General features: G+C 67.2%; 106 protein-coding genes and 2 pseudogenes (2 of these 108 cut by a window edge). 54 read left to right on the plus strand and 54 right to left on the minus strand.

Annotation, left to right across the window (positions count from 1 at the left end):
- On the plus strand, window positions 1-586 hold the 3' portion of the coding sequence (locus tag NS6_RS00530) for an ABC transporter ATP-binding protein (protein WP_068035183.1). 233 nt of this gene lie to the left of the window's left edge; 586 of the gene's 819 nt are visible here — the last part of the coding sequence; its start codon lies beyond the left edge, outside the window; the stop codon is at window positions 584-586.
- Between the two features lie 91 nt (window positions 587-677).
- Here the strand turns inward: NS6_RS00530 and NS6_RS00535 are convergent, their stop codons facing one another.
- From NS6_RS00535 to NS6_RS00545, 3 genes are all read right to left on the minus strand, one after another.
- A complete protein-coding gene (locus tag NS6_RS00535; RefSeq protein WP_068035186.1) occupies window positions 678-1748 on the minus strand; it encodes a CE1 family esterase in 1071 nt (356 codons plus the stop codon).
- 103 nt (window positions 1749-1851) lie between these two features.
- Entirely contained in the window at window positions 1852-2424 is a 573-nt protein-coding gene (gene mug, locus NS6_RS00540) for a G/U mismatch-specific DNA glycosylase (protein ID WP_068035189.1), read from the minus strand.
- Between the two features lie 116 nt (window positions 2425-2540).
- A complete protein-coding gene (locus NS6_RS00545; RefSeq protein WP_068035191.1) occupies window positions 2541-3533 on the minus strand; it encodes a LysR family transcriptional regulator in 993 nt (330 codons plus the stop codon).
- Between the two features lie 198 nt (window positions 3534-3731).
- Between NS6_RS00545 and NS6_RS00550 the strand changes: the two genes are divergently transcribed.
- The 6 genes from NS6_RS00550 to NS6_RS00575 all read left to right on the plus strand — a co-directional run bounded on the left by NS6_RS00550 (window position 3732) and on the right by NS6_RS00575 (window position 9466).
- Entirely contained in the window at window positions 3732-4997 is a 1266-nt protein-coding gene (locus NS6_RS00550) for a glutamate dehydrogenase (protein WP_371859291.1), read from the plus strand.
- Window positions 4998-5163: 166 nt separating this feature from the next.
- On the plus strand, window positions 5164-6276 hold the full coding sequence (locus NS6_RS00555; RefSeq protein ID WP_245669077.1) for a WD40/YVTN/BNR-like repeat-containing protein: 1113 nt from the start codon (window positions 5164-5166) through the stop codon (window positions 6274-6276).
- 4 nt (window positions 6277-6280) lie between these two features.
- Window positions 6281-6553, plus strand: coding sequence for a MoaD/ThiS family protein (locus tag NS6_RS00560; protein ID WP_218024240.1), 273 nt, complete (start codon window positions 6281-6283; stop codon window positions 6551-6553).
- A gap of 110 nt (window positions 6554-6663) precedes the next feature.
- Window positions 6664-7794 carry an alanine dehydrogenase gene (gene ald / locus NS6_RS00565; protein WP_068035193.1) on the plus strand — a complete coding sequence of 377 codons (1131 nt, stop codon included), beginning with the start codon at window positions 6664-6666 and terminating at the stop codon, window positions 7792-7794.
- Between the two features lie 168 nt (window positions 7795-7962).
- Window positions 7963-8364 carry a nitroreductase family deazaflavin-dependent oxidoreductase gene (locus tag NS6_RS00570; RefSeq protein WP_068035196.1) on the plus strand — a complete coding sequence of 134 codons (402 nt, stop codon included), beginning with the start codon at window positions 7963-7965 and terminating at the stop codon, window positions 8362-8364.
- Window positions 8365-8506: 142 nt separating this feature from the next.
- Entirely contained in the window at window positions 8507-9466 is a 960-nt protein-coding gene (locus NS6_RS00575; RefSeq protein WP_068035202.1) for an NAD(P)H-dependent flavin oxidoreductase, read from the plus strand.
- Window positions 9467-9498: 32 nt separating this feature from the next.
- On the opposite strand, the gene NS6_RS00580 is transcribed toward NS6_RS00575, so the two are convergent.
- From NS6_RS00580 to NS6_RS00595, 4 genes are read right to left on the minus strand one after another with little or no spacing between them, the layout of a single operon-like run.
- Window positions 9499-10812 (minus strand): MFS transporter, encoded by a 1314-nt coding sequence (locus NS6_RS00580; protein ID WP_245669078.1) that lies wholly within the window; start codon window positions 10810-10812, stop codon window positions 9499-9501.
- Window positions 10793-11578: an ABC transporter ATP-binding protein gene (locus NS6_RS00585; protein WP_068035204.1), complete on the minus strand. Its 786-nt coding sequence runs from the start codon at window positions 11576-11578 to the stop codon at window positions 10793-10795. Before NS6_RS00585 ends, NS6_RS00580 begins: the two co-directional genes overlap by 20 nt.
- Complete coding sequence (locus NS6_RS00590) at window positions 11575-12600, minus strand: iron chelate uptake ABC transporter family permease subunit (RefSeq protein WP_068035948.1); 1026 nt, start codon at window positions 12598-12600, stop codon at window positions 11575-11577. Before NS6_RS00590 ends, NS6_RS00585 begins: the two co-directional genes overlap by 4 nt.
- A gap of 41 nt (window positions 12601-12641) precedes the next feature.
- The gene (locus NS6_RS00595; RefSeq protein ID WP_245669103.1) at window positions 12642-13691 is read right to left on the minus strand and encodes an ABC transporter substrate-binding protein; all 1050 of its coding nucleotides are present in this window, start codon (window positions 13689-13691) and stop codon (window positions 12642-12644) included.
- Between the two features lie 482 nt (window positions 13692-14173).
- Between NS6_RS00595 and NS6_RS00600 the strand changes: the two genes are divergently transcribed.
- A complete protein-coding gene (locus tag NS6_RS00600; protein WP_068035205.1) occupies window positions 14174-16525 on the plus strand; it encodes an arylsulfatase in 2352 nt (783 codons plus the stop codon).
- A 142-nt stretch (window positions 16526-16667) separates the two neighbouring features.
- On the opposite strand, the gene NS6_RS35090 is transcribed toward NS6_RS00600, so the two are convergent.
- The 3 genes from NS6_RS35090 to NS6_RS00615 form a co-directional block, all read right to left on the minus strand.
- Complete coding sequence (locus NS6_RS35090; RefSeq protein WP_068035206.1) at window positions 16668-17258, minus strand: TetR/AcrR family transcriptional regulator; 591 nt, start codon at window positions 17256-17258, stop codon at window positions 16668-16670.
- Window positions 17255-19198, minus strand: a complete 1944-nt coding sequence (locus NS6_RS00610; protein WP_084470500.1) for an MFS transporter — start codon at window positions 19196-19198, stop codon at window positions 17255-17257. Before NS6_RS00610 ends, NS6_RS35090 begins: the two co-directional genes overlap by 4 nt.
- Before the next feature lie 296 nt (window positions 19199-19494).
- Entirely contained in the window at window positions 19495-22758 is a 3264-nt protein-coding gene (locus NS6_RS00615) for an arabinosyltransferase domain-containing protein (RefSeq protein ID WP_068035954.1), read from the minus strand.
- 454 nt (window positions 22759-23212) lie between these two features.
- On the opposite strand from NS6_RS00615, the gene NS6_RS00620 reads away from it, so the two are divergent.
- From NS6_RS00620 to NS6_RS00645, 6 genes are all read left to right on the plus strand, one after another.
- Complete coding sequence (locus NS6_RS00620) at window positions 23213-24424, plus strand: cytochrome P450 (RefSeq protein WP_068035210.1); 1212 nt, start codon at window positions 23213-23215, stop codon at window positions 24422-24424.
- A 191-nt stretch (window positions 24425-24615) separates the two neighbouring features.
- Window positions 24616-24918: a hypothetical protein gene (locus NS6_RS35335; RefSeq protein WP_068035212.1), complete on the plus strand. Its 303-nt coding sequence runs from the start codon at window positions 24616-24618 to the stop codon at window positions 24916-24918.
- A gap of 276 nt (window positions 24919-25194) precedes the next feature.
- Complete coding sequence (locus tag NS6_RS00630; RefSeq protein WP_068035214.1) at window positions 25195-25839, plus strand: ABC transporter permease; 645 nt, start codon at window positions 25195-25197, stop codon at window positions 25837-25839.
- Window positions 25836-27263: an ATP-binding cassette domain-containing protein gene (locus NS6_RS00635; protein ID WP_084470501.1), complete on the plus strand. Its 1428-nt coding sequence runs from the start codon at window positions 25836-25838 to the stop codon at window positions 27261-27263. The genes NS6_RS00630 and NS6_RS00635 overlap by 4 nt, the downstream gene beginning before the upstream one ends.
- Window positions 27260-27997 carry an ABC transporter permease gene (locus tag NS6_RS00640; RefSeq protein ID WP_157112563.1) on the plus strand — a complete coding sequence of 246 codons (738 nt, stop codon included), beginning with the start codon at window positions 27260-27262 and terminating at the stop codon, window positions 27995-27997. The genes NS6_RS00635 and NS6_RS00640 overlap by 4 nt, the downstream gene beginning before the upstream one ends.
- Window positions 27994-28971: a glycine betaine ABC transporter substrate-binding protein gene (locus NS6_RS00645; protein ID WP_068035216.1), complete on the plus strand. Its 978-nt coding sequence runs from the start codon at window positions 27994-27996 to the stop codon at window positions 28969-28971. The genes NS6_RS00640 and NS6_RS00645 overlap by 4 nt, the downstream gene beginning before the upstream one ends.
- 63 nt (window positions 28972-29034) lie before the next feature.
- On the opposite strand, the gene NS6_RS00650 is transcribed toward NS6_RS00645, so the two are convergent.
- Window positions 29035-30540 carry a carotenoid oxygenase family protein gene (locus NS6_RS00650; protein WP_157112564.1) on the minus strand — a complete coding sequence of 502 codons (1506 nt, stop codon included), beginning with the start codon at window positions 30538-30540 and terminating at the stop codon, window positions 29035-29037.
- 104 nt (window positions 30541-30644) lie between these two features.
- On the opposite strand from NS6_RS00650, the gene NS6_RS00655 reads away from it, so the two are divergent.
- On the plus strand, window positions 30645-31268 hold the full coding sequence (locus tag NS6_RS00655) for a TetR/AcrR family transcriptional regulator (RefSeq protein ID WP_168443379.1): 624 nt from the start codon (window positions 30645-30647) through the stop codon (window positions 31266-31268).
- Between the two features lie 135 nt (window positions 31269-31403).
- Window positions 31404-33125, plus strand: coding sequence for a DUF3556 domain-containing protein (locus NS6_RS00660; protein WP_068035961.1), 1722 nt, complete (start codon window positions 31404-31406; stop codon window positions 33123-33125).
- A 9-nt stretch (window positions 33126-33134) separates the two neighbouring features.
- On the opposite strand, the gene NS6_RS00665 is transcribed toward NS6_RS00660, so the two are convergent.
- Window positions 33135-34310, minus strand: a complete 1176-nt coding sequence (locus tag NS6_RS00665; protein ID WP_068035219.1) for a pyridoxal phosphate-dependent aminotransferase — start codon at window positions 34308-34310, stop codon at window positions 33135-33137.
- A 149-nt stretch (window positions 34311-34459) separates the two neighbouring features.
- Between NS6_RS00665 and NS6_RS00670 the strand changes: the two genes are divergently transcribed.
- Window positions 34460-36205, plus strand: coding sequence for a penicillin-binding transpeptidase domain-containing protein (locus tag NS6_RS00670; protein ID WP_068035962.1), 1746 nt, complete (start codon window positions 34460-34462; stop codon window positions 36203-36205).
- Between the two features lie 30 nt (window positions 36206-36235).
- Here the strand turns inward: NS6_RS00670 and NS6_RS00675 are convergent, their stop codons facing one another.
- The 3 genes from NS6_RS00675 to NS6_RS00685 form a co-directional block, all read right to left on the minus strand.
- Window positions 36236-36712, minus strand: coding sequence for a CinA family protein (locus NS6_RS00675; RefSeq protein WP_068035220.1), 477 nt, complete (start codon window positions 36710-36712; stop codon window positions 36236-36238).
- A 62-nt stretch (window positions 36713-36774) separates the two neighbouring features.
- Window positions 36775-37335: a DUF1801 domain-containing protein gene (locus NS6_RS00680; protein WP_307646906.1), complete on the minus strand. Its 561-nt coding sequence runs from the start codon at window positions 37333-37335 to the stop codon at window positions 36775-36777.
- 290 nt (window positions 37336-37625) lie between these two features.
- Window positions 37626-38090: an SRPBCC family protein gene (locus NS6_RS00685; protein ID WP_068035221.1), complete on the minus strand. Its 465-nt coding sequence runs from the start codon at window positions 38088-38090 to the stop codon at window positions 37626-37628.
- Between the two features lie 192 nt (window positions 38091-38282).
- Here NS6_RS00685 and NS6_RS00690 point away from each other — a divergent pair, with 192 nt between their 5' ends.
- Together NS6_RS00690 and NS6_RS00695 are read left to right on the plus strand one after the other, a co-directional pair.
- Complete coding sequence (locus tag NS6_RS00690) at window positions 38283-38771, plus strand: flavin reductase family protein (protein ID WP_068035966.1); 489 nt, start codon at window positions 38283-38285, stop codon at window positions 38769-38771.
- A 150-nt stretch (window positions 38772-38921) separates the two neighbouring features.
- Window positions 38922-39095 (plus strand): CsbD family protein, encoded by a 174-nt coding sequence (locus NS6_RS00695; RefSeq protein WP_068035968.1) that lies wholly within the window; start codon window positions 38922-38924, stop codon window positions 39093-39095.
- Between the two features lie 182 nt (window positions 39096-39277).
- Here NS6_RS00695 and NS6_RS00700 read toward each other — a convergent pair whose 3' ends face one another.
- Together NS6_RS00700 and lppU are read right to left on the minus strand one after the other, a co-directional pair.
- Window positions 39278-40189, minus strand: coding sequence for a hypothetical protein (locus NS6_RS00700; RefSeq protein WP_157112565.1), 912 nt, complete (start codon window positions 40187-40189; stop codon window positions 39278-39280).
- 288 nt (window positions 40190-40477) lie between these two features.
- Window positions 40478-41065 (minus strand): LppU family putative lipoprotein, encoded by a 588-nt coding sequence (gene lppU / locus NS6_RS00705; RefSeq protein WP_068035228.1) that lies wholly within the window; start codon window positions 41063-41065, stop codon window positions 40478-40480.
- Between the two features lie 331 nt (window positions 41066-41396).
- Between lppU and NS6_RS00710 the strand changes: the two genes are divergently transcribed.
- Window positions 41397-42611 (plus strand): low temperature requirement protein A, encoded by a 1215-nt coding sequence (locus NS6_RS00710; RefSeq protein ID WP_068035970.1) that lies wholly within the window; start codon window positions 41397-41399, stop codon window positions 42609-42611.
- A 3-nt stretch (window positions 42612-42614) separates the two neighbouring features.
- Here NS6_RS00710 and NS6_RS00715 read toward each other — a convergent pair whose 3' ends face one another.
- From NS6_RS00715 to NS6_RS00725, 3 genes are read right to left on the minus strand one after another with little or no spacing between them, the layout of a single operon-like run.
- Window positions 42615-43247, minus strand: coding sequence for a response regulator transcription factor (locus NS6_RS00715; protein WP_068035230.1), 633 nt, complete (start codon window positions 43245-43247; stop codon window positions 42615-42617).
- Window positions 43244-44323 (minus strand): sensor histidine kinase, encoded by a 1080-nt coding sequence (locus tag NS6_RS00720; RefSeq protein ID WP_157112566.1) that lies wholly within the window; start codon window positions 44321-44323, stop codon window positions 43244-43246. The genes NS6_RS00715 and NS6_RS00720 overlap by 4 nt, the downstream gene beginning before the upstream one ends.
- 14 nt (window positions 44324-44337) lie before the next feature.
- Complete coding sequence (locus NS6_RS00725; protein ID WP_068035235.1) at window positions 44338-45309, minus strand: SDR family NAD(P)-dependent oxidoreductase; 972 nt, start codon at window positions 45307-45309, stop codon at window positions 44338-44340.
- 125 nt (window positions 45310-45434) lie between these two features.
- Here NS6_RS00725 and NS6_RS00730 point away from each other — a divergent pair, with 125 nt between their 5' ends.
- Window positions 45435-46136: a nitroreductase family protein gene (locus NS6_RS00730; RefSeq protein WP_068035236.1), complete on the plus strand. Its 702-nt coding sequence runs from the start codon at window positions 45435-45437 to the stop codon at window positions 46134-46136.
- 229 nt (window positions 46137-46365) lie between these two features.
- Window positions 46366-47235, plus strand: a complete 870-nt coding sequence (locus NS6_RS00735; RefSeq protein ID WP_084470502.1) for an RNA polymerase sigma factor SigF — start codon at window positions 46366-46368, stop codon at window positions 47233-47235.
- Between the two features lie 17 nt (window positions 47236-47252).
- Here NS6_RS00735 and NS6_RS00740 read toward each other — a convergent pair whose 3' ends face one another.
- Both NS6_RS00740 and NS6_RS00745 read right to left on the minus strand, forming a co-directional pair.
- On the minus strand, window positions 47253-48800 hold the full coding sequence (locus NS6_RS00740; RefSeq protein ID WP_068035974.1) for a sensor histidine kinase: 1548 nt from the start codon (window positions 48798-48800) through the stop codon (window positions 47253-47255).
- Entirely contained in the window at window positions 48793-49470 is a 678-nt protein-coding gene (locus tag NS6_RS00745; protein ID WP_068035239.1) for a response regulator, read from the minus strand. Before NS6_RS00745 ends, NS6_RS00740 begins: the two co-directional genes overlap by 8 nt.
- A gap of 111 nt (window positions 49471-49581) precedes the next feature.
- On the opposite strand from NS6_RS00745, the gene NS6_RS33580 reads away from it, so the two are divergent.
- Window positions 49582-49938: a PepSY domain-containing protein gene (locus NS6_RS33580; protein ID WP_084470503.1), complete on the plus strand. Its 357-nt coding sequence runs from the start codon at window positions 49582-49584 to the stop codon at window positions 49936-49938.
- Between the two features lie 462 nt (window positions 49939-50400).
- Here the strand turns inward: NS6_RS33580 and NS6_RS00755 are convergent, their stop codons facing one another.
- Window positions 50401-51114 carry a dienelactone hydrolase family protein gene (locus NS6_RS00755; RefSeq protein WP_068035977.1) on the minus strand — a complete coding sequence of 238 codons (714 nt, stop codon included), beginning with the start codon at window positions 51112-51114 and terminating at the stop codon, window positions 50401-50403.
- Window positions 51115-51269: 155 nt separating this feature from the next.
- On the opposite strand from NS6_RS00755, the gene NS6_RS00760 reads away from it, so the two are divergent.
- Window positions 51270-51848, plus strand: coding sequence for a sugar O-acetyltransferase (locus tag NS6_RS00760; RefSeq protein WP_068035240.1), 579 nt, complete (start codon window positions 51270-51272; stop codon window positions 51846-51848).
- Between the two features lie 34 nt (window positions 51849-51882).
- Here NS6_RS00760 and NS6_RS00765 read toward each other — a convergent pair whose 3' ends face one another.
- From NS6_RS00765 to NS6_RS34485, 5 genes and pseudogenes are all read right to left on the minus strand, one after another.
- Window positions 51883-52704 (minus strand): YceI family protein, encoded by an 822-nt coding sequence (locus NS6_RS00765; RefSeq protein ID WP_068035242.1) that lies wholly within the window; start codon window positions 52702-52704, stop codon window positions 51883-51885.
- Window positions 52701-53717: an MSCRAMM family protein gene (locus tag NS6_RS35555; protein WP_245669104.1), complete on the minus strand. Its 1017-nt coding sequence runs from the start codon at window positions 53715-53717 to the stop codon at window positions 52701-52703. The genes NS6_RS00765 and NS6_RS35555 overlap by 4 nt, the downstream gene beginning before the upstream one ends.
- A gap of 32 nt (window positions 53718-53749) precedes the next feature.
- Window positions 53750-55286 (minus strand): annotated as a pseudogene (locus NS6_RS35560) (MDR family MFS transporter); the annotation flags it as partial.
- Entirely contained in the window at window positions 55279-55770 is a 492-nt protein-coding gene (locus tag NS6_RS00775; RefSeq protein ID WP_068035244.1) for a MarR family winged helix-turn-helix transcriptional regulator, read from the minus strand. The gene NS6_RS00775 and the pseudogene NS6_RS35560, both read right to left, overlap by 8 nt.
- Window positions 55771-56182: 412 nt before the next feature.
- Window positions 56183-56323 (minus strand): annotated as a pseudogene (locus NS6_RS34485) (lipase); the annotation flags it as partial.
- Window positions 56324-56533: 210 nt separating this feature from the next.
- Here NS6_RS34485 and NS6_RS00780 point away from each other — a divergent pair.
- From NS6_RS00780 to NS6_RS00815, 8 genes are all read left to right on the plus strand, one after another.
- On the plus strand, window positions 56534-57670 hold the full coding sequence (locus NS6_RS00780) for an NAD(P)-binding domain-containing protein (protein ID WP_068035246.1): 1137 nt from the start codon (window positions 56534-56536) through the stop codon (window positions 57668-57670).
- Between the two features lie 167 nt (window positions 57671-57837).
- On the plus strand, window positions 57838-58182 hold the full coding sequence (locus NS6_RS00785) for a YciI family protein (RefSeq protein WP_068035247.1): 345 nt from the start codon (window positions 57838-57840) through the stop codon (window positions 58180-58182).
- Window positions 58179-59378, plus strand: coding sequence for an RNA polymerase sigma factor (locus NS6_RS00790; RefSeq protein WP_068035251.1), 1200 nt, complete (start codon window positions 58179-58181; stop codon window positions 59376-59378). The genes NS6_RS00785 and NS6_RS00790 overlap by 4 nt, the downstream gene beginning before the upstream one ends.
- Before the next feature lie 20 nt (window positions 59379-59398).
- A complete protein-coding gene (locus NS6_RS00795) occupies window positions 59399-60016 on the plus strand; it encodes a maleylpyruvate isomerase family mycothiol-dependent enzyme (RefSeq protein ID WP_068035253.1) in 618 nt (205 codons plus the stop codon).
- 273 nt (window positions 60017-60289) lie between these two features.
- Window positions 60290-60697 carry a hypothetical protein gene (locus NS6_RS00800; RefSeq protein ID WP_068035979.1) on the plus strand — a complete coding sequence of 136 codons (408 nt, stop codon included), beginning with the start codon at window positions 60290-60292 and terminating at the stop codon, window positions 60695-60697.
- Window positions 60687-61463 (plus strand): MarR family transcriptional regulator, encoded by a 777-nt coding sequence (locus NS6_RS00805; RefSeq protein ID WP_068035255.1) that lies wholly within the window; start codon window positions 60687-60689, stop codon window positions 61461-61463. The genes NS6_RS00800 and NS6_RS00805 overlap by 11 nt, the downstream gene beginning before the upstream one ends.
- A gap of 53 nt (window positions 61464-61516) precedes the next feature.
- Window positions 61517-61930, plus strand: coding sequence for a roadblock/LC7 domain-containing protein (locus tag NS6_RS00810; RefSeq protein WP_245669081.1), 414 nt, complete (start codon window positions 61517-61519; stop codon window positions 61928-61930).
- A 20-nt stretch (window positions 61931-61950) separates the two neighbouring features.
- On the plus strand, window positions 61951-62322 hold the full coding sequence (locus NS6_RS00815; protein ID WP_068035256.1) for a hypothetical protein: 372 nt from the start codon (window positions 61951-61953) through the stop codon (window positions 62320-62322).
- A 46-nt stretch (window positions 62323-62368) separates the two neighbouring features.
- Here the strand turns inward: NS6_RS00815 and fadD11 are convergent, their stop codons facing one another.
- Genes fadD11 through NS6_RS00850 form a run of 7 tightly spaced genes read right to left on the minus strand, consistent with a single transcriptional unit; the run spans window position 62369 to window position 69925 of the window.
- Window positions 62369-64192: a fatty acid--CoA ligase FadD11 gene (gene fadD11, locus NS6_RS00820; RefSeq protein ID WP_068035258.1), complete on the minus strand. Its 1824-nt coding sequence runs from the start codon at window positions 64190-64192 to the stop codon at window positions 62369-62371.
- 15 nt (window positions 64193-64207) lie between these two features.
- Window positions 64208-65143: an alpha/beta hydrolase gene (locus tag NS6_RS00825; protein WP_157112567.1), complete on the minus strand. Its 936-nt coding sequence runs from the start codon at window positions 65141-65143 to the stop codon at window positions 64208-64210.
- Window positions 65140-66012, minus strand: a complete 873-nt coding sequence (locus NS6_RS00830) for a short-chain dehydrogenase/reductase (RefSeq protein WP_068035260.1) — start codon at window positions 66010-66012, stop codon at window positions 65140-65142. The genes NS6_RS00825 and NS6_RS00830 overlap by 4 nt, the downstream gene beginning before the upstream one ends.
- The gene (locus tag NS6_RS00835) at window positions 66009-67487 is read right to left on the minus strand and encodes a flavin-containing monooxygenase (protein WP_068035262.1); all 1479 of its coding nucleotides are present in this window, start codon (window positions 67485-67487) and stop codon (window positions 66009-66011) included. Before NS6_RS00835 ends, NS6_RS00830 begins: the two co-directional genes overlap by 4 nt.
- Window positions 67484-67993: an SRPBCC family protein gene (locus tag NS6_RS00840; RefSeq protein ID WP_068035263.1), complete on the minus strand. Its 510-nt coding sequence runs from the start codon at window positions 67991-67993 to the stop codon at window positions 67484-67486. Before NS6_RS00840 ends, NS6_RS00835 begins: the two co-directional genes overlap by 4 nt.
- A gap of 22 nt (window positions 67994-68015) precedes the next feature.
- Window positions 68016-69047: a PDR/VanB family oxidoreductase gene (locus NS6_RS00845; RefSeq protein WP_068035265.1), complete on the minus strand. Its 1032-nt coding sequence runs from the start codon at window positions 69045-69047 to the stop codon at window positions 68016-68018.
- On the minus strand, window positions 69044-69925 hold the full coding sequence (locus NS6_RS00850) for a metal-dependent hydrolase (RefSeq protein WP_084470507.1): 882 nt from the start codon (window positions 69923-69925) through the stop codon (window positions 69044-69046). The genes NS6_RS00845 and NS6_RS00850 overlap by 4 nt, the downstream gene beginning before the upstream one ends.
- A 99-nt stretch (window positions 69926-70024) precedes the next feature.
- Here NS6_RS00850 and NS6_RS00855 point away from each other — a divergent pair, with 99 nt between their 5' ends.
- On the plus strand, window positions 70025-70648 hold the full coding sequence (locus NS6_RS00855; protein WP_245669082.1) for a TetR/AcrR family transcriptional regulator: 624 nt from the start codon (window positions 70025-70027) through the stop codon (window positions 70646-70648).
- A 291-nt stretch (window positions 70649-70939) separates the two neighbouring features.
- Here the strand turns inward: NS6_RS00855 and NS6_RS00860 are convergent, their stop codons facing one another.
- Entirely contained in the window at window positions 70940-71569 is a 630-nt protein-coding gene (locus NS6_RS00860) for a hypothetical protein (RefSeq protein WP_068035271.1), read from the minus strand.
- A gap of 441 nt (window positions 71570-72010) precedes the next feature.
- Between NS6_RS00860 and NS6_RS00865 the strand changes: the two genes are divergently transcribed.
- Window positions 72011-73405, plus strand: coding sequence for a glucose-6-phosphate dehydrogenase (locus tag NS6_RS00865; RefSeq protein ID WP_210746577.1), 1395 nt, complete (start codon window positions 72011-72013; stop codon window positions 73403-73405).
- 47 nt (window positions 73406-73452) lie between these two features.
- Window positions 73453-73953 (plus strand): gluconokinase, encoded by a 501-nt coding sequence (locus tag NS6_RS00870; RefSeq protein WP_068035985.1) that lies wholly within the window; start codon window positions 73453-73455, stop codon window positions 73951-73953.
- Window positions 73954-73974: 21 nt separating this feature from the next.
- On the opposite strand, the gene NS6_RS00875 is transcribed toward NS6_RS00870, so the two are convergent.
- The gene (locus NS6_RS00875; protein WP_084470509.1) at window positions 73975-75162 is read right to left on the minus strand and encodes a lipase family protein; all 1188 of its coding nucleotides are present in this window, start codon (window positions 75160-75162) and stop codon (window positions 73975-73977) included.
- Window positions 75163-75646: 484 nt separating this feature from the next.
- Entirely contained in the window at window positions 75647-77137 is a 1491-nt protein-coding gene (locus NS6_RS00880) for a flavin-containing monooxygenase (RefSeq protein ID WP_068035991.1), read from the minus strand.
- Window positions 77138-77174: 37 nt separating this feature from the next.
- Between NS6_RS00880 and NS6_RS00885 the strand changes: the two genes are divergently transcribed.
- Window positions 77175-77840 carry a TetR/AcrR family transcriptional regulator gene (locus NS6_RS00885; protein WP_068035272.1) on the plus strand — a complete coding sequence of 222 codons (666 nt, stop codon included), beginning with the start codon at window positions 77175-77177 and terminating at the stop codon, window positions 77838-77840.
- A 63-nt stretch (window positions 77841-77903) separates the two neighbouring features.
- Window positions 77904-79064 carry an alpha/beta fold hydrolase gene (locus tag NS6_RS00890; protein WP_068035274.1) on the plus strand — a complete coding sequence of 387 codons (1161 nt, stop codon included), beginning with the start codon at window positions 77904-77906 and terminating at the stop codon, window positions 79062-79064.
- Here NS6_RS00890 and NS6_RS00895 read toward each other — a convergent pair.
- Window positions 79030-79623: a TetR/AcrR family transcriptional regulator gene (locus NS6_RS00895; RefSeq protein WP_068035276.1), complete on the minus strand. Its 594-nt coding sequence runs from the start codon at window positions 79621-79623 to the stop codon at window positions 79030-79032. The two genes, NS6_RS00890 and NS6_RS00895, sit on opposite strands and share 35 nt — an antisense overlap.
- 99 nt (window positions 79624-79722) lie before the next feature.
- Here NS6_RS00895 and NS6_RS00900 point away from each other — a divergent pair, with 99 nt between their 5' ends.
- The 4 genes from NS6_RS00900 (at window position 79723) to NS6_RS00915 (ending at window position 84000) form a co-directional block, all read left to right on the plus strand.
- Window positions 79723-80868 (plus strand): FAD-dependent oxidoreductase, encoded by a 1146-nt coding sequence (locus NS6_RS00900; RefSeq protein ID WP_068035278.1) that lies wholly within the window; start codon window positions 79723-79725, stop codon window positions 80866-80868.
- A 30-nt stretch (window positions 80869-80898) separates the two neighbouring features.
- A complete protein-coding gene (locus NS6_RS00905) occupies window positions 80899-81639 on the plus strand; it encodes a hypothetical protein (protein ID WP_068035279.1) in 741 nt (246 codons plus the stop codon).
- 482 nt (window positions 81640-82121) lie between these two features.
- The gene (locus NS6_RS00910) at window positions 82122-82937 is read left to right on the plus strand and encodes a DUF2382 domain-containing protein (protein WP_068035992.1); all 816 of its coding nucleotides are present in this window, start codon (window positions 82122-82124) and stop codon (window positions 82935-82937) included.
- A 199-nt stretch (window positions 82938-83136) separates the two neighbouring features.
- Window positions 83137-84000, plus strand: coding sequence for an alpha/beta fold hydrolase (locus tag NS6_RS00915; RefSeq protein ID WP_068035281.1), 864 nt, complete (start codon window positions 83137-83139; stop codon window positions 83998-84000).
- Between the two features lie 238 nt (window positions 84001-84238).
- Here the strand turns inward: NS6_RS00915 and NS6_RS00920 are convergent, their stop codons facing one another.
- Window positions 84239-88894, minus strand: coding sequence for a cation-translocating P-type ATPase (locus tag NS6_RS00920; RefSeq protein WP_068035283.1), 4656 nt, complete (start codon window positions 88892-88894; stop codon window positions 84239-84241).
- 83 nt (window positions 88895-88977) lie between these two features.
- Between NS6_RS00920 and NS6_RS00925 the strand changes: the two genes are divergently transcribed.
- The 3 genes from NS6_RS00925 (at window position 88978) to NS6_RS00935 (ending at window position 92106) form a co-directional block, all read left to right on the plus strand.
- On the plus strand, window positions 88978-90060 hold the full coding sequence (locus NS6_RS00925; protein ID WP_068035285.1) for a DNA glycosylase AlkZ-like family protein: 1083 nt from the start codon (window positions 88978-88980) through the stop codon (window positions 90058-90060).
- Between the two features lie 256 nt (window positions 90061-90316).
- Entirely contained in the window at window positions 90317-91504 is a 1188-nt protein-coding gene (locus NS6_RS00930) for an alcohol dehydrogenase catalytic domain-containing protein (RefSeq protein ID WP_068035994.1), read from the plus strand.
- A 143-nt stretch (window positions 91505-91647) separates the two neighbouring features.
- On the plus strand, window positions 91648-92106 hold the full coding sequence (locus NS6_RS00935; protein WP_068035287.1) for a MaoC family dehydratase: 459 nt from the start codon (window positions 91648-91650) through the stop codon (window positions 92104-92106).
- A gap of 21 nt (window positions 92107-92127) precedes the next feature.
- On the opposite strand, the gene NS6_RS00940 is transcribed toward NS6_RS00935, so the two are convergent.
- The 5 genes from NS6_RS00940 to NS6_RS00960 all read right to left on the minus strand — a co-directional run bounded on the left by NS6_RS00940 (window position 92128) and on the right by NS6_RS00960 (window position 96734).
- Entirely contained in the window at window positions 92128-93255 is a 1128-nt protein-coding gene (locus tag NS6_RS00940; protein ID WP_068035289.1) for an NDMA-dependent alcohol dehydrogenase, read from the minus strand.
- Between the two features lie 167 nt (window positions 93256-93422).
- Complete coding sequence (locus NS6_RS00945; RefSeq protein WP_068035291.1) at window positions 93423-94244, minus strand: mycofactocin-coupled SDR family oxidoreductase; 822 nt, start codon at window positions 94242-94244, stop codon at window positions 93423-93425.
- 136 nt (window positions 94245-94380) lie between these two features.
- On the minus strand, window positions 94381-95094 hold the full coding sequence (locus NS6_RS00950) for a 3'(2'),5'-bisphosphate nucleotidase CysQ (RefSeq protein WP_068035293.1): 714 nt from the start codon (window positions 95092-95094) through the stop codon (window positions 94381-94383).
- 148 nt (window positions 95095-95242) lie between these two features.
- A complete protein-coding gene (locus NS6_RS00955; protein WP_068035295.1) occupies window positions 95243-95389 on the minus strand; it encodes a DUF1059 domain-containing protein in 147 nt (48 codons plus the stop codon).
- Window positions 95390-95459: 70 nt separating this feature from the next.
- Complete coding sequence (locus NS6_RS00960; protein WP_157112568.1) at window positions 95460-96734, minus strand: cytochrome P450; 1275 nt, start codon at window positions 96732-96734, stop codon at window positions 95460-95462.
- Between the two features lie 416 nt (window positions 96735-97150).
- Here NS6_RS00960 and NS6_RS00965 point away from each other — a divergent pair, with 416 nt between their 5' ends.
- Both NS6_RS00965 and NS6_RS00970 read left to right on the plus strand, forming a co-directional pair.
- Entirely contained in the window at window positions 97151-98014 is an 864-nt protein-coding gene (locus tag NS6_RS00965; protein ID WP_068035296.1) for an SAM-dependent methyltransferase, read from the plus strand.
- 138 nt (window positions 98015-98152) lie between these two features.
- A complete protein-coding gene (locus tag NS6_RS00970) occupies window positions 98153-99214 on the plus strand; it encodes an oxidoreductase (RefSeq protein WP_084470510.1) in 1062 nt (353 codons plus the stop codon).
- A 26-nt stretch (window positions 99215-99240) separates the two neighbouring features.
- On the opposite strand, the gene NS6_RS00975 is transcribed toward NS6_RS00970, so the two are convergent.
- From NS6_RS00975 to NS6_RS00985, 3 genes are all read right to left on the minus strand, one after another.
- Window positions 99241-100113: an acyl-CoA thioesterase gene (locus NS6_RS00975; RefSeq protein WP_068035300.1), complete on the minus strand. Its 873-nt coding sequence runs from the start codon at window positions 100111-100113 to the stop codon at window positions 99241-99243.
- Between the two features lie 189 nt (window positions 100114-100302).
- Window positions 100303-101064: an SDR family NAD(P)-dependent oxidoreductase gene (locus NS6_RS00980; protein WP_068035302.1), complete on the minus strand. Its 762-nt coding sequence runs from the start codon at window positions 101062-101064 to the stop codon at window positions 100303-100305.
- A gap of 238 nt (window positions 101065-101302) precedes the next feature.
- Complete coding sequence (locus tag NS6_RS00985; protein WP_068035303.1) at window positions 101303-102529, minus strand: oxygenase MpaB family protein; 1227 nt, start codon at window positions 102527-102529, stop codon at window positions 101303-101305.
- A 64-nt stretch (window positions 102530-102593) separates the two neighbouring features.
- Between NS6_RS00985 and NS6_RS00990 the strand changes: the two genes are divergently transcribed.
- From NS6_RS00990 to NS6_RS01025, 8 genes are all read left to right on the plus strand, one after another.
- Complete coding sequence (locus tag NS6_RS00990) at window positions 102594-102845, plus strand: hypothetical protein (RefSeq protein WP_068035305.1); 252 nt, start codon at window positions 102594-102596, stop codon at window positions 102843-102845.
- Between the two features lie 9 nt (window positions 102846-102854).
- A complete protein-coding gene (locus tag NS6_RS00995; protein ID WP_068035306.1) occupies window positions 102855-103505 on the plus strand; it encodes a TetR/AcrR family transcriptional regulator in 651 nt (216 codons plus the stop codon).
- 88 nt (window positions 103506-103593) lie between these two features.
- Window positions 103594-104106: an SRPBCC family protein gene (locus NS6_RS01000; RefSeq protein ID WP_307646937.1), complete on the plus strand. Its 513-nt coding sequence runs from the start codon at window positions 103594-103596 to the stop codon at window positions 104104-104106.
- Window positions 104107-104396: 290 nt separating this feature from the next.
- Window positions 104397-105995 (plus strand): GMC oxidoreductase, encoded by a 1599-nt coding sequence (locus NS6_RS01005; RefSeq protein ID WP_174552545.1) that lies wholly within the window; start codon window positions 104397-104399, stop codon window positions 105993-105995.
- A gap of 140 nt (window positions 105996-106135) precedes the next feature.
- Window positions 106136-108349 carry an acyl-CoA dehydrogenase family protein gene (locus NS6_RS01010; protein ID WP_068035308.1) on the plus strand — a complete coding sequence of 738 codons (2214 nt, stop codon included), beginning with the start codon at window positions 106136-106138 and terminating at the stop codon, window positions 108347-108349.
- Between the two features lie 215 nt (window positions 108350-108564).
- A complete protein-coding gene (locus NS6_RS01015) occupies window positions 108565-109599 on the plus strand; it encodes a phage tail tip lysozyme (RefSeq protein ID WP_157112569.1) in 1035 nt (344 codons plus the stop codon).
- Window positions 109600-109895: 296 nt separating this feature from the next.
- Window positions 109896-110483: an Rv0361 family membrane protein gene (locus NS6_RS01020; protein ID WP_068035312.1), complete on the plus strand. Its 588-nt coding sequence runs from the start codon at window positions 109896-109898 to the stop codon at window positions 110481-110483.
- Window positions 110484-110912: 429 nt separating this feature from the next.
- Window positions 110913-111239 carry a DUF4333 domain-containing protein gene (locus tag NS6_RS01025; protein WP_068035314.1) on the plus strand — a complete coding sequence of 109 codons (327 nt, stop codon included), beginning with the start codon at window positions 110913-110915 and terminating at the stop codon, window positions 111237-111239.
- Window positions 111240-111396: 157 nt separating this feature from the next.
- Here NS6_RS01025 and NS6_RS01030 read toward each other — a convergent pair whose 3' ends face one another.
- The 6 genes from NS6_RS01030 to NS6_RS01055 form a co-directional block, all read right to left on the minus strand.
- Window positions 111397-111699: a hypothetical protein gene (locus NS6_RS01030; RefSeq protein ID WP_068035316.1), complete on the minus strand. Its 303-nt coding sequence runs from the start codon at window positions 111697-111699 to the stop codon at window positions 111397-111399.
- A gap of 57 nt (window positions 111700-111756) precedes the next feature.
- On the minus strand, window positions 111757-112050 hold the full coding sequence (locus tag NS6_RS01035; protein ID WP_068035318.1) for a WXG100 family type VII secretion target: 294 nt from the start codon (window positions 112048-112050) through the stop codon (window positions 111757-111759).
- Window positions 112051-112114: 64 nt separating this feature from the next.
- Window positions 112115-112918 carry an ESX secretion-associated protein EspG gene (locus NS6_RS01040; RefSeq protein ID WP_068035320.1) on the minus strand — a complete coding sequence of 268 codons (804 nt, stop codon included), beginning with the start codon at window positions 112916-112918 and terminating at the stop codon, window positions 112115-112117.
- Window positions 112919-112961: 43 nt separating this feature from the next.
- Complete coding sequence (locus NS6_RS01045) at window positions 112962-113960, minus strand: PPE domain-containing protein (protein WP_068036001.1); 999 nt, start codon at window positions 113958-113960, stop codon at window positions 112962-112964.
- 6 nt (window positions 113961-113966) lie between these two features.
- Window positions 113967-114272: a PE family protein gene (locus NS6_RS01050; protein ID WP_068035322.1), complete on the minus strand. Its 306-nt coding sequence runs from the start codon at window positions 114270-114272 to the stop codon at window positions 113967-113969.
- 16 nt (window positions 114273-114288) lie between these two features.
- Window positions 114289-115343, minus strand: the 3' portion of a protein-coding gene (locus NS6_RS01055) for a hypothetical protein (protein ID WP_068035324.1). Its footprint extends 214 nt past the window's final position; only the last 1055 of its 1269 coding nucleotides appear in the window; its start codon lies off the right edge, out of view; its stop codon occupies window positions 114289-114291.

Below are 115343 nucleotides of genomic sequence, written 5' to 3' on the forward strand. Positions count from 1 at the left end.
CCGGCCGGTATCGGCCCACTGCGCCTACATGCCGCAAAAGGATCTGTTGTTCCCGTGGCGCACCGTCCTCGACAACACCATCCTCGGCCTGCTGGTGCACGGTGTTCCGAAAGTCGAAGCCCGGCGCCGCGCCGTCGAATTGTTCGATGCCTTCGGACTGTCCGGATTCGAGGACGCCCGCCCGTCCCAGCTGTCCGGCGGTATGCGCCAACGTGCCGCACTGCTGCGCACCGTCGTCCAGGAACGCGAACTACTGCTGCTGGACGAGCCTTTCGGTGCGCTCGACTCGCTCACCCGCACCGAGATGCAGGCCTGGTTACAAGGCGTCTGGCAGCGGTATCGGTGGATGGTGCTGATGATCACCCACGATATCCGCGAGGCGGTGTACCTGTCGGACCGTGTCGTCGTCCTGTCCGCTCGGCCGGCTACGGTGCGCCGCGAGGTGCGTATCGATCTCCCGCGACCGCGCACGTTGTCCATGATCACTGCTCCCGAGTTCGCCGCCCTGGAACAGGAACTCCTCGACGTACTGACCGAGGAGTCGCGTCCCGCTCCGGCCGCGCCGGGGCCGGTGGTCAGCAGTTGACGGCATTCGTCACCGAACTCGCGATTCGGCTCGGGCACCGCATCGAACACCACACCGGCAAGTTCTGAGCCGAGCCGGTCTCGGTGCCGGATTACTCCGGCAGTGGGTGGGATTCGAAGAAATCCCAGATCAGCTGTGTGGCGTTGATGGAGGTGGTGTTGCCGCCGACGAAGATCTCCGGAAACGGGACCGCGGTGTTTCCGGGCCAGACGTGTCCGCCGCCCTGGATCGAGTACAACTCGACGCCGGCATCCGCGGAGCAGGGATAACTTTCGCGGTAGACGTCGGGTGCTATCTGCTGCCGGTCCGGGACCGTGCCGCAACCGTTGCGCCGCGCCCATCCGGCGACGGCCTCCGGAACGCTCGCGGGCCCCGGTCCGTCGACCGCGGGTCCGTCGCGCCCGGTGCCCACGGAGGACCCGGTGCCGTCGGGGGAGGGCAGCAACCGAGCGTTGGGTCCGGTGCCACCGGTATAGGCGACGATCGGATCCGCGGTGCCGTGGAATGCGATGACCGGGACGGGACGGGACGTGTTGCACCAGGGGAAATCCTGTACTCCCGCGACCGGTGCGATAGCGGCTACCCGGTCGGAGAGCCGGCAGGCCAGTGCCGACGTGGTGAAGGCGCCCATCGAAAGACCGGTGACGAAGACGCGGCGGGTGTCGACACACAGGGTCGATTCGACGTGGTCGATCAGCCGGTCGATCCAGTCGATATCGGCACTGCCCGGCTGGAAGTTCCAGCGGGGAGGGCCGGGATCGTCGAGTTGTGGTGTGACGGTGACGAATCCGTGAGTGGCGCCGTACTCGCCGAACCCGCTGCTCGCGTGTGCAATCCAGGCGGGTTCCAGATAACCGTGCAGGTCGAGCACAACGGGGCGGGGTCCGGCCGCGTCAGCCGGGACATCCTGGATATAGGTGCCGGACCGCCCTGCGGCCGCGAACCGCTCGACACTGTTGCCCGGCGCTATCGGTGTGGCGGTGCATCCCGGCGAAGGGGTCGCGGCGCCGTCGGCGTTCGCGACACCGGCGATCAGGCCGGACGGGAGGAGTGCGGCGACGATCGCGGCGGCGATCCCGAGTGCACGAACCGAGCGGCCGGGCCGGGCGCATCCGGGTTTCACGGTCGGCCCCGGCCTGGCGGAAACAGTATTCCCCTTCATGGAAATAAGTTTCTCACGGCGTCGGATCATCTGGTGGTATTCGGTTGAATGCCCCCCGGCGGGAAGGCCGGTGTGATCGTTTGTGAGCTGGGTTTGCGGCTTGTCACCGGCCGGAAAGCCGCTCCGCCTCCCTACGGAGGGTACGGAATTCGTCGGCCAGCGCATCCACTGTGTAGTGGGCGTTGAGACCGCTCGGATTGGGCAGGACCCAAATGGCGGTATCGCCGAGCACGTCGGGTTGCCGCCCGACCGTGGTGCGTGGGCGGCCGAACGCCGTGCGATAGGCGCCCAGGCCCAGGACAGCGAGGATCCGTGGGCGATAGCGCTGCACCCGTTCGTCGAGAATGCGGCCACCGTCGCGTAACTCCTGCCCGGTCAGTTCGTCGGCCTTCGCCGTGGTGCGCGCGACGACGTTGGTGATTCCCAGCCCGAGCTCGAGCAGCTGGTCCTCCTCGTCGGGACGGAACTGCCGCGGTGTGAATCCCGAGTGGAACAGCGCAGGCCAGAACCGGTTACCGGGCCGGGCGAAGTGAAAGCCGGTCGCGCCCGACCACAACCCGGGATTGATTCCGCAGAACAGCACCCGCAGGCCGGGTGCCAGGACATCGGGGATGGTGGTGCCCGCCGCGGCCGCCAGATCGGCCGGTGTGGGACGGTACGCAGCGGAACGAGCCATCAGACCAGTCTGCCGCAGTCATCGGGCCGCCAGGGCAGTGCTCCTGACTGCACCGGGCGTCCGGTGTTCGCCGTGCCCTCGGCCCCGGCGCGGTGCGGGAGATCCGCTGATCGGGGTCAACCGAGTCCGAGGCTCGGGCTGTTCACCTCGTGTGAGGGCGACGCCGGCGACTCGGAAGTGGGCGGGGCCGGGAGCGCGGTATCGGCGCCTAGGCCCTTCTCCGCGGCGGCGGTACGGATCGCGTCCACCACGAGCAGCAACGCGGCCCGGCGGGCCGAATTGGTGCGGTAGGCCAGGGACACGGTCCGGGTGAGGATGTCACCGAGCGCGATGATGTCCACACCCGGCGGTCGCAGAGCCAGGCCCAGATCCGACACCAATGTCACTCCCAGGCCCGCCGCGACCATCGCCATCGCGGTCGCCTGCTCCTCCACCTCGTGGTCGATCCGCGGCGCGACTCCGGCCGATTGGAACGCCAGCCGCGCCGCCTGCCCGAAATGAGAGCGGGCGGGGGCGAGTATCCAGGGATGTTCGGCCAGCTCGGCGAGTGTCACACTGGCCCCCGGCACCGCCCCGGACGGGACAGCGGCATGGATCCGCTCGACCGCGATCACCGCGCGCTGCAGCCCGCGGTCCCAGGGCATGGGGTAATTCGAGTAGTCGAGGACGAAGGACAAATCCAGTGCGCCGTCACGCACTGCCGCGGCGGTTGCCTCCGGGGCGAGTTCCCGCGTCCGCACCCTGATCCCCGGGTGAGTCAGGGCGAGGGAGGTGAGCGCGTCGGGCATCAGACCGGAGGCCACCGAAGCCCACACACCGGCCGTCAGCGTTGCCGACACCGATTCACCGGCGTCCTCGAGTGCCTGGGTCGCGCGTTCGACCGAGGCCAGGATCTCCTCGGCGTGCTCGGCAAGCAGGACGCCGAGATCGGTCAGCTGCACGCGGCGTCCACGCCGTTCGAACAAGCGCGTACCGACATCGCGTTCGAGCTGTGCGAGCTGCTGCGATACCGCCGACGCAGTGTAATGCAATGCCGTCGCGGCCGCGGTAACCGTGCCGCGCCGATGCAGCTCGCGCAACATTCGCAGGCGAGGGATCGACAAGTCCATACGACGAGCCTAAGCGTTGTGCAGCAACGCTGAACACTGCCGTGAACCAACCGTAAATAGACGCGCGAGCAGGTGCGACCGCACAGTTATGGTATCGGGCACACATCGTGGCCAGGGACGACGAAGTCCGGACGGAACATTTGCGCGCCGGGCTGCCGCATGCGGTGGTAACGGCCCAGCACGAGGAGGAGGTGGTTCATCGTGACGGCGATCGACAACCCTATGGGGGGTACCCCGCACATGACCGCGCAAACCTTTCCGGATATTTCCGCGGCACCGGCCGCGGCGCCGCCGGTGCGCCGGACCGAACCGTATATGCGCCTGCAATGGACGGATTCGCTGACGGGCGCGGTCGGCTACCTGGTGGTGCACACCCTGCGGGCGGGCCTGGCCACCGGCGGCACGCGGATGCGGGCCGGATGCTCCTTGCGGGAGGTCGAGGATCTGGCACGCGGGATGGCCGATAAGACCGCCACCTTCGATCTCCCGGTCGGCGGGGCCAAGGGCGGTATCGATTTCGACCCGAAGGATCCACGGGCGATCGGCGTGCTCGAGCGATTCTGCGAGGCCATGCGCCCCTGGCTGGACATGCATTGGGTGACGGCGGAGGACCTGGGGGTTCCGCAGCATCTGATCGACGAGGTGTTCGAGAAGCTCGGGCTCGGCCAGAGCTACCATGCCGCGATCAGCCGCGCCGCCTACCCGGCCGCGACTCTGGAGCGGGTCCGCAGCGGGCTGAACGCGGCAGTGGAGGGCGGGTTCCTGCTGGGCGATGTGATCGGTGGCTACGGGGTTGCGCATGCCTGCCTCGCCGCCGCGGTATGGCGAGGCCGGGCTCCTGCCGAGACGACGGTCGCGATCCAGGGCATCGGCACCATGGGCGGTGCTGCGGCCTACTACCTGCACGAAGCCGGTATGAAGGTCACCGTGGTGGCCGACGCCGCCGGCGCGCTGTACTGCCCGGACGGGTTGGATATCCCGGCGCTGCTGGATCTGCGCGACGGCTTCGGCGAGGTCGACCGGACACGGCTGCCCGCAGGTGTCGAACAATTACCGCGCGCCGCGGTGCTCTCCGCCGAGGTGGATATCCTCGTTCCGGCGGCGATCTCCTACGCGATCACTCCGGACAATTCGTTCGATATCCGGGCCCGTGTCATCGTGGAGGCGGCGAATGCGGCGACGACCCCGGAAGCGGAGGCCATGCTCGCCGCCCGCGGCGTCCCGGTTCTTCCGGATTTCGTCGCGAACGCGGGGGCCGTGGCCTGGGCATGGTGGCTGCTTCTCGGCGAGGTCGACGACAATCCGGACACCTCCTTCGACCGGCTGCGCACCACCATGCACAGCAAGGTCGCGCAGTTGCTGGCCGCGTGGGCCGAGGAGGGGGTCACGCCGCGCGAGGCGGGCCACCGCCTGGCCGACGAACCGGCGCCGTCCGCTGTTTCCGGCCCGGTCGTCATCCCCTGAACAGGGTGCCTGCTGTCGCAGGTCCGGTCGCGCCGGACCACCGTGGCGATCACCCGGGCGGTGATCGCCACCCGGCGCGTTCCGCGGCACGCCTTTGTGCCTTGTTCTGCCGGAACCTGTCGGTCCCGCGGAGTACGCTCACACGCGCCGGCGTGGCGGTGACGACATGGAGGTACGTGTGATGGACGTACTGCTCGGAATCGGGACGCGCAAGGGGTTGTTCCTGGCGCGTAGCAAGGACGGTCGGTCGAACTGGGAGGTCGGTGAACCCCAGTTCGCCGTCGCCGATGTGAAGGCCTTCGCGATCGATACCCGGCGGTCCACGCCGCGCCTGCTCGCAGGCGTGCTGGACAGCCATTTCGGCCCGACCATGGTGGTCAGTGACGACTTCGGTGTCACCTGGAGCGAGCCGGACGATGCGCCGCTGGCCTTCCCGGAGGACACCGGGGCGGCACTGCAGGGTGTCTGGCAGATCGCGCCCGCCACCGCGGCGGAACCGGATGTGGTGTACGCGGGCGCCGAACCGGCTGCGCTGTTCCGCTCCACCGACGGCGGCCGGACATTCGAGCTGGTTCGTGGCCTGTGGGAGCATCCGCACCGGCCGGAGTGGATGCCGGGCGGCGGTGGCCTCGCATTGCATACGATCCTGCCGCATCCGGCGGATACGCAGCGGATGGCCGTCGCCATCTCCACCGGCGGCGTCTATCGGACCACCGACGGCGGGGCCTCGTGGAAGCCGGCGAACAAGGGGGTCACCGCCGATTTCATGCCCGGTGAACTGCCGGAATGGGGACAGTGCGTGCACAAGGTCGCACTGGACGCGGATACGCCGAGCACCCTGTACCTGCAGAACCACGGTGGTGTTTTCCGCAGCACCGACGACGGCGTGAGCTGGCAGTCGATCGCCGGCGGTTTACCGCCCGCCAACTTCGGTTTCCCCATCGTCGCGCATCCGCGCCGCCCCGGTGTGATCTACACCTTCCCGCTGGACGCGGAGATGGAGCGCTTCCGATTCCCGCCGGATGCCCGCTGCGCGGTGTACCGCAGCGAGGACGGCGGCGATACCTGGTCCGCGCAGACGGATGGGCTCCCGGAGGAGCCGTTCTGGGCGGCGGTCATGCGTGATGCCATGAGTGCGGACAACGCCGACCCGGCCGGTATCTACTTCGGGACCCGCAACGGCGAGGTCTATTGCAGCGCCGACGAGGGGGATCACTGGAAGCTCGTCGCCGACAAACTGCCCGACGTCCTGTGCGTCCGCGCCGCGGTCGTGGGATAACGCCGTGGCCCGCGTCCATCTGCCGTCGATGCTGCGCACCTACGTAGGCGGCGACAAGGTGATCGAGCTGGACGGCGCGACCCTGCGCACGGTGCTCGACGGATTGCGTGAACGGTCCGCCGGGCTCGAACGCCGGCTGCGCGACGAGAGCGGGCAGCTACGTCGCTATGTGAACTTCTACGTCGGCGACGACGAATGCCGCACACTCGCCGGCCAGGACACACCGGTCGATGCCGAAACCGAGATCATGATCATCCCGTCGGTCGCCGGCGGGTGAGTGTGCGGGCGCCGGCTACTCCCCGTGAACCGGCGATTCCGCGCCGCTTCGAAGTCTCGTGTCGGATCGGTATCCGCAAGCCCTGCTGACATGTTCGCGTAGGAGGAGTCATGCGTATCGGTGTGCCCAGGGAACTCAAGGACCACGAGTACCGAGTTGCCATCACCCCGATCGGTGTGCACGAACTGACCAGCCAAGGGCATCGGGTCGATATCGAGAAAAACGCCGGACTCGGCTCCTCCGTCACCGACGACGAATACGCCGCCGCCGGCGCGCGGATCGTCGACCGCGCCGAAGATATCTGGGGCCGGGCCGATCTGGTGCTCAAAGTGAAGGAGCCGATCGCGGCCGAGTACCCGCTGCTACGGGAGGGCCTGGTGCTGTTCACTTACCTCCACCTCGCCGCCGACCGCCCGCTGACCGACGCACTCCTCGACCGAGGTGTCACCGCTATCGCCTACGAAACGGTCCAGCTGCCGTCGGGCATTCTGCCGCTGCTCTACCCGATGTCGGAGGTCGCGGGCTGCCTTGCCCCCCAGGTCGGCGCCCACTCGCTGTTGAAGGCGCAACGCGGGCGCGGGGTGCTGATGGGTGGGGTCGGGGGCGTGGCCACTGCCCGTGTGGTGATACTCGGCGCCGGGGTCGCCGGTCAGAACGCCGCTAATATTGCCCTGGGGATGGGCGCCGATGTCACGCTGCTCGATACCGATCTCGGCAAGCTGCGGATGTCGTTCTGGCGCTATCACAACCGGGTTCACGGGCTCGCGTCCTCCCGCCTGGCCATCGAACAGCAGGTCGAGCAGGCGGATCTGGTGATCGGCGCGGTGTTGATTCCGGGAGGGACGGCGCCCAAACTTGTCGGCAACGACCTGGTCGCGCGGATGAAACCGGGCTCCGTACTCGTCGATATCGCCATAGATCAGGGCGGATGCTTCGAGGATTCACGGCCCACCACGCATTCCGAGCCCACCTTCCCGGTGCATAATTCGACCTTCTACTGTGTGGCGAATATGCCCGGTGCCGTACCGAACACCTCGACCTACGCCCTCACCAACTCGACCCTTCCCTATGTGGTGGCCCTCGCGAACAAAGGCTGGCGCGCAGCGCTACGCGCCGATCCGGTGCTCGCCAAAGGTCTCAACACCTGTGCCGGTGGCATTACCAGCGAACCGGTGGCAGATGCTCATCGGCTCACGCCCGTCGCGCTCGCCGATGTTCTCGACCGTCAGCAAGGGCAGTAGCCGCGGTTCTACGTGTTCATCCGCCCCGGGCTGTCGCCCGGACAACGGGGCGCCGGCCTGCGAGACTGGATCGAATACATACGCGGATATCGCCGCGTACCGCGCTGCCTCCACCGCCGGTTCGCAGTGCAGGGGACCGGCGGACCCGAGTGAAATGAGGTGTTGCGGATGCCCGCTCCCCGATGGATCGCTCGCGCAAACAAGGCCGGCCTGAACCGGATCACGAAATTCATCGCACCGTGGGCGCCGGGCTGGGCGGTTGTCGTTCACCGCGGGCGCCGCTCCGGCCGGATATTCCGGACCCCGCTGTGGGCCTTCCGCCGGGACGACGGATTTGTGATCGCCTTGACCTACGGCGCCGAATCCGACTGGGTGCGTAATGTTCTCACCGCAGGTGGTGGTGAACTCGAGTCGCGACGACGGCGCTACGCGGTCGGCTCGCCGCGCGTATACCGGGACGAGTCCGCCGGCGATATGCCGCCGTTCATCCGGTTCATGCTGCGCCGGGTGATCAAAGCACCGGAATTCCTCCGGGTCGACGTGATCGCCGAGCGGGGCACCTCGAAGTAGCTCGCCACGCGGCCACGGCAATGCGCGGACCACGGTACGGTGAAGTAGCTGCCGGAGGTGGCCGGGACGGCGGGTACGGTCGCGGGGGAGAAGCGGTCCCGGCATCCCGATGCCGGCGCACAGACGAGCGAGGTGGACTGTAGTGCTGTCGACGCCGTGGTCGCGGGAGATGGGTTTGCGGGCCCCGATAGTCAACGCCCCCATGGGGGGTGTGGCCGGCGGCCGGCTCGCGGCGGCAGTGACCGCCGCTGGTGGTCTGGGGATGATCGGGATGGGCAGTGCCGGGTCGGTTGCCCGGTTGTCCGATGAACTGGAATTGCTCGGTGCGCTGTCGGGTCCGTTCGGCATCGGTCTGGTCGATTGGGTGCTGGCGCGGGAACCAGGGCTGCTCGAAACCGCTCTCGCCGCGCGGCCGACGGTGATCTCGATCGGCTTCACCGACGATTTCGCCTGGGTGCCGCGGCTGCACCGGCACGGTGTCGTTGCGGTGACCCAGGTCTACGACGCGGAACAGGCCCGTCGCGCTGCCGGCGCCGGCGTGGATGTGCTGGTCGCCCGGGGCGCCGAAGGCGGCGGTCATGGGGCGCCGCTGCTCGGTATCCTGCCGTTGCTCGATACCGTGCTGGACGTGGTGGATGTGCCGGTCCTGGCGGCCGGCGGGCTCTGCTCCGGGCGGACGCTGGCCGCGGTGCTCGCCGCCGGTGCCTCGGGGGCCTGGCTCGGAACCAGGCTGTCGGTATGCACCGAGGCGCTCACCCCGGACCGTGCACGCGCTGCGCTGGTGCATGCGGGGGCGACCGATACCGTGACAACGCGCGTCTTCGATATTGCGCAGCAGCTGCCCTGGCCGGCGCGTTTCCCCTCGCGGGTACTGCGCAACGATTTCACCGGGCGGTGGGAGCACAGCGAAGACGCCCTGACCGGGAACACGGTGGCCCGCGACGAGTTGGCCGCGGCGTCGGCAGCCGACGATCCCGCGGTGGCCCCGGTCGACGCGGGCCAAGGTGTGGGGATGGTGACCGAGAGCGCACCGGTGGGCCAGGTGATCGACGAACTGTGTTCGACCGCGGAGCATGCGCTGCGCGGCTGGTCCAGCCGCTGAACCCAGCATTTCTACGGTGTTCGGCCGAGGATTCAGCCCACGGGCGCCGAACCGTAGGAACGCAGTTGCCTGCTCAACACCAGAGCGCTCGCGAACAGGGCGAGCGCGACCGCACACCACGGTGTGGCGAGCCCCCATCGGGTGCCGGCCGGCAGCAGATCTATCAGGAACCCGGTGAGCGCGGATCCGACCAGTACGACGAGTCCGCCGATAGAGGAGAGAAGACCGTAGTATGCCCCGAGGCGCCGCTCGGCGGCGATGCGCGGCACCAGATCTCGGGCAATGGGAACCGTGATCATCTGTCCGAGTGCCAGGAGAAGTACGAATGCGGCGGGCGGGATCAGTGCGGGCACGCCATGGAGTTGCCTCGGCGAGAGCAGAGCCATCACCACGAATGCCGTGGCCGTGACGGTCAGTCCCACGGGCAGGGCCGTGATCGTGCGCACCCGGCGGGTGATCGGCAGTTGGGCGATGACGAAGAACGCCGACGCCAGGGCGAAATACCAGCCCAGCGGGGCCTGCGACCCCCAGGCGCGCTCGAGCTCCAACGGCAACAAAAGATACAGCTGGTTGTATCCCAGCAGCTGGGAGCTCATCGCGACCGCGAAGAGTAGAAAGGTTCTGTTCGCGACCACTTCCCGCCATCCGTCGAGCCATCCGTCAGTGGCGTGGGGACCGCGCCGCGCGGGGAGCAAGCGCAGATGGACGACCAGCAGGACGACGAAAATACCCGCCGCAACCAGGCAGGCGACGGAGAAATCCGCCACCAGCAGCAAGGATCCGAGCAACGGTCCGGTGAACGAGCCGACCTGACCGCATACGGCGAAGAGTGCGAAGGCATCCTTTCGGGACCGGCCGCCGTGCTCGGCGCTTCCCGCCGCGGTAGCGAGGGCGGACTCGACAGCCGGGGAGAACAGCGCGCCGGCGAACCCCGTCAGGAGGGTGGCCACCACGATTGCGGGCACCGACCCGGCGAAGGCCAACCCGGTGAAGCCGAGGATCCGGCACACGCAACCGGCGGCGACCACCGGCTTCACACCCCACCGGTCCGCGAGTGAGCCTCCGATGAAGAACAAACCCTGCTGGGAGAACGTGCGGAGCCCGAGGATCAGGCCGACGAACGCCGCCCGCAGGCCGAGATCCTCCGTCAGGTGCACAGACAGATACGGCAGCACCATGAAGAAGCCGGCGTTGAACGCGAGTTGCGTGAGAACGAGGAGCCGGACGATCGGCGTCGCGGAACGTAGACCGGTCAGCAGAGACCACCGGCGGCCGAACAGTCGACCGGTGGGCGCCGAATCCGACGTCGGCGCGGCCGGCCGGTCGTCAGCGTGCGGCGACGGCAACGGGACCTGGTTCGAACAGGATCGACAACCGCCCCGTCGACTCGTCGACCAGAACCTCGGCGCGGACGTTGTATACCTGGGCGATCAGTTCGGAGGTCAACACCGCGACAGGTTTTCCGCCGGCCACGACCCGGCCCTCCTTCAAGACGATCACCGTATCGCAGAACATGGCGGCGAGGTTGAGGTCGTGCAGGGCGATCACACTGGTGACGGGTAGCCGGGCGACAAGTGCCAGCAACTCCAGTTGATGGTGGATATCCAGATGATTGGTCGGCTCGTCCAGCAGGAGCTCACGGGGTTCCTGAGCCAGGGCGCGGGCGATCTGGACACGTTGCCTCTCCCCGCCGGAGAGCCGGTGCCAGAGCCGGTTCACTTTCGAGGTGAGCCCGGTGTGCTCGAGCGCGGCCGTCACTGCCGCATTGTCGGTGGTGGGGTTTCCGCCGAAGGCTGTCCGGTGCGGGATACGCCCGAGGCGGACGACGTCGCCGACCGTGATGTCGAGGTCGGTATCGGCGTGCTGGTTCACGACGGCGACCGCGCGCGCGATCTCTTTGCGCCGCAGGGTGGACAGATCGTTGCCATCGAGGGTCACAACACCTGCTGTCGGGCGCACGACACCGTTGAGCAGATGTAGTAGCGACGACTTCCCGGACCCGTTCGGCCCCAGCAGTCCGACAGTCTCGCCCGGTGCCGGTGCCACCGTGACTCCGTCGACAACGAGCGCACCGCCACGGTTCCAGGTGACGGTATCCGCGTGCAGGGTCACCGGACTCTCCTCCGGCGCGACAGGATGATGATGAACGCCGGAACACCGACCAGCGCGGTACCCACACCCACCGGCAGCGGGGTGGGCGCGAAGGCGACGCGGGAGACGGCATCCACCCACACCATGAAGACCGCACCCAGCATCGCTGTCGCAGGAACCAACAGGCCGTGCCGCGGCCCGAGCAGGAACCGCGCCGCGTGTGGGAGCACGAGTCCGACGAACCCGATCGCGCCGGCGACGCTGACCAGGGTCGCAGTGATGACCGCCGTGACGACCAGGAGCACCAGCCGGAACTTCGCGACGGAGATTCCGAGCGATGCCGCGACCTCGTCACCGAACGAAAAAGCATCGAGGACGTGCGCGTAGTACAGGCACACCGCGGTCCCGAGGAGCACCACCAGCGCGCAGAGCCTGACATCATCCCAGCGGACGCCTTCGAGCGATCCGAGCAGCCAGAACATCACCCCCCGAGTCTCGTCGGAGTCCGCGAACGCGAAGATGACGAATGAGGTCAGCGCCGAGAACAGCTGCGTACTGGCGACACCCGCGAGGATGACGCGGTCGTTGCTACCGCCGGAAAGGTGGGCGAGCAGCAGTACCAGCCCGAACGCGACCAGCGCTCCGAGGAACGCGCCGCCGGACAAGCCGATCGCGGCGCTGCCGACACCGAGAACCCCCACGATCACGGCACCTGTCGACGCGCCGGACGAGATGCCCAGGACGAACGGGTCCGCGAGCGGGTTGCGCAGGAGCGACTGCATGATCACGCCGCAGATCCCGAGCCCGGCGCCGCACGCAGCAGCCACCAGCGCCCGTGGGAGCCGCTCCTCCCAGACGATCGCGTTCTTCGCCGTCCGCACCGGAATATCGGCGAGACCGAGGTGATTGAGCAGGACATCACGGACGTTCACCAAGGAGATATTCGCCGGGCCCAGAGTGATGGCGACGAGTACCGACAGCGCGAGCGCGAGGGCTCCGCCGATTGTGATCAGCGATCCGAGGACCCATCTTCGCCCCTGAATCGGTTCGGGGGCGACAAGATCGCTGCGGTCGCGGGTGGCGGTCAGCGGGGGACCTGCATATCGCGAAGGCCGGCGGCGATCTTCTCGAGGCCGTCGACGGCCCGGATCGACGGGTTCATCTCGGCACCGTGCAGGGCAATGTATCGCTGGTTGCGCACGGCGTCGAGGTTGCGCGTCACCGGGTCGGATTCGAGGAAGGCGATTTTGTCCGCCAGGAGGTCTCCGGGGAAGCGGGCGCGCAGTAGGTCGCCGAGGACGAGGACATCCGGGTTGCGTTCGACTACGGTCTCCCAGCCGACAGCGGGCCAATCGTCGGTCAACTCCGCGAACACATTGGTGGCACCGACCGACGTGGCGAGCAGGTTCGCCGAGCCGAGGCCCCCGGCCACATAGGGGCTCTTGGTATCGGCAAACCAGAACGCCATCGACACGTTCGACTTCTCGATATCGGCGAGGGCGGCAGTCTCACGGCTCTGCAGCTCGTCGACGAGTTGCGCGCCCCGGTCGTTCACATCGAAGACGGCGGCGAGTTCACGGATCTCCTGATACAACGCGTCCATCGTCAGTGGTGCCGAGCGCTTGCCGCCACCGTTGACGCTCACACCGTTATCGCAGTCGGTCGGCGACAGGTACGACTCTATCCCGGTCTCCTCGAACCGGCTTCGCTCGGCGACACCACCTTGTTCGAAATGCCGTCCGAACGACGCGGTGACGAAGTCGGGATCGGCGCCCAGGACGACCTCGTAGGTTGGTGCGTTCTCCGCGAGGCGGGGTACCGAGGCGTGTGCGGCTGCCAGATTCTGGCGAATGGGATCGGTCCACGAGGCGGTTCCCACTATGCGGTCGCCGAGACCGAGCGACAGCAGGATCTCGGTCGAACCCTGATCCAGCGAGGCGACTCGCTTCGGTGTGGCGTCGACGGTGACCGTTTCCCCGCAGTTGTCGAGGGTGAGGGGGTAGGCAGTACTGCCTTCTCCGGCGGCTACGGGGCCGCGGTCGCCGACCTGCTCGGATTGCCCGCAGGCGACAAGTGTGCTCGCCAGCACAGCGGTGACGGCCACGAGGCCGATCCGGCCCATGGAAATCTTCACGTTCGTCACGGCTTTCTGCTCATCGAATAGGGTGGCGCCCCGCGCGATCACTGTGCGGCCGAAAACCACCACCTGTACCGAGGAAGCAGGCGAACGCTAACACAAGTAAACCTAACCTAAATAATGCGGTGTAGTCGCTGGTCGGGTTTGGTCACTCGCGTGGGGATGTCGAAGTAGCGCGCGAGTCCGTGGGGGATCGGCCGGCCGAGATCATCTGCGGGCCCACCACTTGAATCCTGCCGGGTCGGTGCGCTTTCATTGATATAGAAAGGTATTTGATCAGCGAGTATCCGGATGTCGTGTCCGGGAGGAGGCGCGGTTACGCGTCTCGGGTAAGCCTCGCTCTCGGCGGTGTCGCCGGAGCCGGGCGCCTCCGACCAGGTTTCGGTGCCCAGCCGGCGGCGTCCAGTCGGGTGTGCGGAGAGCAGGGTGTGGCCTGGGGAGTACGGCGAAACAACAGCACTCCGTTTCGGAGGTTGATCATGACGAAAAAGTTCGACGGGCGTATCGCGCTGGATATCCGTGATTCGGTTGCCGATTGGGCGCCCTTCATCGCGCCCGAGGCGCCGCCGGACGCACCGAACATTTTGTATGTCGTGTGGGACGATATCGGGATCGGCACCTGGGACTGCTACGGCGGCCTGGTCGAGATGCCGAATATGAAACGTATCGCCGACCGCGGCGTCCAGTTCACGCAGTTCCACACCACCGCGCTGTGTTCCCCCACCCGTGCCTCGCTACTGACCGGGCGGAACGCCACCTCGGTCGGTATGGCGACCATCGAAGAATTCACCGACGGATTCCCGAGTATGTGTGGCCGGATACCGGACGATACCGCGTTGTGCTCGGAGGTCCTGACCGAATGCGGGTGGAATACCTATGCGGTCGGGAAATGGCATATGACCCCGCTCGAGGAAGGAAACCTCGCGGCGTCGAAACGGCATTGGCCGCTGGGGCGCGGGTTCGAGCGGTTCTACGGTTTCCTCGGTGGCGAGGCCGATCAGTGGTATCCGAATCTGGTCTACGACAATCACCCGATCTCGCCGCCCTGTATCCCGGAGGACGGGTATCACCTGTCGGCGGATCTGGCCGACAGGGCGATCGAATTCATTCGCGACGCGAAAGTTATCGCGCCCGATAAACCTTGGTTCACCTATTTGTGTCCGGGTGCCGGTCACGCGCCGCATCATGTGGCGCGGGAATGGGCCGACAAGTATCGCGGCCGATTCGATATGGGTTACGAGGAGTATCGCGAAATCGTGCTGGCGAATCAGAAACGCATGGGCTTGGTCCCGGAGAACACCGAGCTGTCGCCCATGAACCCGTATTCGGCGGAGACCGGTGCGCAGGGCACACCGTGGCCCGCGCAGGACACGGTGCGGGAATGGGATTCGCTGTCGGAGGACGCGAAGCGCCTGTTCGGCCGGCAGGCGGAAGTGTTCGCGGGGTTCCTGTCCTATACCGATGCGCAGATCGGCCGGCTGCTCGACTATCTAGAGGACAGTGGTCAGCTGGACAACACGATCGTTGTCGCGCTCTCGGACAACGGCGCCAGTGGTGAGGGAGGCCCGAACGGGTCCGTCAACGAGATGAAATTCTTCAACGGCTATATCGACACGATAGAGGACAGCTCCGCCCAATTGGAAGAGTTGGGTTCGCCGACCACCTACAACCATTACAGCATCGGGTGGGCAATGGCGTTCAATACTCCGTACAAGCTGTACAAGCGATATGCTTCGCACGAAGGCGGGATCGCCGACCCGTGCCTTATATCCTGGCCTGCCGGGATAGCGGCCCGCGGCGAGTTACGCCACCAATATGTCAATGTCTGCGATATTACGCCCACCGTCTACGATCTGGCAGGCATAACGCCCCCGGGCGCGGTGAAGAATGTGGTGCAGCGTCCTTTGGAGGGGATCAGTTTCCGGGGGGTGTTCGAGAACGCCGAGGCCGATGTCGGTAAGCACACCCAGTTCTATTCGATGCTCGGTACGCGTGGTATCTGGCATCGTGGGTGGTTCGCCGATGCGGTGCATGCGGCATGCCCCTCCGGTTGGGGACATTTCGACACCGACCGCTGGGAGTTGTTCCATATCGAGGAGGATCGCAGCCAGATACACGATCTGGCCCGGGTTCACCCCGAGAAGCTGGAAGAGCTGAAAGCGCTGTGGTTTTCGGAGGCTCGAAAGTACAGCGGAATGCCACTCAACGATCTCGACATAGTCGCCACAATGATGCGCGACCGCCCCTCGTTCGCCAAGAGCCGGGACCACGCCGTCTATTATCCCGGTCTCGCGGAGGTGGGGCCGGGCGCGGCGCTCGAGGTCAGGGGCCGTTCGTTCGCGCTGCTCGCGGAGGCGACCGTCGACGGCGCCGATGCGCAGGGCGTGCTGTTCGCCCACGGCGGGCGCCTCGGCGGGCATACCCTGTTCGTTCAGGACGGCCACCTGCAGTATGTCTACAACTTTCTCGGCGAGGAGGAACAGACAATTGTGTCCGACCGGCCGGTGCCGTCCGGCGATCACATCTTCGGGCTCCGATACGAACGACGCGGAACCCGATCCGACAGTTTCACGCCGGCCGGTGCAGCCACGCTCTACATCGACGAGGATCCGGTGGGTTCACTCGACGATATGCGGATCCAGCCCACTGTATTCTCCGGTGTGGGAGAGGGGATCCGCGTGGGCCGTGACAGTGGGCAATCGGTCAGCGGACGGTATCGGTCGCCGTTCCCGTTCACCGGAGGAACCGTGCACCAGGTCATCGAGGATGTGACGGGCAAGCCGTACCACGACCTGGAAATGGCGGCAGCCGAGGCATTCTCGCGCGATTGAAGCACGAGCCTACAACTACCGGGAGGCGCCGCCCAGGTATAGCGGTGCGACGGACACGGCCGCGCTGGAACTCGGCCGGGCGGCATCGATCCTCCCGCCCGGCGCTGCCGAGTTTGCGGCGGCCGCGGTGGGGTTCGGGTGATCACGCACTACCGGGGACGCGGCCATCCTCGATATTCGTATCCACTGATGCGCTACCTCGGTGGTCTCCGTCCAGCAGCTGCTGGACGATATCGCCGAAACGTAGCAGCACTTGATCGGAATGTGCGCGGGAGTTGGGGGCTTCGAAGATTCGCAGAGCAGCGCCGAGGCCCATCAACGCACTCACTGCCATTTCTGCCCGCAACCCGGCGTCGTCATCGCCCCCGAGCCGTTCGGCCAGCGCATCGAAGTAACCATCGGTGAACTTTGCTTGGATCGTGGCGGGCTCGGGGGCGGTGAGTCGCAGCATGATTGCGCGTCCCAGCGGCTCCACCGCATTCGCCTGCATACGTTCTATGATGTTCCGGACCAAGGCTCGGCCGAGTTCTTCGTCCGGTATTCCGGTCAGTTCGAGTGGCTGGACCTCGGCGACCTCGTGAAAGATTTTCTCTTTGCTTCCCCCCACTTTCATCACCATTGCGGGTGACAGGTCCGCGGCCAGGGCGATATCGCGGATGGTTACGTGGCGGTAACCGCGTTCCGCGAACAGTTTCGAGGCCGCCGCCAGTGCGGCATCCCGGGCTCGCGTCACCGCGCAGCAACCCTGTCCGAGTGTGGTGTCGCCGGCATTCGCGTGGCGGGTTCCCCGAGCTCGATATCGAAGTGACGAGCGGAGCCCCAGATCGTGATTGCCTGTGCGGTGGACGAGGTGCCCGTGAAGGCGGTGAGGATATATCTCCCGTTCTGCGGAAGCGGCAATTGGTAATCTCCGATCACGCCGGTCTCGGTCGCCCCGACGGCTTCTCCTGTTTGCCGGGTGAGTACCACATTGGCACCCGGTACCGGCCCGCTCGCATCGGCCACTGTGCCGCCCATCATCAACCGTTCCTTCAGCACTATCGCCTCGATTCTGCCACCGGTGTCGATGTCTACCAGGCGGGAGTCCGGTGTCCATCCGTCGGCTGCGGTGACCAGCAGGTAGCGGCCCGGGCCGGGAACGGCGACCGAGAAGTGGCCCGTGGAGTCCACCTGACTCCAATCGACGTGGTCCGCGGAGGGGGTGAATACTGTGACGACCGCGTGACCGATCGGCCGTCCGGAGCGGTTGAGCACTTTCCCGCCGGCCACCGCCCCGTGCGAATGCTCGGAGGTGTCGAGGTCTTCGATGTTCTCGTCCGGTGTTTCCCGGAGTTTGGTCATTGCCAACGCGATGATCGCGGTGATGAAGCAGGCCCCGGCGGAAATCCAGAACAGCACGGTGAAGGCTTCGAATGAGGGAAACACCTGGTCGGCGACGCGGATCGTGCTCATGGTGGCCACCGCGGCCATCACCGAGCTGGACAGGGAGGTGCCGATGTATCGCAGCAGGGTGTTCAGTCCGTTCGCGGACGCCGATTCCGTCAGCGGCACGGCGCGCATGATCAGCGTGGGAAGGGCAGCGTAGGTCATCGAGGTTCCGGCGGCCACCAGCACCGAGCCGATGACTATCTGCCAGAGGTTGTGGCTGAGGAACACGCGACCTACATAAGAACTCGCCATGACCAGCGTTCCGGTAAGCAATGTCGCCGCTGGGCCGTACCGGCGGATGATCTTCGCGGACACCGGCGCCATCGCGCCGAAGACCAACGCGATGGGCGCCATCCACAGTCCGGTGTGCAGGATGTCGTAACCGAGCCCGAACCCCGAACTCACCGGCAGTTGCAGCAACTGGGTGGTGACGAGCATATTCGCGAACATGGCGAAGCCCAGTAGCAGCGAGGCCGCGTTCGCGAGCAAGACAGCCGGGCGAGTCGCGATCCGGACATTCACGAGCGGATTTCTGACTCGGAGTTCGAGCGGTACCCAAGCGATCAACAGAGCTGCGCCTGCGCCGGCAATGGCCAGGGTGGTACCCGAGGTCCATCCCCAATGCGCGCCTTTGGACAACGCGAGCATCACTGCTGTCAGGGCGACCGATCCGATGATCGCGCCCCGGTAGTCGAACGACCCGCCGGTCTTGACCGGAGATTCGCGGATCACTCGCCAGACAGCGACCAGGACGACAACGCCCACTACTCCGGTTACCCAGAAGATGGCATGCCAGTCCAGATGCGCTGCGATCAGACCGGACAAGGGGAGCCCCGCGCCGGAACCGATCGCCAGGCTGGCGCTCATCAGTGCTACTCCGAGCGGCATCCGGTCGCGCGGCAGCTCGTCCCGGAGTATGGCTATACCTACTGGTATGAGGGATAGTCCGACACCCTGTAGCGCGCGGGCGATGATGATGAGCATGAGCTCGGTGCTGACAGCGCCGAGGACGGAGCCGAGCACCATGATGGCCAATGCGACCATCATCATCCGCTTCTTTCCGAACATATCGGCGAGCCTGGTGACGGTGGGAATCGAGACCGCGCCGAAGAGCAGGGTCGCGGTTACCAGCCAGGACGCGTTGTCGGCGGTCGTGTTCAGGAGGTCGGGAAGTTCGGGAAGCAGGGGAAGGACGAGCGTTTGCTGGAGGGAGACGACGGTGCCGGTGAGTGCCAGGGTCGCCATCACTGTCCGGCTCCGTGAGCCTTCGGAAGTCGTGACGCGGTTTCGAGCGCTCACACAAGAACCCTTTCGTTCGGGGTGAACGAGTGTTCACCCCGAACCAGTGAACCATTGTTCACCACGGTGGGTCGAGCTCCCGGTGACGAATGTGACGAAGGTCGTGCTGCCGGGAAACTCTGTTGCCCATCGGATTATCACCGCTGCCGTTGTGGCTGCGATACCGCCGATTCACGAGTGGACCGGCGGATCCGGCAGCGCGGCGGATCACGACCGTGCGGAAACCGTTCGTGCGTCGTGCACTACCACTTGACGTTGATCGGCCCGGGTGACCACAGGCCGCCGTGCGTTTCCTGGATGACCGCAGGCAGCGCCGGACGTGCCGCGGGGTCGATCGGCGTGAACCGTTGCAGTTGACCCCAATCGTGGCTCCAGTCGTCCTTCAGATAGGTGGCCAAGGTTTGTGAACGCAGCAGCTGGCGAGTCCAGCCCAGCGGGCCGCCGCCGTCATGGCTCTGCCACAGTGAGGTGGTGTGCGAGGCGGGGCGATTGGGCAGGATGCGCCAGCCGGGCGTCTGGGCGATACCGTCCTTGTGGTCGTAGGGGCGCTGGCACGGGAATTGCAGGCCCACCGCCCAGTCCAGTAGGACCGGCTGCTGCGATCCGATCAGTTCGTTGATGGTTTGTGTGCGGGGAATACGTGGCGGTGTGAGTGCCATCCATTCCTGGGCGTCGACGGACAGGTCCTTGGCCTTGATGCGGACCACATCGGCCTGCTCCGGCACCTGCTCCAGCGGCACCCGCAGATTACGCCAGGACGGGGTCGGGCCGATATCGATGGGCATCACCTGGCCGAGGGGCCGGGCGCTGGTCGCCGTTTCCGCGGTGCCGTATTCGATATCGATCGGCTGGCCTGGCATCACCGAACCGTCCTGGGTGGTCGCCCGGAAGCGGCCCGCCGCGGTGATCGCCATGATTCCGTCACGGTCCTGCGGTTCGGGCAGCCGGTACCAGCCGGTGGTCAGCTCGGCCGCCTCCTGCTGCCCGGCGGTTCCGAGTACCGGAGTGGTGGCGGACAGGCCGAAGGGCAGGGGAGCGCCGCCGGTCTGGGTCCGGGAACTGCCATCGGAGCCCTCGTCTTCCAGAGCGTCGGCGATACTGCTCTCGTCGTCCTTCGACTGATCGTCGTCGGAGGTCACGTTCGCGACGCCGTTCGGTACGAAACCGGCGCCGTCACCGGCGAAGGTGCTCTCGGTATCGCCGGACAGCGGGCTGAGCATCGCGGCATTCGGATCGGTTTCGACCAGTACATCGTTGGCCATCCCGCACGGTTCGCCGCTGACCGCATCGATATTGGACCGGGCCAGCGAGAAAGCCGGGTACTGCGTGGCGGCGGCGGTCGCGAACGAGCCCACCTGGAACACGACGATCACCGCTGCCGCCACCATCAGCGGTGGGATTTTCGCCAGCCGCCAGGCACGGCGCGAAACGCGATGCGGTGTTCCCGGTTCCGGGGCCCGCAGATGCCACCAGCCGGCGAGTACGAGGCACACTACGGCCACCGTCAGGAAGATCTCGCTCATCCCGAGACCGGCGATCGAGGGCGGTTCGTTCCACCACGGGATGCCGTGGTCGGAGGCGTAGAACCATTTGTTGACGCCGGTGAAGATCTGCGCCATCGCCACCGCGACTACGGCGGCGAACAAGGCACGGTAGCGCGGAGCCCGCATTACCTTGGGCCCCACCGCCACCGCAGTGACGACGGCGACGGCTCCGGCGAGTCCGGCGAAAACACCGTTGTGGTGGGTGAACTTCGTCGGGACGGTCGCCATCAGCAACATCGCGCCGAAGGTGATCCCGAGAAGCCGTTTTGCCGGGCCGGGCGCGACGAACGGGATCCGGCCGCCTTTACGCAGCATCACGAACGCGCACACCAGCAGTCCCAGCCACATCGCGACCATCCCGAACCGGCGTCCGATCGAACCGTCGGCGGTGGGGGTGAACAGCCGCTGGTAGGCGACATAGTCGTCGTACCAGGGAATGGAGGGGCCTACCTCGTTGTGCACGCGGGTCATCTCGAGCATCGCGGACAGGGGCTGGACGGCGAAGGCGAAGACCAGGACGAGGGTTCCGGCGGCAGCCAGCGGCGCCAACAGTGCGCCGTAGGCGAGGATCCGAGACGACCAGGGCGGCACGGTCGTGGCGGCCGCGCCGGGATCCGACATCCGCCGCGCCCGGGCGATGCCGAATCGGACGACCGACCGCGCTCCGGCCGCCAGCGGCGCGAAACAGATCACGCCCGAGGGCGCCGCGGTCAGGCTGAATGCGGCGATCAGTATGGCGATCGCATAGGGCAGCAGCTGCCTGGTCGCGATGGCGCGCTCGACGAAGCACCAGGTGAGCAGCACCGCAACCGCGATCACCGGTTCCGGGCGCAACCCGTTGTTGTAGGGCAGCCACACCGCCAGGAATCCCAGCGCACCGGTCCATACGACGACCTTGTCGTGCCGCAGGACGACCCCGAGCCGGGGGATCACCTCCCGGCTCAGGGCCAGCCAGGCGAGGAACCCCGCGAGCAATGTCGGCAACCGCACCCAGGGGCTGGCGATGCTGAGCTCGGTCATCTGGGCGATCACGTCGTAGGGTGGCGTGCCGACCGGGTTCTCGGGTACGCCGAAGAAACGGAAATAGTTGGCCATATATCCGGATGCCAGCGAGGTGCGGGCCATGCCGAACTGGTAACCGTCGTCGGAGGTCGTGGATCCGATGAAATGCCAGACGACCAGGGTCGTGAGCACGGTGGCGTCGACCCGGGTGAAGGTCAGCCAGCGCTGCGGTAGAAGGCGGCGTATCCGCCGGCCTGCCGAATGGTCCAGCCGGAACAGTGCCACGAGGGAGGCCAGCGCACACAGCACCGCCAGTACCCCGGCGGTCCGTTTCGCGAAGCTCGGGACGACCGAGAAGCGGCTGTCCACTTCCGCGGTCACCGTCGTCCCCGCCGAATCGGTCAGATCGCTGAAGATACCCACCAGTTGTGGCCGGAAATCGCCCGCGAGGAACACCGGCTCGGTGTCTGTTCCGGTGAGCTCCGCGGTGGTCCCGGAATTGTCGGAGCGCACGGTGAGGGTCGCGTCATCGAGGTCGGCGACCGGGACACTGAATATCGATTGGCTGCGCAGCACCACCTCGAGGCGGGCGGGCGAGCCGTCCGCCGCGGGCTGGACCCGCGCAACGAATCCGTATTTCTCCAGATCGGGCGCCTCGGCGGGCATGGTCGCTGCCGCCAGGCCTCCGCGTTCGGTCAGTTGCTGTAGTGCCGAGCCGGGGATGCCGGCATCGAAGGAGACCGGTGCGTAGGAGATCAGCGGGGCTGCGATGCTGTCCGTGGAGCCCTGCTGCGGCCATGTGAGGGTGGTCTTGTCCACTTGGACCGGGAGGAGCGGGACCGCGAGGGCGAACAGGGTGGCGAGGAGGCCGGCGATCAACGCCACCGGCCTTGCCCATTGTCCGCGTGCGGGCCGGGAGGCCCGAGATTGCTCCGCGGGCGTCAGGTCCGCCCTCACCATGGTGTCGGTCACGGGGGGCGATGGTAACGTGACGCATTCGTTACCGGCGAAGTCGGGCAAAACATCCACTGTGGGCGTGGTCTCCCGCGGCCGTGTGAGCAGGGCCGATTCCGGATCAGGGATGTCGTGGTCGGAATGGTCCCCGAAAATCTGGACTTGAAACGGAACTATTTCCGTTCGGGCCGGTTTCTTCCGTAACGCCCGCGTTGTCGCCAGGGTCTGCCGACTGTCGTGGCGCTGGTCGCGCGGTGTCTCCGTAGTTGTCGGAGCGGTGGCGGTGGCCCGGTGTCCGGGGCGAGAGGGTGGAAGGTAACTGTCGCAATACGCCGCTCCGGAACCGCGAAATCGGTAATGTAATTCCCGAATTGTGTAAATAGGGTTCTTGTAACCGGCAGTGCTACTTCCGCCTGGAGGTTCGCTCCGGTGGACCCCGCAGCGATCGAAGGAGTTCGCCGTGGCCCGTACGGACCGGATCTATTGGGACCCCTTCGACCGTGACATCGCCCGCGACCCCTATCCGATCTACCGCCGGTTACGCGCCGAAGCGCCGCTCTACTACAACGACGAGCACGATTTCTACGTGCTGAGCCGCTACGACGACATCGACCGCGCCCTGTTGGACTGGCAGACCTTCTCGTCGTCACGCGGCCCGATCCTGGAGATCATCAAGGCGGGCGTCGAGATCCCGCCCGGCACCCTGTTGATGGAGGACCCGCCGGCGCACGATATCCACCGTGCGCTGCTTGCGCGGGTGTTCACGCCGCGCCGGGTGCTCTCGCTGGAACCGCAGATCCGTGACCTGTGCACGCGGTCGCTGGACCGCCTCGCCGGCGTGGGGCGTTTCGAACTCATGACCTCGTTCGCCAACGAGGTCCCGATGCGGGTGATCGGGATGCTGCTCGGCATCCCGGAATCCGACCAGCAGGGTGTCCGCGATCGCGCGGACGCGAATCTGCGCACCGAACCCGGACAGCAGATGCAGGTATCGGATCAGGCCATCCCGCACACCGACACCTTCGCCGAATACATCGACTGGCGTGCCGAGCATCCTTCCGATGATCTGATGACGGAGCTACTGAACGCACAATTCGAAGACACCGAAGGCGTGACGCGCACACTGACCAGGCAGGAAATCCTGACCTACATCACGGTGGTCGCCGGTGCCGGTAACGAGACCACGGCCCGGCTGCTCGGCTGGCTGGGAACGCTACTGGCCCGCCACCCGGAGCAGCGGGCCGAACTGGTCGAGGATCCGCGGCTGATCCCGAAGGCAATCGAGGAAACCCTGCGCTTCGAGCCCACCGGCCACGCCATCGCCCGATACGTCACCACCGATATCGAACTGCACGGCACCACGGTGCCGGCCGGTAGTGCGATGATGCTGCTGGTCGCCTCCGCCAACCGCGACCCCGACCGCTGGGACGATCCTGACACCTTCGATATGCACCGCCGGATCAGTAATCTGCGGACCTTCGGCTTCGGCACCCATTACTGCCTCGGGGCCTCGCTGGCCCGGCTGGAGGCGCGAGTAGCGCTGGAAGAGTTCCTGAAACGTTTCCCTGTCTGGGAGGTCGACCGGGACGCGCTGGAACTGTCGTCCACATCGACGATGCGCGGCTGGGAAACCGTGCCGATCACCGTCGATCAGCCCGCCGTACGCGCCTGAATCCGGCGGAGACACCGGCCGGCAGTTGCTGTCCTCGGAGAATGCCGAATAGGCACCAAGCGATATGGGCCGGGCGTAGGCTTCGGAATCGATCGACCCGGATCGGGAGTGCGACACGGGGTCGATCTCGCGGCATCGGTGGAACTCTTGGCGCGGGAACGTGTTTCCAGCGGGGTCTTCGTCCCGGCACAGTGGCAGGTGTTCTGCCGGACATCGGAACACGCGATCCGCCCGCGCTGCGGCAGATCTCCCGGCGCGCGGCACCCGCCTCGACCACGCTGTTGCGCACCATGATCGAGACGTTCCCGCAGACGCCGGCATTCGGGCAGACCGAATGCAGCCCCATGCCCGGCACCCTGCGCGGTGACGACGCGATCAACGGTACCGCGGTCATCGGTGTCCCGTATCCCACCGCGCGTGGTCGCCCAGCCCTCACGCAACTCCAGCGGCAAGGTGCTGAAAACCCGTCCCCGGGAGACATATGCACAGGGTGATGAGGAAGGTTCGGCGCGAGCCAGCCGGAGGCGACGGGCCGGTGTGGCTGCGCGGGTATGGAATCACTGCGATCGCAACAGGTGGCGGCGCCATGAGTTACGGGAACGCTGCTGGTACGCCCCGTGTACCCGGCCGCGGCCCGGGATTCTCGAGCCGGGTCGCCGCGCGCCGAACCCGGTCAGATGTCCGGAATTCGGTTAGTGTGGCGACTCACGCGTCTGTGAGTTCGCGCGGGCCGGTGCCGGGCCGGTCCGCCGTCGACGAGGGGAATCCGTGTGCATCTGTGGAGTTATGTACAGGGGCGAGGTGAGACGCTCGCGTTCCTCACCTATCAGCATGCGTCGCTGGCATTCCAGACGGTGCTGGCCGGCAGCATCGTCGCGGTCCTGCTCGCAGTGGCGGTCTACCGGCTGCCGCTGCTGTCGGCGCTGTCGCTGACCTCGAGCCGGGTCGCGCTGACCATTCCCTCGCTGGCCCTGCTGGCTCTGCTGCTGGTGCCGTTCGGACTCGGTGTGGTTCCTTCTTTCCTGATGCTCGCGTTCTTCGCGGCACTGCCGGTGATCGGCAATGCGATCGTGGGATTACGTTCGGTACCGGCTTCGGTCGTCGAATCTGCCCGGGGTATCGGCTTTTCCCGATGGCGGATCCTGCTCACCGTCGAACTGCCCATCGCATGGCCGGTGATTCTCACCGGTATCCGGGTGTCCACGCAGATGATCGTCGGAGTCGCCGCCATCGTCGCCTACGTGCTCGGGCCCGGGCTGGGCTCGCTGATCTTCAACGGCCTGTCCCGGCTCGGCGGTGCGAACGCGCTGGAGATGGCGTTGACCGGCACCCTCCTCATCGTCGCCATCGCGCTGGCTTTCGACGCACTGCTTGTTGCGCTCGGGCGTTTCACTATCGCAAAGGGATTGTCATGACCGAGGCTGTCACGGGCCGGCCCGCGCCGGCGACACCGGAACGGGCGGTGACCGGCGCCTCGATCACCCTGGATTCGGTCGTCAAACGCTACAAGGGCCAGGAGACTCCCGCAGTGGCCTGCCTGGACCTGGAGATCGCGGCGGGGGAGATCGTCGCGTTCGTCGGGCCGTCGGGCTGCGGTAAGACGACCACGTTGAAGATGATCAACCGGCTGATCGAGCCGACCGAGGGCCGGATCCTCATCGGCGACCGCGATGTGACCCGGGAGGACCCGGACAAACTCCGGCAGTCCATCGGCTATGTCATCCAGTCCGGTGGACTCTTTCCGCACTGGACGGTCGCCAAAAACGTCGGCGCGATTCCCCGGGTACTGGGCTGGGACAAGCAGCGGATCGCGGAACGCACCGAATACCTGCTCGACCTGGTCGGGCTCGACCCGGCGGAATTCGCCGGCCGCCTGCCGAAGGATATGTCCGGCGGCCAGCAACAGCGCGTCGGGGTGGCGCGTGCACTGGCAGCCGATCCGCCGGTGCTGCTGATGGACGAACCGTTCGGCGCGGTAGACCCGATCACCCGGGCCCGCCTGCAGGACAGCCTGCTGGCCATCCAGCACGAACTCGGGAAAACCATCGTGGTCGTCACCCACGATTTCGAGGAGGCGACCAAGCTCGGCGACCGGGTGCTGATCCTGTCCGAGGGCGGTCATATCGAGCAATACGCGACCCCGGAGGAAATCCTCACCGACCCCGCGACCCCGTTCGTGGAGGAATTCGTCGGCTCCGGCGCGAAACTCGCGTACCTGACCGTATCCAGGGTCCGCGACGTCGAAACCGACGAGGTGATCACCGCCCGCGTCGGTGAATCGGCGCCTGCCGTGATCGAACGCGCGAAAGCCGCCGGGCACACCTGGGCTGTGGTGGTCGACAGCGCCGGCCGGCCGCGATCTTGGCCGACGCTCACGGAAATGGCGACCAAACCGGAAGTCTCCGATTTTCTGGACCGGCGGCTGCCGGTGGTCGCCCGGTCCTCGACGCTCAACGATGCGCTGGACGCCATGCTCGCGACCAGCCAGGGCGCCGCGCTGGTCACCGACGGCCGCGGGGCGGTGGTCGGCTCGCTGAGTATCGGTTCGGTGACCGAGCTGATCCGGGACAAACTCGCCGAGGTGCGGGAGGAGGAAACCGAGGTCTCCTACACCACGTACGTGGACGGAACGGATCCGGCGCCGACCCCCGTGGTCGCGGCCGACGACGAATTCGCCGCCGCACCCGGTGGCGAACGCTCCGCGCCCGGAACCAGCGCGCAGCCCCCGGCGACCGGCGCTGCGCCCGAGACAGCCGGCTCTGCACGTCCCGAGTCGACCGCGCGGGGCGGTACCGCGGAATCCGATGGCGGCGACACCGATTCGGCCGGGCCGTTATGAATCGGCTGCGTCGCGTGCCGTTGGACGTCTGGTTCGAGCCGCTCATCATCGTGGTCATCGGCGCCGGTTACCTCCTGTGGTACCGATCGACGACTTTCACCCCGACCGAGCAGGCGTCGCTGAGCTGGGCGAACCTGCAGACCACCATCCTCGAGCACATCAAACTGACTGTGGTGGCCACCGTGATCGTGGTCGTGGTGGCGATACCGCTGGGTATCGCGCTCACCCGGCCCACACTGAAACGATTCGAACCCCTCGCCGTCAATATCGCGAATATCGGCCAGGCCGCGCCGGCGGTCGGCCTGCTGGTGCTGTTCACGTTCTGGCTGGGCACCGGATTCCGGACGGCGATCGTGGGCCTGGTCGTGTACGCGGTGCTGCCGATTCTGCAGAACACGATCGTGGGTCTGCGGCAGGTGGATCAGCGCACGATCGAGGCGTCGCGCGGGATCGGTTTCTCGGGCACCCGCACCCTGTTGCAGGTGGAACTACCGCTGGCGGTGCCGGTGATCCTCAACGGTGTACGCACCGCACTGGTGATCCTGGTCGGCACCGCGACGCTGAGTACCTTCATCGGCGCCACCAGCCTCGGCACGCTGATCACCACCGGCGTCACCCTGTTCCTGCCGAAACTGCTGGTCTCCGGTGCGATCCTGGTCGCGCTGCTGGCACTGATCATCGATTGGCTGGGGCGGCTCGTCGAACTGGCCGCGACTCCGCGGGGTATCTCATGACAGCGCCACGCACCCGGCTCGCCGCCCTGGTTGCCGCGCTGGCGCTGCTGCTCACCGGTTGCGGACTGGTGAGCTCGTCGGGGACCTTCCACGATGCGGCCCTGCCCGGCGGTGCTCGCCCGCTGGACGGAGCACGGCTCACCGTCACCTCCAAGAGCTTCACCGAAGGGGTACTGCTGGGCAAGATCACCGCCACCTATCTGGCTGCGGCGGGTGCCGAGGTCACCGACCTCACCGGTGCGCCGGGCTCGGCGTCGTCGCGGCAGGCCCAGTTGAACGGTGACGCCGATGTGCTCTGGGAGTACACCGGCACCGGCTGGGTGAACTACCACAACCAGACCGAGATCATCCCCGACCCACAGCAACTGTGGCAGGCCGTCCACGATATCGAGAAGAGCGAATACGGGCTGGAATGGTTGCCGCCGGCCAACTTCAACAACACCTACGCATTCGCTGCGTCGACGCCGACAGCCGAACGTCTGGGCGTGCGCTCTCTGTCCGATGTGGCCGCGAAACCGGTCGCCGACCGCACCTTCTGCGTCGATGACGAATTCTTCAGCCGCTCCGACGGGTTCCTGCCGATGCTGGAGAAGTACGGGATCCCGTACAACGATCCGAACGGCGTGCCTGCCGCGAATGTCACCAGGATGGACGCCGGTGTCGTCTATACAGCGACGGCCCAGAGCGCCCCCTGCAACTTCGGCATGGTGTACACCACCGACGGTCGCGTGAAGAACCTGAATCTGGTGGTCCTCGAAGACGACCGGAACTTCTTCCTGCCCTACAGCGGCACGGCAGTGGTGCGCGGCGAGATCATCGAACGATATCCACCGGTGCGCACACTGCTGGGCACGATCTCCGAACGCCTCACCGACGACCTTATGCAGGACCTCAACGCCCGCGTCGATATCGACGGTGAGGACCCGGCCGACGTCGCCTACGACTGGCTGAAGAGCGAGGGGCTCGTCGAATAGCCCGGCACGCGGACCCGGTACCGTGTCTCCGGACCCGCGGCGGTTTCCGTGGGGCGGCGGTATTCACCCCGAGATCCGCGTGGTGAAAGATCCGTGTAGTCCCAGGGGCAGATGATGGCGTAAACCGCCCACGTAGACCGGGCCCCGGTCGGGATATCGCGCATCCAGCACCAGCAGCCGGGAGCGGTGTTCGTCGCGCAGGTACTCGACGGTGAGCAGCCAGCCCTCTCCTTCCGGAGCGCCGGGGGACCGCGGCGCGAACACTGCCTCGCAGACAGAACCGTAATTCGGTATCTCGTAGGTGGATTCGGTGCCGCGCGCGTGGTCGAGGACCGTGACGCCGCTGGGGACCACCTCGTAGCCTGCGTCCTGGTCACTGTCGCCGGGGGGCTTACGGTGGTGGGCGACATCGATGGAATAGGAGTATCGGTGCGGGCGCCCGGTTGTCCGGGCGTCGATCTGCGGGAACTCCGAGATCCGGTCGGTGAGATCCTCGCGGGTGATGCGGCCTGTCCGGGTGACCCGCAATCTGGTGAGCGGTCCGCCGAAGGCAGGCTTTTCGGGTGCGGTGCGGAACCTGTGCTGGAAGTGTCCCCAGAGCGTATCGAAATCCGCTGTGTAGCGGACCAGTTCGATCACCGTATCGGTTCCGTCGTCGTAGCAGTTGGTGAGGTGGAAATGCAGCAGTGCCTCGGTGTGCAGATGTATCCGGCGGCCGCCGTCGCGGGGGATCAGCACGATCTCGGTGCCGATATCGGGGCGGAAGCCGAGGGCGCTGCCGAGCGGCCGCAGGCCCAGGAAAACGGGCAGCATACCGACGGGCGAGACAGTCATGGGAGGTATGACGAAGACCAGATACCGGTCGGTGAGCCCGATATCGTGGTTGAGGCGCGGCACCGGGGTGCGCCAGCGTGCGAGAGTGTGCAAGGCGCCCGCGGTATCGACCCGGTATGCGGCGATACCGGGAAACGGCAGGAAGGTGGTGCCGAAATTGAACAGTTCGCCGGTGCGTGCGTCGATCTTCGGGTGGGCGGAGAAGGATCCGAAACCCCGCAGGCCGCCCGCGAAATCGTGAACACCCTTGGTTTCCAGGGTATCCGGGTCGACGGCGTGGGGTTTGCCGCCTTCCCACAGCGCCAGGAGCTCACCGGCGTGCCAGACGACGTTCGTATTCGCCTGATTCGACAGCGGCCAGCGGAAGGCATTCGCGCGTAAGCCGCCGTCACGGCGCAGGGTGCCCGTGCCGCGGCCGGCCGGGCCGCGGGTGTGCTGCCCGCGCAGGAAGTGGGTGGTCCGGACGTAGCGGTTGCGGAATCGAACGTGCTCCCCATCGAAGGTGAATACCGACAGCATGCCGTCGCCGTCGAAGATATGCCCGACCGGTGAGCCGCCCGATTCCCAGGCACCCATTCCGTTGCGATACAGGGTTCCGCGCAGATCGGCCGGCAAGGTGCCGGATTCATCGGTGAGCAGATAGTCGTGCTCGGTCGCGAGCGTCTCGAACTCGCGCAACGGCATGCCGGGAACCATCGGCGTTCCGGCGGCGGTGGTCGGGGTGTGCGGGGCCATCGCGGCCTCCCTCGCTACTCTGGTAACAGGTGTTGCCAGAGTAGCTGCCGGGGTGGGGCTCGGCAATGGTGGTCCGTGCGCAAAGAAACGAGGAGGTCCGCGAGATGACCGGTCCCGAGATATCCGGCCAGTCCTACGGTGGCGTTCCCTTCTCTGATCGGCAGCGCTCCCGGCGTGAACGGTTGCTGGACGCCGCACTGCATCTCCTGGACACCGCGGGCGCGCCCGGCGTGACCGTCCGGGGTGTATGCCGGGAGGCCGGGCTGAACAATCGCTACTTCTACGAGAACTTCGCCGATCTCGACGCCCTGCTGGACGCGGTGGTGGATCGGCTGGAGCAGAGCATCGGCCGGCGGGTTGCCGAAATACTGGCGTCGGGTGAACCCTCACCCGCCGACGACGCCATTGCTGTGATGGTGTCGGCGTTCATCGACGATCCCAGGCTTCTGCGAATCCTGCACACCGCGGGAGATCCGGCGCTGGCCCGGCGGCGAGAGGCGTTGCTGCTCCGCTCGGTCGCCGCCCTGAGACCTTTCCTCGTGGCGGCGGCCGCGGAATTCGGTCGGGCGGATCCGCGAATGCTCGATACCGCGGGATTCCTGCTGGTCGGCGGCTGGTCCGACGCCCTGTGGGCGTTTTCCGCCGGTGAATTGACGGTGGACCGCTCCGAATTGGTCGAGCAGTTGACGGCGCTGTTCACAGGTGTCGCGCGAACTATCGCCCGGTGATCGTGACCGGGTGGCCGGTTCTGAATCGTTCGCACGAAACGCCGGTCGCGACGGGACTGTTCGTAGTACGTTCAATCAACTGATTGAACGAAGAGGGATCGGGTGCCAGTGGGTACAACGGATCGGTTGTTCGGCATGCTCCGGCCGGAGCTTCCGGTAGTGGATCTGGACGAATGGAGCCGCGGCACCCGGGCGGAGAAGATCCGTCCGATGGCGCGGCACTGGGCCGAGGTCGGATTCGGCACCCCGCCACCACTGCGCCTGTTCTATGTAGTGAAAATCGCCCTCTACATCGTGGGCGGCATGCTGTTCGCACTGACCACGACCGGAATCGACGGATTCGGTGCGGTCGGGTCGTGGTGGTCGGAACCGATCGTGTTCCAGAAGATCGTGCTGTTCACGATGCTGTTCGAAGTCGTCGGCCTGGGCTGCGGTTTCGGGCCGTTGAACAACCGCTTCTTCCCGCCGATGGGGTCGTTCCTGTACTGGCTGCGGCCCGGCACGATCCGGCTGCCACCGTGGCCGGGCCGCGTGCCGCTGACCCGGGGCACGACCCGGACCCCGTTCGATGCGGCGCTGTACGCGGCGCTGCTGATCATGCTGCTGGTCGGCCTGTTCTCGGACGGGACCGGGCCGGTACCCGAAATCGGTTCGTCGGTGGGTCTGCTGCCGGGCTGGGAGATCGCGGCGGTTCTTGTCCTGCTGGCGGTGCTCGGGCTGCGTGACAAGGTGATCTTCCTGGCGGCGCGCGGTGAGGTGTACGGGGCCCTTGCGGTCACCTTCCTGTTCGGTGGTGCGGATGCGATCGTCGCCGCCAAGGTGGTGTTCGTCGTCATCTGGGTCGGCGCGGCGGTATCGAAGCTGAACAAGCATTTCCCGTTCGTGGTGTCGACGATGATGTCCAACAGTCCGGTGGTCCGGCCGCGGGCGCTCAAACGCCTGTTCTTCGAGCGTTTCCCGGACGATCTGCGGCCGGGGCGGCTGTCGCGGCTGTTCGCCCACGGCGGCACGGCGATCGAGATGCTCGCCCCGCTGGTGTTGTTCTTCAGCGACGGTGGTCTGCCGACCACAGTGGCCGCGATCGCGCTCATCTGCTTCCACCTGGTGATCCTCACCTCGATCCCGATGGGGGTGCCGCTCGAGTGGAACGTTTTCATGATCTTCGGGGTGCTGACGCTGTTCGTCGCGCACGCGGATATCGGTCCGGCCGATCTGGGTAATCCTGCGCCGGTGGTGCTCCTGTTCGTGGTTCTCGCGGGGACGGTTGCGGTCGGGAACATATTCCCGCGCAAGGTCTCCTTCCTGCCCGGGATGCGGTACTACGCAGGTAACTGGGATACGACCCTGTGGTGCATCAAGCCGTCGGCCGATGCCAAGATCCGCGCCGGAATCACCGCCGTGGCCGCCATGCCGGCCGCGCAGCTCGAGCGCTACTACGGCAGCCGGGAGGCGGCGCAGATCCCGCTGTATCTGGGATACGCGTTCCGCGCGTTCAACACTCATGGGAAGGCGCTGTTCACCCTCGCGCATCGGGCAATGGCCGGGCACGACGAGAAGGACTACGTCCTCACCGACGGGGAACGTATCTGTTCAACCGCCTTGGGCTGGAACTTCGGCGACGGTCATCTGCACAACGAGCAGCTGATCGCCGCCCTGGCGCAACGCTGCGATTTCGAACCGGGTGAGGTACGAATCGTGCTGCTGGACGCCCAGCCGATCCAGCGGCAGCAGCAGAACTACCGCCTCGTCGACGCCGCGACCGGTGAATTCGAACGTGGGCACGTGCGGGTCGCCGATATGGTTGTCCGCCAGCCGTGGGACGACGATGTACCCGTGTACCCCGAGAACGGAAGCTGACGCGCCGGCTCAGCCGGCGGATGCGAGCCGGAGCCGGCGCACCGCTTCGTCCAGGGTTTGCGGGCGCTTGCAGAAGGTGAACCGGACGAGGTGGCGCCACGTCCCGGGATCATCGGTGAAAACACTGACCGGCACCGCGGCGACGCCGAGCCGTTCGGGTAGTTCACGGCAGAACCGGATACCGTCGTCCGCGCCGAGCGGGCGGATATCGGCGCAGACGAAATAGCTACCGGCACTCGGATGCACGCGGAACCCGGTATCGGCCAACGCCGCGGACAACCGCAACCGGCGTTCGGCCAGCGAATCCCGGAGCGCGGCCACCCACTCGAGTTCGTGGGTGAGGGCATGGGCGACCGCCGGCTGGAACGGGCCACCACCGACGAAGGTGAGGAATTGTTTGGCGGCCAAGACGCCGTCGATCAACGCGGCCGGTCCGCAGATCCAGCCGATTTTCCAGCCGGTGACGCTGAACGTTTTCGCCGCACTGGAGACAACCAGCGTCCGCTCCGCCATCCCCGGCAGAGTGGCGATACTGAGGTGTTCGGCGCCGTCGTAGACCAGATGCTCGTACACCTCGTCGGCCAGCACCAGCAGATCGTGTTCGCAGGCGATCTCGGCGATCGCGGTGAGATCCGTGCGGTCCAGGACGGTGCCGGTGGGATTGTGCGGCGAATTCAAGATCAGCATCCGGGTGGCCGGGGTGATCGCGGCACGCAGGCTGTCGTGGTCGAGAACGAACCGGTCGCCGTCGGCGGTGAGCCGGGCAGTACGCCGGCGGGTCCCGGCCAGGGCTATTGCCGCGGGATAGGAGTCGTAGTACGGCTCGATCAGTACGACCTCGGCACCCGGCTCGACCAGCCCGAGCACCGCCGCGGTCACCGCTTCGGTCGCGCCGACGGTCACCAGCACTTCGGAATCGGGGTCGTACCGTGTGCCGTAGCGCCGGGCCCGGTCCGCGGCGATCGCGCGCCGCAGCACCGGAACACCCCGGCCCGGCGGGTACTGGTTACCGCCGCCGGCGATGGCCTCGCGGGCGACCTCCAGCATGGCCGCGGGGCCGTCGCTGTCCGGGAAACCCTGCCCGAGATTGACCGCCTCGTGCCGGACGGCGAGTTCGGTCATCTCGGCGAAGATGGTGGCCGCGAACGGCCGCAACCTGGTGACAGTGGGAGGCAGGGCAGGCATGAGACGAGGGTAGACGGCGGTTCGGGTGCTGGGGAGCGCCGTGCATACCGATGGCGGGCCCGGCGCTGCGTGGCCCGGCCCGACCGGGTACGCGCCGTTCGGCAGGGATGGGGCGTACTGCCGGGGTGCGGTCGATACAGTCGCAGGTGATGCCTATCGATCGGAAAGTCCTCGTACTGCTGACGGTCCTCGGTCTGGCCCTGGCCGGTTGCTCCTCCGGGCCACCCGAGCCCGAAACCACGGCCGGCAGTTTCGCCGACGCGCTCAACCGCGACGATATCGCCGCGGCAGCGCAGCTCACCGACGACCCCGCCCGCGCGGAGCAGACCGCCGGCGCGCTGTACGACGGTCTGGGCAAGGAGGTGACCTACACGGTCGCGGGGACCGAAGACGATACGTTCACCCTCGAGGCGACCTGGAAGCTGGGAAAACAGGGCGCCGAGTGGCAGTACACCACCACCGGCACCGCCGTGGAGACCGATGCGGGCCACCGCATCCGCTGGAACCCCGCCGTGCTCGCACCCGGGCTCGACCAGGGGGAACTGACCTATGCGCCGGTGTATCCGGAACCGGCGCGCGTCCTCGATTCGTCGGGCGGGGAACTGCTGTCCGAACAGGTGGTGACCCTGGTCCGGCTCGCACCCGGCGCCGATACCGTGGCCGTGGCGAATCTGGTATCGCCGATGGCGCCGGGGATCACCGCGGCCTCACTGGCTGCGGACCTGGCCGCAGCCCACGGTGGCTCCGTGACGGCGATCAGTCTGCGCGAATCCGATATCGCGCCGATCCGTGAGGCGCTGACCGCCGCCCCCGGTGTCACCCTCGCCCCGCAGACCCGGTTGCTGACGACCGACCGGGCCCTGTCCGCGCAAACCCTGTCCGGTCCGGCCGAACTTTGGCAGGAACAGGCCGACGCGGCGGCCGGCTGGGTGGTACAGGCCCGCACCTCGGAAGGCGCGGTCCGGGTCGCCGGCCGGGAACCCGGGCAGACCACCGATATCCACACCACCATCGACGCGGGTCTGCAACGCGCCACGGAAACTGCGCTGGACCCGATCGGCCAGGCGGCGGCCATGGTGGCGATCCGGCCCTCCACCGGTGAGGTCGTGGCCGCCGGCCAGAACGACGCCGCCGACGCCGAAGGGCCCATCACGTTCACCGGCCTGTACCCGCCGGGTTCCACCTTCAAAACGGTGACCACCGCCGCCGTTCTGGACGCCGGGACCGCGACACCCGATACCGTGCTGCCGTGCCCCGGAGTCGCCGATATCGAGGGCCGCCGGATCCCCAACGACGACAGTTTCGATCTGGGCCAGGTGCCACTGCACACCGCATTCGCGCACTCCTGCAACACGACCATGGCCGGGCTGGCGGTCCAGTTGCCGCCGGAAGCGCTCACCACCACCGCCGAACGCCTCGGCCTCGGCGTCGACTATGTGACACCGGGGCTGACCACGGTGACCGGTAGTGTGCCGGTCCCGGCGAATTCGGCGGAACGGGTGGAGACCAGTATCGGCCAGGGCGCGGTAACGGCGTCCCCGTTCGGGATGGCACTTGTCGCCGCCTCGATCGCCGACGGTGCCACCCCCGCACCGGTGATGGTGGCCGGGCAACCGGGCACACCGGACCGCACCCCGCCACCGCTGCCCGCGACCGTGACCGACCAGCTGAAAACCATGATGCGCGAGACAGTGACCGCCGGTACTGCCACCCAGCTGGCCGATATCCCCGGCCTGCTCGGCAAGACCGGTACCGCCGAATACGGTGACAATACGAATGCGCACGGCTGGTTCGTGGGTATCCGCGGCGACCTGGCCTTTGCGGTCTTCGTCGCGGATGCCGGTAGTTCCGGCCCGGCCGTCGAGGCAGCGGGCCGTATGCTGCGGAGTTTGTGAGCCCGTGACCGAACGGATCGGGGGATGGGCTCAGGCCCACTGTTCCCGGGCGGCGTCGAGCAGGAGTTCTACCGCGTGAACGACGACCTGACCGAGGATTTCGGAGGGTTCGCCGGCGAAGTGCCGATGGTGTGTGCGCACCGAACCGTCCACGGATACGGCGAACCACACCGACCCCGGCTCGTGCCCGTCCTGCGGATCGGGTCCACCGGCTCCCGTCACGCCCACCGCCAAGGACGCTTCGAACAGCGTGCGCACCCCCTCGGCCATCGCAGCCGCTGCCGCAGCACATACCACCGGGCCGTCCGGCACGCCCAGCACATGATGTTTGACGGCTCTGCTGTAGGCGACGACGGCCCCTCGGAACCATTCACCCGAATCGCTCGCCGCGCCGAGCGCAGCTGCCAGCTGCCCGGCGGTCAGCGATTCCGCGACCGCCACCTGTAGTCCGGCTCGACCGGCGAGCTCGGCCAGCTCCTCGGCCTGTTCATGCGCTCGCCCCAGCACCGCGGGTACCAGCAGCTCCTCGGGATCGGATTCGGCAGGGATCGATTCTTCTCCTGCGCCGGTCAGGGCACGGACTTCTCGACGAGGGCGGCGATCGCCGCTTCCGCTTCGGCGCTCAACTCGGTTACGGCGTACGAGGTCGGCCACAGACCGCTGTCGGCGTCGAGGTGTGCTTCGGTGGTGAAGCCGAAGGTCGAGTAGCGCTCTTTGTCGGCGTGCCCGCTGCGGAAGAAGCACACGACCTTCCCTTTCCTGGCGTAGGCCGGCTGTCCGTACCACAGCTTCGGTGACAGCTCGGGGGCGCGGGTGGTGACGATGGCGTGGATGCGTTCGGCCACCGCGCGGTCCGGTGCTGCCATATCGGCGATTTTCGACAGCACGTCGAGCTCTTCGGTGGCTGCCTTGTTGCCACGACCGTGGCTCGCCTGCTTCTTCAATTCCGCGGCGCGTTCTTTGATGGCCGCACGTTCGTCCTCGGAAAAGCCGTCCGCGTTCTTCATGCCGGTGTTCGTGGTCATCGTGGCGCCTTTCTTCGTGTTCGTCGCCCAACGCTGGTCACGCTGGCTCCGACAGGAACGCGGCGCTTCTCGATTCATGATCGATGCGGCCCGGCCGGCGGCCACCACTGGAAGATTGCGCATGATGACTGCCGGAATCATGAACTGTGCGTCGAGTCGAACCAGCCCCACCCTCGCCATGAACAATAGCGACAAGCAATCGCTCGATGGCGAGTTCCCAGGGCGCATGTCGCGGCCGGTGGGTTGCGTGGCACGTAGGTTGGGTGTCATGGACTTGGACATCAGGCCTGCGACACTGCGCAATGCGGAAGCTGGTCGAAAGCGCTCGTTCGTTGCCGGTCCTGACTGCGCCGAAATACACCGCCGAACGGCGTCCGAACTCGACTGTGTAACAGTCAATTCCCGGAGCCGGGTGGTTCCGTGAGGGCGGCTTCGGCGGCCTCGAGGATTGTGTCGAATACCTTGGCGATTACTGGACCGGCGACCCGCATCGCTGCGGTCCTCAGTGTGGGGAAGGGGAGTGGTAGTTCGGAGGTCGTACTCCAGATGACTCGTGTGCCACCCGGCACTTCGGTGAAAGTCATACTTCCGCCTTCGTGGTGTGCGGGCGGAAAGCTGCGCTCGACGAAGTAATCGAAGCCGTGCGGTGCGTTGTACGCGGTGATGCGTTCGCGGAACCATCCGATCACCCAGAGGTGAATCCGAACCGCGCCGACGCCGTACGGGGATTCGTCCCCCAGCCGACCCCAGCGGTTGCGCAGCACGGCCGGTGAGCGGGCGTAGTTTCGCGAATCGGCGAACCAGTCGAAGACCTCGCCGATAGGTGCCGCGATGGTCCGCTCCACTGTGGTGGTGTGCATGACGTACCCTCCCGTGTAGCCATCTACTACAGACGATAGTAGACGGTGGGTGCGAGTGCCACAACACCGAACTTCGGTGCTCCGGGTGCATTCATGACATTCCCCGCAAGGGCTACAGGCCGGATCCGGGGATGCGTGGTCACCGGCGCGAGCCGTGCGGCCTCCAGCTCGGCGGCCTGCTATACACAGCGGATGCCGGAGAACTTCTTCGACGCTCTGATCGCCGCGGCCGACCCGCCGGTGTTCGTGGTGACTCTTGCCGCCGGCGGGCGGCGGGCCGGGTGCCTGGTGGGGTTCGCTACGCAGGTAGCGATCGAGCCGAAGCGGTTCCTGGTGTGCCTGTCCAAGGTGAACCACACCTATCGTCTCGCGCAGCACGCCGAATTCGTGGGTGTGCATCTCATCGGCCGCGACCATGCTTCCCTTGCGATGCTCTTCGGTGGGGAGACCGGCGACGAGATCGACAAATTTGCGCACTGCTCGTGGCAGCCCGGTCCGCACGAGGTGCCTGTGCTGGACGACGCCGCGGCCTGGTTCTGTGGTCGTGTTCTGGACCGTCACGATTTCGGCGACCATGTGGGGCTGTTCCTGGCACCGGAGGTGGGGGAGTCGCTGCGGTCTGAGCCGGGGGCACTGCGTTATCACGACGTCACCGATCTGGAACCGGGCCATCCGGCCTGATTCCATCGGTGCGGGCCGGTGGAATCGGCCGTTTCCGTCACCGGGCCGGCCGCCACCACCTTTCCGGTTTACGTAGCCGGTCGCTGGTTACCCGCGCCGCAGACCGGCTGGATCGGGCAGGCCGGTCGCCCCGACGAGAGGAGTCCGGCTGTGAGCGGAACCGACAAGGTCAGCAACAAGGCCGAGGAGCTCGCCGGTCAGGCCAAGGAGAAGTACGGCGAGGCCACCGGTGACGAGGACAAGAAGAACGAAGGCAAGGCCGACCAGGTCAAATCGAATCTGAAGGATGCCGGCGAGAAGGTGAAGGACGCCTTCCGCGACTGATCGGCCGTCGGCGGCGCACCGGGATCGGCTACCGTCCGGTCCCGGTGCCTCTGCGGCGGTGACAGAGTCCGGATGGCGGCGGTATCCGCGGGCGTGGCGCCGGTGGCCCCGGTTACACCTTCACCGGGCTCGATTGCTCTTCGACGCTTGAATCCACGGCCGGGCTGTATCGGCACGCGATCTCAGTCGCCGCCCGGGGCTTGGTGGGTGGCCAGGTCCCGCAGAACCGCGCCGAAGGTCCGTTCGTGGACCGGGCGGATGGCTTCCACGGCATCGGCACAGGTGAGATGGTCGGCGGGATGGACGCCCGCCATACATTTGAAGCGGACATTCGCCGTTCCCTTCGCGGTATCGGTAGTCGTGGTGAGCCGATAGCGCAGCGGTGACCGGTCCGCGGTGGCCGCCGACCAGATGGAGCGGTAACTGAGCGCCGGCCCGAGATCACGGTGCACGATCACCTTTTCGACCACGCCCGTATCGTCGGTGACGAGGTCCACCGTGCCGGCGGGTGTTTCGGTGGCGCCGGCCGTGCTGCCGAAAACCGCCTCGTCCAGAACATGGAGCCCGGCCGTGTAATAACCGTCCACCAGGGTCACGGCCCGCGTCGCAACGGCGGTATCGACGGCGCCGATCCCGACCTCACCCGGTGCACCCCACGGGTAGACGCCGGTGCCGGTGAAGTCCAGCTCCTCCACGAGCTCCACCCGGCGGATATCGCGGGTGACTTCGGTGATCGACCGGATGAGGCGGGCCGCGACGGTGGTCTGGAATGCGCCTGTCGCATGGAAGGCCGAATTCCCGGCGTGGCAGGCATCGGCGAGTGCGGATTCGGGACCGTGGCTGTTCTGCGGCGCCGTCGAGATCACGTCGTATCCCTCGCGCAGCAGGCGCGGCAGTATCGCGGCCGGTGCGTCCGCGGCTATCTCGGCGAAAGAGGGTACGTAGACGATGCATCCGGTGCCTGCGGGCGGTACCTGTACCTCCGTGACTCGCGCGGTGAGCTCCAGATCGGCCCGTGCCCCGATACGGTCCGCGATCGGCCGGGCGAGCAGGCCGGCGCCCAGCACCGTGACGGCGACGGTGGATGAACTCATGCGGACTCCAGACGGTAGTGCGGACGCAGGTTCGGTGTCGGGGCATTTCGATACCGGTCGGCCGCCGTCGAGGGTGATCCTATGCCCACCGGCGAGGCGCTCACCGTACAAAGCGTAGGCAACCATCGCCGAGTACGGCATCGAAATGGGCGGGTTGTGCCGAACCGATCGTGTGGACGGAATCGACTGCGTCCTGCGGTATTCCGGGCGGGGGCTCGGCCGGCCCGGACCGTCGGGAGCTCGTGTGGCCTCGACCGTGGGCCGAGACCACACTCGGCGCTCGGGTGGTCAGACCTCGGCGACGCAGGTGACGAGTTTGCGTTCGTCGTAGGTGTAGTAGCTGGTGGCTTCTTCGGGGCAACCGGCCGCATCGGTGGTGCCGGGCAGGATCGCGAGCACCCGGACCGTATCGGGCTTACCCGCGGTACACGGGCTGTGCGCGGGACTGTCCATACCGGCCGGGATGGTCATGCACTGGCCGACGACCCAGTCGATATCGAGGCACAGGGCGCCCTGTTCCTCGCCGCCGAGGGTGACGTAATAGGTCTGGTCGACGTCGGCGGCACAATCGTCCTGGGTCGGCGCCTTGGCGACGACCTTGTAGTTCGACTTCTCACTACCGCATTCGGCGTGGTCGATCTCGGCGTCCATCATGGTTCCGGACAGGGTCACACACTGGCCGATCTCGGCGTCGAACGAGACGTCGCCGCCTTCGTCGGTCCCGTGCTGTCCCGCAACGGTGGTCGTGGGGGCCGGGCTCGCGGATCCCGATGAGTCCGCGCCGGAACAACCCGATAGCGCGAGTACGGCGCAACCGGCCACGACGAACCCGGCGAGCAGGTTCCGGACCCCGAATACGGGCGCGCGTCTGGACATGACAATTCCTCCATCGAAATCGATCGCACAAGTGGATAGGGGGAGAACTCATGAATCGTTCGACGAGGCACCATGATCTGCGCACTACTCGCCGCCCCCGACCCGCTCGAGATCATATCCGGGCGCACAGGGTGGTCGCGGACCGGTCGGTCGGTCATGACTCCGGGTATCGCACGAGGTCGCGCACCGGGTCCGGAATCGGTGCAATCCGCCGCGTGGTCCGCTCCGGCATTCTCCACCGGCCCCGTGTCCGATATCCGGCGATCGAAACATGCCGAAGCCGGCGTCCGGGTACCCGCGACCGCCGCCGCCCGGTGCGAGTATCTGCCGTATGAGTCGATCCAAGCGAATGGGGTTGCAGCCGGTTGCCCAGGGAGCCGCGGTCACCCAACTCGAACTGTTCTTCGATCTGGTGGTGGTCTTCGCGCTCACCAAGGTCACCGATCTGGCCGCCGAGGACACCTCGGCCGTGAACATGCTGCGGGCGTTGCTGGTTCTGGCCGTGATGTGGTGGGTGTGGATCGCCTACAGCTGGCTGGGCAATGTGGTGCGCGCCGACGAAGGTCTGGCCCGGGTGGCCATGTTCACGGCCATGGGTGCCGCGTTCATCGCCGCACTGACCATTCCCGAGGCATTTCACGACCTCCCCGGCGGCTGGTCGGGACCACTGGTGTTCGCGCTGGCCTATCTGGTGGCCCGGCTCGTCCATCTGGGTATGTTCTGGCTGGCCAGCACGCACGACCCGCAACTGCGTGCGCAGGTGGTGCGCTGGGGGCTGGGGTCGATCACCATCGGCACCGCACTCCTGGTCGTCGCGGAAACCACCACGGGTGCCACCCAGATCGGGTTGTGGATCGCCGCAGTGGTGGGCGATATGGCCTGGACCCTGTTCGCCGGCAACGGCTGGCGGGTCAACTCGGCCGAGCATTTCTCCGAACGCTACGGGTTGATCGTCATCGTGGCGCTGGGCGAATCCATCGTCTCGATCGGAATCGGGGTGGCCGCGCTACCCATCTCGTGGCCGATCACCGTGGGCTCGCTACTGGGCCTGGCGATCTCCGGCCTGCTGTGGTGGGCGTACTTCGATGTCGCCGCGCTGTCGGTGGCGCACGCGCTGGCCGCGGCGGATGGGGAACGGCGGATCAAGATCGCCCGAAACTGCTACACATATTGGCATTTCCCGATGATCGTCGGCGTGATCGCATTGTCGCTGGGCCTGAAGAAGGTGCTGTACTACGTCGGAGACAGCTCGCATCACCGGCTCACCGACGCGCTTTACGGGATACCGTTGTTCGCGCTCTACGGCGGTGTCGCACTGTTCCTGATCGGGCTCGTCGGTGGTAAGGCCTACGCAACCGGGGAAGTCACCCGATCCCGCGTTGTCGCGATCGTGGTGCTGCTCGCCCTGATCCCACCAGCGGCCGCTCTACCCGCGCTCGCCGCCCTGGCGATCCTGTGTGCGGTCCTGCTGTTGCTGATCGTCTGGGAGACCGTCCGCTTCGCTGCGCCGCGTGACGAGATCAGGCACGGCGAACATCATCGGTAACGGTTACGGCACCAGTCCGCGGCGGAGGGCGTAGACGGCCAGTTGAACCCGGTTCCTGGTGGCGGTCTTGTCCATCGCAGTGGACAGGTACGACTTGACCGTGGTGATCCCGAGATGCAGAGCACCGGCGATCTCTTGGTTGGTGTACCCGGCGCCGACCAGCCCGGCCACATCGCGTTCCCGCGGGGTGAGCGGGGTATGCGCCGGCGCGGCACTGTGGGCGACGGCCCGGCCGACGAGACGGGCGAGTACCTCGGGGCTGAACGGGCGTTCGTCGTCGGCGGCCGCGCGGATCGCGGCGAGAACTCGGTCGGGGCCGGCGTTCTTGGCCAGGAATCCGCAAGCGCCCGCCTGCAGGGCCGGATAGAGGTGATCGTCGTCATCGAAGGTGGTGAGGACGACGACCCGCGCCACCGGCACCGACGCGGTGATCCGGGCGGTTGCTTCGATACCGTCCACGCCGGGCATATGCAGGTCCATCAGGACCACATCCGGCAACAGGGCACCGGCCAGCCGGACGGCGGATTCGCCCGTATCGGCTTCCGCCGCCACCTCGAGACCGTCGGCGCTGTCGCAGAGCATGCGTAGGCCGGCACGTACCAGGGCTTGGTCGTCCACGATCAGCACGGAGATCATGTGGCCGGCCTCGGCGCGATCGACGCGGACAACCGCCAGCCCGTGCCGAGCGGCCCGTAGTGCAGGTCGCCGCCCACGGTACTCAGTCGTTCGCGCATACCCGTCAAGCCGAAACCGCCGCCACCCGCCGGATGGGTGGCTCGGGTGTTGTTGTCGATGCGCACTTGTACCGCCCCGTTTCCCGTGACCCGCGCCAGCACCGTCACCGTCGCACCCGGACCGGCATGTTTGACGGCGTTGGTGATACCTTCCTGGACCGTCCGGTGCAGGACAAGCCGGCGCACTCCGTCCAGTCCGGCGAGCGCCGCATCGATCTCGCACTCCGCGTGCAGACCGGCCCGGCGGGCCTGTTCCACCATCGTCTCGATCAGCTCGGGCAGCGGCCGGTCCCCGGCGAGCGTCGCTCCGCTGCTCTCCGGCGAGCCGTCCTCCCGCAGCACATTCATCAGATCGTGCAGGTCGCGCAGCGCGGAATCGGCGGTGCCGTGGATATCGGTGAGCAGCTCCGTTGTCTGCGCGCTTCCGAGTTCGGGCAGGTGGCGGGCCATACCCACGCGCACCAGGATGGCCGATACGTGGTGGGCGACGATATCGTGCAGATCCCGCGCGATCTGTACCCGTTCGGCCCGGCGGGCCGCCTGCGCGGACAGGACAGCGTTTCGTTCGGCGACCGCCACGCGCCGCCGCAGGTTCGCGAGATAGCCGCCCAGTAGTGCCGGCAAGGCGACCAGAAGGAGCAGGCGATAGAACAGCGGCACCGAACCCGGTGTGCGATACCAGATCTCGAGTATTACGTAGGCGATCGTCAGCACCGTGCTGCCCAGGGCCAGATCGCGGCCGCGGCCGCGCAACGCGAGCTCGAACAGCGCCACGGCTGCCCCCGCTTTGACTGCGATACCTGCGTCCGGAGCGAACCCGTGTGCCGCCACCAGCAATACCGCTTGTGCCCACAGAGACACCCCCGGCCACCGGGCGGCGGCGAGCAGCAGTCCGCCGGACAAGGCCGCCACCGCCGCCGCGTCCACACCCCCGCCCCGCGCCAGCACATACCCGACCGCGATCGGTACAGCGGCCATCCGCCAGAGCACGGTCACCCCTGATCGGGGAAGCCCGGCGGCATCGTCATCTTGCCGCCACTGAGCGGCGACCCACCCACCAGAACGGTGGAACCGGTCATATAGCCGAAATCGTCGGAGCACAATGCGAGGATGGCACGTGCGATCTCGTCGGGGGTCGCCATCCGGGCGAGGGCCGGGACATTCAGCGGACCCCACGCATTGCGGAATGCCTCCCACATCGCGTCGGGGAGTCCGGGCGGCCGCACCAGTGCAGTATCGGTGGTGCCGGGCGCGATGGCATTCACCCGGATGCCGCGCGACCCGTAGTCCAGCGCGACGGCATCCACGATGCCCTGGATGGCCTGTTTGCTCGCGCTGTACGCCACACCACCCGGGCGCCGTGATTCGGAGGAGGTGCACAGGATCACGCCGCCGCCGGACCGTAGCAGCAGGGGTACCTCGTGCTTGATGGAAAGGAAGACACCGCGCACATTGGTGTCGAGTACTTCGTCGAACTGGTCGAGGGCCATCTCGTGCGCGGGTGCGGTGCGCGAGACTCCCGCATTGTTCACCGCGATATCGAGACGGCCGAAAGCCCGGTCGACCTCGGCGACCAGACCTGCCACATCCGACGGCACGCGGACGTCGGCGCGGACGTAGCGGACGTCGCGGCCGAGCGATCGTGCGATATCGCGTCCCAGGTGTTCACGGCGGCCGCAGAACACCACGGATGCGCCTTCCGCGGCGAACGCCCGGACGGCCGCCTCGCCGATGCCCGACGTTCCACCGGTGACCAATACGACCTGTCCGCCGAAGCGTCCGCTCGGTGCGGTGGCAGGCAGCGGCGCGGTGGGCGGGGTGCGTAGATAGGCCGGTACGGTCGTGCCCGCCGTGACGGCCGCCGCGCCCGTCGCCGCCGCGGCCAGGCCCATGAACGTCCGGCGGGAGCGGCTCGGCTGTGCCGGATCGCCCGGCGTCGACGGGGTTTCCTTCTCGTCTTCCATAGTGGAATCGTCGCTTCGGCGGGTCCGGGCCGGTACCTACCTTCGGCCGGACTTCGGTTCCGACGGCTGCGCCGCCCGAACGCGCCCCGGAGTATGTTCGCCGGGAGAGGGCCGGAACTCGCGCCATGCGCTCCGGCCGGCCGTACCGCACCGGAACGAAGGAGCTTACTGTGCCGAGGGAACTGGACCTGACCACGGACGAACTGCTGACGACCACGCGAGCGGTACGTAAACGGCTCGACCTCGAGCGTGAGGTCCCCCTCGAGGTGGTCCGGGAATGTATCGAACTGGCGGTGCAGGCGCCGAGCGGGTCGAACCGGCAGGGCTGGCACTGGGTCGTCGTCACCGATCCCGCGCCGCGGCGAGCCCTGGGAGAGCTCTACCGCAAGGCGTTCGAGGAATACGCGTCCTCCCGGTATTTTCCCGGTAACCAGATCAGCGGTGATACCGCAGCGGACGCGGCCCGGCAGCGCGTCGCAGATTCCGCGCGCTATCTGGCCGAGAAGATGGGGGAGGTACCGGTTCTGGTGATCCCGTGCCAATCCGGCCGGCTGGACAACGCGTCGAGTGCGGACAGTGCGTCGTATTGGGGTTCGCTGTTTCCCGCAGCCTGGAGCTTCTGCCTGGCGGCGCGTTCACGTGGGCTCGGAACATCCTGGACCACACTGCATTTGCGATACGAGCGGGAAGCGGCCGAAATTCTCGGTATTCCCTATGACAAGGTGTCCCAGGGGGCGCTGCTGCCGGTGGCTTACACATCGGGCACGGATTTCAAACCCGCTGCGCGGACCGATCTGGACCGGATCGTGCACATCGACGGATGGTAGGGAACCGGGGCAGGCATCGCATCGGCCCGCTACCCGCCGCAGCCGTATGAAGCGTCGGGGTGTCTGATCGTCCGTGAATCATTGCTGCGTACACTGCATTTCGCGACCTCGTGGGCCGGGGTGCGGGAGCCCGGTGGCGGGTACCGGTCGGTAGGTCACGTTTCGATCACGCCGAAACGGGTAGTTCTGAAGGAAGTCGAGCCGATTGGGAACACCCGAGGAGCCCCCGATGAACGAACCGACCGCAGCCACCATCGACACACCCGCCGCCGCGAGGCGCACCGCCCGACCCGGGCGGGCACCCGGCGGGGACAGCTATGACAATCTCGAACCCTGCTTCGACGAATTGGCGCGCCTGGACCACGACGACCCGCGCCGACCGGAGATCCGTACCGAAATCGTGCACCGGGGCCTTCCGCTGGCCGACCACATCGCCCGGCGGTTCAGCGGTCGCGGCGAAGCGTTCGACGATCTGCTCCAGATCGCCCGGATGGGCCTGGTGCAGGCCGTGGACCGCTTCGATACGAGCCGGGGCAGTTCGTTCCTGTCGTTCGCCGTGCCCACCATCATGGGCGAGGTACGCCGCCATTTCCGCGACCACACCTGGGCCGTGCGGGTACCCCGCGGGACCAAGGAACTGCATCTGCGTATCGGCCCGGCCTCCGAAGCACTGTTCCAGCGGCTCGGCCGCCCGCCGACCGCCCGCGATCTCGCCGCGGAACTCGGGGCGGAACTGACCGAGGTCACCCAGGCCCTGATTGCCGGTAACGGGCACACCAGCAACTCCCTCGACGCCGCGGTTCGTGAGCACGACGACGAAACGCCGCCCCCGGCCGTGCTCACCAGGCTGGGCACCGAAGAACCCTGCTACGGACTGCTCGAGGACGCCATGGCGGTACGTCCGCTCATCGAGCAGCTGCCGCGCCGCGAACGCCAAATCCTCGTCTGGCGCTACTTCGGCAGTATGACGCAGAACCAGATCGCCCAGCGGCTGGGGATTTCGCAGATGCAGGTCTCCCGGATTCTTACCAAAACCCTGAAAAATCTGCGAGAACAGGCTCTCGCGGAACCGGGAACCGCCGGCTCGATGGCCGCCTGAGCGAAAGCGACCGGCGGCTATCCCGGCAGCGGGATCGTGACCACGAAACGAGCCCCGACGGGTACCCCGTTCTCGACCCGGATCGACCCGCCGTGACGCTCGACCACATCGCGGACGATCGCCAATCCCAGACCGGCTCCGCCGTCGTCGCGGCTGCGGGCTTCGTCGAGCCGGACGAAACGCTGGAATATCCGTTCCCGATCCGCTTCGGGCACCCCGGCCCCGTCGTCGGCGACCACAAGCACCACGGCCCCGTCCACGCATTCCAGCGAGACCCGGATCAGAGTCGCGGTATGCCGCTGCGCATTGTCGACCAGGTTGCCCAGTACGCGGGACAGCTGAGTGCCGCTACCGGTGAGCACGACCGGCTCGTCCGGCAGCGTGGTCTGCACCGGGACGCGGTCGCCGCTACGCCGCGACAATTCGTCGGCGACGAGCGCCACCATATCCACCTGGCCGGGTCGCGGCCGTTCCCCGGCGTCGAGGCGGGCGAGCAGTAGCAGATCCGTCGCCAAATGTTCCAGGCGCACGGTATCGCCGAGCAGGCCGTCGAGCTCGAGCAGATTCGGATGCGCCTGCGCCACCTCGAGCTGAACCCGCAGACTGGCGATCGGGCTACGCAATTCGTGCGCCGCATCGGCGATGAACCGGCGCTGCCGGTCGGCGGATTGCTCCAACGCCGCCAGAGTGTCGTTGGTCGTCTCCGCCAGTCGGGCGATCTCGTCCCGCGCCGGTGGTTCGGGTACACGCCGGGAGAGATCGCCGTGCATGATCTCGGCGAGTTCGCGGCGGATGGCTTCCACCGGGCGTAACGCGCGCCGGGTGACGAACCAGGTGACTACGGACACCACCGCCAGCACCGGGAGCAGGCCGAGAAGCATGGCCCGCCGGGCGTCGGCGACCGCACTGTCGGCGGTATCGAGCGCGGCGCCCGCATAGACGGTGACCGCTTGCCCGTCGGCGGTGGTCGCGGCGAGCGCGGCGACCCGGAAGTGGTCGGGGGTCGAAGCATCGCCTACCCGCAGGTATGCCTCGCCCAGGACGGCTTCGGTGGTCGACGGCGCCGCGGCGACAGCCCTTCCCGTCGAGGCATGGATACCTGCGCCGGTAGCGGCGTCCGGGGCCGCGATGGCGTCGCCGTCGGATTCCTCGTCGGATTCCTCGTCCGAATCGTCGTCCTCGTCCTCCTCGTCGTCGTCCTCGTCGTCCTCCGCCTCGGATTCGTCCGCCCCGTACGGACCGAAATCGGCCATCGGCCGCCGGCCGCGCAGTTCGTCGTCGGCGGCTAGCACCCGGCCGTCCGGTGCGACGATCTGCACCGGTTCGTCATCCGGATCGGGGAACCGCAAGGTCGCGAGATCGGTTCCGCGGCCGATCCGGTCGGCGATATCGCGGGCGGTGTGTTCGGCCTGGGTGCTCGCGCTCTCGACGAGATTGTCGCGCAGCACCACGAGTACGATCAGGCCCGCCGCCACCAATGCCACAGCCACGACAGCTGTAGCGGCGGTGGTGGTGCGGGCCCGCACCGAACTCCACCACCGGCGGCGCTGGGTGCGTTCAGCCACGGTCGCCCGCCAACCGGTATCCCGCGCCACGGACGGTATGAATGGTGCGGCACCCGAAGGGGGCGTCGATCTTGCGGCGCAGGGCGCTGATGTAGACCTCCACGATATTCGGGTCGCCGTCGTAGGCGAAATCCCAGACGTGACAGAGGATATCGGCCTTGGAGACCACGTCGCCCGCTCGCACCGCGAGGTGCTCGAGTACCGCGAATTCCTTGGCGGTGAGCGTGATGTCGCGGTCACCGCGGCGGCAGGTGTGACTGCCGGGATCCACCAGCAGATCACCCACGCGCAACACCTGGGCGCCGCCGCGGGTCCGGCGGCGCAGCAGCGCACGGATACGGGCCACCAGCACCACATAGGAGAAGGGTTTGCGCAGATAGTCGTCCGCGCCGGTATCGAGACCCTCGGCCTCGTCGTATTCGCCGTCCTTGGCGGTGAGCATCAGCACGGGCGTCTCGTGCCCCGCCGCGCGCAGTGTTTCGCAGACCCGGTAGCCGTTCATCCCCGGCAGCATGATGTCGAGGACGATCAGGTCGTAGTCGGTACTGGTGGCCCGGTGCAGGCCGGTGACACCGTCGTGGGCCACATCCACGGCGAACCCCTCGGCGCACAGTCCCTTTGCCAGTGTGTGGGCCAGACGCTTCTCGTCCTCCACGATCAGCAGACGCATTCGTCAAGAGTGTCAGATCATTGCTGAAACGATCTTCAGGTGGCTTCAGGCGGGTTTCAGCATCCAGTTGCCACAGTGGTGGAACATTCGCTCACACAGGAGGTTTGCACCATGGGAACATTTTTCCGCCACGCGGCTTCGGCCATGCGCTGGTTACTGGTCGGCGCGGTGGTGGCGGGGGTGGCGGTCGGTGCCTGCCTCGGCGTCGTCGCGGTCGCCACCGGTCCCGGCGCCTACGAGGACGGTGCGCCATGGTCGCTGGTGGCCGCCCCGGGTATTGATCGGCAGACGGCTATGGACACCGCGGTCGCCGAGGTTCCCGGCAGCAGGGCAGTTTCGGCGGAACTCGATTCCGAGCGGCATATCACCGTGTGGGAGGTGGAGGTCGTGACACCGGACGGGGTGGAGTACGAGGTATCGGTCGACGCGAACACCGGTGCTGTCGTCGGGACTGCCGAACACGACTGACCCCAGGTACCTGTCTCGCGATAGCCCTCGAACATGAGCCGGTGAAATCAGCGGCATAGCAGGGACCCCGTATCCGACAACTCGGATACGGGGTCCTTCGTCGTGGGCTCCACTGGATACAAGCAGTTCGAAAGGGTCCACGGCGATCGCTTGCGCTTGTGATGCCGGTGTGCAGGGCGACGTGAACCTGCTCGGCGTCGGAGCACCGGAAATTGCCGTGTGGCGGGCGGCCTGGGTGGTTTGGCAGGGCAGAGTTTACCGCCGCAGGGAAGCCGGCCGAGAGTTTGTGTCGGTAAACAACGTACCGTTAAGTGGCGGCATAAAAGCCCGCAGGATGCGGCGCTCCGTGGACAGCGAGAGGAGATCGCGATGGGAAACCGATTCCTGGGTTTCATGATGTTGATGTTCGGCGCCATGATGCTGATGTAGCGGGCACCGCAGGTCTGCCGCGAGGGTGCATATTCAGTCGTCTGTCCCGGGGTCGCGCAGATGCGCGTCGAAGAAAGCGGTGATGCGGTGCCAGGCGTCCTCGGATTCGGGCTCGGAGTAGGCCAGCCCCGCCACACGTTCCACCACGCGTAACGGCGCCGGTGTGGGCCAATTGTTCATGAACGAGTGGCCCACACCCGGGTATTCGTGCACATCGTGCGGTACATCGCCTGCGGTGAGTACCTTCTCCAGCTTCGCCGCGGCGCCGGGCAGCATCCGGTCGCGCGCCCCGTAACTGGCCACGGTCGGGCACGCGTCGCGTAATGCGTCCACGCCCTGGGGTGCGACACCGTAATTGGGTGCCGTCGCGTCGAATACCCCGCGAGGCGCCAGCAGCAGGCAGAACCCGCCGCCCATACAGAACCCGGCAGAAGCCACCCGGCCGGTACACCGCCGGTCGGCGGCCAGATGGTCACGGGCGGCAACAATATCGTCGACGGCGTCACCGTCCCCCGCCGCCAGCGCCCGGAATGTACGCACCACACAGCCGACCCGGTTACCGCGCCGGAACAGTGCGGGCGCGAGCGTCAGAAAGCCGTGGCCCGCGAAACGATCGGTGATACGCCGGATATCGCCGCTGAGCCCCAGCGCATCGTGCACAACCACCACCGCCGGCCACGGCCCAGCGGACTCGGGAACGGCGAGATACCCGGGCAGCGGGCCGCGCGGGGCGGGAAATTCGATCATCGGCACGGGGCTGCTCCTCGCGGACGGGGTCATCGAGTTTTTCGATGCTCCCACATACCGTCCCGCCTGCTGCCACGCTGTATCCGCCGAGTCGTCGCCGACATTCGCCCGCCGGACGGGCTCGGCCGCTCATTTGTACCGGATACCCTCGACAGATGGGTGACGAGAAGTCGATGCGGGAGCGCATGCTCGCCGGTGAGCTGTACCTGGCCGACGATCCCGAGCTCAGGGAACAGAGCCTGCGGGCGATGGAGCTGATGGAGGCCTACAACAGCACCCCGGCCCGCGATACGGCGCGGCAGCGCAAGGTGCTGACCGAACTGCTCGGGTCGGTAGGGCAGGACACCGAGATCCGCCCGCCGCTGCGGGTGGACTACGGCAGCAACATCATCATCGGAGCGGGGTGTTTCGCCAATTTCGGGCTCATCGCCCTCGACGTCGCGGCCATCACTCTCGGCGACGATGTGCAGATCGGGCCCAACGTCCAATTGCTGACGCCCACGCACCCGTTGGATCCGGGCCTACGGCGCGCGAAATGGGAAGCTGCCCAACCGATCACGATCGGCGACAATGTCTGGCTCGGCGGCGGTGCCATCGTGCTGGGCGGGGTATCGATCGGGGAGAACACCGTGGTGGGCGCGGGTGCCGTGGTCACCCGCGACCTGCCTGCCGATGTGGTCGCGGTGGGTAACCCGGCGCGGGTGATCCGCACACTCGACCGCACCCGCGACTGAGCGGGCGCCGGACCGCACCGGCACCCGCCCGGCGCTACATCTGTGGCAACCGGTCGCCCTGCACCACCTGGATGTCCAGGTCGAGCTTGACAGTGGTTCCCACGGCCGCCACACCGGCCCGCACCATCGCGTTGTAGTCGATCGCGAAATCGTCGCGGCGCAATACCGTTTCGGCGTGGAATGCGGCCCGGACACCGCCCCAGGGGTCCGGCCCGAAGCCACCGTAGGTGATATCGAGATCGACGGTCCGGCGCTGACCGTGCAGGATCAGTTCCCCCGGCATGATCCAGGTGTCGCTGCCCGTGCGCCGAAGACCGTTGCCGGTGAACGAGATCAGCGGGAAACGTTCGACATCGAGGAAATCGGCCGACCGCAGGTGATCGTCGCGCATGGCGATACCGGTGTCGATGCACGACGCCTTGATCTCGGCGTAGCCGGTGGACCGCTCGAACGGCTCACCGATATCGAGTCGTCCGCTGACCTCGGCGAACCGCGCTTTGATACTCGAGATACCGAGATGGCGGGCGGTCGCGATCACCGTCGAATGCACCGGGTCGATCGTCCACGGACCCGACAGCGGCAGCGCCACCGTTTCCGCTACGGCCACCAGTGCGATATCGCCGAGCGTCCCCGTACCGGTGGACGAGATCTGGGCGGTACGGGCCACCGGCTGGTAGCCGGGCGCGGTGAGCACGGCGGTGTGCAGCCCCGGCGGCAGCGATGCGGTGGTGACGGCACCGGTGTCGTCGGCAACCGCCCGGCCGATCTGGCGGCCGGTGCTGTCGGTGACGGTCAGTACCGCCTCCGGTACCGGCCAGTTCTCGGCATTGCGAATGCGAGCGGTCAGTCCGGTCATGAGTGCTCCTCGGTGTCGTAGCCGAGCCGCACGTCGAAGTCCGCTTGCGCGCCGGTCACCGAAACCTGGCCGGTGATCGGCGGGTAACCGCGGGCGACGACCGTGTACTGCCCTTCGGGCAGATCGGTCACGACGTAGCGGCCGTTTTCGTCGGTCCGCACGGTGGCGTTCACCTCACCCGCAGCGTCGAGCACCGTGATCTGGATATCCTCCAGCGACCGGCCGCTGCCCGAGCGTGCCGATCCGGTGAGCACGGCCATCGGCGAGAGCTCGATATCGTGGCGCAGCAGGCCGCTGTCCGGCACGGTCAGGGCGGTAGCGCTGGGTCGCATATGTTCCGCGACGGCGACCAGGGTATAGGTCCCCGGGACGACACCGTGGCAGCGGTAGGAACCGGTGCTGTCGGAGGTGGCCGCGGCCACGACCTCACCGCGCTGATCGGTCACTGTCACGGTCGCGCCGGCCAGTGTTTCTCCGGCGGGCGCGCGGCGGACGGTACCCGACAGTTCGCCGAGCCCGGTGAGCGTGAGATCGGTACGGACCGTGCGGTCGGTGACGGCCACATTGACCGCGACGGGCCCGTGTCCGGTGGCAGAGGCGATCAGCACATAGTTCCCGGGGCCGGGTGCGTCGATCGAATAGCCGCCGTCGGAGGTCCCGATAGCCCGGGCGACCTGCTGGCCGCGCTGGTCGATGAGGGTGAGTGCGACACCCGGCACCGGCCGGCCGTCCTCGCGCAGGATCCGTCCTTGGACCGCCGGCCGGCCGGATCCGCCTTCGGAGAAGCCGGCGACGGGCAGCGTCTTCGCCAGGCCGGCGGCCGAGTAGCCGCCGTGCCCGTTCTGGTCGACCGGGCCGGGTGCGGCCGGTGCGCCGACAGCGACCGGCACCCGGTCGGTCCGCGGCGCCTCGTCTTCCGCGTAGCCGGTATCGCGGGCGGCGGGCTCGGCCACGGCGTACGCCGTGGTATCGAGCTCGGCGAGATCGTCCGGGATTTCCGTTTTCGCCGTCATATCGGTGGCGGTGGCGGGATCGACGGCCGGCTCGATATCGATCGTGCGGCGCAGCGGACGGTTCGGCAGCAGGATGGCCGCCAGCAGCGCCACGGCGGTCGCGAAGGCCGCGATCAGGAAGATTCGGCCGGTGGCGTCGCCATAGGCGAAACGCACGATCTCGGCGATCGGCGCCGGCAGCGCACCGAGATCGAGATTGCTGCCACCGGACGAATCGGCGTGGATGCCGAGTTCGGCGAAGCGGGCGCTGGACAGCTCGCCGACGCGGCTGGCCAGCACCGAGCCGAGGACCGAGACGCCGATCGCGCCACCGAAGGTGCGGAAGAACGCGACGCTACTGGAGGCGGCGCCGATGTTCTGCACACTGACGGTGTTCTGCACGGCCAGCACCAGGTTCTGCATCATCATGCCGACACCCATGCCGGTCACGGTGATGAAGGCGCCGATCAACCAGATGTTGGTGGCATGGTCGACGGTCGACAGCAGGGAGAAACCGATGACCAGCAGAGCGGCGCCGGAAACGACGAACGGCTTCCACTTGCCGAAGCGGGTGATCAGCAGACCGGAAGTGACCGAGGCGACCAGCATTCCGGCGACCATCGGCGAGGAGAGCAGACCGGCGGCGGTGGGGGAGTAGCCGCGGGCGGTCTGGAGGTACTGGCCCAGGAAAGTGGTGGCGCCGAACATGCCGACACCCACGGCGATCGAGGCCAGGATGGCCAGGGCGGTGGTGCGTTCGGTGACGATCTTCAGCGGGATGACCGGGTCTTTGACCTTGGCCTCGACCAGCACGGTGGCGACCAGCAGCAGTACACCGCCGCCGACGTACAGCGCCGATTCGGTGGACCACCAGTCGTAGTAGCCGGCCTTACCGGCGAACGATACCCAGATCAGCAGGATCGAGACGCCGGCAGTGAGCAGCGTCGCCCCCAGCCAGTCGATGGAGACGTTCTCTTTGCGGCTGGTCGGCAGCTTCAGCGTTCGCTGTAGCAGGAACAGGGCGATCAACGCCAGCGGAACACAGATGTAGAAGCACCAGCGCCAGCCCAGCGGGCTGTCGACGATGACGCCGCCGAGGATCGGTCCGCCGGTCATCGATACGGCCATCACCGCCCCCATATAGCCGGAATAGCGGCCGCGTTCGCGGGGCGGGATGATGCTGCCGATGATCGCCTGCACGAGAGCGGTGAGCCCGCCCATGCCGATACCTTGCAGCGCGCGGGCGACCAGCAGCAGGGCGACATTGTGACTGAGGCCGGCGATCACCGAGCCGATGACGAAGATGACGATGGCGGACTGCACCAGCGTCTTCTTGTTGAACAGATCGGCGAGTTTGCCCCAAATGGGAGTGGAGGCGGCGTTGGTGAGCAGCGCGGTGGTGATGACCCAGGCGTAAGCAGTCTGTGATCCCTGCAGATCACCGATGATGGTGGGTAGTGCGTTGGCGACGATGGTGGTGCTGAGCAGCGCCGTGAACAATGCGGCCAGCAGTCCGGTCATCGCTTCGAGGATCTGCCGATGGCTCATGGCGAGCGGATCGCGAGATGGCGGTGCCTCGGTGTCAGACATCAGTTCTCTCTTTCGGAACCTGCGGGTTCTCGCTCGTCGAGGCGCAGCGAGAACGGGCGTTGAGGGAATTACGGAGTCGTCGTACGGCCAGATATGTCTGTTCGGCGTCGTCCTCGGACCAGTCGTCCAGGGTTTCCTGGAGGTGCCGGGTATGGGCTTGCCGTGCCCGGTTCAGGAGATCCACACCCTCGCCGGTGAGCTGAACCAGCGCGGCGCGGCCGTCGCTGGGGTCGGCCCGGCGGACGATATATCCGGCGGCGACCAGTTCGGTGATATGCCGGCTCAGGGCCGATTGGGTGATGCGCATATCGGCGGCGAGGTCGACCTGCCGGCAGGGGCCGGAAGCGTCGAGAGTGGTGAGGACGGCGAGCCCGCCGGGTGGTAGCTGACCTGCTTCGGTGAGGAACAGGGCGCTGCGGAGGGCGCGGCCGATATGGAACATCTCACCGAGGAGGTGTTGAGCAGTTTCGGATGAGATGGGCACTCGGACTCCAATAGGGGAATAGTTGCTTTCGCTAATCAACTTTAGAGCAGTTGCTTTCGCTAATCAACTAACTGGACCGTTGAACGCGTGCGCCGAGGTGTGGCGTTGTCAGCAGTGGAGATGCCGGAACGGTCGCCGCGCAACACTCGGGCGAATGAATCTCCGGAAAAGTCAGGGTAGTGTCCGGCCTGGGCGTGCCGGGGGTCGGGGGTGGTGCGAGACTGTGACGACGGCGTAGTTGCAGGTCTGCCGGTGATGGTGTGGATGATTTCCCGGACGGAAGTGAAACAGCCTGCGCCTGAGCAGGTGTGGACATTTCGGACTATTCGCCCCGCGGGGCATAGCGTGCTGGTCGTGACCTTGTGGTCCGGGTTCCGGTGGCGACGGGATGCCCCGGCCCTTCCGGCCCATGTCAGGTGAAAGTGCAGCCGGCGAGGGGTTTGCCGGCCAGCCGATCGAGTAGATAGGTGACGGCATTGTCCGGGCCGAAGCCATCGATCATCTCCGGACCGAAATGGTTCGCAATGGTGGTGCCGGGCAGGATCGGAGGCACACATGGGCTGGGTGTTGACGACGGAGCCCGGTGTGGCCGGAAGTTGTCCCGGCCGCGTATAGAACGCGTCGGGCGCGGCCGCGGCCTCCGGGCCGCCCGCTCGCCGTCGACAAGGGCCGCGTCGCCGGTATTCCGTCTCTGCCGTATGGGGGAGCGCGCCGCGCTGAACGCAGATAGCGGCCTCACCGGTCCGGGCTAGCATCGGTGGTCATGGTGACCGACGCAGCGGGCCCGGCCGGGCCGGATTTCCAGATCCTCGTGATCGGGGCCGGTCAGTCCGGTTTGTCGGCCGGTTACCACTTGCAGCGGCGCGGCCTGGTCCCCGGCCGCGATTTCCTCATCGTGGACCACGCGCCGGGCCCCGGCGGTGCCTGGCAGTTCCGCTGGCCGTCGCTCACCCTGAGCACTGTCAACGGCGTGCATGATCTACCGGGGATGTCGTTCGCGGCGAACCTGCCGCCCGGCGCCACCGTCACCGCCGACGTACCGGCCGCGACAGCCGTCCCGTACTACTACCGGCGCTACGAGCAACATTTCGGGCTGCGCGTACACCGGCCGGTCACCGTCCGCGTGGTCTGCGATCGCAGTGAACGCGACGGCCTGCTGCACGCCGAAACCGATAATGCCGGCACCCTGCGCGTCCGGGGCCTGATCAACGGCACCGGCACCTGGGAGCGCCCGTTCATACCGCACTATCGCGGTGCGGAAGTCTTCGCCGGCCGCCAGCTGCACACTCGTGACTATCGCGAACCCGAGGAGTTCGCCGGGCAGCACGTCGTGGTCGTCGGGGGTGGTATCTCCGCAGTCCAGTTGCTCGACGAGATCTCCCGGGTCACCACCACCACCTGGGTGACACGTTCCGTACCGGTCTTCCGCGAAACCCCGTTCGGCCAGGACGCGGGCCGCCGTGCCGTGGCCATGGTCGAAGACCGGGTGCGCCGCGGGCTGCCACCGGGTTCGGTGGTCTCGGTGACCGGGCTACCGATGACCGAACGCCTGCGCGCCACGCGGGACCGCGGCGTCCTGCACCGGCTGCCGATGTTCGAGCACATCGAGCCGGATGGTGTGCGCTGGTCCGATGGGACTTTCCAACCGGCGCAGGTGATCCTGTGGGCCACCGGGTTCCGCAGCGCCCTCGACCATCTGGCCCCGCTCGCACTGCGGGGCCCCGGCGGCGGAATCGCTATGACCGGCCGCTCGGCCACCCGGGTCGCGGCGGACCCGCGGATCCATTTGATCGGCTACGGCCCATCCGCCAGCACCATCGGCGCGAACCGGGCCGGTCGTTCGGCGGCTGTCGAACTCACCGGACAACTCGGCCTCGGGAACGTTCCTGCCCGCAGGTGACAGCGGGATCCGCGGCCGGAATTCCGTCGGGATCGCAGCGCGTCCGCCACCACGGCCGCTAGGGCCGTGGCACGGAGAGCGCCCGGCCGTCCGGCCGCGCGGAATCCTGCGGCCTGTCGGATTTCGGGTCGTGCCGATCGTCTAATGGGTGAAGGAGGTGTTCGAGCATGAAATACGTGCTGATGTTCTGCGAGACCGAGCAGTGGGAGACACACTGGGAGGCCATGGACGATACCGCGCGTGAGCAGGGATTCGCTCGGGTCCAGGCATGGCTGGCGGAGTACGGTGACAAGATCCTGCACAACCGGAAACTCAGTGGCGGCGATACCGCGACCACCGTCCGGCTGGATGCGACCGGCGGGCCCCTCGTCACCGACGGTCCGTTCGTCGAGGGCAAGGAGATCGTCAGCGGGTATGTGGAGGTGGAGGTCGCCGACCTGGACGAAGCGCTGGGTATGGCCCGGACCTGGCCGGGCTGCCCTCTGGTGGAGATACGGCCGGTTCTGATGTGACCGGCGCCGACCCCGGCCGGGTCCTCGCCGCAGTGCTGCGCGAGCACGGCAGCCGGCTGGCTGCTTCGCTGGTCACCTTGCTCGGTGATTTCGCGGCCGCCGAGGACCTGGTGTCCGACGCGGTCGAGAAGGCGTTGCGCACCTGGCCGGTCGACGGTGTCCCGGATGACCCGCAGGCATGGTTGTTCACCGTCGCGCGCCGCCGCGGCCTCGACATCCTGCGCCGGGAAGCCAACTATCGCGACAAACTACGGCAGTTGCGGTGGCCGGTGCGGGCAGAGGCCGACGACCGGTTGCGGCTGATGTTCATCTGCTGCCATCCTGCGCTTGCGCGCGAAGCCCAGGTGGCGCTGACCCTGCGGATGGTGTGCGGACTGGACACCCGCCAACTGGCGAGGGCGTTCGTGGTGTCGGAAAGCGCTGTCGCCCAGCGGATCACACGTGCCAAGCGCAAGATAGCGCAGGCCGGTATCGCCTTCCGCACTCCCTCGGACGCCGAGCTCGCCGAACGCCTCACCGAGGTACTGGCAGTCATCTACCTACTGTTCAACGAGGGATACCTGGCAACCGAAGCCGCCGGCGACCCCGGTCTGGCCGCCGATGCCGAATGGCTGGCAGCTTTGCTCGACCGGTTGCTGCCCGGCGAACCGGAGGTGATGGGTTTGCTGGCGCTCATCGGACTGCATCGCGCGCGCGCCGCGGCGCGCTTCGACGGCGCGGACCGTATCGTGCTGCTGCGCGACCAGGACCGCAGCCGCTGGGATCACGCCGCCATCGGACGGGCGATCGACCTGCTTCTCGCCGCCGGTCGGCTACGACGGCCGGGTCCGTACCAGGTGCAGGCGGCGATCGTGGCCTGCCATGCCGAGGCGCCGGACTGGGCCGCCACGGACTGGCCGCAGATCGTGGTCCTCTACGAGCTGTTGTCGGCGATGGCGCCCTCGCCGGTGATCCTGTTGCACCAGGCGATAGCTCGTGCCCAGCTGGAGGGTCCGGAAGCGGCATTGGCGACCGTGGACGAGCTCGCCGGACAACTCGCGGGGTACCACTTGCTGCACGCCACCAGGGCCGAGTTGCTGCGCGAACTCGGTCGCGAGGACGAAGCCGTGGCGGCCGACCGGCAGGCGCTGGAACTCACCCGGAATCCGGCCGAACAGGCCTTGCTGGAACAGCGCCTGCACCGAAATCACGCGTGACAGACGGAAGGAGGATTGCGATGGATGTCATGTCTGCGGCGCGCGCCGAACGGGACGATATCGCCGCCCTGCTGGCGACCCTGGCACCGCGCCGATGGGAGGCGCCGACTCTGTGTGCGGGCTGGCGCGTACGCGATGTGGTCGCGCATATGGTGAGCTACGACCACCTGGATGCGCGAGGTTTGGCCGGGCGGTTCGTCAAAGGCCGTTTCGTGCATGCCAATGAGGTGGGCGTCGACGAGTTCCGTGGGTACAGCATCGGCGAACTACTGGAGTTCTTTGTCCGCCATCGGCAGCCGCGGGGACTGACCGCCGGCTTCGGTGGGATGATCGCGCTGGTCGACGGCCTGATCCACCATCAGGACATCCGGCGGCCGCTCGGTCTGCCGCGCACCGTTCCCGAGGACCGGTTGCGTTATGTGCTGGAGCGGACACCCGGTAACCCTCGGCTCGGCGCGTACCGGCGGATTCGCGGGCTGCGTTTGTCGGCAACCGATCTCGATTGGTGCCACGGCCGCGGCGCCGAGATTTCCGGACCGGCCGAATCGCTTCTCATGGCGATGGCCGGGCGGCACGGTATCACCGGTGAACTCGCCGGTCCGGGCGTGCCGATCCTGGCGGCTCGAATCGGCGACTGACCGATGCGGACATTTCCGCACGTGAGGTTCGATCCGCCCGGCAGCAGTCGAAATTCTCGATTCGGCAGTGTCTCGGGCCGTTGAGCGCTACTTTTCGTGGCGCTTGGGCTGCCCCGTCGCCGCCCGAGACCGGCCCGCGATGGCGCACTCGGGACGCATGACTGCGTTTGCACAGCATAGTTCGCAATTCTGTGTAGTGTTTCTGAAATCTGAAACATATGTGAACAAGATAGAGGTGCAGTGATCGGTATCGATGGATGTCTGGAACGAATCATGGACATCCCGGGGGCGCGCAGTGTGACCTTGGTCGACGGGGCGAGCGGGCTGGCAGTGGCCGGGGCCGGGCGCCATGAGCTGGTCGACCAGCATGAGGACGCGGCCACCACCACCGATGTCGTGCGCGCCGTACTCGACTGCCCCGCGCTGGCGACTGGCGCGGAAGATATCACCGAGATCATCGTCTGCGGCGACGGGGGATACCATCTGATCGACCTGGTCCGCGGCGATTTCGAGGGCCGCCTGTTCGTCCATGCGCTGTTCGACGAGGATTCGGGCAACCTCGCGATGGCCCGATTCCGGTTACGCGACATCCTCGCGGACCTGGCCGGGGACGGTCACGAGGCGGAACCCGCCCCGGCCGGTCGTGGGGTGGAGCCGGCCGAGGGCGGTTATGGGAATTGAGCTCGCGGATGAGCTACAGCGCCTGGAAGACGAGGGAAGCACCGGCGTGCTGCACACGGGCGACGGGGTTTTCCATCTGACGGACGGCGCCATAGCCTCCGCTGAATGCGCCCGCACCACCGGGCTGGATCGGCTGGCCGCGGAAGCCGGGGTGACCGGTGCCGACGATTGGCAGAGCGCCGCCGTGGGTGACCCCGGGCCGATGATCGGTAGCCCATTGTTCGAGACCTTGGCACTGCTCTCGGTTTTCGACGCCGCCTACTTTCTGCTGTCCGATCCGGTCCCCGCCGAATTCCGGCCCGCGCCGCCGCATTGGCTGGCCCCGGTCTGCCGCATCCGGCCGCGGGTATTGGTGCGCGAATGCGAACGGCGCGGGGACCCGCATTCCGGGCCGTGGCCCGCGCAGCTGGTCGATCTGGCGCCGGTGGTGCCGGTTCGCCGGGTACGCCGAAATCGTGTCGTGCTCACCGGAGGTCAAGCCGAAGTGCTTGCCGCAGCGGGCACCCACCGCACTGTCACCGTAATCGCCCGCGACCTCGGGCGCACTGCGTACGGCTGTCTGGAGGCGGTCCGCGACCTCACCGCGGCGGGATTGATCGAACCGCCGGAGGACGGGCGTGCGCAGGCCGCACCGCGGCACGCCGCGGAGCCGGCTCTGCGCCGGCGGGTACGGCCGGCGGTGCCGGTTCCCGACGATGGCGAGTGGGAGCCGGTGGATCAGGAACTGCTCCTGCGGCTCCGCTCGGCACTGGAAGATCTCGCGTGACGGCACGCAGGAAATTACTCGGCGATCTGATGGGAAGGTCGACGAAAGTGCCTATGCCTGAACCGGACCCGGCGGTGCATGCGGAGCTCGTGCGGCTACGGGCCCGGGTGCCCCGGCTGATCGGGGCGCTGGTGGCCTCCAGCGACGGCCTGCTGGTCACCCACGACCTACCCAGCCATATCGAACCCACCGGAATGGCCGCCCTCGCCGCCGCGCAACTGTCGTTGTCGGATCGGCTGGCGAATGTCGCGCACGGCGGCGGGTTCCAGGAAGTCGTCGTGGATGGGTCGCGCGGGCACGTCGTCATCTATGCGGCGGGCTGGGCATCGCTCACCGTGCTCGCGGAACCGGCCGTGAACATCGGCCGGTTGCATCTCGAATCGCGTCCGGTGGCGCGGAGTATCGCCGAACATCTGGCGGGCGCCACCACCCACGAAGCCCGTCGAACCAACGGAAGACCCGGATAACCCATCGAAAGGAAACACCTGTGTCCGATATGGACTTGGCGCTGAAAGACATGATGTCGATCGAGGGTGCCGTCGGCGCGGCCGTCGTCGACTACAACAGCGGTATGGCGCTGGGGATGCTCGGCAGCTCGAAGGCGCTCGACCTCCACATCGCCGCCGCCGGTAACACCGAGGTGGTCCGCGCGAAACTGCGGACCATCGAACAGCTCGGCCTGCAGGAGGATATCGAAGACGTCCTGATCACACTGAGCTCCCAGTATCATCTGATCCGCCCGATGACCGGCCGGAAGTCGAAAGGCTTGTTTCTCTACCTCGCGCTCGACCGCGGCCGCGCCAATCTGGCCATGGCCCGGCACAAGCTGCGCGGTATCGAAGAAGACCTCGAGGTGTGATCCGGCGCCGGGTCGTGGTGCGCTCCCGTGATCCGGCACGTGGGTTCTACCGGCCCGCCGGCACTGCCTGGGCCGAGGGTTCGATGACGTCGGCGGGTGGTTCGGTGCGGTAGAGATCGGCGATCCGGCCGGCGTATTTCTCGGCCACCGCCGCGCGTTTCAGTTTCATGGTGAGCGTCACCTCGTCGCCGCCGGCTTCCCAGAAGACCGGCAAGACGAGGAAGCGTTTGATCTGTTCGACGCGGGCCAGCCGCGCGTTTCCGGCGGCGATACCGGCCGAGATCGCCGCCAGGACCGTGGGGTCGGCGGCGAGTGCGGCGGGCGAAGCATCGGGGAGCGCGTGCTGCGCGGCGTAGGGGCCGGTGGTTTCGGCGTCGAGGACGACGAGCGCGGTGTTGTAGGGGCGTCCGTCGCCGATCACCGCCATGGCGCCGATAAGTGGTGTGGCTGCCTTGACGGTGTTCTCGATATGCGTCGGTGACATGTTCTTCCCGGACGCGTTGATGATGATTTCTTTCTTGCGGTCGACGACGGTGAAGTAGCCGTCAGCGTCGACGGTCACGATATCGCCGGTGGCCAGCCAGCCGTCGGCATCGATCGCCTCCGCGGTTTTGTCCGGCAGCCCGCGGTACCCCTTCATCACCAGCGGCCCGCGGATCTGGAGTTCACCGTCGGACGCGGTCCGGGCCTCCATACCCGGTAGCAGCGTTCCGACCGTACCCGGCCGGACATCGCGGGGATGGCTGACGGTGCAGATACAGGACAGTTCCGACATCCCCCAGATCTCGGTGATCGGCACTCCGAGCCCGGCGAAGAACCCCAGTGTTCCCGGCGGAATCGGCGCGGCACCCGACATCGCCCAGCGCATCCGGTCGAAGCCGAGTGCCGCCCGTAGTCCCCGCAGGACCAGTTCGTCGGCGCGCTGCCAATCGGCGGCCAGATCGGCGGGGACCTCGCGGCCCGACAGGGCGTAATCGCCGCGGGCGGCGGCCACCGACAGCGCCCATTTCAGGGCGGCGCGCCGTTCGGCGTCGGGCTCCGCGGCGGCTTTGAATTCGACAGCGGCCCGGATCTTCTCCCAGACGCGGGGCACTGCGCCCCAGATGGTCGGGTGCAGATCGGCCAGCGCTGCCGCGATCCCCGACGGGTCGGGGACACACGTCACCTGGACGCCGAGTACCTCGTTCGCGTACAGCGCGGTGAGCCGGTCGGCGATATGCGCCGAAGGCATGTACGAGGTGATGGTGTCGCCGAATTCGATACCCAGCACCTCCGCGACCCCGTAGACCTGGAACAGCAGGTTGGCGTGGGTGGTCTCCACGCCCTTCGGGGCGCCGGTGGTGCCGGAGGTGTAGATCAGTGTCGCCACATCGCCGGGACGTACGGCGCGCCAGGCCGATTCGAAATCGAAATTCGCCGCACCCGCGGTGCGCAACCCGGCCACCGGCAGAGTGCCGGCCGGGGCGTCGTCGAGACAGATCAGCTGCTCGAAGGCGACCCCGCAGTCGCGTAACCGCGGAACATATTGTGGTTCGCAGATCACCACGCGGGCACCGGCATTGCCGAGAACGTACCCGAGCTGATCGGGCGGCAGGGTGTTGTACACCGAGAACGACGTCGCGCCGAGGTGCTGGGCGGCCACCTCGAGGGGATAGAAGTCCGGACGGTTACCCATCATCAGCGCCACCGTGTCACCGCGGCGGACCCCGACCGCGGCGAGCCCGGCGGCGAAATCGCGGACCTGTTGCGCGTACTCACCCCAGGTCAGTGTCCGGGTATCACCGGGCGTGCGGAGCGCGACGGCGGCCGGGGCCACGGCGGCGACGTGCTGGAATGCGGCGGGCAGTGTGTCGAAACGAACTGTGCTCACGGGGAGCCTTTCGGATCAGACCGCGGCTGCGGTGGGAGTGAGAACGGCGGCGGCGAACCGGGCCGCCGACCGGTAGGCGAGCCGCGATTCCGGAATCAGAAGGGGCAGCACCGGGAAGGCATGGATCTGGTCCGGCCACACCTGTAGGTCGCAGACCGCTCCGGTCGCGGTCCACCGTTCGGCGAGGGCGACGGCGTCACCGCCGAAAAATTCGGTATCACCGGCGTGGATGAGCGCCGGCGGCAGCTGTAGACCGCGGGCCGGCAGCAACTGGTAGGGGTCAGGGGTGAAATGGGTGACCGCGCGACGCGACAGGCCGGCCGACAGCAGGCCACACGCCCGCGCCCCCTCGTATCCGGTGGCCACTTCCAGGCTCAGATCCGCCATGGGCGAGAACAACACCACTCCGCCGGGTGCGGGCAGGCCGGTGCGGGCGCGGGTGATGACGAAATCGGCGGCCAGGAACCCACCCGCGGAATCTCCCGCGACGAGGATCCGGCCGGGGGCGTGCCCGCGGCCGGTCAGCCACCGGAATGCGTGATCGATATCCTGCGGCGCCGCCGGATACGGGTGTTCGGGGGCGAGCCGGTAGTCCACGGCGAAAACCGGCAGCCCGGTCGCGGTGGACAGCCGCGCGGCCACCCCGCGATACCCGGCGGCGGATCCGGCGACGAAGCCGCCGCCGTGCACATACAGCACGGCGGCATCGGTTCGTCCGGTTCGCGGTCCACGCACCCATTCCCCGGTGATCCGGCCGTCGCGAACCTGTTCGACCGTGGTGCCGGACAGCGGCGGCGCGACAGTGCGCAACGCCTGATCGATCAGCATCCGCGCGAGCGGGAGCGTGCAGGCGTTCACCGGTGCGGCCGCGGCGAGCCGGCGCGCGGTGAGCGCCGATACCTGCCGCACGGTGCGGGCCTGCCACGAACCGCGGACCAGTGGTGCGGTCATCGCCGTTTCTCGATCGCGCGCACGATGTCGTGCACCGAAGAATCGGCGGCGAGCCGGCCGTCGAGCACGGTGTTGATCACCCCGCGCAGCAGCGCGTAGGGCTGCCATCCGCTGGGGGCGATGGTGCGTGGCGCGCGCCGGGAGATTCCGTCGGCGATGGTGCGTGCGGCTTGTTCGGCAGTGATCCGCACGCTCAGCGGCCACGGCAGCAGATCGTTGATCCGGCGGCCGAGCTCGTCCGCGTCGAGCATGGCGTGGGTCATCGGTGTTTCCACCAGACCGAAATAGGCGATTCCGGCGGTGGCGCCGGACGCGGCCAGTTCCACCCGCAGCGCCCGGCCGAGCTGTTCGACCGCGGCCTTGCTGATCATGTACGGCGAACCACCCATACCCGGCGCGAACGCCGCACACGACGACACCACAACCACATGCCCGCCGCTGCGGATGATCTCGTCGAGTGCCGGATGCACGGTATTGAACACCCCGGTGAGGTTGATGTTCAGCACCCGGTCGAAATCGCCGGGTTCCATGGTGCGCAAGGTCGCCGGCACCGGTGTGACCCCGGCGTTGGCGACGACGATATCGAGCCGGCCGAACCGGTCGGCCACCTCGCCGATCACCTGTTCCATCCGGTCCCGGTCGGTGACATCGGCTCCGAAGCCGTATGCCCGTGAACCCAGTTGTCCGGCGGCGCGCTGCGCGGCGGTCTCGTCGATATCGACCGCCGCGATCACGGCACCACGCCGGTGCAGAATACCCACGAGTTCCCGGCCGATACCCTGTCCTGCGCCCGTGACCAGCACGACTTTGCCCCGGACATCGAATACGGGCCCGGTGAGCCGGTCCAGCGGGGCGGGTAGCGGCTTCATGAACTCACCTCATACGATTCGGCATCGAACTGTTTGGTGCGGCGGCGGTATTCGAAACTCCAGCTCGGGTACAGCCCGGCATTGCGGCCGTCGGCAGTGGTGTAGTACGTCTGGCAGCCTCCGGTCAGCCACACCGTGTCTGCGCTGCGCCGTTCCATTTCCCCGACGAAGGCGTCCTGGGTTTCCCGGCGCACCTCCACCCGGCGGGCGCCGCGGTCGCGCAGGGTGCTCAGCGCGTCGACGATGTAGGCGATCTGTGATTCCAGCATGAAGAGGGCGGACTGGTTTCCGGCCGCGCCGAACGGGCCCAGGGTGCAGAAGAAGTTCGGGAATCCCGCCATGGCCGTCCCCAGGTAGGTTTGCGGTTCCTCGTAGTAGAGGTCGGCGATGGAGCGGCCGTCGCGGCCGGTGATCCGTTCGAAGGCGGTCGGGATGGGGGTGAACCCGGTGCCGTAGATGATCGTATCGACCTCGATCTCGTCGCCTTCGCGGGTGACGATCGACCGCGGACGCACCTCCGCGATACCGTCGGTGACCACCTCCACGTTGCCCTTGTCCAGCGCCGGCAGATAGGCATCGGAGAAGATGGCGCGCTTACAGCCGATGACGTAATCGGGGGTGGCCTTGCGGCGCAGCCGCGGATCCCGGATCTGGCGCAGCAACTGGAGGCGGCCGAGTACCTCGAAGGGGTGACGGAACCGGTTGTCGACGAAGCCGACCAGCCCGAAACTCTCGATCAGTCCGTACCAGGTACCGCGCACGGCCTTCTGCGCCAATGGCAGACGGCGCAGCAGGCGGCGTTCCAGACCGAGGGTGGGCCGATCCATCCGCGGTACGATCCACGGCGCCGAGCGCTGGAACACTGTCATCGCGGCCACCCGCGGCTGGATCTCCGGAATGAACTGCACCGCGGACGCCCCGGTGCCGATCACCGCGACCCGCTCCCCGGTCAGATCGTGGTCGTGATCCCAGTGCAGAGAATGAAACGTGGTACCCGTGAAGCTGTCCAGGCCCGGCAGATCCGGGTACTTCGCTTCCGCGAAAATACCGGCGGCGGACAGGAAATAGTCCGCGGTGAGCGATCCGCGGGACGTGTCGATCCGCCACAGGGCGCTCGCCTCGTCCCAGCGTGCGCCGGTCAGTTCGGTGTTCAAGCGGATATTGCGCACCACATCGTGTTCGGTGGCGACGCGGCGCAGGTAGCCGAGGATCTCGGGCTGCCGGCCGTAGGTCCGCGACCAGTCCGGATTCGGGGCGAAGGAATAGCTGTACAGCTGGGACGGGACATCGCAGGCGCAACCCGGATAGGTGTTGGCCTGCCAGGTGCCGCCGAGATCGGGGGCGCGCTCCAATAGCACTACATCGTCGAAACCCGCCTGCCGCAGCGCGATTGCCAATCCGATACCGCCGAAACCGGCGCCGAGTACGACGATGCTGTGATGGCCGGACAACACGCCGGAATCCGCCGGGTTCATCGCCGCGCCCCTACCGATTCGCGCCGGACCCGGCCGGTGATGCCTTCGGCGATGGATTTGGTGACCAGGCGGTTCACCGGGCTGGTCGCGGCCAGTACAGGTCGCAGCAGCGGATTGCCTTCGAGCGCGAAGGTCCAGACCAGCCGGGTCGCGGTGCCCAGTGACAGGAGGGTGAGGTCCTCGGCGAAACGGCGCAGCCCCGGTACGGACGCGGAATCGAGGGTGAAGGTCATCCGTTTCTGCTCCTCCCAGCGGTAAAAACGCTCATCGAGGCGCAGTGCGCCCCCGAGGGTCACCTGCCGGGTGGTGCCGGCGCCGAACGGGCGCGGCGAGGTCCAGTGGGCGGACGTGATCACCGGCGACCACGACACGAGCGCGTCGTCGGCGGTCAGGGTGTCCCAGACCTGCGCCCGTGAGGCGGGGATATCGACGATATGGGTATAGCGCCGGTCCGCGGTGTTCAGGAAGGTGTCGTCCGCCGGATCGAGCGGGAAGCTGGGAGACATTGTGCTGGTGGGCCTTTCGCTGTCAGATATCGAGAACCAACGGCCCGCCCGCGGACCGGGAGACACACGGGAGCATGTGGCCGGGGCGCTCGGCGTCGGTGAGGGTGCGGTCGCGGTGGTCGATATCGCCCGCGAGGACCTTCGTCTTGCAGGTGCCGCAGAACCCTTGGCGGCAGGAGAAAACGGCGTCGGGGTGTACCCGGCGGATGGCGTCGAGTGCGGATTCCGTGGCACCCACTCGCACCTGCCGGCCGGAGGCTGCGAGGGTGAGATCGAATTCCCTCCCGTCGGGGATCGGTGGCGCCGAGAACCGTTCGGTATGCAGCGAACCGGTCGGGTTCAGCGTGAAGAAGCTGCGCTGGGCGGCTTCGAGAACGGGCGGCGGGCCGCACACGTAAACCGCGGCCCCCGGCGGTGCGGCCGCCAGGGTCGCCGGGATATCGGGAATGCCGAATTCGTCGTCGGTCCGGATTTCGCTACCGGCGGGGAGTTCGCCCAGGAAAGGCATGGTGTCGCGGGAACGGCCCATGTACACCAGCCGCCCGCGATCACCCGCCGCATGCACCATGGGCAGGATCGGGGTGATGCCGATACCGGCGGCGACGAACAGGTAGGCGGCGGCGGTCTCCACGAAGGTGAACGCATTACGTGGACCGCGGACCCGCAGTGCGTCACCGGGCACGAGGGTGTGTGCCTCCATCGACCCGCCGTCACCACCGGACAGCCGGCGCACGGCAATGCGATATCGGGAGAGGTCCCGCGGATCGCCGCACAGGGAGTACTGGCGTTGCCGCCCCGAGGGCAGGAATACATCCAGATGGGAACCGGGACGCCAGGCGGGCAGCCTTTGCCCGTTCGGTCGCCGCAGGGTCAGCGACACCACGCCCTGTGCCTCGGTGTGTACTGCTTCCACCCGCACGTCGATATCGAAACCGGTGCGCCGCAGCGGGTTCGGTGGGGAGAGTGCGGGTGTGGTGAACACCTTCTTGTAGACGTCCAAGACAACGCCCAGGGCCTGCAGGCTCAGCGACGGCGCCGGTCCGGCGGTGTTCATCCGCGGGCCGCGGGGGAGTGCGCCAGATAGCGCAATGCGTTGTCCATCGAACCCAGTTGCGAGGGGTGGAAGCCCGGCCGCAGATAGCGCGGCATCTCGGTGAAGAAAGTCGTGAAACTGGGAATGACTCCGCGCACTGTCGCGCTGAGGAACTGCTGCCCCCAGAAGCGTCCTTTCGCCGGACTCGGGTCCTTGCGGTAGAGGTAGGCCGTGGACACCACGAACAACGGCAACAGCAACCCGCTGGCCAGCAGGCCGGTGCGCAGCCGGCGCGCATAGCCGCCGTCGACGTGCATATAGGCGTCGAACACCACGCTGCGGTGCTCGACTTCTTCGGCGCCGTGCCAGCGCACCAGGTCCAGCATCGTCGGGTCCATCCCGAGTTCCTCGAGCACCTTCGATTCGAGTAGCCATTCGCCGATCACCGCGGTGAAATGCTCCATCCCCGCGAACAGGCCCATTCGTTCCTTGAGCCACTCCTGTTCGGCGCGGCCGGTGAGCCCGTGGTCGCCGAGCATCCGGTCGACGAGCCAGGCGACCTTGGAGACGTAGGATTCGACATCCAGACCGATCGACTGGAGGTGGTTACGTGCGCTCTCGTGGCTGCCCGCGTGCATCGACTCCTGGCCGATGAACCCGGTGACCTCCTCGCGGAGTCGTTCGTCGTCGATATGCGGTAGTGCTTCGGCCAAGCAGGCCGCCATGGCGCGTTCGCCCTCGGGCAGGACCAGGTGCATCACATTCGTGACATGGGTCGCCAGCACTTCGCCGGGGATGTAGTGCATCGGGACGCCGGAGAAGTCGAAGTGCACGTCCCGCGCGTGGATCGCGTGGACTTCCTCGCGATAGGTGCGCGGCGGTGCGCTGTCATCAGCCATGCCCTGAACCGTACAATGCAACATATTCCCTTGCAATGTGGACGCAACAAAATTCTCCGGATTGTTGCCGATCGGGGTCGCACTGCTAGCGTGTCCGGCGTGCCCGCTCCCGCTCCCACCTCGAAAGACCCCCTTCCGGACGATCTCGAAGAACGTATCCTCGACGCGGCGCGACGGCAGTTCGAACGACTCGGCGTGAAAAAGACAACGATCGGAGATATCGCCCGGGCGGCTGCCGTCGACCGCGGCACGGTCTACCGGCGCATCGGCTCACGCGACGAGCTGGTTCGGGCGGTCACCACACGGGAGGTCCGCGTCCTGCTCGACGAACTACACGGGATTTCCGCGCGGCACACGACGGTCGACGCTGTCGTCGCCGACCTCTTCGTCACCGTGATCAACCGATGGCGCAGCCACCCCATGGTCAACCGGGTGCTCGCGGTGGAGCCCGGCCGGTTGCTGCCGCAGCTCACCACCGAGGGCGGCGCATTCTTCGCGATGGCGATCACCACGGCCACCACCGTGGTGGGTGATGCGCTGCGCCGGTTGCGGCTGCCGGATATTCCCGATCTCGCGACCCGTATCGAGATCGCTGCCCGGATCGTGCACTCGTTCATTCTGCAGCCGGTCGGTGCAGTCGATCTCGAATCCGAAGCCCGGCTCACGGAATTCGCCCACCGGCATATCGTGCCGCTGATCACCCGCGGGTATCCCGCCCACTGAGATCGTGGCCGGTATTCCGCCGCCGCGGCACGAAATGGGCCGGGTGAATTCACCGGCCTCGGTACCGGCCTCCGGGGCGGTGGACGGCGATGGGGGCAGCCGACAATTCTGCTCGTCCGGCCTTGGCTCACGCGCCGTCGTGCGTTCGGCCGGGTGCTGCGGACGGCGGCGACACGACGTCGCCGACGTGGGCTACGGATGAGGCCATGACAGAAATGTGCGCCGGCCGAATCCGGCCGGCGCACATTCTGCCACGGCGGTACCGGCCGCGTGTGGTGCGGCCGATACCGTTCAGCGGCTCGCGTAGACGACGAGAAGATCTCGCATAGCGCGGATTTCGCGATTCGCCTCGTTCAATGCGGTACGCAAACGGAGATTCTCGTCGAGGAGATCGTCGAGATCGCCCGTGGTGTCCGCGGTCCTGTCGGCGGTGCGGATATGCACGAGTTCGGCAATGGAGGCCGTCGGGGATTCCGTCACTGCCTCGGCCTGCGCACCGGCTTCGGCCGTGGTCTCGACCGCTGGAACCGTGACGCTCGCGGCAACCGGAATCTCGGACTGTTCGGCGGGTGTTTCCTGTTCCGTATTCTGCTCGGGTTCCGGAGCTTTCGGCTCGGAAACCGGCACCGGGGTCACGGCGGCGGGCGCCGGTTTCCGGGTGGCGGTCCGGCGGCGTTTCTTCGGTGCGGCCGGTGTGGCCTTCTCCCGGGTGGGCTCGGCTTCGGGCGCCTCCTGGGTGGGCTCGGCTTCGGGGAGCCCCGCCGCCTTGATCCAATTCGCGAGTGTGTTGGCGGCGGGCTGGCCACCTTCACGTTCGGAAACCGAAGTGCACGCGGCATTGACCGTTTTGCCCTCAGCGATAAGTTTTTTCACCCGATTGACGAGTTTGGTCTGTTCCCTTTTCGAGTAACGCACTGCCATCCTCTACCTCCTGCACTCCGAGCGCTTGCTGCGAGAATTGAACCATTGTGCAGTCGTTCTCGTTCGGCCGGGGTGCAATGGATTTCCGCAGAAGGGTGTGCTTCCATTCGACCGACCCTCGCGGAGGCCCTTTTCCGGCAATGATTTACGAAGGCAATCCCTCCACGGACGCGGTGCCGGTGGATCATCCGGAGAGGGGGAATTCACAGTGGGTTCGCGAGGGAACTTTGCGTCCCGGGGCAGCGCGGGCACACCTGATCCGGTCGAGTGTTCGAGCTCCGTCGACGTGCCCGATTTTCCGTGGTCTCGGTGGCGATCGGGATCGGGTCGAACCACGTCTCGTCTTGGCAACAGACGTTCACTCGATCCTGCCCCGGCTGTTAGTTTGGGGCTGCTTTCTGTCGATTTCCGGCACCGCGAGCGTGCAGAGGAGGCAGGTGGATGCGCAGCTCGGAAACCACGATGATCACCAGGCTGGTGGTGTTCGGCGGGACCGGTGATCTCGCCGGGCGTTATCTGCTGCCCGGGCTGGCCGCGCTGCGCGCCGCCGGCTACGTGGACGACGATTTCGAACTTGTCTGTGTGGACCTGAAGGAATGGGACGACTCGCGCTTCGAGGCATGGGCGCTGGACCAGCTCGACCGGCACGCGGCCGGGATACCGATCGAGGCGCGGCGGGCGCTGGTGGCGACCGCCCGGTACCGGCGTTCCGATATCCGCAACGCCGTCGAAGTGGCCGCACTGGTCGCCGGTGCTGGGCCCGTCGTGGTGTATCTCGCGCTGGCGCCGAACCTGTTCCCCGTGGCGATCCGCACCTTGCATGCTGCGAAGATGCCGGCGGGTAGCCGGATCGTGCTGGAGAAGCCGTTCGGCGAGGACCTCGCCACAGCGCAGAATCTCAACCGCCTGCTCGTGGATCTGTTGCCCGAACGGGCGGTGTTCCGGGTAGACCATTTCCTGGCCATGACGACCGTGCAGAATCTGCTCGGCAGCCGGCTGGCGAACCGGGTGCTCGAATCGATCTGGAACAGCGCGCATATCTCCAGGATCGAGATCGTCTGGGATGAGACCCTCACCCTCGAGGACCGGGCCGGCTACTACGACAGTGTGGGGGCGCTCAAGGATATGGTGCAGAACCATCTGCTGCAGTTGATGTGCCTGGTGGCGATGGAACCACCGATCTCGTTGTCCGAGCGTGATCTGCGGGACCGCAAGGTGGATGTGCTGCGCACGGTGCGGCCGCTCTCGGAAGCCGATATACCCCACCGGACCCGCCGCGGCCGCTATCGCGCGGGCACGATCGGTACCCGAGAGGTCCCGTCCTATATCGACGAGCAGGGCGTCGACCCGGAGCGGGATGTGGAAACCTTCGCCGAAATCGAACTGAGCCTGGACAACTGGCGTTGGTCGGGCACTACCTTCGTCCTGCGTACCGGTAAGGCACTGGCCGAGGATCGCAAGGAGGTCGCGGTCCACTTCCGGCCTGTCCCTTCCCTGCCGTTCGGCCGCGACGGGGCCGCCCGGCCGAATGTCCTGCGATTCGGGCTGGACCCGGAATGCCTGACGCTGGCCCTCACCGCCGCCGGTACCAGCGCGGACACCCTGGAGCCGTTGACCATGACGGCACCGATCGCGCCGCCCGAGCTCCCCGCCTACGGGACGCTGCTGCTGAATGTCCTGCTCGGCGATCCCGCATTGTCGATCCGTGCCGACGAGGCGGAGCAGGCGTGGCGGGTGGTGGCCCCGGTGCTCGCGGGCTGGGCGCGCGACCTCGCGCCACTGGAGGACTATGCCGCGGGGTCGGGTGGACCCGGCGATATCGACCGGGACCGATGAGGCCGGTGGACCCTGCGGCGCGTTCGCCGCTGCCGTGTGTAGTCGTGATGGGCGTTTCGGGCAGCGGAAAGAGTTCGACGGCCCGGTTGCTCGCCCTGCGCCTGGGCGTTCCGTTCGCCGACGCCGACGATATGCATCCGCGCGCCAATATCGCCAAGATGCGGTCGGGCCTCCCGCTCGACGACACCGACCGCGAACCGTGGCTGGCGAACGTCGGTCACTGGTTGCGTGATCGTGCGGTGGACGGAAATGGGGGAGTGGTCGCCTGTTCGGCACTGAAACGGCGCTACCGCGACAGCCTGCGGGCCGCCGCGCCGCGAATATTCTTCCTGCTCCTGACCGCGGACCGCGACGAACTACTGGAGCGGATAGCGCAGCGCGGCGAGCATTTCATGCCCGCCGCGCTGCTCGATTCCCAGCTCGCCGCACTGGAACCGCTCGAACCGGGAGAACCCGGCACGGTCCTGTACGGCACCCGCAGCCCCGGCCAGGCCGTCGATCTGGCCATCGCCTGCCTCGACGAGGCCGGCGCAGGCGACCAGGGGTGATCGGAGCGCCGGCCTGCGCGGTCAGCAGCCCATGGGGACATCCTCACCGCGGAAGCGGGCCTCGACGAAACTCCAGGCGTCGGCGAATCCCGCGGCCGCGGCCGTCATATGCTCGGCGATATCGTAGGTGGTCAGTTTTACCGGGGCCCCGGCCCGGCAGGCGCGGTCGGCGTATTCGGCCACCCCGTCGTACGGGGTGAGAGTGTCGAAACGGCCGTGCCACAGGTAGGTGGGTATCGCCGGGACACCGTCGAAATAGCGCAGGCTGTTCTCGTGCAGCACCTCCCGCGCCTCGGGACTGTCCATCAAGCTCTTCGTAGCTGCCATCTGTTCCGCACTGCGGAACGCCCCGTGGAACAGCAGGAATCGTCGGCAGGCGTCATGAGTGAACTCACGGAACCACAGGCCGTTCTCATTGAGCTGATCCGATATCGGCAGCCGGTGCGGGTATTCGCGTTCCAGACCCATGGCCGCGGCGAAAGCCAGACCGAAACCGGGATGCGGGGCGAAACCGAGCCCCAGCGCCATCTGTTCCAGATCGGCCGGGATCCCGCCGGCCACGGCAGCATCGATCTTCAGCTCCGGTGCATAGGACGGTTGCAGGGCCGCAGCCCAGCCGGTGGCGAGCCCGCCCCCGGAATAGCCTGCGACGGCGACCGGGGCATCCGCCAGACCGAGCTCGGCGACCTGCTGTACGGCGCGGACACTGTCGAGGGTGATCATGCCGCTGAGCCGGCCTGCCGCGTAGGCGACGGTGGGCCCGAGGTAGTCGGGTACGGAGACAGCCCAGCCGCGGCCGATCGGGAGCATGGCCCCGACCGCATCCTGGAGTTCGCCGTTGAACAGCGACCGCGACGGATTGCAGCGGGTGCCGAGCGAATTGATCAGCGCCTGATAGGAGACCAGAGGTGGATTGTCGACGCCGACGGGCATGAGCACGGTGGTGACACCCATGATGGGCTGATTGCGGGAATTGGTGGACCGGAAGGCGATCTGATGGCCCTCGGTGCCCAGATAGGGGCCGGTATCGATGGTTCGGGTCCGGACGACGTCGCCGGGCTGGAGATCGCCCAGGTTCTCGGGTTCGGTGTAGAAGGGGTCCGGATCGGGCTGGGGATACAGCGGTTCGGCTCTCGCCTCGACGCCGAACAACCCCACCGAGGCGAGGGTCAGCAACAGGATCAGGATTCGGGTCGAAACTCTGAACACGATCTTCCTTCGGGCAGCAGGAAACGACTCTGCGACGGGCTGGGCACTCGTGGTGCCGTTCGGCCCGTCGCCGAGGGATAGGCGAGATACACGGGCGGCTGCCCTCGCCGCGAAACTGCCGCCGCGGCGGCCCGGAGGCAGCGAGCGCGGTGATCACTCGAACGAACTGTCTCCGTTGGCTTGTGGCCGTGGCCCCAGTTCCGCGCGTGGCGGTTACTTTACGACGCGCACCGATCGTAGCGGTCGGCTCTGCCCGCGTATACGCCAGATTCTGCGTGAGCTCACAAGGAACCGGCGAGCTCTTGTTCACCGGTCCCAAGATCAGCGGCCGACGGAGTCCGGTACGGCGCCGCGCCGGGTGGCGGGTACCTGTCCGATGCTTGCCGATCACGGCTTCGATGCGTAACCGCCGGCGTGATCGGGTCCGGATCCACCTCCGCGGTTCCGGGTCGCCGCCGCGCAGCGCCGATACGAAGTGGGCCGATCAGGCAGTGGCGCCGTAAACGTAGTCGTCCAGCGGGAACCGCACCGCCTCGCGGTGGGCGTTGACGGTACTGGTGGGGCGCAGCAGCGCGGCTTCGCCGTGCTGATTGAAGTAGTAGCTGCGGGCGGTGGCGCAGTCGCCGCCGTAGAACACCGAGGAGTCGAGTTTTTCGGTCACCCGTTCCAGGAACTCGGTGTTGGCGCGTTCGGTGACCTCGAAGGTCGTCTCGCCGCGGCGGCGCAGCTCGCCGAGGAGCCGGCCCATATGCTTCATCTGCGCTTCGATGGTCGTGAAATACGATAGTCCGCTGTAGGAATACGGACTGTTCAGGCTGAGGAAGTTCGGGAATTTCGGCACCGTGATCCCCTCGTAGGCCTGGAAGCGGTTCTCGCGCCAGAATTTTCCGAGATCCACCCCGTCGCGGCCGGCGATCTCGAAGGCCGGGAAGTTGACGTCCCACAGGTTGAAACCGGTGGCCAGGATCAAGGTATCGATGGTGGTCCGGGCGCCGTCGGCGGTGACGATTGCGTCCGGCTCCACCCGTTCGATGGGGTTCGTTTCCAGCTGGACGTGGGGTTTGTTGAACGTGGTGAAATAGTGGTTGGAGAACGTCGGTCGTTTACACCCGAAGTCGTAGTGGGGTGTCAGTTGCTCGCGGAGCCGTTCGTCGCGGACCTGGGCGCGCAGATGGGCCCTGGCCAGTAGTGCCGCGGCCTTGTTCAGCGGCCGGGCCTGTTTGTAGTGCAGGACACCGACCACCATCAAGGCCTCCAGCATGGTCGTATTGACCATTCGGGCCGCCTTCTGTGTCGCGGGGAGCCGCGCGAAGAGCCGCTGCACCGCGTCGGGGATGGCCGTATCGATCTTGGGCACAACCCAGATGGGGGTGCGCTGGAAAACAGTGAGTTCGCGGGCGCGGGCGGCCACCTCGGGTACCAGCTGCACACTCGTGGCGCCCGTGCCGATGATCGCGACCCGCCGATCGGTGAGGTCGTAGGAATCGTCCCAGGCGGTGGTGTGGATGATCTTGCCGGCGAAGGTGTCGATTCCCGGGAAGGGCGGGGTGTAGGGCTGGGAGAGGAAACCGGTCGCAGTCAGCAGATAGCGGGCGGTGAGCGTTTCCCCGCCGGCCACGGTAACCACCCAGTACTGCTCCGCGGCGTCCCAGTGAGCGCGCTCGACCGTGGTGTCGAAGCGCATCCGTTGACGGAGCCGGTATTTGTCGGCGACGTGGTCGGCGTATTTCTTCAGTTCGGCACCGGGGGCGAACAGTCTCGACCAGAACGGGTTGGGTTCGAAGGAGTACGAGTAGGTCACCGAGGCGATATCGACGGCGAGACCGGGGTAGTGGTTGACGAACCAGGTGCCGCCGAGATCGGATTCGCGTTCGAGTATCACGAAATTGCCGAGGCCGAGCCGGTCGAGCTCGATACCCGCACCCATACCACCGAATCCCGCACCGATCACGACGGCGTCGTACCGAGGTGCCACGTCGAACCTCCCAGCGAACTGAACCATACGTCACGGAATGACGCATCATTCCGTTTGTGATGACCGTATCATCAGGGGCGTGACGAAGCCACAGACGCGGGCCGAACGCCGCAAGGCCGAACTTCGGCGCGACATCATCGATACCGCCTTCGTCTGCTTCGCGGAGAAGGGCTATCACGCCACCGGTATCGCCGATATCGCTGCCGACCTGGGTATCGGGCACGGCACCTTCTACCGGTACTTCAGCAACAAGCGCGACATCATCGACCATGTGATCGACGATCTGGCCGCCCGTATCGTCGAAGCGCTGGGGACCGACAACGCCCCGGACGCAGCAAACACGCTGGACGAATACCGGCGCCAGATCGAGCGGATCGGGGATGCGCTCACCGGTATCCTGCTCGCCGATCGCCGGGTGGCGCAGCTGCTGCTGTTCCACGCGCCCGGGATCGACGACGAGCTGACGCGGCGCCTGTACGGCCTGCTCGACACCGCCGACGCGCTCACGGCCGGATACCTCGACCACGGGGTGGAGCTGGGCTATCTGCGCGCCGACCTGGACACCCGTAGCACGGCCCGTGCGGTGACCGGCATGCTGCTCGCCGGGGTCGTCCACGGCCTCCGTGACCCGGACGAACAGGCCATCGCGGAGTTGAACCAGGCAATCCGCCGGCTGCTGATCGACGGGGTCGCCGCGGGGTGACCGGCGCTCCGCGGCCGATCGGCGCACCGGGCGCGGATCCGGCGGGCGCCTACAGTGGAGTCCATGTCGCCGATGGACGAATGGCATCCGTCCACCGTCGCAGACTGGAGCGATGAACGCCGCCGGGCCCGGTTGCGCGAAACGCGTCCGGGATATCGGTGGAAGGCATTGTCGCGCACCAGACCGGCGTTGCTGCGGGTTGCCGTACTACTGATGATCGCGCTGCTCGCCTTCGCACAGTACTGGGAACACGATGTGGCGCCGGAACGGCAGCGGCTGGCCCGCACCGAACCCGCGCTGCTCCCGGTCGCCGGACCGGCCGAGCCCGGCCTGCGGGATACCGCAGTCGTCGATTTCGTCGGGCTCGGCGGACTCAACGCCAGCGATACCGCGGCAGCCCTGCCCACGCTGCGCACGATGGGGTCGGTCTGGGCGATCCGCTACGACAATGACGGTATCGACACCGAAGTGATCGCCGAATTGGTCATCCGCGCCGCCGTGATGTCAGGTGTGCACAATATCGTGCTGGCGGGCCACAGCATGGGCGGAGTGATCGCGCTGGAGGTCGCGCGGCATATCCACACCGGTAGCGACCGGCGGCTACTGGCGGTACTGCTGGATTGCACACCCCTGGACCTCGATTCCGTGCGACCCGAAAGCCGGGGCCTCGGTGAGGATATGGTCCGGTGGATGGGCTGGCTTCCCGGCGCCCGGGAGAGTCGCGGCCTGCGGATCGCGGTGGAAACCTATGCCCGGCGTGAACGGTTCCTCGACTACACGGGCGTTCCGGGAATCCGGGTCGACCAGTTCGGCGCCGCGGTCGAACAAGTATTGCGGGACAAGATCTTCAACGCCGACGCCGCCAGCAACGGGCTCATCGAATCCCAGTTCCTGGCCATTGTCGCCGGCGGTGCCACCGACGACCTCCGGCACCTGTCCGGTGCGGCGCGCGGCAAACCACGTCCGGCGATCGTCTTCATCCGGCCACACGACGCCACCCGCGACCGCGTGGTCGACGTCGCGCACACCCATCAGGTGCTGATCGACGAGGTCGGTGGTGTGGACGGCAATCTGCTGGTGGTGAAGCCGCGTGGCACCGAGCATGCCGATCCGCGGCAGCATCCGGCCGAGTACAACAAGGTGATCGGCCGGCAAGTGCTGCCCTTCGTGGAGCGTTACCGGACGCAGATCACGGCCGCGAGTTCGGTGACGCCGCCACAGTGACCTCCGACTCCGCGGTACCGGTGAGGTAGCGCTGCACCGTGGGACCCAGCCAGGCGATCACCTCGTCCCGAGTCATGGTGACCAGCGGGGGAAAGCACAGAACGAACCGGCACAGGGCCATGCCGAGGATCTGCGTGGCGGCCAGGCCGGCGCGGGTCGCGGCCTCGTGTGGGTCGTCGTGCGCTGCCGTGATCACAGGGCCGAGCTGGCCGGCGAAGATTGCGCGCATCCGTTGGGCGACGGCCTCGTTGGTGACGCCGGCGCGCAGCAGGATGAGCAAGGCCTCGTCGCGTTCCCAGCGCTCCAGGAAATGCGCGACGAGCGCGGCGCCCATACGGTCGCGCGGGACGGCCGACAGATCCGGTAGCTCCAGATCGAATTCGGCGGCGGCGGCGAAGAGCCGCTCCTTGTTGCCGAAGTAGCGCATGACCATGGCCGGATCGATCGAGGCGTCCGCGGCGATCGCGCGGATGGTCGCGCGTTCGTACCCGTCGGCGGCGAAACGCTCACGCGCCGCCGCGAGGATCGTCTCTGTCGTTTCTGCTGCCGATCGCTTCATGTCAACAAGTGTAGGCCAACAAGTGTTGACATAGCGTTCGCGGTCGCTTTATCGTTGTTGCCAACAGTTGTTGACTTCAGAAAGGCGCAGGTGGGAGACATGTCCACACCCGAAATCGACGTTATCGTCGTGGGCGCGGGGCCGGTCGGCCTCACCACCGCGATCGTGCTTACTCAGCTCGGGCACCGGGTGCGGATCGTCGACGACCAGGCCGCCGGGGCGAACACCTCCCGTGCCGCCGTGGTGCATTCGCGCACCCTCGAACTCCTCGACCCCTACGGCGTTGTCCCGGCATTGGCCGGTCGCGGAGTGCCCATTCCGCGCTTCACCATTCGCGACCGGGACCAGGTGCTGGTATCGGTGCCTTTCGCCGGACTGCCCACCGCCTACCCCTACACGCTGATGATCTCCCAGGCCGATACGGAGAAATTCCTGCTCGAGCGGGCGGCCGAACTGGGCGTCGTCGTGGACCGACCGGTCACCGTGGCGGCGATCGTCCAGGACGACGACTCGGTGACCGCGACGCTGTCCGACGGCGAGCGGATATCCGCCCGCTATCTGATCGGCGCGGACGGGATGCACAGCACGGTGCGTGAGGAGGCGGGGATCGGATTCACCGGCGGCAGCTACGTGGAATCGTTCGGCCTGGCCGATATCCGGTTGACCGGCGGCATCCCCTGCGACGAGGTCATCCTCTATTTCTCGCCGGCGGGCCTGGCAGTGGTGGCGCCGCTACCCGACGATATGTACCGGGTCGTCGCTGTCGCCGACGACGCACCGCGTGATCCGGATACCGGCTTCGTGCAGCGGCTGCTGGACGACCGCGGCCCGCAAGCAGTTCCGGCGGTGGTCACCGAGGTGGTGTGGGGTTCGCGCTTCCGCGTCCACCACCGCCTCGCCGACACCTATCGGCGCGGGCGCATCCTGCTTGCCGGCGACGCCGCCCATGTCCATTCACCCGCCGGCGGACAGGGGATGAACCTCGGTATCGAAGACGCCGTAACCACCGGCCGGATGCTGTCCCGGGTGCTGCTCGGAGAGAGCACGACGCTGCTCGACGAGCACGCGGCGGCACGACGCACCACAGCCCGCTCGGTGATGTCGACCGCCGGAAGGCTCACCGATGCCGCCACAATACCGGCCGCCGCTCGGCCGTTGCGCAATATCGGGCTGCGTATCGCCGGTGCCTCGCCGATCGTCCGGCGGCGGCTCGCTCACCGGTTGTCCGGGCTCGACCGCCGCTGAACCGGAACCGAACCACTCGAGGAGACCGCCATGCGCGTCGTCAACGAACACCATGCAAGCAAGGCCCGCCTGGCCGACCCCACCGGTAATGGGTTCCTGCTGCTCGCGGCCGAGGTAGGTGACCAGTTCGGGCCCCTGCCGCGGCCCTCGGCGCCACGCCGCCGGATACTGGCACGGATCGGCCCGCTGAGTGAGCGGCTGGCCGAACGGCCCGATGTCCTCGAGGCGACGGTCTTCCGCGCCGCGCTGCGCCCACCTGGTGAGGGCGCGCAGATCCTGCGTGGCGCGGGTGTGCGTCCCGCCCGTTTCGATGTCGTCGTACTCGTCAGGACGGAATCCGTGGCCGCACTCGCTGCCATCCGCACCGATCCGGCCTGGCGAGAGCTGGCCGGCCTGCTGGGAGAGTCGGCGCGCCGCACTCATCTCGTTGCGGCGAGCAGTCCCGCCCGGATCGGCGATGTGGACCACGGTCCCGACCACTGGTTCCTGTTCAACTACTTCTATGGCGACGACCCTAGGACCGTGCACGATATCTGGGAGTACACCGCGGGTTGGTTCCAGCGGAAGACGGCGCTGCCGAACTCGGTGCCCCTACGCCCGCTGCCGGGGGAACTCGCCGACTACACGCTGATCAACCACGCGTCCTGGCCGGCGCTGCGCACCTTTCTCCCCGGGCTCCTTTTTCGCCCGACATTCCGTTCGTTCGTCCTCGCGAACTTCGCCGCGAACGGTATCGCCGCTCAGCCGATCATCTACCGGCGGCTGCCCTGAGCATCCCCGCCGGATCCGGATTGCCGGCAGATCGCCGATGGTTGCCGATGGCGCCGATCGTGCAGTGTTTTCCGGCGTGACAGCGGCTCGGGGAATTGCCGTTCACCGGATTCCTCCGGGTCACAGGGCTGTGAACTGCATGGAATCTCGTCTACCGAACTCGAATGACACCGTTCACCAGGGGCTGGGATTTCGAGAATTTTCCGGCTGCCCTGTTTGCCGGGAATTGTCCCGGGTAGTTGCCGGGGAGGTAGCCGATCGACACTCCGCACCGAGTGAGTGCCCGGCGGTTACCCGAAACAGCCGAAGCCGCGCCCGATGCGGAACCGAACACCGGGAGCGGCGAGCACGCCGAATCGCGGCGGCTACCGGCACCCGGATCCGGGGGCAGCCGTCCTCGAGCGCCCGGCCCCGGGAACGGTCCGCGTGACGCGACTCGGTTCGCCGATCACGTATCGGACGAGAAGCTAGGAGGAGCAGCCATGGCTCAACAGGTGGAAGAACTGATCGGAGACGCCGTCTACGATCTGGACGGCGACAAGATCGGCAAGGTGAAGCGGGTCTACGTCGACAATTCTTCCGGCGCCCCGACCTGGGCGTCGGTGAGCACCGGACTTTTCAGCGACGATTCCCTGGTGCCGCTGGCCGGAGCTCAGCTGCGGCAGGACACTGGGGAACTGCAGGTCCGGGTGCACAAGGAAGCGGTGAAATCCGCGCCGCATCTGGAACACGACGGCCTGATCAGCCGCGAATCGGAGGACGAATTGTTCGTCCACTACGGAATCGACCCGGGTCGCTCCGGCTGGGACGACTACGGGCGGCACGCCGAGCGGCCCGGCGGCGATACCACGGGTACGGCGGCCGGTATGGGCACCGCCGCGGGCATGGGCACCGCCGCCGGTATGGGCGGCACCACCGCACCGCCTGCGGACCGGGAATCCATGGTGCGTTCGGAAGAACAGCTCGACGTCGGCACCGAAGAGCGGGAGTCCGGCCGGGCCCGGATGCGTAAATACGTGGTCACCGAAGAACAATCGGTCACCGTGCCCACCCGCCACGAGGAGGTGCGCGTCGAACGGGAACCCATCACCGACCCCAGTACGGTGAACGCGGACCTCGGTGACGAAGAACGGGAGGTCACACTGCACGAAGAGCGGGTGACCGTGCACAAGGAATCCGTGCCCGTCGAACGGGTCCGCCTCGCGGTCGACGAGGTCGAGGAGGATCAAACCGTCTCCGATACCGTCCGTAAGGAACGGATCGAGACCGAAGGAACCGATCGCGACGACCGTCGCTGAATCCTGCACGCCACGGGATCCCGGGTGAGGAGCCCGGGATCCCGTTTCGTCGGGAACCCGCCTCCTCGGCATTCATCGGCCGCCGTTGCGGATAAGCGGAGATATCCCGTCTGGTGGCCGCGCGCTCGATTGCACCGATGACTTTCGGATGAACCTGTCGTCGATACTTCCGGATAGACCGGCAGACAGGAGTCCAGGTATGACAGGACCTTTTCGAACGGGCACGACCACAGTGCGGGCACACGGCCTCGTTCTCGGCATCGAGAGCTTCGGCCGCGAGGACGATCCGCTGGTTCTGCTGATCGGCGGCACAACCATGCTGTCGTGGCCCGGCGTGTTGTGCGAGCGGCTCGCCTCGGGCGGGCGGCGCGTGGTCCGCTACGACCTGCGAGACTCCGGCGCATCGACGACCCTCGACCCGGAGAACCCGGCATATGACCTGCGGGATCTCGCTGCCGACGCGGTCGCGCTGGTCGAGACGCTCGGTGCCGGGACTGCCCATCTCGGCGGGATCGGCGTCGGCGGGATGGTCGCTCAGGTCGCCGTGTTGGACCACCCGGATATGTTCTCGGCACTGACCCTCGTCGGCACCCGGCCGGTAGCGCCGGGCCCGGTCGACGATGACCTGCCCGACCACGACGGCGCGGTGATGGGCGCGATGTTCGCCCGCCCACAGCCCGACTGGACCGACCGGAACGCTGTCGCGGCGTTCGCCGCCGAGGGGGCGGAGCCGATGGGCAACGATCCGCAGCAGGCGCAGGCGACGGCGGCGCGGATCTGGGACCGGACACCGTCGGGCGATCCCGCGGTGCACCAGGCGAACCAGCTCGGGATGGTGTTCTCCCGGATCGACTGCGCCCCACGCTGGCGGGAGCGGCTCGGTGAGCTCGATATGCCCACGCTCGTGGTACATGGTCGCGCCGATCCGTTCTTCCCGGTCGGCAACGGCGAGGTCCTTGCCGCCGAAATCCCCGGGGCGCAACTACTTGTCCTCGACGATATGGGTACCGCCCTGCGCCATGCCGCGGCAGACGAGGTCGCGGCCGCCATGCTCGCCCTGTGAGCTCCCGGATTGCTCGGCATCCTGAGCCGGCGGATCGCACGGATGCCGCGCAGCGGGACGCCACATCGCCCGGTGCACGTCGCGGCTGGTCAGCTCTGCAACGGCCCGGACCGCTCCCCGGTCAGTGGCTGTCGACGGCAGTTCCGGCTGTCCGGCCGAAATGAGGTCCGGTCCGCACCGACCACAGCGGGTCGCCGCCCGGCGCGCTTCGGCGCACTCCGGTGGGCGGCGATACCGGTTACGCGTCCTGTCCGACCTCGGCCTGTTCGGCGGTTTCCGCTTCGGTGAGGGACTCCCGTTCACCTCCGGGCAGGGCCGGGGTATCGGGGCGACCTGTTCCCGCGGCGGGAAGCAGCCGTGGCAGCAGCGCGGAGCCCGCGGTGGCACCCGCCGCCGCGGTGGTCGCGATGGACCACCCGATGGGACCGAGGGGGGTGCAACCGAAGTAGGCACCAAGCCCCGGCGTCATGACGACGACCCCCAGAACCGCACCGCTGGCGGCGGTGGTGACCCACACCAGCGGGCTGCGATAGCCGGCGACCAGCGTCTGGCCCAGCTGGGTGCCGATCAGTGCGACCAGACCGATGGTGTCCGCACGCCGCTGGGTGCCGGTGTATCGGCCGACCAGCCACGCGGCCGACGCGCCGGTGGCGGTGGCGACACCGCGGACGGCGATCGTCCGGATCAGGTCGGAGCCGAGGCTGGCCGGTGGGATCGCGGCGAGCTGGCGTGCCCGCTCCTCCACCCAGTCCGAGTCGTCCTGTGTTTCGACACCTTCCTGACCACCGGCCAGGGCGAGCGCCAGGGCCGGGAACATATCGGTGAGCAGGTTGACCAGCAGGAACTGGCGGGTCCCCAGCGGTGCCCGGCCGCCGACCGCGGTCCCGAACAGAGTGAATGCGATCTCGCCGGCGTTGCCGCCGACCAGCACCGCGACCGAATCGGCCACTCGCTGCCACATACTGCGGCCTTCGACCAGCGCGTGCAGCAGTGCCCGCGGGTCGGGTTCGGTGAGCACGAGATCGGCGGCATTGCGGGCGGCCGCCGAACCGTGCGCGGCGATACCGATCCCGATATCGGCGGTGCGGATGGCGGCGGCATCGTTGCTGCCGTCACCGGTCATTCCCACGACATGGCCGTTGCGGCGCAGCGCCGTGACGATCCCGACTTTCTGCTCCGGGTCTATCCGGGCGAAAACGGTGCTGCGCTCGATCAGCTCCCGTCGCTCGGTTTCGTCGAGTTCGTCGAGGTCCGCACCCGTGGTCACCGTGCCCACGGTGATGCCGAGCTGCCGGGCGACCGCGGCCGCGGTGACCGGGTGGTCGCCGGTGATCATGCGAACCCCGACCCCGTTGTCCTGTAGCGCGCGCACGAGATACGGGGTCTGCGGGCGCGGTCTATCGGCGATCCCCAGGAACCCGAGCAACGTGAGTTCGTCCACGGCGGTCTCCATATCCTGCGGATGCTCCGGCAGGTCACGGCGGGCCACCACGAGGACCCGCAGGCCCTGTTCGGCAAGATCTCGTACCTTGGCATCGGCGTGTTCGCGCAGCTCGTCGGTCAGGGACGGATCCGGTTTCGTACCGGTGCCTACCCGCGTGCAGCGCGGCAATACAACCTCCGGTGCGCCTTTGACCACGAGCCGGAGTTTGTTCGCAGTCCGGCCGACTGCCGCGGCGTATCCGCGGTTGGATTCGAACGGTATCTCGTCGAGGGGATCCCAGCGGTGGGCGTCGGATTCGAGCGTTTCGGCGGCGGCGTCGAGGACGGCGCGGTCGGTGGCATGCAGCACCGGCCCGTCGTCGGGTTCGGGGCAGGCCCGGGCGGCGGCCCGCAACAATCGCTGCGCCGTGGCGGAATCGCTGCCGGGTCGCCATTGTTCGTCGAGATCGGCGAGTGCGGTGAGCCGCAACCGGCCCTCGGTGAGGGTGCCGGTTTTGTCGAAGCACAATTCGTCGACCCGGCCCAGTGCCTCCACCGCACGGTTGGCGCGGACCAGCACTCCGTAACGGGACAACCGCCGCGCCGCCGCGAGCTGCGCCACCGTCGCCACCAGCGGCAACCCCTCGGGCACCGCGGCCACCGCCACCCCGACACCGTCGGAGATCGCCGCGCGCAGGGTGCGCCCGCGGAGGCCGCCGAGTGCGGTGACGATCGCGCCGCCGGTCAGCGTCAGCGGCAGCGCGCGATCGGTGAGTGAGCGCAACTGCGCCTGCACACCACCCTTGTCCGGTGGTACCGCCCCTGCCGTAGCGCGGCCGGCCTGCGTATCGGCGCCGACCGCGACGACCACTGCCACCGCGGAACCGCTGACCACGGTGGTGCCTTCGAAAACGAGGCAGGCGCGGTCGCCTACAGCGGCGCCTGGAGTGGCCTCCACTGTCTTGGGAACCGTCACCGATTCACCGGTCAGCCCGGATTCGTCCATTTCCAGGTCCTCGGTGCGCAGCAGTCGCGCGTCGGCGGGAACCACCTCGCCCGCGTGGACGACGAATACGTCCCCGATCTCCAGGCACTCGGCGGGCACCTCGGTGCTCGCCGGTTCCGCGGCGTCGATCTCGGCCCGGTCGATCACCTTGCCGTTCAGTCGCTCCCCCTCGAGTAGTTCCTGCAATTCGTTTTCCGCCGCCTGCCGCTGACGGGCGGAGATCATGGCGTTCACGGCGAGCACCGAGGACAGCAGCACGGCATCGGACGGGGAGCCCAGAATCGCGGTCGCCACCGCACCCACGCCGAGCACCGGGGTCAGTGGGTCGGCCAGCTCGCGCCGCATATGGCCGAGGTAGCCCGTGACCGGCGCGAACGCGGTAGGTATCGCGCTGCGCCCGGCGGGCTCGCCGGTGTGCCGTTGCGCCGGGTTCGCCGGCTCCGGCAACCGGGACAGCACCTCGCCCGGTTCGAGGGCATGCCAAGGCAACAGTGGTGCGGGCGCGCCCACGGCATCCGGCCGGGCCGCCCGCAGACCGGTCACCGCGCCGTTGAACAGGCCCGCGAAGTTCGCCGCGATCATCGGCGCGGTACGGGACCGGGCGTCCGGTGCCGCGGCCAGGATCAGCCCGGTGAGGCTACAGGCCGACAACGCCAGGGTGCGACCGCGTTCGCTGACCTGCCGCGCGGGCCCGACCGCCGCCAGCGTGCGCCGCACCTGCTCCAGGTTGCGGCACAGCAGGTCCGCCGACCACGGCACATGGATACCGCCGCCTTCGCAGCCGATGAGACCGATCGCGACATCGGCGTGGTCGAGTGCCTTGTGCGCCCGGGTGCTCAGCACCGCCACTGCGTGACCGTCCTGCTGCAGGCGTTCCACGTGCGCGCTGAGCGACCCGCGCGCGGACACGAATTCGTCCGCGACCCCGCGTAGTTCGGCAGCGTCGCGGTGACCGGCCAGCACTGTGCGCAAACCTGCGCGGCGGGCGGCGTTGAGCACACTGTGTGCGCGCGGATCCAGTTCTCGGCCGATCAGTACCCGTCCGACGACCCGGTCGCCGAAACGCAGTTCCCGTTCGACCGGGCGGCTGGTGGGCCCGCGGTCGCGAGTTCCGGAGTGTGGGTGCACCAGCCGCGTCGGATGGCCGTCGGTGCCGGCGTTGTCCTCCGGTGACCACAGCAACCGTTGCGCGGTGCTCCAGACCCGCGCATCCGGCCACTGCGGATCAGAACTCTCGGCCTCGAGCACCACCCGGCGGGTGGTGGCCAGGGATTCGGCATCGACGACCACCGCCGTCAGCCTGTCGAAGCGCCGCCACGCGGCCGGATGCAGAGTGAGGACACCGGCCGCTGACAGAGTGGTGGATACAGTGGCCGAGTAGACCTCCCGCCCGGCCCGCGCCGCTTTCGGGGCGCCGAGAAGGAGGGCGTCGGCGATATCGCCCGCCCGGCCGAGCCCGGCGAGGGTGGTGGCACCGGCGAGCGCGGCGGCGGAGGTTTCGTCGGCGACCCGCTCGACGGGTCCGTGCGGTAGGTCGGTGGGCCGGGTGAAACGCGGTAGCGGTTTGTCGACCCCGAAATGCTCGGCATCGACGATATCGGCCTCCCATTCGCGCCACTGCGCGTGCCGAGCCACGGCTTCGGTGAGGGCGAAACCACGCTGGACGGTATCGGCCACCAGGTTCGTCACGCCGCCGGCCGCGCCCTCGCCGAGCGCCGAGCCCGCGGCATTGGCCACCGCCAGCAGTAGATCGGTGCGGGTACTGCCGAGCCGTTCCTCGAGGTGCCGGCGCAGCCGGGGCTGAGCGTCGGTGAACGCCGCGACCGAGCGCACACCGCGCATGACCCCGCGCAGCGGGGGGACGGTGCCGGCCGCGGAGATCGCGATCGCGCAGATATCGCCGGCTACCTCGATCGCGGCCGCGATCACCGGTTCGCGGTCCGCGGGGAACTCCACGGCGCGGCTCCAGCCCGCGTCGGCGACCTGTGATTCGCGTTCGACCTCCTCGATCTCCGCGAGTAACCGGTCGAGGTCGGCGCCGCTGGACAGCGCCGTCACGATCCGCCCGGTGACCGCGTTGACCCGCCACCACTGCACCCCGCGCAACCGGCCCAGATGCTGTTCCAATGCCCCGGTGACCGCGGACCGGTGGGTGTCGTCCAAGCCTTGGACCTCGATGGTGGCCCTGTCTTGCGAGATCGCGACCCGGCGTTGCGCGCGCCGGTCCCGGGGGTCGAGCAGCGCCGTCAGGTCGGCGCGTAACTCGCTGTTCCGGCCGGGCAGCAGCGGCGCGATTCCGGTGGCCACCGTCGTGGCCATCTTCTCTGCGGTCCGGACAGGGGTTTCCGCCACCTGGAGTCCGGTGTCGACCGCCCGCTGGGCCCCTGAACGCATTGCTTCGGTCACCGTGGCGACCGGTGCGGTGATCAGCCGGGGAGACAGGAGTGAGCGCACAGTCGGGGACATACCGGGGCGCTACCCCGCGGGCGCGGCCGCAAACCGCTCCGAACGGCTCGCCGTATGTCGGAGGGCATCGATAGTCTCACCGCATGTCTTCGGCATGGTTGCGCGCGAACGCGGTGTCCTGGTCCCTGCCCCGTACCTCCGGTACGCTCGCCGGCGCCCTGGCCGATATGGAGTTCGTCCAGGCCGATCCGATCCGTGCGCCGGCGCGCGCCCAAGATCTGATTCTGCGTCAGCGTGTCCGTGGTTACCGGGCCGGGGATCTCGACCGTCGCTATCGCGAGCTCGGTATCGACGAAGACATGGTGTACGCCTACGGCTACACCGTGCCCCGGCTGCGTCGGCTCCTGCACCCCCGCCACCACCCGCGGGCGACGAACGGTGCCTACCCGCACGACACCCGGTCGGCCGAGGTACTGGAATTCGTCAGGCACCGCGGGGTAGTGCACCCGCGCGAACTGCAAGAGCATTTCGGCCATCGCGGGGTGGCGAACGCCTGGGGCGGTATCTCCTCGGCCACCACCGTGTTACTCGAGGAGCTACACCGTTACGGGCTGCTGCGAGTGGCCGACCGGGTCTCCGGTATCCGGCGCTACGAGGAGGCCCCGGCCTCCGTGGAACCGGCATTGGATCCGGCGGCGCGGCGCCGGGCGCTGGCGCTGCGTATTGCCCGCACCCTCGCCCCGGCGGCGGAACCGACACTCACCGCGACGGTCAACCGGGCCGTCCGCTCGATCGGCGGCGCCACCGGCTCGGCCACGATCCGGGAATTGCTCGCCACCGGTGAACTGGCCGCGCGCACCGTCGACGGCGTGCGCTATGTGTGGCCGGCCGATCTGGTTCCCACCGACCGCCCGGCGCCGGCGCGGGTGCGTTTCCTGGCGCCGTTCGACCCACTGGTGTGGGACCGGAAACGGTTCGGCGCGATCTGGGGGTGGGATTACCGGTTCGAGGCCTACACACCCGTCGCGAAGCGGGTCCGCGGCTACTACGCGATGCCGATGCTGTGGCGCGACCGGGTGATCGGCTGGGCCCTCTGCGCGGGTGCGGGCAGCGAAGTCGATGTGGGGTTCGTCGATGGTGCCCCCGGGAGTAAAGCGTTCGCGACCGCCTTGGACGCGGAGATATCCCGGCTACAGGACTTCCTCGGCCCGCCCCCGCGGCGATAACGCCGCTGTGTGCTGATGCCTCCACTCGGCGGTATCGATCATCTCGCGCGGGGTACCGGTGTCGAATATCGGTCTGCACGGCATGCTCGCCCGCCCTGGGCGTGACCGGCCGAATCCCCGCCCGCAGGTACGGCGTTTGCCGCCATCGGTCCGGGGTAGCCGCCTACCGGACCGGCCCGGCAGCCGGTGTGGCTGTTCGATCCGCATCGTTTCCCTGCCGGAACAGCGCCGGAAGCCGTCGGCCGAGGGAGCGGATATGAAGGCTGTGACATGGCAGGGCAAACGCAATGTTCAGGTAGCCGATGTGCCCGAACCGCGGATCCAGGAGCCGGGTGATGCCGTCGTCCGGGTGACCTCCACCGCGATCTGCGGATCCGATCTGCACCTGTACGAACTACTGGGCCCGTTCATGTCCGCGGGCGATGTGCTGGGGCACGAGGTGATCGGGGTGGTGGAGGAAGCCGGTTCCGAGGTCACGAACCTCTCGAAAGGGGACCGCGTGGTGGTGCCCTTCCAGATCAGCTGCGGTGGTTGCGTGATGTGCAGGCAGGGGCTGATGACGCAATGCGAGACGACGCAGGTGCGGGATCAGGGCTGCGGCGCGGCGCTGTTCGGCTACTCCAAGCTCTACGGTCAGGTGCCGGGTGGGCAGGCCGAATACCTGCGGGTACCGCATGCCGATTTCACCCATATCCCGGTGCCCGACGGTCCCGCCGATACCCGATACCTATTCCTGTCGGATGTCCTGCCGACCGCCTGGCAAGCCGTCGAATACGCCGCCGTGCCGGACGGCGGATCGGTGACCGTGCTCGGGCTCGGCCCGATCGGCGAGATGGCTGCGCGGATCGCGCACCATCGCGGATTGCGGGTGATCGGCGTGGACCTGGTCGCCGAGCGGCTGGATCGGGCTGCCGCGCACGGTATCGACACCATCGACCTGGGGGCTGTGGGTGGTGGTCTCGCGGACGCGGTTCGCGACTGCACCGACGGCCGGGGCAGCGATGCGGTGATCGAGGCGGTCGGTATGGAGGCGCACGGGTCGCCGGTGGCGGCCGCGGCACAGCGGGCCATCTCGTACCTGCCGGCCGTGGTGGCCGCGCCGGCGATGAACACCGCGGGCCTGGACCGGCTCGCCGCGTTGCATGCAGCGATCGATATCGTCCGGCGCGGCGGAACGATCTCGATCATCGGCGTGTACGGCGGGATGGCCGATCCGCTGCCGATGCGGGTGCTGTTCGACAAACAGGTCCAATTGCGCATGGGCCAGGCGAATGTGAAGCGCTGGTGCGACGATATCCTGCCGCTGCTCGACGACAGCGATCCGCTCGGTGTGGAAACCTTCGCGACCCACCACCTGCCCCTTTCCGCGGCACCCGAGGCGTATCGCATGTTCCAGGCCAAGGACAACGGCGCGATCAAGATTGTCCTGGACCCCGCTGCCTGACGCGGTTCGCTGTCGTGGGAGAAATTTGCGACTCAGGGGGAGATGTGTCGGTTCGGGTTGAACTCCGGGACGAAGTGCGCAATACCTATTAGCGGAGTTGGGCTGTCGCGGCAGTACGCGGCACGGGATCGAAGGAGACATCTGTGCGCACATTCACCGGCAAGGACGACGTCCTCGCAGCAGTGGGGGAGACTCTCGGCACCAGCGACTGGGTGGAGGTTACCCAGCAGATGGTCGATCAGTTCGCCGAAGCGACCGGAGATCACCAGTGGATCCATGTCGACCCGGAACGGGCGAAGCGGGAGAGTCCGTTCGGTGGCCCCATCGCGCACGGCTATCTGACCCTGTCGATGCTGCCGTTGCTCGGTTCGCAGATCTTCGCGTTCGAGAATGCGAAACTGGGTATCAACTACGGTTCCAACAAGGTCCGGTTCCCGAGCCCGGTGCCGGTGGGTGCCAAGGTCCGTTCCACCGCTGTGCTGGCCGATGCCACCGAGGTGTCCGGTGGTGCGTTGCAACTGGTGGTACAGCACACTGTGGAGACCGACGGTGGCAGCAAACCCGCGCTGATCGCGGAGGCGGTGAGCCGGGTCGTGTTCTGATCCGGTGGAGTCCGGCGCCGGTCAGCGATCGGCGTCGGTGAACCGGATGATCCCGCGGATATTGCGGCCTTCGAGCATATCGGTGACCCCTTCGTTGATCTGCTCGAGCGAGTACTCGCGGGTGATCATATCGCCGAGACCGAGGTCGCCCAGCTTGTAGAGTGCCAGGACCTCCGGGATCAGCAGCTGGGGGTTCCCGCCGCCGAACAGGGTGCCGCACAGGCTCTTCTGCTGGAAGGTCAGTGCCGACAGGTTCATCCGGGGATTGGTTTCCGCGGCATCGCCGGTGGCGGCGAGGACGCAGCTTCCGGCCTTCGCGGTGATCCGCATCCATTTGGCCAGATCGTGGCCGTCGCACCGGCCGACCGCCACGATCACCGTGCGGCACATCTGTCCGCCGGTGATTTCTTCGATCGCGCCGATCGCACTGTCGATATCGGAGTAGGTGTGGGTGGCGCCGAACTTCGCGGCCTGCGTGCATTTCGCCTCGACCGGGTCCACCGCGAAGATCCGCCGCGCCCCGGATATCACGGCGGCCTGTACCGCTGCCGTGCCCACCGCGCCGACGCCGATTACGGCGATATCTTCGCCGGGCCGCACTGCGGCGGTGTTGACCACGGCGCCGTATCCGGTGGTGACGCTGCAACTGGCGAGGCAGGCGATATCGAACGGGATGGTGGGGTCGATCTTGACCACCGAACTCTTGTGCACCACCGCGTAGGGGGCGAAGGCGCCGATCAGCGAGGTGGGGTGTACATCGTGGTCGCGGGCCCGGATGCGGAAGGTGCCGTCGGAGACGGCACCCCGGGTGAGTAGTTCCTGGCCGCGGTCGCACAGGTTGTGATGGCCCGATAGGCAGGATTGGCACAGCCCACAGGCCGGGATGAACGAGAAAACCACATGGTCGCCCACTGCGAACCGGTCGACTCCCGCACCCACCTCGACGATCACGCCGGCGCCCTCGTGCCCGCCGAGGATCGGGAACTCGGCGGTGGGGACGTCACCGCTGGCCAGCCGCTGATCGAACTGGCACAGGCCGGCGGTTTCGACGCGAACCTTCACCTCACCGTGCTGGGGATCGCCGATCTCGATTTCCTCGACCGACCACGGCTGCGCGTAATCCCAGATCAAAGCACCCTTGGATTTCATCGGCTTCCCTAACTGTCGTGACGGTCGTGCACGTGGTCCGCGGCAGTACCCAGATTGCCTGATAATGCCATTCTCGGAAAGTGTTATATCGAATTTTCCTGCCGGTTTCTTGCACGACCCGCACGAGAGCCCGCCGCGGCGCCGCACGCGACCGCGGCGCGACGCTGTCAGTACTGCGCGGAACCGAGGTCCACCGAGATGCTGCCGGCGGTGACGAACCGGGATTCATCGCTCGCCAGCCAGCACACCGCGTCCGCGATATCCTCCGGCATCGCGATCCCCTCCGGCAGCAGTGGAGTGTTCATCCCGCCCAGCCGTCCGTTGGTTTCGGCCGCCCGGGTGAGGGCGCCGACCATATCGCCGGAACCCATCGGTGTGGCCACCGGGCCGGGGGCGACGCTGTTGACCCGGATCGAATGCTTACCGAGTTCGGCGGCGAATGCTCGCGCCATCCCGGTGACGGCGTGCTTACTCGAGGTGTAATGAACCATGAACGGCTGCATGGCCACCCCGGATGCCGAACTGATGAGAACGATCGACCCACCGCGCCCGCCGTCGATGATGTGCTGCGCGCCGGCCATCACGGTGTTCCAGGTTCCGGTGACATTGGTGTCGATCACCGCCCGGAACGATTCCGGGGTGATGGTGTCCCAGGGCTCGGGGATGCAGATCCCGGCATTGGCCACGATCACATCGAGGCGGCCGAACCGCGCTACCCCCTCGTCCACAACTGCGCGCATCGCCGCGAGATCCCGGGTATCGGCGGCGGTGGCGAAGATCTTGCCACCGGCACCCTCCACCAGGCGCACGGTTTCGTCGAGATCGTCCGGAGTCGCCGAATCGTAGGGCACTGTGGGCGGCAAGGGGGCGCACAGGTCGACAGCGATGATATCGGCGCCCTCGGCTGCCAGTCGCTGCGCATGCGCACGGCCCTGGCCACGCGCCGCCCCGGTGACGAAAGCTACTTTGCCGGATAGTCGACCGCTCACTTTTGCTCCTGTCGTTATGGGAAACGTCCGACCATTGTGGGCCGACGGGTGTTCCACGCGCACAGGCCGGGGTTCCCCGGTAGCGCCGAAAGCGGCACGCAGCGGCGCCGCGATCAGCGGTGCCGTCCCGGACCGGCTACTCCGACAACGCTTTCAGAGCGATCTCGGCCAGCTCGGGCCGGCAGATGATCAGATCGGGCAGGTACGGATCGGGCCGGTTGTAGCGCAGCGGGGACCCGTCGAGCCGGGACACATGAAGCCCGGCCGCGGCCGCGACGGCGACCGGGGCGCAGGAATCCCATTCGTACTGGCCGCCCGAATGGGCGTAGATATCGGCCTCCCCGCGCACCACCGCCATTGCCTTGGCCCCGGCCGATCCCATCGGTACCTCGGTGGCCGACAGCCGGGCGACGAGCTGCCGGACCTCGACGGAGGGGCGGCTGCGCGACAGTGCGACCCGTACGGTGCCCGGGGGCGGTGGGGCAGTGAGCACCGGAGGCCGTCCGGTGTGCAGGACCGAGCCCATGGCCGGGAGTGCGACAGCGCCGGCCACGGGCTCGCCGTCCACCGCCAGCGCCACGTGCACCGCCCAGTCCGGCCGCCCCGGTTCCCCGAATTCCCTGGTGCCGTCGAGGGGATCGACGATCCATACGCGGGAATGGTGCGTGCGAGCCGGGTCGTCGGGGGACTCTTCGGAAAGTACGGCATCCGCCGGTCGAAGCTCGGCCAATCGGTCCAGCAGTAGCCGGTTGGATCGCTCGTCACCGACCCGGCCGCCGAGTTCGCGGATCGACAGGAGCAATTCGCCGGCCTCTTCGGCCAAGGTTGCGGCGAGAGTGTGGTCGTCCATGGGGATCCTTCCTGGCGGGCGTTGCCGTCCGGATCCATCTAACACGCCTACGTCCGGCGCTCTCGCCGCGCGGTCGCGGTAGGGCCGGTGGCGGTGCGGCCCGTGTCCGGCCGGGGCCGGCGGCCGGTACGGGCGCGACGAGCCTCCGTCAGAAGGCCATGAACAGGATCTGATCCCGGGTGTAGTCGTGGCCGGGATGGTTCTCGGTCAGGTGCTTGCGCACGTTGTCGACCAGTTCGTCCTCGTCTGCGCCGGTCAGGTGTTCACCGCAGGGGCAGTTCAGCTGGGTTTTCATCGGTTGCCCTTTCATCGTGGGGAAGCAACGCCGCTCAGCGTAGTAGCCGGGGCGCCGCGATGACGACCGATCAGGCCCGGTGTACCGGCATCCGTTTGATGCCGTGGATGAAGTCGCTGTGCACATACTCCGGTTTCCCGAGTGTCACCTCGGGGACGCGGGTCAGCAGCTCGTGGAACAGTAGCCGCAACTGCATCCTGGCCAGCCAGGCGCCGAGACAGAAATGGGCGCCGCCGCCCCCGAACCCGGAGTGTGTATTCCGGGTTCGGGTGATGTCGAAGATATGCGGATCGTCGAGCGCGGTCTCGTCGCGATTGGCCGAACAGTAGAACAGCACGAGCTTGTCGCCGGCCAGGATCCGGGTGCCGGCGACTTCGGTATCGGCCACCGCGTGGCGAGCGAAATGCAGCACCGGTGTCGACCAGCGGATGAATTCCTCCACCGCGCCGCCGATTCGTGCATCGAAATCTTCCAGCAGCCATTCCCGCTGGGCGGGCCGGTCCACCAGCGCCTCGAATGCATGGGAGGTGGTCTGTTTGGTGGTGTCGTTACCGGCCGAGGCCAGTAGCACCATGAACGCCCCGATTTCCTCGTCGGTGAGGCTATGGCCGTCGACCTCGGCGGCGACGATGGCGGACATCAGATCGTCGCGGGGTTCCGCGCGCCGTAACCGGGCCAGATCGGTCCCGGCGCAGTGCAGAATTCCGAACTGCGCCATGAAGAACTCCGCGCGTTCGGCGAGGGCAGCGTATTCCTCGTCGCTGGAGCCGAACATGGCCTCGGCGGCCTGGGCGACCGAATCGCGTTGCGCCGGATCGATTCCGATCATGTCCGAAATCGTGCGCATGGGAAGTTTGCGCGACACGCTGTCGACGAAATCGACCGGCGCACCGGAAGACAGGTCCGCAAGGAACTCGCCGACGATCTCGGTGGCATTGGCCCGGATCTGGGATTCGATACGCCGCACCTGTTTCGGTGTGAACGCCGAACTGATCAGGCGCCGATAGCGGGTGTGCTCCGGGGGGTCCATGGTGAGGAAGAACGTGGTGGGCCGCTGCAGCTCTATGGGCATCGGGTCCATACTGATGCCCAGTGTCGAAGTGAACAGCTCGGGATGCCGGCTGACGAAGGCGATATCGTCGTGCCGGGTCACCGCCCAGTAGCCGGGTTCGGTATGCGGGAACAGCGCGGGTGGCGGTGCGTGCCAAGTGAGTCCGGGTTCGGTGCGCAGCTGCGCGAACACTTCGTCGCGGGCGCGGAAATCCCGGGCCCAGAACGCGGGCTGGGAAATATCGAGCCGGTGGTAGTGGCGCGATGCGGCGGGCGCGCTGTCGATAGGGCTCATGAGCGACTCCGAGCTCGGTGATCCATGGTGCGCGCGCGGAACAGGCGAGACAGGCTGAGTGCGCGCGAGTCGTAGAAATACTCTAGATCGCCACCCCCTCCCGGGCGGCGGCTTCCGGCGAATCCGGATGCGTCCGGCGGCCTCGCCACCCCCGGTCCCCTCATATTCCGCCCGATGGCCGTGCTCGGCGCGCGAAATCACCTGCTTCGAGTGCTTGTCCCGAAGTGATCGCGATGGACCGGACGCTGTGCGGCCAAAGATTTTTCGGCAGCTACCTGCGCGAATGAGTGCGGCGGAAATATTATTCGGGTGTTTTCCCGGCCGGCGATGAATTCGCGGCGGTGCTTCCGTCACCACTGTCGAGCCCTATTTGTCGACGTCGCACCACACCACAACCGGATAGAGAGAAAAACTCGATGCCAGATTCGTCGTTCAGCTCGCTGGGGCCCGGCCGCGCCCCGGCCGGGGTCGATACCTCCCGGGCCGGTATCGCTCGCGTCTACGATGCCAGCCTCGGCGGCAAGGACAATTTCGAGGCCGACCGTCAGGCGCTCGCCGCGGTCCTGGAAGTCGCGCCCGGTATGTGCGCGGTCTCGCGTCGGAACCGGGCCTGGTTGCGCCGCGTACTGCGGTACCTGGCCGGGGTCGTCGGTGTGGAGCAATTCCTGGATGCCGGTGCAGGGTTGCCCACCGTGAGCAATACGCATGAAATCGCCCAGCTGGTGAACCCCTGGGCGCGGGTCGTCTACCTGGACAATGATCCGATGGTCAGCGCGCAGGGCCGGGCATTGCTGGAAACCAACGAGGACACCGTCTATCTCCACGGAGATCTCACCGATCCGGATGTGCTTGCGGTGGATTCGTCGGTCTGGCGGTACCTGGACCAGGACCGGCCGGTCGCGGTGATACTGGGTTCCGTACTGCATCACCTGTCGGATTCCGCGGATCCCGCGAGCATCGTGGCCCGGGTGGTGGAGGCACTGAGCCCGGGGTCGTATGTGGCGATCACGCACTTCTGGGATCCGGGTGAGGATTCCCCGGACCACCAGCTCGCGCGTGAAGTGGAGCGGCGTTTCGTGGAAAATGCCGTGGGCTCGGGCTGGTACCGGACCCGAGCGGAGATCGAATCGTATTTCACGGGGCTGGAATTGATCGATCCGGGCGTAGTGCCGCTCGACGAGTGGTGGCCTTCGGGGCCGGTGCATCCGCCGGGGACCGCCGAAGAGCGTTTGATCCTGGGCGGAGTGGGTCGTAAGTGTGGGCTCGTGCCGTTGCTGTAGGTGCCGCGCCCTCGGTTTGGTAATGGTATTCTCTGAAAGAGAGAATTGGATTATACTTCCGCGGGACCGGCTGCCCGGTGGTGTGCGACAGAGCACGACCCCGGACGGCACAACACCCGCCGGAACTGGATAGATACCGTGAGCTCGTCGAACCAACCGTGGACAGTGGCCGAGGCGCCCGATCAGTCGGGCCGTACCGCAATGGTGACCGGATCGAACACCGGTATCGGCCTGGAGGTGGCGCGCGGGCTGGCCCGCCGTGGCGCGCGGGTGATCCTCGCCTGCCGCAACGACACCGCGGCCGCGCACGCCAAGCGGGATATCGAGGATTCGGCTCCGGGGGCCGATATCCGCACGACCCACGTCGATATCGGCAGCCTTGCCTCCATCGCCGACTGCGCGCGGCGCCTGCACGCCGAACTGCCCCGGCTCGACCTACTGATCAACAACGCCGGTGTCGTCACCGGTACACGGACGCTGACCGCCGACGGTTTCGAAAGCGATTTCGGGATCAACTTTCTCGGCCATTTCGCGCTCACCGCGCAACTGATCGATCTGCTCACTGCCGCGCCCGCCGGACGGGTGGTCGGCGTCGGCAGTCTCAGCCACGGTCGCGGCAACGCCGAACTGGATTTCGACGATCTGCAATCCGAGCACAGTTTCGGCCGCCTCCTCACCTATTCGCGGTCGAAGATGGCCGCCACGACGTTCATGGTGGAGTTGCAGCGCCGGCTCGCGACCGCCCGTGTGCCGGCCCTGTCGGTCGGAGCCCATCCCGGCGGGGTGCGGTCGACCATTCTGCGGGAACAGAGTCTCGTTGCCCGGATCGCCTACAGCGGTGTGGTGATGACCCTGGCCCGCCTGTTCACCCAGACCCCGGAGCAGGGCGCACTGCCGATTCTGCGAGCCGCGCTCGACCCCGCGGTGCAGGGGGGCGGTTTCTTCGGCCCGGCGAACCGCTGGGGACTGGTCGGCCCCCCGATCGCCGTGCCCGCCGCGCCGTCGGCCCACGACCCCGAAACCGGCCGGCGGCTGTGGGCGGTGGCCGAAGAACTGACCGGCGTGGAATTCTCCATCGGCACAACGGACGCGGCGACAACGGATCCGGCGATTTCGGACGATGCCCGGACGGCCCGGCCTATCGCGCCGCCCTCGAAGGAAGCGGCAGACGAAGGCGCGGCGCTGGAACGAGGCCGGTAGCCGGATCGGGGTCCGTCGCGGACTCGTCAACGCCGGCGAATCAGGCCTTCCTGCATGGTGGTTGCGCACAACCGCCCGGACCGGTCCAGGATTTCGCCATGGGCGAGCCCGCGGCCGCCGCCGGCCCATCGACCGTACTGGTCGTGCAGGAACCAGTCGTCGGCCCGCAGTGGCGCATGGAACCAGATGGAGTGGTTGACCGTCGCCACCTGGAGACCGTGGTCGCCCAGTTCTTCGCCGTGCGGGCCGATGGTCGCCGAGAGCAACAGCAGATCGCTCAGATACATCAGGCAGGCGGCTTGCTCGAGCCGCCCGTCGGGAAGCGGTGCCCGCGTACGCAACCACACGCGCTGCCGGGCCGGGGACACTTCGCCGCGCATGGCTTGCGCGCGGGCCGGCGGTTCCGGGAAGCGGGCCTCGATACCGAGCGCGTCGAGGAAGGTCGAGGTCCACTTCAGGGCCTCGGGATAGCCGGCGAAAGCCGAGGCGATATCGGGTAACTCATCGGGTCCGGGGGCGTCGAGAGTGGCAACCTGGTGTTGCAGACCTTCCTCTGTGCGGTGGAAGGAAGCGAGCATCGTGAAGATCACCCGGTCGTTCTGGAGTGCCTCGACCCGCCGGGTGGAGAACGAACCACCGTCGCGCACCGGCTCGACCACGAATTCGGTGGGAACGGTGGTGTCACCGGGTAGCAGGAAATACGTCTGCGCGGAATGGATCGGCCGATCCGCGGGAGCGGTGTGGCCTGCGGCCAATACTGCCTGACCCGCGACTTCACCGCCGTAGCTGCGCCGGGAAGGCCCGCCATGGGTGCGTCCCCGGAACCGGTACTCGCCGAGACGTCGGAGGGTGAGGCGGTCGGCCACCGATTCCGCGGGTCGCACAGCTTCCAGGCTCATGGCCACCTCCAGTGGTGCGGTGTGCGGCCGGGTGCCGCGGTGTTCGAGCGGGTGTGGTCGTGCCGTCGTCCCACATTCCGGTCCGGCGTGCGCACTGCGACCGGGGCGCTCCCGGCGCCGCACAGCGCGCCGGGAAACAGTGTGGTTCGCGGTCTTTCTCCGGCGCGCAGTGCCCGGCCGGTCATCGATTCATTTGGGCGCGAACCGCATTCCGGCGTCCAAGCGCAGGCACTGGCCGTTGAGCATCGCATTGTCGATGATGGAGCAGGCCAGCTTCGCGTATTCCTCCGGCCGGCCCATCCGCTTCGGGAAGGCGTTGCCCGCGACCAGCGGCGTCACCATCTCTTCCGGTACACCGGCCAGGATGCCGGTATCGAACAGGGACGGCGCGATGGCCAGCACGCGGACCCCGACCGAACCCAGATCGCGAGCCATGGTCAGGGCCATTCCCGCGATACCGGCCTTGGCCGCCGTGTAGGCGACCTGCCCGATCTGGCCCTCGAACGCCGCGATGGAGGCGGTATTGACAATAACGCCGCGTTCGCCGTCGGCGTTCGGCTCACCCTGGCTCATATGCCAGGCCTGCAAACGGTTCAGGTTGAAGGTGGAGATCAGGTTCAAATTGATGATCTGCTGGAACGATTCCAGATCGTGCGGCCCGGTCTTGGACAGCGTGCGCTTGGCGATACCGCCACCGGCGGTGTTGACCGCGATATCGAGCCCGCCGAGCTGTTCCACCGCTTCGGCCAGTACCGATTCGACACCGGTGTGATCGGTGACGTCGGCTTCGAAGAAGGAACCGCCGAGCTCGGCAGCGATCTTGCTGCCCTCACTGGCAGTGCGGTCGACAACGACGACCTTCGCTCCGCGGGCGGCGAGCAGTTCGGCGCTGGCCCGGCCCATTCCGGAGGCGCCTCCGACGACGACTGCACGTGCTCCCTGGATCTCCATAATTTCTGTCCTTCTCGGTGTACGGCACAGCCCATCGATCGCCGATGGGGCCGGTTACGTTATATCCGTCCGGGGAGCCCACACCCAAGTGGTTCGTAGAACTATCGGTGAAAGCGCTGATCAATCGCTCAGCCGGCAGATGCGGTGTCGAGCGGGTATCTCGCCGCGGCACGGGCCCGGTCGCCGTAGTGGAAACAGGTCACCAGATCGTCGGCTGCCCGGCTCCGCAGAATGCTCGTTATGCCGTGGCCTGCAGGTGGTGTGCCGACATCCCCACATCTGCCGGACCGGAACCCACCAGCATCCTCTTGAACGCCGCTTGTTCCCGCAGTCCGCGTTCCTCGGCACGTTGCCGAGCGGCCGGGCTGACCCGGGTGGCCGCACTGCGTGCGAGGTTGACCGGTACGCGCAGCGCGGGATACCACGGCGGCATATACGGCCACAGGCCGAGTTTGCGCATGGCACCCGGCCCCAGGTACATGCTGGAGATCGACAGATGCTGGGCGCGCGCGATCCGGCCGCGTAGCCACGGCAGGTTCGGATAGTTCCAGGTCAGTGGGTCGTTGGCCATCGGCAGGGCGAGCTGGCGGGTGGTCTCGTCAGGATTCGTGATGGCCGTCATGGTGTGGTAGAGAATCCGGACACTGTCGCGGAATCCGGTCGGCAGCCACTCATCCGCAACACCCATCAGCCGGCCCACGTAGCGGGCGAGGTGGGCCGCAGCCTCCCGGTCCTCGCGGGACGGCACGATCCCCATCACCAGACCGCCGACGAACGGCGCGATGAGCGCACCCACCAGTGTCGCGGCCATATCCGTCTGGTTGATCGGCAGGCCCCACGCGCGTTGATCCCAGTCGGGCATGGCGCCGACGTGCCGGCGAACCAGCGAATGGACGAACCGTACATGCAGGGTGGAGCGATAGCCGGGTTCGAACTTGCCCATACCGTTCTGGACGTCGAGCGCCCACTGCATCGTCTCGGCGAACCGCTGGGCGGGCCCCTTCTCGAGCGCGCCGGTGCGCAGCAGCGTCTTGTTGAATCCGGACGCCAGGTATCCGCCGAGGAAGGATACGTCGCGCGCCAGGTACAGCCCGTCGTAGCCGCCGCGGCGCAGCACTTGTTCGCCGCGGCGCAGCATCTTCTCGTCCAGCCATTCCGGCAGTGTTTCGACGGCGGTGAAGAACTCGCGCAGCGGCTGCGGTGCCTCGGTGACCGAATCGATTCCGCCGGCCACGGCCTGTTCGAACAGCGGCCGGGTGTCGGCCATCCCGGTGCCGATCATCCAGTCGACCAGGTTGTCCATCGGTTCGTCGCCGATCAGCAGCGATTCGCCCATGGCCGCCCAGCGCCGCGAGTCCGGTGCGCCGATGCCCATCAGCATGGCGAACGGTTTCAACCCGGGCACGGCGACCGGACCGGCGGGGTGCCGGGTGGGGATCTCGGTACCCGTGTCTGCAAATCCCATGAAACGAATGTATTGAGTCCGTTACATTGTGTCAATGGTGGGGTCTACGGTGAGGCGGAGCAGCATGAACGATTCCCGCCGATCCGTCGTGATCGGGGGTGGGTCGGCCGATATCGCTACCGAACAATGGTTCGAGCGTGTCGGTATGGCGGCGAAGGCTCGTACGGTCCTGTGGGATCGGCCGGCGCCGGGGATCGCCGCCCGGGGATGGGACTCGCGCCGACTGGTCGGCCACGATGGAGAGCGCCGCGCAGAGTGGGCGCTGCCCGTCCATGCCTCGCGCGAGGGCTGGGACACAATGCAACGCGGTCTATAATTCCGCTACATGTTCCGTACCTATGACGAAGTCGACGAGCGGATTCTGGACGCAACCCTCGGCCGGATTCTGCAGGTCGGCATCCGGCGCAGCAGTCTGGACGATATCGCCCGCCGCTGCGGGCTGAACCGGATCACCCTCTATCGCCGATTCTCCGGTAAGGATGCCCTGATCGAGGCGGCGCTGTCCCGCGAGATCGCGCGGGTACTCGCCGAGGCGACGGCGATCGCCTCGACGACCGAGGGCACCGCCGCCCAGATCGAGGAGACGGTTCTTTTCGTGCTCCGCCTGACCCGGACTCACCCGCTGGTTACCCAACTGCTGGCGGTGGCGCCCGAGGAAGCGCTGGGCTTCTACACCGTGCGCGGCGAGGAAATGGTCTCCCAGGGTATCGAGTACATCGCCGGTGTACTGGCGGCCGGACAGGAGCAGGGGGTGCTGGCCCCGTACGACCCGCGGCCGGTGGCCGAACTCGTTGCCCGGATGGCGCATTCGCTGATGCTCACTCCCACCGCGGGGGTCGATTTCGACGATGAGCAGGCGGCGCGGGCCTTCATCCGGACCACCATCGTGCCGTTGATGAAGTACGGCATCCGTTCCGGGGGTGACGCCGCCGTCGAGGGGGCATCGGGGCCGGAGCGCACGGCCGGATCGAAGTGAAGCGCCCGGTACCTGTCGAGGACACGCGCGCTGCGTGTTTCGGATACCTAGGATCGACGACGACGAGGCCCGACAAGGAGTTGACGCCGTGGTGAAAATAAACCGGATCACCGAGGTATCCGGCAGCATCGTGGTCTGCACCGACCCCGGTACCGCCTACGACGCGGTGAGTGATGTGACGCAGATGGGCCGGTGGAGTCCGGAGAACACGGGCGCGGCGGTCGCCGAACCGGGCCGGGCGGCGTACCCGGGAATGACTTTTGTGGGTGCGAACCGGCGCGGGCCGATGCGGTGGCATACCGAATGCACTGTGACCGTGGCCGAGCGGCCGAGCCGGTTCGCCTTCCGGGTGTGCCGGTGGGGGTTGTGGAGGCCGATGCTGCCGGTGGCCGTAGCGACTTGGGAGTACCGGTTCGACGCCGTCGCCGAGGGGGTCCGGGTCACCGAGATCTGGTACGACGACCGCACCCACTGGCCGGATACCCCCGCCCTGTGGTTCGACCGGGTGGCCACCGGCAAGCGGGGTTTCGCTGAATTCCAGAAGGGCAACATTCGCCGCACTCTGGATCGATTGAAAGCAGAGCTCGAGGCCGCCGGCTGAGTCGGCGAGGGCCGCTACCTGCGCTGGACATATGTCCATATTCCTGTTCGGGGGGTTGTCTATATGGCCTCTGAACTGGTGTGATAAGGCCGATCGAGATCGTCATGACACTGCTGGGCAATCGACCGATAGGTTCTTGACACTCGATGTGACAGCTATCTACTTTCGAACTCGCCCGCGGAAAGCGCCTCGGGCGCTCCGCTTGTCGGCAGTTCGGCCGCCCGCGCGCCGACGTTGCCGCGGCGGCCGCTGTTGCAGGGAGTCGTAGCACAGCTGTTCGGAGGTCGCTCTTGTTCGCAATGTCTCGGCGCGCATTCCTGGGAGGCGCCGCGGCGGCGGCCGGAACAACGGTCGCCGCCGCGGCAGTCGCGTCGGCGGACAATGCTCTGCGCGTCCCGCGGCGCCGGACCCCGGTGGTTCGCGAGGACCACCGGGCGATCGTGGTGGGCTCCGGATTCGGCGGTGGTATCGCGGCCCTGCGGCTGGCGCAGGCCGGTGTCCCGGTCCTGCTGCTCGAACGCGGAAAACGCTGGCCCACCGGCCCGAACGCGGATACTTTCGGTAACCCGCTGAATCCCGACAAACGACTACTGTGGCACGGTTCCGATCCGCAGTTGTTCGGCAGGCCGGTCGCCTTCGAGCCCTACGCCGGCCTCCTCGATGCCGTCCCCGGCGAGAATATGACCGCGCTGTGCGCCGCCGGCCTCGGCGGCGGTTCCCTGCTCTACCAAGGTATGTCGCTGCAACCGGCGGAGGCGGTGTTCAACACCCATTTCCCGCAGGAACTCGACTGGCGGCTGATGGACCGGGTGCACTATCCGCGGGTCGCCGCCATGCTGCAACTGGCTGTGGCCCCGGACGAGCTGATCGCGCATCCGAACTACAACGCCGCGCGGATATTCGCGCGTAATGCCGAGGCGGCCGGGCTGCCGGTGTCGAAGATCCCGATGCCCATCGACTGGAACTACGCGCTGGCCGAAACGCGCGGTGAGATGACGGCCTCCTACACCAACGGTGCAGGGGCGTTCGGTGTGAACAACGGGGGTAAACATACCGTCGACGTCACCTATGTGGCCGCGGCCGAAGCTACCGGGTCGGTCGACGTCCAGGTGATGCACAACGTCACCGATGTGGAACGGGGTGCGGACGGTCGCTGGATCGTGCACGTCGACCAGACCGACGAGAACGCGCGGGTACTGGCGAAAAAGGTGCTCACCACCAAGACGCTCATCATGGCCGCGGGCAGTCTCAACACCACCGACCTGCTCATGCGAGCAGGTGGAAAGGGGCTGATCCCGGACTTGCCCGACGCGCTCGGCACCGGCTGGGGAACGAATGCGGACCGGATCTACACCTGGACCGGCCCGGCCGAGGATTTCGGCGCGGATCAGGGCGGGCCGGTCGTCTACGGGAGTCTGAACTGGGACGACCCCGCCACCGCGCATACCGTGATCCAGGCGTCGATCCCGCCGCTCGGTACGGACGCCCACACCACCATGCTCGTCGGATACGGCGTGAGCGATGCCCGCGGCCGCTTCCGCTACGATCCGGCCGCCGACAGTGCCCGTCTGTCCTGGCCTTCGGACGGCGACGCGGCGATCCAATACGGGCATATCGAGAAAACCGTGCGGGCGATCGCGGGTCCGGCGTCGGTGCTGGGCGATACCAATCGAGCCTTCCCGTCGACCTGGCATCCGCTCGGTGGCGCCTGTATGGGTTCGGTCTGCGATCTCGACGGGCGGGTCATAGGCCAGCGGGGGCTCTACGTCCTGGACGGTGCGTTGCTGCCCGGTAACGCCGCCGCCTGCAATCCGTCGATGACCATCGCCGCGGTGGCCGAACGGGCGATGGACAACCTGGTAGCGCAGGATGTGGGCACCACGATCTGACGGCTGCCGGCCGAGCCGGTGGCCGGCGCGCAGCGCGGCGTTCCACCGGATTTGCCACGGGCTAAGTAGAACGTGTTCTAATCTCAGTATCCCGTACCGAGCCGGGACCGTTGCCGACACCCACGACCGGAGTGATAGCCGTGCCCGTTGCCCTGACCGCCGACCAAGCGGCGCTGGCCGAAACCGTCGCCGGATTCGCGGACCGGTATGCCGCCCGCGAATACACGCGTAAGCACACCGATCGCCTGAAACAGGGGAACCTGCCCGAATTCTGGCCGGAACTGGTCGCGCTGGGACTCACCGGCGTGCACCTTCCGGAAACGGTCGGCGGCCAAGGCGGAACGCTCGACGATCTCGCTGTCGTGCTCGCCGAATCGGGCCGGGCACTGCTGCCCGGCCCACTGCTGCCCACGGCGGTCGCCGGTGCCGTACTCGCGTCCGCCGGTGGTTGCGCCGACGAGGCGTTGCGGCGGATCGCCGAAGGCGCGCCCGGCGCGGTGATCGGTCCGGAACACCGGGTCGCGTGCACCGCGGAAACCGGCGGCGCCGCAACACTGCTCACCGGTGAAACCGGCATAGTCCTGGGCGCCGCGTCCGCGGAACTGTTCGTCGTGGCGGCCCTCGCCGGGACCGAAACCCGGTGGTACCTGGTCGAACGCAACGCCGCTGGAATCGAGGTAGAGGCGAAAGACGGCGTCGATCTGGGCCGCGACCTCGGCATCGTCCGGTTCCGCGAGGTGGCCGTGGCCGCGCCGATCGAGCTGGACACCGATCGGGCCGAAGCCCTCGCCACCGCATTCTTCGCCGTGGAGGCGGCCGGGGTCATCCGCTGGTGCAGCGATACCGCCACCGAGTACGTCAAATCCCGGGTCCAGTTCGGCCGGCCGATCGGTGCTTTCCAGGCGGTGCAGCACCGCACCGCCCGGTTGCTGATCACGAGTGAACTCGCCACGGCCGCTGCCTGGGACGCCGTACGAGGTCTCGGCGATGAGCCCGGGCAGCGGACCCACGCCGTCGCGGGCTCGGTCCTGACCACGCTCGGTAACGCGGTGCACGCCGCGGTGGAATGTCTCGGCCTGCACGGTGCGATCGGCTTCACCTGGGAACACGATCTGCACCTGTACTGGCGGCGCGCTATGGCGCTGGCCGGTCTGGCCGGGCCGGTGGAATCGTGGGAACTGCGCCTCGGTGACGCCGCTCTGCAGGGGCCACGCACCTTCGCCGTTCCACTGCCGGAGACGGATTCGACTTTCCGCGAATGGGTATCGCAGATCCTGGACCGTGCGACGCAACTGGACAATCCGAACCCGTCGAAGGTCGGCGACCACGATGCGGTGAACACCGGCGCCCGCCGCACCCTGCTGGCGGACAGTGGCCTGGTGTCGCCGCCGATGGCCAAGCCCTTCGGTATCGAAGCGAGTCCGCTGGAACAGCTGATCCTGCAGGACGAATACGACAGGCACGGTATCGCCCAGCCCTCCATGGGGATCGGGCAGTGGGTGGTGCCGATCGTGCTGCATCGCGGCACTCCCGAGCAGCTCGCCCGGCTGGCCGGCCCGGCGCTGCGCGGCGAGGAGATCTGGTGCCAGCTGTTCAGTGAACCCGAGGCCGGCTCCGATGTGGCGTCGCTGAGCCTGCGTGCCTCCCGGGTCGACGGCGGATGGCGACTCCAGGGACAGAAGATCTGGACCACCCTCGCCCATCGCGCCGACTGGGGTCTGCTGCTGGCCCGTACCGACCCCGAGGCGGGCCGTCATCAGGGGCTCACCATGCTCCTGGTGGATATGCACGCCGAAGGGGTCGACGTGCGCCCGATCGTGCAGGCCAGCGGCGATGCCGAATTCAACGAGGTGTTCTTCGACGACGCATTCGTGCCGGACGAGATGGTCCTGGGCGAACCCGGCCAGGGATGGGCGCTGACCCTGGAAACTCTGGCACAGGAACGCCTGTTCATCGGCGGTGTCCGCGATCCAGGACACAACGAGCGCATCAGGGGCATCATCGAACGCGGTGAATACGCCGGCACCCGTGACGATGCGGTGCGCACCCTCGGTCGGATCAGCGCCCGGGGCGCAGCCATCTCCGCAATGAATCTGCGGGAGACGATCCGGCGACTGGACGGTCACGCCATCGGCCCGGCCACCAGTGTGGCCAAAGCGGCCGCGTCGATTCTGCACACCGATGCCGCGGCCGCGGCGCTGAACTTGATCGGCCCGGCGGCCGCGCTCGGTGAAGCGCTATCCGAACCCGTGCATCACGAACTCGATATCCCGACCTGGGTGATCGGCGGCGGCACCCTCGAGATCCAACTGAACACCATCGCAACCCTGGTAATGGGCCTGCCGCGGAAGTAGCGGAGCGGCCCGGCGGTCGCCTCCCGGTAGAAAGACCCGCGATCAGGTCGTCGGTGGCGGGGGCCGGGGCCGGTATAGACGTGACACTATGGGATTTCTCGTCGGTATCCTGCGATTTCGGTCCAACGGGCATTCTCATCAGCGGGAGTACCGCAAGGGGGCCACGGAATGGAATTCTGATAAGCAGGTGACGGTCCCGGGTGAGGAAGGTGGACGTGGCTCGCACGGAGGAATGGACGCTCCATCGTCCGGTGAACGCTGCGATCCTCAATCCCTACGTCGACTACATCGAGAGCGTGCTGAAGGCACTGGAGGACGGGCTGGGAGACAAGAATGCGCAAACGCTGACCCCGGCGGAACTGGTCCAGGAACAGCCCGAGCGCATCGGTGACAGCGCACTGCAAGAGCAGTACGGCCTCAACACCGAGCAGATTCAGAGCTACCAGAACGACTGGTATGCCCTCGATGATCAAATCGGCTTCATTGCTTCCTTTGCAGCCGCGGACGCCAATACTGTGAGCCAGGAGTTCGAGGATCTGCGCGATGCGGCCGTCGAGATCTCGGCCGAGGTCCCGGACGATCCCACCCCGATCCGCCAGATCGATGCCGTGAACGCGCTGGACAACGCGGTCGGTGTCGCATACGAGGCGGTCCTGCGCGCATATGCGAAGCTGGAGGGCAAATCCACTGATGTGCCCGCACAGGATTGGTCGAGTAACGGCGGGGCCGCGCCGTACGTCCCCGGTGTCACGGACACCGGCAGCGCTTACAGCAATGACTCACCTCAGCCGATCGGTGAAGGTGAGAAGGCGCGGGTCGAGGAGATCTATCAGTATCTGCTCGAGAAGGGCTTCACACCCGCGCAAGCGGCCGGAATTCTCGGGAACCTGCAGGTGGAGTCGGGTTTCGACACCGGCGCGTACAACCCGGGCGAAGGCGCGATCGGCCTGGCGCAGTGGTTGGGTGGTCGGCGGGAGAACCTGGAAGCCTTCGCGGCGAAACGCGGTGCCGACGTGACGGACTGGAGAACACAGATCGATTTCATGGTGCACGAACTGGAAGGCAGCGAATCGGGTGCCATGCGTAGGCTGAAGGACACCACATCGGCGGGGCAGGCGGCGGCTGTCTTCGACGAGTACTACGAACGAAGCTCCGGCGAAGCGCGCGGGCAGCGTATCGCCAACGCGGAGAGCATCGCGAGCAGTATGGCCGGCTCCGGTCGCTCCACCGATTCCTCGGTTCTGGCCTGATTCCGGGGATTTTCGGTTAGCACGAGGCCTCCGGACAGTTCCTCAGGGATGGGAATATGGGCCGTTAATCCCCTCGCTGCCCGACTGGTTCAATCGTGCGTAGAGTGAGTGCCGCCAAGTGTGTTAACACCACGGTGCCGTGGGGAAATTAGTGTGAGGACGCGGCGCCGAACGGGCTCCGTGCAGGACAGCAAGGGATACAGGACTTCCGAATGGGTCACCCGCAACAACCCAATCCGTACCAACAGCAGCCGGGTCAGCCCATGCCACCCGGCCAACCCTATCCAGGACAGCCGATGCCTGGTCAGCCGTATCCGGGCCAACCGTACCCGGGGCAGCCGCAGTACGGGCAGCAGTTTCCGCCGCCGGGGCAGCCGCCGTACGGCGCGCCGGGGGGCTACGGTCAGCCGCCACGTCCGTCGGGGGGTAGTGGCGGCAAGATCGCGCTCATCATCGGCGGTGTCGCCGTGGTACTCATCGCGGTCGGCGTCGGCGGGTATTTCGCTTTCAGCGGCGGTGGCTCGGTGATGGGCGGCGGCTACGACGACCCGCGCGACGTGGCGCAGGCGTGGGTGGACCAGGACGGCGACCCCGAAGATTTGGTCTGCCAGGCGGATCTGGACGAGGTCGCGCAGTTCGAGCAGGACAATCCCGTCCAGCCCACCGGTATGCCCTCGAATATGCCGAAGCCGGAGACGAAGCTGAAAAGCGTGGACGTGCCCTCGGGGAGCGATAAGGGAACGTTCACCATGGAAATGACGATGGAGCTCCTCGGCGACGAGACAACCTCGACCTCGACCTACGATCTGGTCGAGGAAGACGGTAGCTGGAAGGTATGTGGGATCCTCGATCCCGATATCGAGGTCGACACTCCGGGTTTCTGACCCGGTCTCGACAACAGCTCGTAAGGCCCCGGCCGTGCGGAATGATTCCGCACGGCCGGGGCTGTTTTCGTCTCGGCCGGATTTTGGGCCGTCGAACGGCCGATAACGGTGGAGTCGGTTTCCGGAACACGCCGATCCTGTTCCATTGCAGGGCGCCGCCTGGGGTATTCGCTGACGGGGGGTCTCGCCGATTACACCTGCCGGAAAATGATGTGGTGGACAGGGGCTTTCAGCACAATCCACCCTTGGTGTCGTCCTCACTCACCCTTGGTGGACGAATACTCGCACCAAGGGTGTAAGTAGTTGTGGCGCAAAGGATTCGATAAGACGGATACAAGATCCGGAGGCCATTCTGCTGGGTGTAACGTTTCCGCGACCCGGCTTCGAGGTGGATCTTGCGGGAACCGGATTCCCGCGAAGGAGTTTCCTGTGCGAATCGCCGCACTGATATCAGCGCCGGCCGCCGGTGCAGTGCTGTTGCTAGGTGCCTGCGCAAATCCGCTGCTGAGTGCGGAAAATTACTTCGAACGTGTCGAATTAGAGCTTACGGTCGAGTATCTGCTCCGACAACAGGGGGAGGTCCAGGTATTTGCGGTCGAATGCCCGAAGGCATTGGAAATTCGCATGAACGCCCAGACCCATTGTCGGGCGCAGAACGGTGACGGGGAACTGAACGATGTCACCGTGGTTGTGATCCGAGCTGCCGGCGAACGTGGCCGGATCGCGGTACAGGTGAACGCTGCCCATTCGGAGTGACGATCTGTATCGAGCAGCTTGCTCGCCGCCTGGACCCGAGGCTCGACTCAGAGGTGATCATGAGAGCACAGTGAGTAAGTTCCGTGCGCAAAACCGTTGGCAGCCAAAGCAGCCGACGTCGGCTGAAGCGGATCCAGCCGACGTCGGTGCGTAGCGATCACACGATATCGAAGCCCTGGCCGATCTTGTGATCGACTGCGAGCATGTTCTGCATCGCATAGTCGGCGTCCGCGTTCAAATCACGAAGAATCTGTGTCGTGTCTTCGAGCTCTGACTTCAGCACACTGTGCGTTGAGATGAATCCGGCCTGAGCCTGATCGCCGGCGAGGCTCTCGCCGAAAGCGACAGCGGCATTGTTCAGCTCCTCGATCTGATCATCCATGGTGCCTGCATGTGTGTTGATCGCATGTACCATTTCTTCGATCTGACCTTTATTGTACTCGATGATGTCAGCGGTCATTCTATGCTCTCCATTCCAAATCTTGAATAACTGTGTGATCGGCGAAGAAGGTACCTATCAAGCGTTCGCCGAATCGGCATCACCGACCTGCTTGCCGCTGTTGTTGACGGCTTCCTGGAGATCCTGCAACTTGATGTTCAAATTCTTCGCCTCCAGGTCCCATTCTTCGAGTTTGCGTTCGAACGACGTATTCGCCTCGCCTTTCCAGCCCCGCTTGACGTCCTGAACTTCCTTGTTGATGAGATTGAACGTCGTGCGAAGCGTTTCGATCGCGTCGTTCATACGGGTTGCGACGCTGGCGACTGCGGCCTGATCCGCGCCGACGGACCCCGAGAGATTGGTGAGAGCCATGGTGTTGACCTTTCATTGGTAGAGTGGGCGCCGTGGTCCGGCGGCCGGGTGAACAACGGGGGTATCAAGCGCCGTGCGACGAAGTGAGCCACCTCCCCCCGGGGAGGCCCTCGAACAGCGCGGCGAGTGCTTGCGTCACTCGGTGGTCACTGCCCGCGGTCAGCGTGGTCCAGACTTGCTGATCCGGCGAAACCATAGGTGCGGAGACGATTCGACCGCGCCGGGTGTCGTAGACCGCGACTGTTCCCGGTGCGCGGACGGTAACGCCGTCGGTGTGCGCGTATGCCACGATTTCCGCGAAACCATGGCAGGAACCCAATGCCGAACCCAGTTGCGTGGCGTCGCGGCCACGAAGTCCGAGGGCGTGCAGTGCATCGACGTAGCCACTGGTGTCTTCGGCGGCGCTGAGGCGTGCTGCGAGTTCGCCGGCGGATGCGCTGAATGCGGGCACATCGGCCGGGTCGCACGCGCCGAGCGCGGTCAGCAGCGGTGTGGCAAGGGCGTCCGGCGTTCCGTCACTCCAGAGGAGGCCGATCTCGTAGCGGTCGCCGATACGGGTTGCCACTGCGTGATGCCCGGCGCTCTGCGCAATGCTCACCCGGGTGACTGTGGTTCCCGGGTAGATCCGCGCCACCAGTTCCCGCTCCGGATGCGCCAGTGTGAAGAGGGCACTGGCGAGTTCGGAGTCGACTTCACCGTGGTCGTCGAGAACACCGTCGGCCTGCAAGGCGATCAGCGCCTGGTCTCGCGCTGCCGCCCATGCCGTGTACGAATCCTGCTGGGGCCCGGCGGCAAGTACACGCGGTAGCGTCTGAACGCCCAGCCGTTCGGCAGCCAGGAGTAGTGCGTCGTTGGACAGTGATCTCATCTGTGCCTTCCGCGCCGGCGACAGGTATCGGAGCGTAGGCCGGTCATGGGGTCCCCCTCTGTTGTGCGGGTACGGCGGCATCATGCGCCGCGTTGGCCGGGGCCGTTGCCCCCAGCACGGCCGGTGCAGCCTGAATCGCCTCGGCGAGATCGGTCGGGTCCGCGCGATACGGCGCGGCATCGCCGGCGCGGCTGCCGCGGTCGTCAGTAGAGGCCGCCGCGGCACCGGGTCCTGCCGCGCCCGGCATCGGCCCGTTCGATCCCGGATCGCTGGCTGCTGTTGTTGTCGTGGCCGCCGGTGTGGTCGGCGCCGTCGTGGCTTGCACTATGGACACTGCACGATAGGCACCCGGCTCACGATGTAGTGGAATCGAGGGAACCCGTGGGAAACCGGGCCCCACGCCGCGTGGTGCGTGAGTGACCGGTGTGACTGTGGACCGAGGCTCGGCACGAGCTTTCTCCTCGGCACGTAATGCGCTGTCCGATACGACGACCGGCGGTGGCGCATGCTGCCACGGTGTGGCCAGTGCATCACTGGCCGCCTCGTAGGTACGCATTACTCGGGCGGCCGACGATTTCGCGGCATCCTGCTGAAATTCGGTATCGTCGGCGATAGCGGTCAGCGGTGCCCCGAGGATCGCGCTGACCTGGGCGATCGTTTCTTGCGCCGCCGCCAATGCGGCTACTTCCTCGGGGTGGGGCATGGCAGCCCTCGCGAGTTCGTAGGTCGCGATGTGCTCGGCGACACGGGTGGCGTTGGCTGCCGCCGCGCCCGCCGCGTCCAGTAGCCAGTCCCGGACGACCGCGAGACGCTCGAGCGGGATGGCGCTGCTCTCGGACCGCCAGGCCTGCCGTAGCTCGGCCACGATCCGGTCGTAGTCGAGTGCCGCGGTGCCGAATTGTGTTCCGAGCCGCGTCCAGGCAGCGACCGCATCGGCCAGTCGCATGGTGCCACCGCCTGTGATGAGGTCTGTCGCCAGTTTCTCTGCGGGCCGGGCTTCCCAGACCACGCCGGTGAATCCGTGTGCCGGTGGTTCGATCACCGGCACTCACCCAGTTCTGACGGGTGCGGTGAACCCGTCGGCGTTGCTGAGTTCCATCGCGAGGACCCCGTCTGCTTGTGCGCGCACTGTAGCGGCGAGTTTGCGTAGTTCGACGACTGCGAGATCGCCGGAGACGCTGTACGACTCACCGACTCGGCGTAGCGTTTGTGCGGCTTCGACGGAAACCTCGTCGCTGCCCGCGGGTGGAGCGTTCAGCAGAGGCCATTCCGTGCGCAGTGTCGCGTCCAGCCGGTCGGCGAGCGCATCGAGATCGAGGGCCGCGCCACGTGCGCGGTCGGGATCGTATTCCATGGGTTCCTCCCCGGGGTCACAAGGTGAGTGCTTTGTCCGGCGGCGGCCCGTCCGGTGCAGTGCCGGTGATCCGTTCGGTGACGCCGATGACTGGTGGCGTGGCGTCGTCGATATCGCCGACCATTTCGCTGCCGTGCTGCTCGGTCACCAGCGCTCCTTGCAGGTTGCCGGTCGTCGATTCCGCGCCACCGCGGGCCATGGCGCCGCCCGCTCCACCGCCCGGCATGAATGCCGGCCCGGTCCCGCGTCCGGGTGACTGCGATCCCGCGGGCGAGCTCGCAGTTGTGGATGTGGAGGCAGTCGAGGCAGGGCTGGATCCGGTGTTTCCGGCAGCCGGGGCACCGGACCAGGGGGCCAACGGCCGGGCCGCGGGAGCGGGACTGCCGCCGCCGCGCATCATCGGGGCTCCGCCACCCGGTCCGCCTCCCTCGGGGATGTCATGCGGTTTTACGCCCGAAGCCGTCTGTGTCAGAGCTGTATCCGCCGGTGTTCGCGAATGCAGTGCCGTGTTGTTCTCGGCGAGCGCTCGGGCTCCGGTGGTGGCCGCGTTCACGACGGTCGGCAGGACCTGCATGACCTGCGACAGGATCTGCATGGCATCGGCATTCGGCGGGTCGGTGACCGGGATCTTGGTACCTGTCGCGGTCATCTCGGCGCTGTGCACGGTCAGTTCTGCGCGAGTCTGAGCCACCACGGCCAAGGCCTCGAGCATGGTCTCGACCGTGGTGGCCGTCAGGAACACCTGTCCGGCGCCTGTGGCGAGAAACGGCGCGGCCATGGTGACCGTGGTGAGGTATTTCGCGATGATGGCCGCCAAAGTCAGTCCACCCCGCGATACCGAGCCCGCGGCCGCCGCCACACCCAGCGAGGTCTGCGTGCTCTGTGTCGCGACCGCGGTACTGTCGGCACTCACCTGGGCTTGTTTGGCCGCGGCGGCCGCGGCGGCCTGTCCCTGCCACAGGCCGGACGCCATTTGCAGGGCCGACGAACCGACCTGTACCGCGGTCTGGACGACCGAGGACACCTGGGAGAGCACCTGTATCGGATCGACGTCGGGTGCCGCAGGGAACT

This window comes from Nocardia speluncae NBRC 108251 (assembly GCF_001613245.1).
GTDB lineage: Bacteria > Actinomycetota > Actinomycetes > Mycobacteriales > Mycobacteriaceae > Nocardia > Nocardia speluncae.

Coding starts and splice junctions, on each gene's coding strand:
- NS6_RS00535 (WP_068035186.1), bottom strand. CDS start 1,748: ATGAAGGGGAATACTGTTTCCGCCAGGCCGGGGCCGACCGTGAAACCC.
- mug (WP_068035189.1), bottom strand. CDS start 2,424: ATGGCTCGTTCCGCTGCGTACCGTCCCACACCGGCCGATCTGGCGGCC.
- NS6_RS00545 (WP_068035191.1), bottom strand. CDS start 3,533: ATGGACTTGTCGATCCCTCGCCTGCGAATGTTGCGCGAGCTGCATCGG.
- NS6_RS00555 (WP_245669077.1), top strand. CDS start 5,164: ATGGAGGTACGTGTGATGGACGTACTGCTCGGAATCGGGACGCGCAAG.
- ald (WP_068035193.1), top strand. CDS start 6,664: ATGCGTATCGGTGTGCCCAGGGAACTCAAGGACCACGAGTACCGAGTT.
- NS6_RS00570 (WP_068035196.1), top strand. CDS start 7,963: ATGCCCGCTCCCCGATGGATCGCTCGCGCAAACAAGGCCGGCCTGAAC.
- NS6_RS00600 (WP_068035205.1), top strand. CDS start 14,174: ATGACGAAAAAGTTCGACGGGCGTATCGCGCTGGATATCCGTGATTCG.
- NS6_RS00610 (WP_084470500.1), bottom strand. CDS start 19,198: ATGGCGACCCTGGCACTCACCGGCACCGTCGTCTCCCTCCAGCAAACG.
- NS6_RS00615 (WP_068035954.1), bottom strand. CDS start 22,758: ATGGTGAGGGCGGACCTGACGCCCGCGGAGCAATCTCGGGCCTCCCGG.
- NS6_RS00635 (WP_084470501.1), top strand. CDS start 25,836: ATGACCGAGGCTGTCACGGGCCGGCCCGCGCCGGCGACACCGGAACGG.
- NS6_RS00640 (WP_157112563.1), top strand. CDS start 27,260: ATGAATCGGCTGCGTCGCGTGCCGTTGGACGTCTGGTTCGAGCCGCTC.
- NS6_RS00645 (WP_068035216.1), top strand. CDS start 27,994: ATGACAGCGCCACGCACCCGGCTCGCCGCCCTGGTTGCCGCGCTGGCG.
- NS6_RS00650 (WP_157112564.1), bottom strand. CDS start 30,540: ATGGCCCCGCACACCCCGACCACCGCCGCCGGAACGCCGATGGTTCCC.
- NS6_RS00655 (WP_168443379.1), top strand. CDS start 30,645: ATGACCGGTCCCGAGATATCCGGCCAGTCCTACGGTGGCGTTCCCTTC.
- NS6_RS00660 (WP_068035961.1), top strand. CDS start 31,404: ATGCTCCGGCCGGAGCTTCCGGTAGTGGATCTGGACGAATGGAGCCGC.
- NS6_RS00665 (WP_068035219.1), bottom strand. CDS start 34,310: ATGCCTGCCCTGCCTCCCACTGTCACCAGGTTGCGGCCGTTCGCGGCC.
- NS6_RS00670 (WP_068035962.1), top strand. CDS start 34,460: ATGCCTATCGATCGGAAAGTCCTCGTACTGCTGACGGTCCTCGGTCTG.
- NS6_RS00685 (WP_068035221.1), bottom strand. CDS start 38,090: ATGCACACCACCACAGTGGAGCGGACCATCGCGGCACCTATCGGCGAG.
- NS6_RS00690 (WP_068035966.1), top strand. CDS start 38,283: ATGCCGGAGAACTTCTTCGACGCTCTGATCGCCGCGGCCGACCCGCCG.
- NS6_RS00700 (WP_157112565.1), bottom strand. CDS start 40,189: ATGAGTTCATCCACCGTCGCCGTCACGGTGCTGGGCGCCGGCCTGCTC.
- lppU (WP_068035228.1), bottom strand. CDS start 41,065: ATGTCCAGACGCGCGCCCGTATTCGGGGTCCGGAACCTGCTCGCCGGG.
- NS6_RS00710 (WP_068035970.1), top strand. CDS start 41,397: ATGAGTCGATCCAAGCGAATGGGGTTGCAGCCGGTTGCCCAGGGAGCC.
- NS6_RS00715 (WP_068035230.1), bottom strand. CDS start 43,247: ATGATCTCCGTGCTGATCGTGGACGACCAAGCCCTGGTACGTGCCGGC.
- NS6_RS00720 (WP_157112566.1), bottom strand. CDS start 44,323: ATGGCCGCTGTACCGATCGCGGTCGGGTATGTGCTGGCGCGGGGCGGG.
- NS6_RS00725 (WP_068035235.1), bottom strand. CDS start 45,309: ATGGAAGACGAGAAGGAAACCCCGTCGACGCCGGGCGATCCGGCACAG.
- NS6_RS00730 (WP_068035236.1), top strand. CDS start 45,435: ATGCGCTCCGGCCGGCCGTACCGCACCGGAACGAAGGAGCTTACTGTG.
- NS6_RS00735 (WP_084470502.1), top strand. CDS start 46,366: ATGAACGAACCGACCGCAGCCACCATCGACACACCCGCCGCCGCGAGG.
- NS6_RS00745 (WP_068035239.1), bottom strand. CDS start 49,470: ATGCGTCTGCTGATCGTGGAGGACGAGAAGCGTCTGGCCCACACACTG.
- NS6_RS33580 (WP_084470503.1), top strand. CDS start 49,582: ATGGGAACATTTTTCCGCCACGCGGCTTCGGCCATGCGCTGGTTACTG.
- NS6_RS00755 (WP_068035977.1), bottom strand. CDS start 51,114: ATGATCGAATTTCCCGCCCCGCGCGGCCCGCTGCCCGGGTATCTCGCC.
- NS6_RS00760 (WP_068035240.1), top strand. CDS start 51,270: ATGGGTGACGAGAAGTCGATGCGGGAGCGCATGCTCGCCGGTGAGCTG.
- NS6_RS00765 (WP_068035242.1), bottom strand. CDS start 52,704: ATGACCGGACTGACCGCTCGCATTCGCAATGCCGAGAACTGGCCGGTA.
- NS6_RS35555 (WP_245669104.1), bottom strand. CDS start 53,717: ATGACGGCGAAAACGGAAATCCCGGACGATCTCGCCGAGCTCGATACC.
- NS6_RS00780 (WP_068035246.1), top strand. CDS start 56,534: ATGGTGACCGACGCAGCGGGCCCGGCCGGGCCGGATTTCCAGATCCTC.
- NS6_RS00785 (WP_068035247.1), top strand. CDS start 57,838: ATGAAATACGTGCTGATGTTCTGCGAGACCGAGCAGTGGGAGACACAC.
- NS6_RS00795 (WP_068035253.1), top strand. CDS start 59,399: ATGGATGTCATGTCTGCGGCGCGCGCCGAACGGGACGATATCGCCGCC.
- NS6_RS00800 (WP_068035979.1), top strand. CDS start 60,290: ATGGACATCCCGGGGGCGCGCAGTGTGACCTTGGTCGACGGGGCGAGC.
- NS6_RS00805 (WP_068035255.1), top strand. CDS start 60,687: ATGGGAATTGAGCTCGCGGATGAGCTACAGCGCCTGGAAGACGAGGGA.
- NS6_RS00810 (WP_245669081.1), top strand. CDS start 61,517: ATGCCTGAACCGGACCCGGCGGTGCATGCGGAGCTCGTGCGGCTACGG.
- NS6_RS00825 (WP_157112567.1), bottom strand. CDS start 65,143: ATGACCGCACCACTGGTCCGCGGTTCGTGGCAGGCCCGCACCGTGCGG.
- NS6_RS00830 (WP_068035260.1), bottom strand. CDS start 66,012: ATGAAGCCGCTACCCGCCCCGCTGGACCGGCTCACCGGGCCCGTATTC.
- NS6_RS00835 (WP_068035262.1), bottom strand. CDS start 67,487: ATGAACCCGGCGGATTCCGGCGTGTTGTCCGGCCATCACAGCATCGTC.
- NS6_RS00840 (WP_068035263.1), bottom strand. CDS start 67,993: ATGTCTCCCAGCTTCCCGCTCGATCCGGCGGACGACACCTTCCTGAAC.
- NS6_RS00845 (WP_068035265.1), bottom strand. CDS start 69,047: ATGAACACCGCCGGACCGGCGCCGTCGCTGAGCCTGCAGGCCCTGGGC.
- NS6_RS00850 (WP_084470507.1), bottom strand. CDS start 69,925: ATGGCTGATGACAGCGCACCGCCGCGCACCTATCGCGAGGAAGTCCAC.
- NS6_RS00860 (WP_068035271.1), bottom strand. CDS start 71,569: ATGGCAGTGCGTTACTCGAAAAGGGAACAGACCAAACTCGTCAATCGG.
- NS6_RS00865 (WP_210746577.1), top strand. CDS start 72,011: ATGCGCAGCTCGGAAACCACGATGATCACCAGGCTGGTGGTGTTCGGC.
- NS6_RS00870 (WP_068035985.1), top strand. CDS start 73,453: ATGGGCGTTTCGGGCAGCGGAAAGAGTTCGACGGCCCGGTTGCTCGCC.
- NS6_RS00885 (WP_068035272.1), top strand. CDS start 77,175: ATGACGCATCATTCCGTTTGTGATGACCGTATCATCAGGGGCGTGACG.
- NS6_RS00890 (WP_068035274.1), top strand. CDS start 77,904: ATGTCGCCGATGGACGAATGGCATCCGTCCACCGTCGCAGACTGGAGC.
- NS6_RS00895 (WP_068035276.1), bottom strand. CDS start 79,623: ATGAAGCGATCGGCAGCAGAAACGACAGAGACGATCCTCGCGGCGGCG.
- NS6_RS00900 (WP_068035278.1), top strand. CDS start 79,723: ATGTCCACACCCGAAATCGACGTTATCGTCGTGGGCGCGGGGCCGGTC.
- NS6_RS00905 (WP_068035279.1), top strand. CDS start 80,899: ATGCGCGTCGTCAACGAACACCATGCAAGCAAGGCCCGCCTGGCCGAC.
- NS6_RS00910 (WP_068035992.1), top strand. CDS start 82,122: ATGGCTCAACAGGTGGAAGAACTGATCGGAGACGCCGTCTACGATCTG.
- NS6_RS00915 (WP_068035281.1), top strand. CDS start 83,137: ATGACAGGACCTTTTCGAACGGGCACGACCACAGTGCGGGCACACGGC.
- NS6_RS00920 (WP_068035283.1), bottom strand. CDS start 88,894: ATGTCCCCGACTGTGCGCTCACTCCTGTCTCCCCGGCTGATCACCGCA.
- NS6_RS00925 (WP_068035285.1), top strand. CDS start 88,978: ATGTCTTCGGCATGGTTGCGCGCGAACGCGGTGTCCTGGTCCCTGCCC.
- NS6_RS00930 (WP_068035994.1), top strand. CDS start 90,317: ATGAAGGCTGTGACATGGCAGGGCAAACGCAATGTTCAGGTAGCCGAT.
- NS6_RS00940 (WP_068035289.1), bottom strand. CDS start 93,255: ATGAAATCCAAGGGTGCTTTGATCTGGGATTACGCGCAGCCGTGGTCG.
- NS6_RS00950 (WP_068035293.1), bottom strand. CDS start 95,094: ATGGACGACCACACTCTCGCCGCAACCTTGGCCGAAGAGGCCGGCGAA.
- NS6_RS00955 (WP_068035295.1), bottom strand. CDS start 95,389: ATGAAAACCCAGCTGAACTGCCCCTGCGGTGAACACCTGACCGGCGCA.
- NS6_RS00960 (WP_157112568.1), bottom strand. CDS start 96,734: ATGAGCCCTATCGACAGCGCGCCCGCCGCATCGCGCCACTACCACCGG.
- NS6_RS00965 (WP_068035296.1), top strand. CDS start 97,151: ATGCCAGATTCGTCGTTCAGCTCGCTGGGGCCCGGCCGCGCCCCGGCC.
- NS6_RS00975 (WP_068035300.1), bottom strand. CDS start 100,113: ATGAGCCTGGAAGCTGTGCGACCCGCGGAATCGGTGGCCGACCGCCTC.
- NS6_RS00980 (WP_068035302.1), bottom strand. CDS start 101,064: ATGGAGATCCAGGGAGCACGTGCAGTCGTCGTCGGAGGCGCCTCCGGA.
- NS6_RS00985 (WP_068035303.1), bottom strand. CDS start 102,529: ATGGGATTTGCAGACACGGGTACCGAGATCCCCACCCGGCACCCCGCC.
- NS6_RS00990 (WP_068035305.1), top strand. CDS start 102,594: ATGAACGATTCCCGCCGATCCGTCGTGATCGGGGGTGGGTCGGCCGAT.
- NS6_RS00995 (WP_068035306.1), top strand. CDS start 102,855: ATGTTCCGTACCTATGACGAAGTCGACGAGCGGATTCTGGACGCAACC.
- NS6_RS01020 (WP_068035312.1), top strand. CDS start 109,896: ATGCCTGGTCAGCCGTATCCGGGCCAACCGTACCCGGGGCAGCCGCAG.
- NS6_RS01030 (WP_068035316.1), bottom strand. CDS start 111,699: ATGACCGCTGACATCATCGAGTACAATAAAGGTCAGATCGAAGAAATG.
- NS6_RS01035 (WP_068035318.1), bottom strand. CDS start 112,050: ATGGCTCTCACCAATCTCTCGGGGTCCGTCGGCGCGGATCAGGCCGCA.
- NS6_RS01040 (WP_068035320.1), bottom strand. CDS start 112,918: ATGAGATCACTGTCCAACGACGCACTACTCCTGGCTGCCGAACGGCTG.
- NS6_RS01050 (WP_068035322.1), bottom strand. CDS start 114,272: ATGGAATACGATCCCGACCGCGCACGTGGCGCGGCCCTCGATCTCGAT.